Raw genomic sequence first — 81,512 nt, forward strand, 5'->3', positions numbered from 1 at the left:
CAGGAACCGGCGCCCAGCACCGCGACGGACGGCGGTGTCGCCATCGGTCAGGCGTTGCCGACGGTCTCGGTGTCGCCGTTGCCGGCGCCCGGCTGCTGTTTGGCGTTGCGCTGGCGCAGGCCCTCGGCGTAGAGCGCCTCGAAGTTGATCGGCTGCAGCAGGAACGGCGGGAAGCCGCCGGCCTGGATCAGCTCACCGAGCAGCTGGCGGGCATAGGGATAGAGCACGTTCGGGCAATGGGTGCCGAGCATCGCATCGAGCACGTTCGACTCGAATCCGGACAGGCCGAACACGCCGGCCTGCTGCACCTCGGCCACGTACACGGTGTTGCCCTCGCCCTCGCCCAGGGTGCAGGTCAGGGTGATCCCGAGCACTACCTCGTAGCCGGTCTCGCCGACCTTCTGCACGCGCTGGTTGAGGTTCATGTTGAGCTGCGGCTGCGCCTGCTCGTTGAACACCTGCGGCGCCTTCGGCGACTCGAACGAGACGTCCTTGACGTAGATCTTCTCGACGCTGAACTGGGCTCCGGCGGGCTGCGCGGGAGCGGCGGCGCCGTTGGCGTTGTCGGGTTGTTGCTCGGCCATGGTGGGAAAACTCCAGCTGTAATGGGAAAAGAGGGCGATTATGGCATTGCGCCGTGACGCGCGAATGGCTCAGCGGCCGCGGCCCTTGCTCAGTGGCAGGTCGGCCTGTTGCCAGCCGGCGATGCCGCCGTCGAGCACATACACGTGCTCGAAGCCGGCCTTCTTCAGCCGCGACGCGGCGCCGGACGCGGTCTGCCCGGTCTTGCACACCAGCACCACCGGCAGCGCCTTGGCCGCGTTCAGCTGCTTGCTCTCCGGATCGAACTGGCTCATCTGCACGTTCTTCGAACCGGGGATGTGGCCCTTCTCGAAATCGGCCATCGGCCGCAGGTCGACCACCAGCGCGTTGTCGCGGTTGACCAGCGAGGTCAGTTCCGCCGGACGCAGCCCCTTGAAGCCGCGGAACAGGCGCGCGATCTCGGTGGCGATCAGGGCCAGGGTCAGGCCGACCAGGGCCAGGGACAGCATTTGATGGCGGCCGGCGAACGCCAGCAGTTCTTCGAGATTCACGGGGCCGGGTGCAGGAGACAGCGGGCGGCGATTGTCGCCCAGCGCGGGACGCAGCGCAAAGTTGCCGTTGCCGGCGCGGCCGGGCTCACTGGCCGGCCCACAGGTCCGGCAGGCCGTTGCTGATCCACCACTGCCCGGTTTCCGGGTCGTAGCGCCACTGTTCGGTGTAGCGCGCCGAGCGCTCGGTCATGTTGTGACGGTTGATCACCCCGATCTCGATCTCGCGCACCGCGGTGCCGTCGTCCAGCACCTGCGCGCCGCGCTCACGGTAGGCCGAGACCTGCACGTGGTTGTAGCGCTCGAATTCCAGCTCGGTCATCGGGTTGGCCTCGCGGTACTCCGGGTCCACCAGCTTCCACGCGCCTTCGAAGTCGCCCCAGCGGATCGCCGCCGAATAGGCGTACTGCAGCCGCTGCAGCTCGCTCATCTTCTTGCCGCCGCTGGCGCATGCGGCCAACGCCAGCGCCGCCAGCAACAGCAACACGCCCTTGCCCATGATCCGCATCGTCTTCCCCTCCGGTATTGCGCGAATGCTACCGCTTTGCGATCGCCACGTATCGCGCGCGGGCCGTGGTGGCGATGCCGCCGTCTGGCAGCGGCACGCGCGCGACCAGGGTCGCGCGGGCGCGGCCGCGTGCGCGCAGCGTGGCGGTGAAGTCGTCCCAGGAGCCCTCGGGCGCCAGCTGCGATTCGGCCTCGAGGTCGGCGAACAGCGGGGCCAGGTAGCGCACCTCGGTGTCGGCGACGTACACGTCGGCCTGCAGGCCGGCCTGCTGCACGCGCAGCGAGACCAGGCCCCATGCGGACAGCGTCATCAGCGAGACCAGGCTGCCGCCGAAGGCGCAGCCCTTGTCGTTGAGGTGTCGCGCCAGCGGCGCGTGCAGGCGCAGGCGCTCGCCGTCGTAGCCGGCGACGCGCACGTGCATCGCCGCCACCGGCGGCATGGCCTGGTAATGGGCGGCGAGCGCCTGCAGGGATTCATCGAGAGTCATCCGCGAAGGAGTCCTGATCTGGGGGGAATGCCTGGGGGAACCGGGATTGAGTGCCTACACGGCTTGCGGGCGCTGCCGGCAGCCAGCAAGCTGGCGCGCATGGCAGGCACGACGGCTTCCGCGGCACTACAGGGATGCTACGTCATCTCGCTGCGGCCCGTCGGCGGTCACGCGGGATTGCGGCAGGCGGCGGCGCGCCACGGCGCGCGCGTGCTCGCATTGTCGCCGTGGCGACTGGTCGCGCGCGACGACGCCGACAGCGCGCGCACGCTGCGACGCGCGCTGTCCGCGTCGCGGGTGATCTTCACCAGCCCGGCCGCGGTGCGCGCCGCGCATGCGCTGCTGCCGCTGCGGCCACGGCGCGCGCAGCTCTGGCTCGGCGTCGGTGCGGGCACCCGGGACGCGCTGCGTCGTGCCGGGATCGCCGGGGCGATTGCGCCGGCGCGGATGGACAGCGAAGGCGTGCTGGCGCTGCCGGCACTGCGCGAAGTCCGCGGGGCGGACGTCGGCCTGGTCACCGCGCCCGGCGGCCGCGGCCGCATCGCCACCGAACTGCGCCGGCGCGGCGCGCGCGTGCTGCGCGCCGACGTGTACGTTCGGGTCGCGGTCGCCCCTTCGCCGCGTGCGCTGGCGCGCTTGCGCGCGACGACCGCGCCGCTGCTGCTGGCGCTGAGCAGCGGCGAGGCGCTGCAACGCAGCCTCGCCGCGCTACCGGCCGACGCGACCACGCGCCTGCGCCGGGCGCGCGTGCTCGCGGCCAGCACCCGGCTGGCGGCGCTGGCTCGCAGGCGAGGCTTCACCGACATCGCGATCGCCGCCGATGCACGGCCGCGTTCGCTGCTGGCGGCGGCGCTGGAGCGCGTTACCGAGCCGGCGATCCGGTAGCATCGCGCGGCCGGCGGATGCCGGCCTGCCCCCGACCCCCTCCGCCATGACCGACGCCGCCCCCGACCCCATTCAAAAGACGGCCGCCCCGCACCCGCGCGGCCACGGCGTGGCGTGGTTGTTGGCGCTGGCGCTGGTGTTCGGCGGCGGCTGGGCCGGCTGGCGCTGGTGGACGGCGCAGGAAGACGCCCGCCGCGTCGATGCCGACGACACCGTCCAGCGCCTGGCGGCGTTGGAAGCGCGCAGCGACCGGCTGCGCGGCGAACTGCGCGCGCAGAGCCAGCGCCTGCAGCAGGCCGAAGCCACCAACCGGGTGCTGCGCGACGAGTTGCTCGGCATCGGCCAGCGCGCCGCGATCCTCGAGGACAACCTGGCCGCGCTGGCCGATCCGCGGCGGTCCGGTGCCCAGGCGCTGCGGCTGGACGAGATCGAGCTGCTGCTCGGCCAGGGCCAGCAGCGCCTGCGCCTGGCCGGCGACCTCGACGGCGCCCGCCGCGCCTACGCGCTGGCGGCGCAGCAGCTGGCCGGGGTCGAGGATCCCGATCCCGGCCTGGTCGACCTGCGCCAGGCCCTGGCCCAGGAGCGGGCCGCGCTCGAGGCGCTCGGCGACGACCCGCGCCGGATCGCCGCCGGCCGTCTCGACGCGTTGGCGGCCGCGCTGACGGCGCTACCGATACGGACACCCGCCGATGCCGCCGACGCCCCGAGCTGGTGGCAGCGCGCGTTCGTGCGACTGGTCGAGGTGCGGCGCAGCGACGGCGCGCTGGCGGTCGAGCCGGCCGACCGCGCCGCCGGGCTGGCCGCACTGCAGCTGGAACTCACCCTGGCACAGGCCGCGATCGAGCGCCGCGACGAGGACGGCCTGCGCGCGGCGCTGGCCCGCGCCGACGCCTGGCTGACGCGTTTGTGGCCGGACTCGCAGGCCCTGCGCACGCAGCGGGCGGCGCTGGCGGAACTGCGGCGACTGCCGCTGTCGCCGGACTTGCCCATGCTCGGCAGCAGCCTGGAGCAGCTGCGCGCGTTGCGCATGCGGCGCTGATTCGGGATTCGGGAGAGCGTTAGTGCCTCTGCTCGTCATCCCGGCGCAAGCCGGGATCCATCTTGATCTGATACAGAAAGCAAACTGGATGGCCAGCCTGCTGCTGGCGTGAAGCGCTTGGCCAGCTGCGCTGTTGAAAAGCACTTCGGCTGATGTCCGAACCATGAACCTCGAGCCCGGCCGAGCAGCAGCAGCGGAGCAAGCTCCGCTCTACGGCAGCAAGCGGCGGCGGCACGCCGGGTCTCCGCATGGAACCGGGCCTGTTCGGCTTGCCTTCCCGTATAACCTGCCCGCGAATCCCTCCCATCCCGACCACCCACTCCACGCGCCGCCGACATGAACCGGGCTACCGTGTAGCGGTCGCCAAGGAGCCACCCGACATGAACCTGTTCCGAAACCTGCTGTTCTGGATCGTCCTGGCGGTGCTCGGCGCGCTGCTGGCGCAGATGCTGCTCACCCAGGACCATGGCTTCGTGCTGGTGCGCTATGGCGGCTACGACTACACCACCACCCTGGTCAAGGCGATCGGCATCGCGGTGCTGGCGCTGCTGGTGCTGTGGCTGCTGTGGCGGGTGCTCAGTTTTCCGTTCCGGAGCTGGAACCGGCACCGCGACCGCCAGAGCCGCGCACGCCTGGGCGACGGCTTCGAGGCGTTGCACCAGGGACACTACGCCCGCGCCGAAAAGCTGCTGGCGCAGGCGGCCGAGGATCCGCATGCCGAGGGCCCGGCGCGGGTGGCCGCCGCCCAGGCCGCATGGGCGCGCGGCGACGCGGCGCGGGCACGGCAGCAACTCGACGGCTTCGGCGAGCGCCATGCCGGATCGCGCGCGATCGCCGCCGCCGAGCTGGCGCTGGCGGAAGACCGCCCCGTCGACGCGCTGGTCGCGCTCGACGCACCGGCGGCACAGCCGCTGCCGCCGCGCGGCCTGGCACTGCGTGCCGAGGCGTTGGCCGCGTCCGGGCAGGCCGCCCAGGCCTACGGACTGCTCGGCGCACTGCGCCAGCAGCAGGCAATGCCGGAATCGCGCCTGGCCGAGTACGAGATCCAGTGGGCGGCCGCGTCGCTGCGCGAGGCGGACGACGCCAACGTGCTGGCCGATCGTTGGGAGGCGCTGTCCAAGACCCTCAGGGCGGAACCGGCGGTGGTCGCTGCCTATGCCGATCGCGCCGCCGCGCTGCGCTGGGAGGAAGCCGCGACCAAAAGCCTGGAACAGGCCCTGGATGTACGTTGGGACGAAACCCTGGCCGAACGCTACGGCACGCTGCCGCTCGGCCGCCTGGAGCATCGCCGCGAAGTCGCCGAACGCTGGCTGCGCAAGCACCCGTCGAGCCCGGCGCTGCTGCTGACCCTGGCGCGCCTGGCGAGCGAGCAGGACCAGTGGAGCCAGGCCGAGGGCTACCTGCACCGCGCCCTGGCGCAGGGCGCCGGAAGCGAGGCCTGGGAAGCGCTCGCCCACGGCTACGAGGCGCGCGGCGACGAAGCACGCGCCCGGCTGTGCTACCGCAACGCGCTGCGTGCCGGCCGTGGCGAGCCGATCGAGGCGTTCGCCGACCGCGACCTGCGCCAGCGCATCTTCGACGAGGCCGCCGGCGAGGACCGCGACGAGCACGGCATGCCACGGTTGCGGGAATGAAAAAGCTAGGAACGAGAAACGAGGAAATAGAAACGAGAGGGTGGCGCGGCAAACGGCGCCGGAACGGTGCTCCCACTCGTTCCTCGTTCCTCGTTTCTCGTTCCTAGCTCTTCAGCGTTCCAGGATCGCCACCACGCCCATGCCGCCGGCGGTGCAGATCGACACCAGGCAGCGGCCGCCGCCGCGCTCGGCCAATTGCCTGGCGGCGGTGGCGACGATGCGCGCGCCGGTGGCGGCGAACGGATGGCCGGTGGCCAGAGACGAGCCGACCGGGTTGATCTTCTCCGGATCGATCCGCCCCAGCGGCGCCTCCAGGCCCAGCCGGTTGCGGCAGTAGTCCTCGCTTTCCCAGGCGCGCAGTGTGCACAGCACTTGCGCGGCGAAGGCCTCGTGGATCTCGTAGATGTCGAAATCCTGCAGGGCCAGGCCGTTGCGGCGCAGCAGCTCCGCCACCGCCACCGTCGGCGCCATCAGCAGGCCCTCGCCGTGGACGAAGTCGACCGCGGCCACGTGCGCGTCGCGCAGCCAGCACAGCGGCTCGTGCCCGTGCGTGCGCGCCCAGTCCTCGCTGGCCAGCAGGCAGGCGGCGGCGCCGTCGGTCAGCGGCGTGGAGTTGGCGGCGGTGAGGGTGCCGCGGCCGGTGGCGCGGTCGAAGGCCGGCCGCAGCGTGGCCAGCTTCTCGATCGAGGTGTCCGGGCGCAAGATGTTGTCGCGCGCCAGGCCGCGGAAGCTCACCACCAGGTCGTCGAAGAAGCCGCGCTCGTAGGCCGCGGCCAGCTTGTGGTGCGAAGCCACCGCCAGCTCGTCCTGCGAGTCGCGGGCGATGTTCCATTCCTTGGCCATGTCCTCGCAGTGCTCGCCCATCGACTTGCCGGTGCGCGGTTCGGCCACGCCGGGGAAGTCGGGCTTGAGTTCGCGCAGGCGGAATCCGCCGAACGCGCGCAGCTTGTCGCCGGTGGTCTTCGCCGCCGCGGCACGCAGCAGGCGGCGGCGCAGCTTCTGGCCGTAGACGATCGGCACGTCGGAGGTGGTGTCGGACCCGCCGCCGATCCCGGCCTCGATCTGGCCGACGGCGATCTTGTTGCCGACGGTGATCAGGCTGTCGAGCGAGGTCCCGCAGGCGCGCTGCAGGGTGATGCCCGGCGTCAGCGGCGACAGGCCGGACGACAGCGCCGCCTCGCGGCCCAGGTTCCAGTCGCTGGCGTGCTTGATCACCGCACCCATCGCGACCTCGCCCAGTTGCTGGCCGTGCAGGCCGAAGCGCTCGACCAGCGCGCCGAGCGTGCGCACCGACATGCCGAGGTTGCCGACGTCCGCATAGGCGGTGTTCTGGCGGCAGAACGGAATGCGAACGCCACCGAGCACGGCGACGGGACGACCTTGCGGCATCGGGAGCACCTCGCGACGGAGCCCATCCATGCATGATGGGCATAATGCAATCAGTCTAACGCCGCCGCCGTGCACGGCCAATCACGATGACCCAATCCGCCCTGAACCCTCCAGTCGTGCGCGCCGCCCTGGCACTGGAACTGGCGCCGGGCAGCAGCGCGCGGCACGCCGCGCTGGCGCAGCACGAGGCGGGCGCGCTGGCGACGCTGATCGCGCGCGACCTGGCGGGCTTCGCCGCCGACGCCGCGCAGCTGGACCTGGCACTGGTCGGCGCGCACTACGACCCGGTGGAACTGCTGCGCCCCGGCTGGCCGCTGCACCGCGAACTGGAACGGTTGTCCGCGCGCGCGCCGGGCGATGCCGGCGCCCGGGTGATCGCCTTCGGCGCGCACCGTGATCGCCTGCCGGACGCGCTGGCGCCGGCGCAGGAACACGCCGGCGGGCCGCTGCGATTGCTGCCGTTGGTCCTGACCGGCGACGCGGCGACCGTTGCCGGGGTCGGCGCGCAGTTCGAGCAGGCGCTGATGGAGCGCGGCATGGCCGGCGCCGAAACCGCGCTGCGCGCACAGGACGCCTTCGGCCTGCGCGTCGAACATGCGCGCTATCTCACCCTGCACGACCTGTGCGCGATGACCGCACTGCAGTACGAGCACGCCGGCCTGGCGGCGTTGTGGCCGCTGCTGGAGACCGCACTGCTGGCACCGGACGAGGATGCGTGGCTGGACGCACCGCCGGAACCGCTGCTGCACTATGTCGCCGGCGAGGTCCGCATCGCCCTGTTCTCGCCCGACGGCTGGCGCGCCCGTCATGCCGCCGCGGACGAGGACGAGGCACGCCTGGAACGCGGTTTCGCCCGGTTCGAGGCGCGCCAGCGCCAGCTCGCCACGCTGCTGCAGGCGCACGGCGTTCCCGTCACCTACAGCCACTGCCGCTCGCGCGTCGATCCGCACGACGAACTGGCTTGAAGCGGGAAGCGAGGAACGAGAAACGAGGAGTGAGAAACGAGTGAAAAGCGGATCGGCTCGCTTTTACTCGCTGTTACTCGTTTCTCACTCCTCTCCACTCGTTTCTCGCTGTTCGATCACGCCGCAAGCCAGGCGCGCACCGGCGTTGCCGGTCGGCTGGCTGGTGTAGTCGTCCGGATCGGCGTGCACGATCACGCCCTTGCCGGCGATGTCGGTGGCGGCGCCGTCGCCCAGGGTGGCGCCCTGCAGCCGCACGTCCACCGTCGCCACGCCCTCGGCGCTGGCGGTGATGTTGTCGCTGTCGCCGGCGTGGTGCTCACCCTGCCCGACGCGGCCGTGTTCGCTGTCGTCGGGATTGAAATGGCCGCCGGCGCTGGTCGCGTCCGGCGCGCTGCAGTCGCCGGTCTCATGCACGTGGAAGCCATGCACGCTGCCGGCGGCGAGGCCGCGGACTTCGCCGCTGACGTGGATCGCGCCGTTTTCCGCGGTGAACGTCAGTTCGCCGCCGGTCTCGTTGCCTGCGGTCGGCTGCAGCGTCGCCCGAGCCGTGGTGGCGGGGGTCATCGGCTCGTCCGGCATCGGCTCGACGGTCTGCTCCGATTCGGCGGTCTCGGCGGCGATCTCCGCTTCGGTGGCCGGATCGCCGGACGGCGTGCAGGCGGCCAGCGCGAGCAGCGCCGGGGCCAGCAGCAGCATTCGGGAATTGCGCATCGGGTTCCTCCTTCGTTGACGACGGTGTCGGATCTCACTGTATCGGTTGCTCGCGTACCGAGCCCTTCATACGCCGGCGCGCGTCACGCGGCCGTCATCGCGTCGCCTGGATCTCGCCGCAGGCCACGCGTGCGCTGAACGCGCCGGGGGTGGCGCCGAGCACCAGCAGCGCGCGCCCGGCGATGTCGTTGGGCGCGCCGCCGCCGAGCACCGCGCCCGGCAGCAGCAGATCGACCCGCGCCACGCCCTCGGCGTCGGCGACGATGCGATCGCGATTGCCGCCGACCACGCCGCGCTGTTCGGCACCGGCCTGCGGATCGAAGTACGGGCCGGCGCTGGCGGCGTCGGCGGCGCTGCAGTCGCCGCGCTCGTGCACCTGCAGGCTGTGCGCGCCGTTGCGCACCAGGCCGCCGATCTCGCCGGTGGCGCGCACGCCGCCGGCGGCGGGAACCAGCGTGACGCGACCGCTGACCAGGCTGCCCGACGCCGACGCCAGGTTGGCCACCGCCTCGCTGGCGGTACCGATCGTGGCCAGCGGCGGCGTCTCGGGAAGCGCAGGCGGCTGCGGCGCGCGCGGCGGGGGTGCACTGGCGCAGGCCGAGAGCAACAGCATGACGACGGCGGGAAGGATCGGACGCATGGCGAGCGGCGGCAATGAGGATGCGCGACACCATAGCGCCGCGCGCATCAGCGCACCATGAATCCCGCCGCGGATCCGGCACGGCGCGACAGTGTCGTCGCGCTTCGCGGCGATGGCGTGTCGATCCGCATCTGCACTTTGCTCCTTCCCCGCTTGTGGGAAGAGCGGATGGTGGGATACCGGTCCGGCGGCGGCCTTCGTGATCGAAGCGTCGCAACTTCCCGGCGACGGCATGCCGCCGCCGGGAAGTCGCGACTGCAATGCATCGGCCGCGCGACGATGCCCACGGCCGTTCCGCCCGCTTCCGCCCATCGGCCTCAGTGCCGCTTGCGCCCGACGGCGAGCTTGCGGGTGACGGTGTTGCGGCCGAGGCCGAGGCGCGCCGCGGCCTCGGCGCGGCGGCCGCCAGTGTGCGCCAGCGCCGCCTCCAGCAGCACGCGATCGAAGCGCTCGCGCGCATGGGCGTGCAGGTCGGAATCGCCAGCGGCCAGGCGCTCTCGCGCCCAGCGCCCGAGCGCGTCTTCCCAAGACGCCTCGGCCGCGGGCGAGGGCGCCGTCGACAACGCGCTCTCGAGGTCGGCCACGTCGATCGTGTCGCCCGGCGCCAGCGCCGCCAGGCGCCAGCACAGGTTCTCCAGTTCGCGCACGTTGCCAGGCCAGCCGTAGGCGAGCAGGCGTTCCCGCGCGGCGCGGTCGAACTGCTTGACCGGTGCCTGGAACTTTGCCGCCGCTGCACGCAGGAACGCCTCCGCCAGCCGCGGCACGTCGGCGCGGCGTTCGCGCAGCGGCGGCAACCGCAGCCGCACCACGTCCAGGCGATGCAGCAGGTCGGCGCGGAAGCGGCCGTCGGCCACCAGGGCTTCCAGCTGCTGGTGGGTGGCGGCGACCACCCGCACGTCGACCCGGATCAGCTCGCGGCCGCCGACGCGGAAGAACTCGCCCTCGGCCAGCACCCGCAGCAGCCGGGTCTGCAGCGGCAGCGGCATGTCGCCGATCTCGTCCAGGAACAGGGTGCCGCCGTCGGCCTGCTCGAAGCGGCCGACATGGCGCTTGCCGGCCCCGGTGAAGGCGCCGGCTTCGTGCCCGAACAGTTCGCTCTCCAGCAGCTCCGACGGCACCGCGGCGGTGTTCATGGCGATGAAGGGCCGCCGCGCACGCGGCGACTCGTGGTGCAGCGCGCGCGCCACCAGCTCCTTGCCGGTGCCGGTCTCGCCGGTGATCAGCACATTGAGCGGCGCCTGCGCCAGGCGGCCGATCGCGCGGAACAGGTCGCGCATCGCCGGGGTGTCGCCGATCAGCGTGTCCTCGTCGGCGGCGACCGGCTCGCCGTCGCCGGATGCGCCCGCGCTGTCGCGGAGCGCGCGCGCCGCCAGCGCCACCGCGTCGTCGAGGTCGAACGGCTTGGACAGGAACTCGTGCGCGCCGCCGCGGAAGGCGCCGGCGGTACTGGCGATGTCGGTGTAGGCCGACATCACGATCACCGGCAGTTGCGGCTGCGCGGCCTTGAGCTTGTCCAGCAGCACCAGGCCGTCGTCGCCGGGCATGCGCACGTCGGTGAACAGCAGCTGCGGCGCCGGCCGCCGCTGCAGCGCCTCGAGCGCTCCCTGCGCCGAGTCGAAGCCGGAGACCTCGTAGCCGGCCTCGCCCAGCGCTGCCGCCAGCACGAAACGCACGCTGCGATCGTCATCGACGATCCAGACGCGGGCGGGCTCAGCGGACATGGCGCTCCCCCCCGACAAGACCCGGACACCTGCTCCCCGTAGAGCGGAGCTTGCTCCGCTGCTCCACGCTCCGGAGCCCGCCGCAGCCGAGCAAGCCCCGCTCTACCATCGGGATTGCGGACATGGGCCGCTCAACCTTCATCGTTCTGCTCCTTCGCCGCCAGCGGCAGTAACAGCGTGAAGACGGTATGGCCGGGACGCGAGCGATACGCCAGCGAACCGCGATGCTCGCGCACCACCTGCTGCGCCAGCGCCAGGCCCAGGCCGCTGCCGTCGGCGCGGCCGGACACCAGCGGCAGGAAGATCTGCTCGGCCAGTTCCTCCGGCACGCCGCGGCCGTCGTCGATGATCTCCAGCCGCAGCGCCAGCGCGTGCACGGCGTCGGCGATGCGCACGCCGCGCTCGATGCGGGTGCGCAGGGTGACGTTGGCGGCGCCGGCCTGGATCGCGTTGCGCACCAGGTTCCAGGTCGCCTGGGTCAGGCGGTCGGCGTCGCCGGCCATGTCGGGCAGGCTGGGATCGTAGTCGCGGATCAGCTTCACCACCCAGCCGGCCTCGTGCTCGGCCAGCCGCAGCACACGCTCGAGCACGCCATGGATGTTGAGCGCGGCGTGCGGCTGCGGCGGCGACGGTGCCAGCAACTGGTCGATCAGCTCGGTCAGGCGTGCGACCTCGGACTGGATCAGGCCGACCAGCTCGCGCGACTCGCCGTCCTCCACCCGCCGCGCCAGCAGCTGCGCCGCGCCCTTCAGCCCGGCCAGCGGATTGCGCAGCTCGTGCGCCAGGCCCTTCAGCGCGGCGGCTAGCGCGCTCGGCAGCACCCGCAGCGGGTCCTCGCCGGGAAACTCGTCGACCGGGTGCGCCTCCAGCATCCAGCCGCCGCCCTCGCGCCGCGACAGCCAGCCGTCGGCGAAGCGCGGCTCGCCGCCCAGGAACGCCAGCTCGATCCGCCGCAGCCGCAGCTGCTCGGCACCGTCGCCCGCGTCCGCCACCAGCGCCCGCCGCAATGCCTCGCCCTCGACCTCCAGCGCCGCCAGCGGCTGGTCCAGCAGCCGCCGCGCGCTGACCCCCAGCCAGCGCGCGAACGCCGGATTGCAGCCCTCGATGCGGACGTGACGGTCGGTCCAGGCCATCGGGGTGACCAGGGAGTCGAAAACCGGATCGGCGGAGAGGGGCGGCGCCATCGCACCAATGTAGTGCATGCACCGGGCCGGTGCGAGCGGCCGCCGCAACGGTCCCGGGCGGGTGCCGTTTCACCCGCGTCTCACCCGGCCGGCCGTAGCGTCGGACTTCCCGCCCGCGGAGCTGCCATGGCGCGCCCGATCTGGACCGGCACCCTCTCCTTCGGCCTGCTCAACGTGCCGGTGTCGCTGATGTCCGGCGAGCGCAAGACCGACCTGCACTTCCGCATGCTCGATTCGCGCAGCAACACCCCGGTCCGCTACGAGCGGGTCAACGCCGAGACCGGCGACGAGGTGCCGTGGAAGGACATCGTCAAGGCGTTCGAGTACGACAAGGGCAGCTATGTGGTGCTGGAGAAGTCGGACATCGCCTCGGCGGCGCCGGAGAGCCACGAGACGGTGGAGGTGGAGACCTTCGTCGACGCCACCGCGATCCCGCTGCCCTACTTCGACAAGCCCTACGTGCTGGTGCCGGCGAAGAAGGCCGAGAAGGGCTACGTGCTGCTGCGCGAGACGTTGAAGCAGACCGGCCAGGCCGGCATCGCCCGGGTGGTGATTCGCACCCGCGAGTACCTGGCCGCGGTACTGCCGCAGGACGACGCGCTGATGCTGCTGTTGCTGCGCTATCCGCAGGAACTGGTGGACCCGGCCGACTACCGCCTGCCCGAGGGCAGCCCCGGCGACTACCGGATCGCCGGCAAGGAACTGGAGATGGCCAAGCAGCTGATCGAATCGATGGCGGGCGAGTGGAAGCCCGACGACTACAGGAACGAGTTCCGCACCCGGCTGGAGGCGGTGATCCGCAAGAAGATGAAATCGAAGGGTGCGCTGGCCGAGGCCGAGGACACCGAGTACGAGGCGCCCGAGGACACCACCACCAACGTGGTCGATTTCGTGTCGCTGCTGCAGAAGAGCATCGCCGGCAACAAGCGTACGCCGGCGAAGAAGAGCGGCGGCAAGGCCGCGAAGAAGGCGGCCAAGAAGACCGGCAAGAAGGCCGCGAAGAAGACCGCGCGCAAGAGCGCCAAGAAGAAGACCGCGCGCAAGGCGGGGTGACGGTGGGGCCATGCGAGCGCACCCGAGCGCACCGGTCCGACGCCGCGCCGGAGCCATGCGCGATCCTGCCGCCGCGATTGCGGCATCCGGCAACGGAGAGGGCGACATGCGGCTGACCAGCACCGACCGGGTGATGTTCGAGGGCGCGAAGTACACCAAGCAGGACGTGGCGGACTACTACCGCGGGGTGGCGGAATGGCTGTTGCCGGAACTGGCCGGTCGGCCGCTGTCGCTGCTGCGCTGCCCGGACGGCGCCGGCGGCGAGTGCTTCTTCCAGAAACACCATGCCGACAGCCTTGGTGGGCACGTGCACGCGATCGCGCTGCGGCAGAAGAGCGGTGTCGAGCCCTACCTCTACGTCGACGACATCGACGGCGTGCTCGGCCTGGTGCAGATGAACACGCTGGAGTTCCACCCGTGGGGCGCGCGCACCGACGCGCCCGAGTGCCCCGACCGGCTGGTGTTCGACCTGGATCCGGGCAAGGGCGTGCGCTGGCCGGACATCGTCGCCGCGGCGCGCGACATGCGCCGCACGCTGAAGCAGGCCGGGCTGGAGAGTTTCGTGCGGCTGTCCGGCGGCAAGGGCCTGCACGTGGTGGTGCCGATCGCGCCGGGCCCGTCGTGGGACGAGGCGCGCGGCTTCTGCGAAGGCGTCGCGCAGGCGATGGCGGAGCGCGCACCCGAGCGCTACGTCGCCACCATGTCCAAGGCCAGGCGCGGCGGCAAGGTCTTCATCGACTGGCTGCGCAACGCCCGCGGCCAGACCAGCGTGGCGTCGTGGTCGCTGCGCGCGCGCAAGGGCGCGCCGGTGGCGGTGCCGATCCGCTGGGAGCAGCTGGGCAGGATGGCGCGCCCGGACGCCTTCGACCTGGCCGCGGCGCAGCGCCGAGCCACGCGGCTGCGCAAGGATCCGTGGGAAGGCTTCGATACGCTGCAGCAGACGCTGCCGGCACCGGAATGAGCGGACGACATTGCGGCACCGACAGAATGCAACCACGCCCGTAGAGCGGAGCTTGCTCCGCTACGCGGGCTCCGGAGCCGAAGGCAGCGGAGCAAGCTCCGCTCTACGAAGTCGGGACGGTTCGGCCGGTCAGCTGCGCGCGACGCGCCTTGCCCAGTCCCGCCAGCGCCTTGCGGTAGGACCAGTCCACCAGTTCGCGCAGATGCGCGTCGGGCAGGCGGCGCACGTCGACGATGGTGATCCAGTGGTAGCGGCCCAGCCAGCGCGCCGGCTTGATGCCCGGCATGTCGGTGAGCTCGAGGAAGCGCTCGTCCGCCACCTTCAGGCTGAAGCGCCAGCGCTCCGGATCGCTGGTCTTGAAGTGGGCGAAGCGCTTGCCGCCGACGGCATAGACGAGGATGTTGGCCGGTGCGCCGTGCTCGCGGCATTCGGCGCCCGGCAGGCCGGCGCACAGGGCCTTGAGCTGTTCGACGTTCATGGCGGCATGGTGTCACCCTCCGGCCGCGGATGCCTGGGCGATGGCGTAGGAGCGCGCCGTGCGCACGATGCCGCGCCAGGCAGACTTCTCCGTTGCGGTGAGAACAGCCCCGTCGCCACGGGCGGTGCCAATCAATAGCCAAGGCCTTCACGATGGACCAACACCGCACACGTTGGCTCGAGGTGCGGGCGATTCACTGACACCGCCCGTGGCGACGGCCCATGCTTCGCTGCGGCGGAAAGGGCCGCCCGGCGCGGCGCGCTCCTACGGGGAAGCGACGGGCGCCGGGTCCGGCGCCGGCGGCGGTGCGGTCAGCGCGTGCAGGATGCGCAGGTCCTCGGCATCGAGCACGGTGCCGTCCAGGCCGCGGAAACGCAGGCGGAAGGCGCGGACGGTCGCCTCGGGGGCGTCCACCGGATAGCCGATCAGGCGCAGCGCCCGGATCGGGTCGAACCCGGGCGGCGGATCGTCGATCAGCGCCGTATCCGGCCAGATGCCGAAGCCGGACTCGGCCAACCGCCGCCATGGAAACAGGGCGCCGGGATCGATCTTGCGCGTGGGCGCCAGGTCGGCGTGGCCGATCACGTTCGCGCGCGGGATGCGCCAGCGCGTGGTGAGATCCTCCAGCAGCCGCAGCAGCGCGGCGATCTGCGCCTCGGAGAACGGCTCGCGGCCGTCGTTGTCCAGCTCGATGCCGATCGAGGCGGAGTTGACGTCGCTGATCGCGCCCCAGCTGCCGGCCCCGGCATGCCAGGCGCGATGCTCGTCCGCGACCAGCTGGTACAGCGTGCCGTCGTCGCCGATCAGGTAGTGGGCGCTGACCCGCCCGCCGCTGTTGCGCGTGCGCAGGGTGCGCAGGCTGCGCTCCACCGAATCCTGCTCGGTGTAGTGGACCACGATCAATGTCGGCCGGCGCGCGTCGTGGTTGTCCGACGGCACCCAGTGCGCCAGCGGATTGCGCGGCGGCGCGTGCGTGCACGCGGCCAGCGCGACGATGCAGCACGAGAGCAGCAGGGTGCGGAAACGCATGCCGCATTGCACCCGCTTGGCCGGCGGATTGCAAGACGGGGCGTCGCTGCGGTCAGGTGCCGGGTTGTTGAGGGCGCGATGGCACGGCGGGTTCCGTCGCGACTTCCGTCGCTCCCACAAAGATACTGCGCGGCTGGTGGAATCATGTGGGAGCGACGGAAGTCGCGACTGCGACAGCAGGAAACGGGCAGGACCACGCCCAGCGCGCCGTAAAAGAATGCGGGCGGCGGATTCCTCCGCCGCCCGCGTCACCTCGTGGGGGAGGTGGATCCTGCTCAGTACTCGTAGGCGGTCTCGCCGTGCTCGGCGATGTCCAGGCCGGCGCGCTCGTCTTCCTCTTCCACGCGCAGGCCGAACACCAGCTTGGCGATGAAGAACGCCACCGCCGCGACGATGCCGATCCAGACCACCGTCAGCGCCACGCCCATCGCCTGGATCGCCACCTGCGCGCCCATCGAGAAGTCGGCGTCGCCGGTGCCGCCCAGCGCCGGCGCGTGGAACACGCCGGTGAGCAGGGCGCCGACGATGCCGCCGATCGCGTGCACGCCGAACACGTCGGCAGTGTCGTCCGCGCGGAGCATGCGCTTGAGGCCGTTGACGCCCCACACGCACAGCACGCCCGCCGCCACGCCGATCGCGATCGCGCCCAGCGGGCCGACCAGTCCTGCCGCCGGGGTGATGCCGACCAGCCCGGCCACCGCGCCCGAGGCCACGCCCAGCGCCGACGACTTGCCCTTGATCAGCTTCTCGGCCGCCGCCCATGCCAGTACCGCCGCCGCGGTGGCGATCATGGTGTTGAAGAACGCCAGTGCGGCATCGGCGGTCGCCTCCAGGTTGGAACCGGCGTTGAAGCCGAACCAGCCCACCCACAGCAGCGATGCGCCGACGAAGGTCAGGGTGACGTTGTGCGGCTTGAGCGCCTCGCGCCCGAAGCCGACCCGCTTGCCGACGAAGTACGCGCCCACCAGGCCGGCGACGCCGGCATTGATGTGCACCACCGTGCCGCCGGCGAAGTCCAGCGCGCCGCGCTCGAACAGGAAGCCGCCGGCCGCCCACACCATGTGCGCGATCGGCAGGTAGCCGAACGTGAACCACAGCGCCGAGAACAGCATCACCGCGGCGAAGCGCGCGCGCTCGGCGAAGGCGCCGACGATCAGCGCGCCGGTGATGCCGGCGAAGGTGGCCTGGAACGCCACGAACACGTACTCGGGCAGGGCCACGCCGTCGGTGAACGTGGCCGCCAGCGAATCCAGCGTCACGCCCGACAGGAACAGCTTGTCGAGGTTGCCGATCCACGGGCCCTCGCCCGAGAACGCCAGGCTGTAGCCGTACGCCACCCACAGCAGGATCAGCAGCGAGAACACGCTGATCACCTGGATCAGCACCGACAGCACGTTCTTGGCGCGCACCATGCCGCCGTAGAACAGCGCCAGCCCCGGCACCACCATCAGCAGCACCAGGAAGGTCGAGGTCAGCATCCAGGCCACGTCGCCCTTGTCGACGGTCGGCTCGGCGGCCGTGTCGGCGGCGGCGCCTTCGGTCGCCGGTGCGTCCTGCAGCGCCGCGGTTTCCAGCATCGGTGCAGTCGCCTCCTGCGCCAGCACGCCGCCGGCCAGGCCGGCCAGCAGCAACCCGGCGGCGAGCAGCGCCGGCAGGCTCAGTCGGGGCTTCCACCCGGAGAAAAATCGGATCGTCATGGTTGTCTCCTGCGTGGGGTCAGAGCGCGTCGGCGCCGAGTTCGCCGGTACGGATGCGGATCACCTGCTCGAGCGTGGTGACGAACACCTTGCCGTCGCCGACCTTGCCGGTCGCCGCCGCCTTGGTGATCGCCTCCATCGCGCCGTCGAAGGCATCGTCGGACACCGCGCACTCGATCTTCAGCTTGGGCAGGAAGTCGACGACGTACTCGGCGCCGCGGTACAGCTCGGTGTGCCCCTTCTGCCGGCCGAAGCCCTTGACCTCGGTGACGGTGAGGCCGGACACGCCGGCCTCACCGAGCGCCTCGCGCACCTCGTCGAGCTTGAACGGGCGGATGATGGCGGTGATCAGTTTCATGCTGCTCCTCCGGTGGATTGCGATGCCGTCGCCACGGCCGTCAGAACGACTTGGTGACGGCGAGGGTGAAGGTCTCGTCCGGTCCGATCAGGTCGTTGTCGTTGAGCGCGGCGGCGATCTCGAAGCCGTTGTCGAAACCCTTGCTGACGCCGAGCTTCCAGAACGCGTAGTCGGCGCCGTCGTAGCCACTCACCCACTGCTTGCCGACCGCGGCGTTAAGGGTCCAGCTGGGCACGAACTCCCAGTCGGCGGTCACGTCGAGATTGCCGCTGCCGTCGGAATCGGGCAGGCCGAACAGGTCGGTGACGGCGTAGGAGTACTTGGTGCCGAAGATGCCGTAGCTCAGGCCGACGTACAGCTCGGTGGTGTCGGGATCGGTGAAGCCGGGCGGATAGTCGCCGGGGTACCAGTAGTAGATCGCGCCGACGTCGTAACCGAGGCCGCTGTCGCCGAACTCGCCGCCGTAGCCGAGGTACAGGTCGATCTCCACCTGGCTGGAAACGTCGGGATCGGAGTCGGACAGCCAGCTGATGCTGCTGCCCCAGGCGCCGGCATAGAAGCCGCTGTCGTGCGTGTAGTCGATGCCGCCCTGCAGCGCCGGCTCCTCGTTGGTCTGGGTAAGACCGCGGAACAGGTAGTCGCTGGTCAGCGTGACCGACCCGGATACCTCCGCGTGCGCGTGGCCGGCGGCCAGCAGGCCGAGTGCGAACAGCGGTGCAACCGCTCTTGTACGGATCGTCATGACATAGGCTCCCTCGATGAATGGAACCCTCCCCGGTATTGCGTCGTGCATGTGTCCGTTGCCCTGCGCGGCGGCGTGCGCCCCTTGTGCCCGCGCTCCGGTCGGCGGCTCTGCGGCGCCGTGCCGGTAGTGCCTGTCTCTCTCCGCTTGCTCCTGCGTATCGAATTGCCCCGGCGCTTCGGCGAAATCGCCCCGGCCGCCGGTCGCGTCGCGCGGCATTGCGGCCGCGAACCACGGACCCCTTTGCCTTGCCCGTGCGCCGGAAACCGGCGGCCCGGGCGCGATGCGCACCGGGCCGCCTCCCGATCAGACGGTGTAGTACAGCTGGTATTCGAGCGGGTAAGGAAAGGGCGCTTGCGCGGCACTGCCGCGCGTCCTTTCCGAACGCCCGGCGCGCTGCGCCGGGCCGGTCATCCGCCCGTCGGAATCAGCGATGTTCGATCGCGTTCTCATCGTCAGACGGTGTAGTACAGCTGGTACTCGAGCGGATGGGTCGCCGCGCGGAACTTGGTGACTTCCTGCATCTTCAGCGCGATGTAGCCGTCGATGAAGTCGTCGGAGAACACGCCGCCGGTGGTCAGGAACTCGCGGTCGGCATCCAGCGCGTCGAGCGCCTGGTCCAGCGAATGGCAGACCTTGGGGATGTTCTTCTCCTCCTCCGGCGGCAGGTCGTAGAGATCCTTGTCGCTGGGACCGCCCGGATCGATCTGGTTCTTGATGCCGTCCAGCCCCGCCATCATCAGCGCGGCAAAGATGAGGTAGCCCGACTGCATCGGGTCCGGGAACCGCACCTCGATGCGACGCGCCTTCGGATTGCTCACGAACGGGATGCGGCAGCTCGCCGAACGGTTGCGCGCCGAGTAGGCCAGCATCACCGGCGCCTCGAAGCCCGGCACCAGCCGCTTGTAGCTGTTGGTGGTGGAGTTGGCGAACGCGTTGATCGCGCGCGCGTGCTTGAAGATGCCGCCGATGTACCACAGCGCCGTCTGGCTCAATCCACCGTAGCCGTCGCCGGTGAACAGGTTGGTGCCGCCCTTGGCCAGCGACTGGTGCACGTGCATGCCGCTGCCGTTGTCGCCGACCAGCGGCTTGGGCATGAAGGTCGCCGTCTTGCCGTTGCGGAAGGCGACGTTCTTGATGATGTACTTCATCGTCAGCAGCTCGTCGGCCTTCCTGACCAGCGAGTTGAACTTGGTGCCGATCTCGCACTGGCCGGCGTTGGCCACTTCGTGATGGTGCACCTCGACCTCGATGCCGACCTGCTCCAGGGTCTTGCACATCTCGGCGCGCAGGTCGTGCAGCGAGTCGACCGGCGGGGTCGGGAAGTAGCCGCCCTTGATCGTCGGCCGGTAGCCGGTGTTGCCGCCCTCGTACTCCTTGGCCGAATTCCAGTGCGCCTCTTCCGAGTCGACGTGGAAGAAAGTGTGGCCCATCTCGACGCCGAAGCGCACCGAGTCGAACACGAAGAACTCCGGCTCCGGGCCGAAGAACGCCTGGTCGGCGATGCCGGAGGACTTGAGGTAGGCCTCGGCGCGCTTGGCCACGCCGCGCGGGTCGCGCGAGTACGACTGCATCGTCGACGGATCGAGCACGTCGCAGATCAGCACCAGGGTCGGATCGGCCGAAAACGGATCGACGTAGGCGCTGGACGCGTCGGGCAGCAGCACCATGTCGGACTCGTTGATGCCCTTCCAGCCGGGAATCGACGAGCCGTCGAACATCTTGCCGTCCTCGAACAGGCCGGGCTCGACGATCGACTGCGGATAGGTGACGTGGTGCTGCACGCCGCGGATGTCGGTGAAGCGCAGGTCGACGAACTCGACCTTGTGATCCTTCAGCAGCTTTTCGACGTTGTCGATGGACATCGGGAGTTTCAACCTCGGATTGGTGAATGGATGGTCAAGTGCATGCAAGGTGCGTGCCAAGCGCTTTCGATCCGCAAGTAATTGATTTTCAATAACCTTTGTCCCCGACCCCGCTGCATCGACGCACTGCAACCGTGCGCAGCCGGAGGCGCCGCACCATGTTGGTGCGAGGCTTGCCGCCGAGCAACGAGCCCCCGGAAAGTGGTCGGCAGCCAGACCGCCGGCACTCCGGCTCGGAATTTTCCTACGCGCCAGGGCGCACTCCCCCGACTGCCCGCAATGCCCGCCGTCCGCCAAGCTGCTGCGGGCCAGCACCGCCATCCACCGGCGCGCGTGCTGGGGGGACGCAACGTTCCGGCCTGGCGGACAGGCCGTCCGGAACGATCACAGGGGAGCAGGATGGAACGCGCATTGGTGGAAGTGGCTCGGGACGACGATGGCTGGACCATCCGCATCGCCGGCCACGAGATCGCCCGCGGGCTCGAGATGATCGCCGCGATCCAGGAAGCCTCGCGTTTCGCCCGCCAACGGCACGTTGCCACCGGCCGCCCGACCGGCGTGCGGGTGAAATCAATCGCGGGCGACGAGATGCTGGTGGGCACCTGCGGCTGAGGCGGGACTGGAACTCAGTTCATCAAAAGCTGTCCGCCACGGATCAACACGGATCAACACGGATGAACGCAGATGAGCGAAGCCGCAACGCAAAGCGGCTTCTTGCAACCTCACTGGCAGCTTTATCCGCCTCGATCCGCGGCTGAACAGCCTTTTCGAGATGCGCTCTAGAATGGCAAACCGTTCCCGTCCGGCTTTCCCATGCCACTGCCGTCAGCACCGGGTTTTGCGTACCGCGAACGAGTGACGTGGCCTGTCGCTGGATCGGGCGGGCTCCAGCGGCTTCCGCGACGGCACGGATCGGCGGCCTGAAATCATGACCGATACGGGCGCGCGGGACGCCGACGTGGCGGTGATCGGCGGCGGCGCCGCCGGTCTGATGTGCGCGCACGTCGCCGGCGCGCGCGGGTTGCGGGTGCGGGTGATCGAGCGCGCCAACAAGGTCGGCAAGAAGATCCTGATGTCCGGCGGCGGGCGCTGCAACTTCACCAACACCGGCACCACGCCGGCGAACTTCCTGTCCGCGAACCCGCACTTCTGCAAGTCGGCGCTGGCGCGCTACACGCCGTGGCAGTTCCTGGAACTGGTCGAGCGCCACGGCATCGCCTGGCACGAGAAGGAGCTGGGGCAGCTGTTCTGCGACGAGTCGTCGAAACAGATCGTGCGCATGCTGCTGGACGAATGCGCGCACGCCGGGGTGCGGATCGACACGCAGTGCGAGATCGGCCGGGTAGCGGTGGGCGACGACGGCCGCTTCCGCCTGGCGACCAGCCACGGCGACCTGGTCGCGGCGAAACTGGTGGTCGCCAGCGGCGGCCTGTCGATCCCGAGCATGGGCGCGAGCGGATTCGGCTACGAACTTTCCCACCAGTTCGGCCATGCACTGTTGCCCACACGCGCCGGCCTGGTGCCGCTGACCCTCAGCGGCAAGCACCAGCAGCGGCTGGCCGACCTGAGCGGCGTGTCGTTGCCGGTGGAAGCCACCTGCAACGGACAAGGCTTCCGCAACGCGATGCTGATCACCCATCGCGGCGTCAGCGGCCCGGCGATCCTGCAGATCTCCTCCTACTGGCAGCCCGGCGATACGCTGCAGCTGGACCTGCTGCCGGACGCCGACGTACCGGCGCTGCTCGCCCGCTGGCAGGCCGAACGCCCGGCCGCCGAACTGAAGACCCTGCTCGGCGAGGTGCTGCCGCGACGCTTCGCCCAGCGCCTGTGCGAGGTCTGGCTGCCGAACCGGCCGATGCAGCAGTACGCGCCGGCGCAGCTGCGCGGGATCGCGGCGCTGCTGCAGGCCTGGCCGCTGGTGGCCAGCGGCACCGAGGGCTACCGCACCGCCGAGGTCACCCTGGGCGGCGTGGCCACCGACGAGGTGTCCTCGTCCACGTTCGAGTCGCGGCGGGTGCCGGGGCTGCATTTCGTCGGCGAGGTGCTCGACGTCACCGGCTGGCTCGGCGGCTACAACTTCCAGTGGGCGTGGGCGTCGGGACACGCCGCCGGCATGGCGGTGTGATCGCGGCCTGCCGCCTCGCCGGCCCCGGTCGGCGCCATGCCGAGCAACCGCGCACAACTCTGGCCGGATGCGTCCCCCCGACGGAGCTTTGATACCTCGACCATCGAGGTGTATAACGACCGCATGACCCGTCCCGGCAGTTCCCAGCGCGGCGTGCCGCGACCGACGCCCGACTACACCGATCGCGTGTACTGGCAGGGGTCGATCAAGATGTCGCTGTCGAAGTTCTTCGTGCTGCGGGTGCTGCACCGGCAGCCGATGCACGGCTACGAGGTGGTGCAGGCGGTGGCGAAGACCACCCGCGGCTGCTGCAGCCCGACCGAGGGCACGATCTACCCGATGCTCGCCGATTTCGAGGCCGACGGCTGCCTGCGCTCGCGCCTGGAAACGGTGCAGGGCCGCGAGCGCAAGGTCTATGCGCTCACCGAACGCGGACGCCAAGCCTTCCGCACCGCGGTGGCGGCGTGGCTGGAGGCCACCGACTGCATCCTGGCCAGCAAGGCGGCGGCGGAACCGCAGCGCGGCATGAGCGACGAGTGCTGCTGATGGCCGTGTTTTTTTGCCCAGATACATCGCCCATCGAGGTGTCAGCCGGCGATGGACCGAATGCGCGGCCGGGCCGGCCGCGCCTCCCATGTGGAACCCCACCCTTCGAGGCAGAACCGGCATGAGACTCCGTACCCTCCCCGACCCCGATCACCTGCCCGCGCTGCGGGCGCAGCATGCATTGCGGCGGCCGGCCAACGGCCTGGCGACGGGGCCGCAATCGCCGCCGAAGATCCTGCTGCTGTACGGCTCGCTCCGCGAGCGCTCCTATTCGCGCCTGACGACCGAGGAAGCCGCGCGCCTGGTGCGATTCTTCGGCGGCGAGGCGCGTATCTTCGATCCGTCCGACCTGCCGTTGCCGGGCCAGATATCCGACGACGATCATCCGGCGGTGCACGAGTTGCGCCAGCTGGCGCTATGGTCGGAAGGGCAGATCTGGTGCAGCCCGGAGCGGCACGGCCAGATCAGCAGCGTGATCAAGGCGCAGATCGATCATCTTCCGTTGAGCATGGGCGGCATCCGCCCCACCCAGGGGCGCGCTCTGGCGGTGATGCAGGTCTCCGGCGGCTCGCAGTCGTTCAACTCGGTCAATACGCTGCGCCTGCTCGGGCGCTGGATGCGCATGTTCACCATCCCCAACCAGTCCAGCGTCGCCCAGGCCTTCCGCCAGTTCGACGAGGCGGGCCGGATGCTGCCCTCCGGCTACTATGAACGCATCGTCGATGTGGTCGAGGAGCTGGTCCGCTTCACCCTGCTGTTGCGGCCGCATGCCGCACAACTGACCGATCGCTATTCCGAGCGCGTGCACGCGGCCGAGCGCGCGACCGCGGCCGCCGCCGACCTTTCGGCGATCGCCATCGCACCGCAGGCGAAAGGAGCCAATGCATGAGCAAGGTCGTCTGGCTGACCGACCCGCACCTGGTCGCCCCGGGGCACGAGCCGCCGCAGGGCGTCGATCCGCTGCCGCGCCTGCGCGCCGCGCTGGCGGAAGCGGCGGCGCTGCACGCGGACGCGGCGCGCATCGTGCTCTCCGGCGATCTGGTGCAGCTGCGCAACCCCGAAGCTTATCGGTTGCTGCGCGAGGAACTGGAACGGGTCCGGATGCCATTCCGGCTGCTGGTGGGCAACCACGACGATCGCGCGCAATTGCTGGACGCGTTTCCGGAGACGGCGACGGTCGACGGCTTCATCCAGAGCGCCGAGGACCTCGGCGACGTGCAGATGCTGTACCTGGACACGCTCGCGCACGACGGCAAGCATCACGGCGAGCTGTGCCCAACGCGCCTGCAGTGGCTCGAGCGGCAGATCGCCGCCGCGGACGAGCGGCCGCTGCTGGTCTTCCAGCACCATCCGCCCTGCGACATCGGCGTGCCGGCACTGGATCGGCTGCGGCTGCTGGACAACACGGGTCTCGCACGCCTGCTGAAAGCGCGCCGCGCGCCCACCCATCTGTTCTGCGGCCATGTGCACCGCAACGTCTCCGGGCGCTGGGCCGGGCATCCGTTCGCGACGCTGAAGAGCCTGCACGTGCAGCTCGCGTTCGACATGCGCCAGCCCAGGCTCGTCTACAGCGACGAACCGCCGGGCTACGGGGTGATCCTCGTCGACGGCGGCGACATCGTCGTGCACCATCGCGACCTGCCGGCCTGAGGCGCCGCCGGCGGCCGCGGCGACGGCCTCGATCTCGAACAGCATGCCGTCCAGCGCCAGCCGCGGCACCGGGATCAGCGTGCACGCGGGCCTGTGGCCGGCGAAGGCCGCTTCCAGTTCGCTGCCGAACAGGTGCAGCCGCGCTTGCCGGCCAAGAACATCCGGCGGCCGGCGACGTCCAGCTGTGCGCCGACGGCGGCGGCAAGGTGCCGACGCTGGAGCGGGTGCTGCCCGGCCGCGACCGACGCGGCAGCAAGCGGACCCCGGTCGCGGTTTTCACCATTCCCACGATTGCGCCGGCGGGAAACGGGGAAGGCGACGCGGCTTCTCGCGTATTCTTGCGCCTCCCCCACCGCCGCGAGTCTCCGTGTCCGATCTGCTTTCCGCCCTGCTGCTGGGCATCATCGAAGGCCTGACCGAATTCCTGCCGGTGTCGAGCACCGGGCATCTGCTGATTGCGCAGCACTGGCTGGGCACGCGCTCGGACTTCTTCACCATCGTGATCCAGGCCGGGGCGATCCTGGCGATCACGCTGGTGTTCCGGCAGCGGCTGTGGGCGCTGGCGACCGGGCTGGGGCAACGCGAGAACCGCGATTACGCCCTGAAACTCGCCGCCGCCTTCGCGGTGACCGCGATCGTCGGCCTGCCGGTGCGGATGGCCGGCTGGGAACTGCCGGAGACGGTGACGCCGGTGGCGTGGGCGCTGATCCTGGGCGGCATCTGGATGATCGTCGCCGAGCGGCTCGCCGAACGCCGCGGCGACAGCATCGACGTGACCTGGACCGTGGCGGTGCTGGTCGGCCTGGCGCAGGTCGTGGCGGGCGTGTTCCCCGGCACGTCGCGCTCGGCGGCGGCGATCTTCATGGCGATGCTGGCGGGGCTGAGCCGGCGCTCGGCGGCGACCGAGTTCGTGTTCCTGGTCGGCATCCCGACCATGTTCGCGGCCAGCGCCTACGCGTTCCTCGAGCTGTGGCTGGAACAGGGCCTCGGCGGCGAGGCCTGGGGCGAGGTGGCGCTGGCGTTCACGGCCGCCACCGCCACCGGATTCGTGGTGGTGAAGTGGCTGCTGGGCTACATCAAGTCGCATCGCTACACCGGTTTCGCGGTCTATCGCATGCTACTCGGCGGTCTGTTGCTGCTGTTGATGCCGGCCGGAAGCTGACCGGGGCACCGAGCTTCATCATCCGGCGTCGAGCGGAAATCTGCGCCGCCGCTTCCGGCCGCGATGTCCGCCAACGGCAAGTTCGCTTCACGCAGCGGGTGCGGTGCCGTGGTTCCGTGCCTGCACCGGCTCGGACATCATCTCCACGGCTGTCGAAATCGCGCGCTCCGGATCGTCGCCCAGTGAAGGTAGGCGATTATTTCCCGTCCGGCTCTCCCGACGCGATCGCCTCCGGCCGGTACCCGATCGTCCCACGCGGGCGTTGTGCATCCCCCGAAAACAGGAGCTTCCCATGAGTTACGTCGATGGTTTTCTGCTGGCAGTCCCCAAGGCCAAGCTGTCCGCCTACCGCGCGCTGGCGCGCAAGGCCGGCAAGATCTGGATGGAATACGGCGCGCTGCAGTACGTGGAGTGCGTGGAGGACGACGTGCAGCCGGGCAAGGTCACCTCCTTCCCCAGGGCGGTGAAGCTGAAGGAGGACGAGGTGGTGGTGTTCTCGTACATCGTCTACAAGTCGCGCGCGCAGCGTGATCGCATCAACAAGAAGGTGATGGCCGACCCGCGCCTGGCCGGCATGGACCCGAAGACGATGCCGTTCGACGGCAAGCGCATGATCTGGGGCGGGTTCAAGGGCATCGTTGAGATGTGACCGCGCGCCGCGCCGCCGCTGCGGGAGCGGTCAGACCTGAGCCGCACTGCGCGCGGCGCGCTCCAGCAGCAGCCGGCGCTCGGGCTCGTTGCCGGCAAGCGCGGCTGCGCGCTCGAACTCGCTTTTCGCCTCGGCGTGACGATCCAGCTTGGCCAGCAGGTCGCCGCGCACGGCGGGCAGCAGGTGATAGTTCGCCAGCGCCGCCACCTCTCGCAGCTGGTCGGCCAGGTCGAGGCCGGCCTGCGGGCCATGGGCCATCGCCAGCGCGACCGCGCGGTTGAGTTCGATCACCGGCGAGGGCACCAGCTCCGACAGGGTGTCGTACAGGGCGACGATGCGCGGCCAGTCGGTGGCCTCGGCGCTCGGCGCACGCGCGTGGCAGGCCGCGATCGCGGCTTGCAGCGCGTACGGGCCGCGCACGTCCCCGAGGCGTCCGGCGCGTTCCAGCGCCTCCAGGCCGCGGCCGATCAGCAGGTGGTCCCACTTGCCCCGGTCCTGGTCGGGCAGCAGGACCGGGGCGCCGTCGGCGCCGGTGCGCGCGCCCAGCCGCGAGGCCTGCAATTCCATCAGCGCCACCAGGCCGTGCACCTCGGGCTCGCGCGGCATCAGTTCCGCCAACACCCGCCCCAGCCGCAGCGCGTCCTCGCACAGCCCCGGCCGTACCCAATCCTCGCCGCTGCTGGCACTGTAACCCTCGTTGAAGATCAGGTAGATCACGCCGAGCACCGAGGCCAGGCGTTCGGCGAGCTCGTCGCGCGGCGGCAGCTCGAACGGGACCTGCGCTGCGCCGAGGCTGCGCTTGGCGCGCACGATGCGCTGGGCGACGGTCGGCTCCGGCAATAGGAAGGCGCGCGCGATCTCGGGCGTGGTCAGCCCGCCCAGCAGGCGCAGGGTCAGCGCCACCTGCGCCTCGGTCGACAGCACCGGGTGGCAGGCGATGAAGATCAGCCGCAGCAGGTCGTCGCCGATCGTGTGGTCGAGCGCGGCCTCCTGCTTCGCGTCGATGTCCTCGCGCTCGGACTCGAGCTCGTAGGCGAGCTGTTCGTGCTTGCGGTCCAGCAGCTTGTGCCGGCGCAGACGGTCGATCGCGCGGTGCTTGGCGGTGGCCATCAGCCAGGCACCGGGGTTATCCGGGACGCCCGAATCGGGCCAGCGTTCCAGCGCGACCACCAGCGCGTCCTGCGCCAGCTCCTCGGCCAGATCGATGTCGCGCACCATGCGCATCAGCCCGGCGATCAGCCGGGGAGACTCGATCCGCCAGACGGCATCGATGGTCTTGTGGACATCCGTGGTCATGGCGCGCGATCACAGCATCATCTCCGGGTCGGGGCAAGGGCCATTCGTCGTACGCCCGCCGCCACGGCACCGCCCCTGGCCGGCACCGACGGACGGCCGCGCCGTCACGGCGCGGCGATCGCTCACGCCACGCGCCCGTCGCGCTCGCGCGAGGACGCGGCGCACCCGCCCGGTCCGGCGCTGCGCGCATCGCCGAAGTCCTCGGCCTCGAACACCGGCCGGATCTCGATTTCGCGGATCTCGATCCCGGTGTCCCCGCGATGCGGATTGGGGCAGCGCTTCACCCACTCGATCGCCTCTTCCAGCGACCGGACCTGGAGCAGCCAGAAGCCGGCGAGCAACTCCTTGGTCTCGGCGAACGGACCGTCGATCACGGTCCGCGTCGCGCCGGAAAAGCGCACCCGCACGCCCTCCGCGCTCGGGCGCAGGCCTTCGGCGGCGAGCAGCACGCCCGCCCTGGCCAGCTGTTCGTTGTATCGGCCCATCTCTGCCAGCAGCCGTGCGTCCGGCATCACGCCGGCTTCGCTGTCGCCGGTCGCCTTCACCATCACCATGCAGCGCATGTCGTTTCTCCCGCGGTCGCTCGCGAGCCGCCGCACCGACGGTGCCGGCACGGCGGCCGCTCATCTGGACGACGAACGACGCGCGTCGGGATCGACAGCGCGATGGCGATGGGCGCCCGCGTCCGGCGGCGAAAGGTGATGGTGTTCCGGTATGACGCGGACCGGCGGATCGCGCGGCCCGCGTCGCGGCGACTTTCGGCGGCGTTAGCAGGCCCTAGCGTCGGATCGCCAGGTACGGTGCGGCCACGAATGCCCGGGTCCCGGAGGTGGCGGCATCGAACGCCTGGCCGCTGATCCTGCCGAGATCGTCGATGTCATTGGCGACGGTGAGCACCATGCCATCGGGCACCGACACCAGTGCGTTGAGATCCTGCATGGCGCCGTTCTGCCAGAGGAACGCCCGGCAACCGCCGGTGCCGCAGGAGGTCCCCACCACCTGCCGCCGTGCGTTGATGCCGGTGGCCTGGCTGTCGTCGTCGCCGTCCAGCATCCCGAGATTCCTGACGGGCTTGCCGCGGATCCACAGGAACGCGCGCGGGTTGAAGTCGCTGCCGTCGTCCGCGGATGCGTTGGCGAAGCCGACCACGTCGCCGCGTTGGTTGATCGCCATCGGCGTGTTCCAGGCGACGCCGCCAAGATCGCCGATCTCGATCGGTTCGCCGTTTTCCCAAAGCACCGAACTGATCGCGCTGCGCCGTCCGGCGGCCTGGTCGCAGACGCCGGAGATGCCGACGACCTGGCCGCGATCGCCCGGGAGTTCGCGCGGCAGCGCGTTACGCGTGCGCTGCACGTGCGTTATCCGCCGGACCGGCGGCGATTACTCGCCGTTTTCGGACAGCATCACCCCCGCTTCGCAACCACCGCCGCGGCTCGTCGATGGTGCCGACCGGCGGCGATGCCGGCGGGCGCCGCGGTCCGGGATCCGTGAACGAATGCGGACGGGCGGAACGGCGAGCGCAACCCCGTGAGCGGAGCTGCTACGTTCAACCTGTTACGTTCGACCCGCCTCCTTGTCCGGGAACCGCCATGACACGCCGCCTGCCCCTGTCGCTGCTGCTGCCGTTCGCCCTCGCCGCTTGCGCGCCCGCCGATCCACCCGCCGCATCTGCACCTGCTCCTGCGTCCACACCCGCTACGGCGGCGGCGGCACCGGTCGGCGGCGACCGGCTCGAGGCCTACCACTGGCGCCTGCGCGACGCGGTCGCCGCCGACGGCAGCCGCATCGATGCCCTGTTCGCCAGCGCCGAACGTCCGCTGCAGCTGGATTTCGCCGATGGCCGGCTGGGCGTGTCGGGCGGCTGCAACCGCATCGGCGGCAGCTATACGCGCGAGGGCGACACCCTGCGCGTCGGCGAACTGATGCAGACGTTGATGGGCTGCGACCAGCCGTTGATGGCGCAGGACGCCGCCGTCAACGCGCGCCTGCAGGGCGAACTGCAACTGCGGCTCGACGACGGCGATCCGCCGACGCTCGCCCTCGCCACGGCCGACGGCGACCGCCTGCGCTTCGAAGGCGCCGCCACCGCGGACACCCGCTACGGCGGCGCGGGCGAGACCGTGTTTCTCGAAGTGGCCGCGCAGCGCGTCGCCTGCAACCATCCGCTGATCCCGGACATGCAGTGTCTGCGGGTGCGCGAGGTGCAATACGACGTGCAGGGCCTGAAGGCCGGCGCGCCGGGCGAATGGCAGCCGCTGTACGAGGAGATCGAGGGCTATACGCACGAGCCGGGCGTGCGCAACGTGCTGCGGGTCAAACGCTACGCGATCGAGAACCCGCCGGCCGACGCGTCGTCGATCGCCTACGTGCTCGACATGACGGTGGAATCGTCCGTCGAATGACGGCGGCCGGCAGCGCACTTCGGTCCAGCGCAGAGCCCGCTTTCGTAGGAGCGCGCCATACGACAACGACGGATCGTCGACCAAGACGCCCACCGCAAGAGCGCGCGGACGATCCGGCCGATCGTTCCGGCGTCGCGGTCATCCCTGCGCGTCGGGGTTGAGGGTATAGGTGCCGTACACGGCGGCCTCGGCCAGCACGTGGTCGTGCATCGCGGCAAACACGTCGCCGGCGGTGAACGTCTCCGGCAATACGAGGCGTTCGACGTCGAGCGCGAACAGGCGGAAGAAATAGCGGTGCGTGCGCAGGTCGTTGGACGGCGGATACGGACCGTCATAGCCGAAGTACTCCCCGCCCATGGCGTCGTCGCCGGCGAAGAACTTCGTGTAGTCGTTCAACCCCTGGCGCGCGCCCGCGGGTCCGGGCGGATTGCGCTTGCCGCCCTCGGTGGCGCCGTCGCTGCAGCTGCCCGCCGCGATCTCGCGCACGTCGGCGGGAATGTCGGCCATCACCCAGTGGTTGAACTCGGTGCGCGGCTGCTCGGCGGGAATTTCCACCCCGGCCTTGTTCACCATCTCGCCCACCGTCGGCACATCGGGATCGATGCACAGCAGTGCGAACCCGCGCGTGCCTTCCGGCGCCTCGTCCCAGGCCAGGTGCGGATTGCGGTTGCCGCCGAATCCGTCCGGCGTGCCCAGCGCGAACTCGGACGGGATCGGCCGGCGGTGTTCGAAACTGTCGCTGCGGATGCGCATCGCTGCCTCCTGTGTCTGCCTGTCAGGGAACCTCTGAACCAGTCCGGAGGTTACGTGCGCGCCGAGAACGGCGCGCCCACGGAACCAGTCCGGGATGGACGGACCCGGGGGCCGTCCTCAGGTTTCCGGATAGCCCAACCGTACCGCCACCGGCGTGAGCGCCGCGAAAGCCTCCGCGAGCACGTCGCCGTAGGCGCGCCAGTGGCCGGCCGCGAAGCGCCGGCCGTTGAACAGCCCGGCCGGCGGTACCGGCAAAGCCAGCTCCAATGCCTCGCCGAGCGCGCCGGCCACGGCCGGCGGATCGTTGACGCTCTCGTCGAGCCGCAGCAGCCGGTGCGAATGCAGCTCGCGCTCGTGCAGCGCCGCGACCTGCTCCAGCCCCCGCGCGAGCCACGCGGCCGCCTCCGGCGGCGCGCCCATCCGCAACGGCACCGCTGCGCCGAACGCGAGCCAGTTGATCAGCATGTCGCGCGGATCGCGCAATGCGACCAGCACGCGCGCCTGCGGCACTTGCACGCCGATCATGTCGAGCAGCGCGTTGTCCCACCACAGCAGCCAGTCGATCACCGCGCCGTCGGCGATCCCGCGCGCCGGCAGCTGCGTGCGCCAGGCCTGGGCGAGCGCGACCGGATCGGCCTCGCCACGCGCCAGCGCGGGGATGGTGTGGATGTTCTGCAGCGGATCCTGCGGCGGTTGCGGGCCGAAGCGGTCGCCGCGGAACGCCGGCACGATGCCGCCGAGCAGCTGCGCGGTGCGCTCGACGCCCGAGCCCGGCAGCCCGGCCAGGAACACCACCGGCGGCGCGGCGTCCGGCACCGGCGCGGTCGCCTGTCGCGGCACCTGCGGATCGCTCCATTCGGGCAGCGGGACCATGCGCTCGCCGGCCTCGGCGTGCAGGTCCGTCCAGATGCGGACCGCCTCGCCGTGGTGGCCGGCGCCGTCGTGGGCGATCGCCAGCCAGCCGCGGACCATCCGCTGCATGCGCGCATCGGCCGGCAACCGCTGCAGTTCCTCGGCGCGGCGGACCGCGGCCTGCGGATCGCGACGCGCCAGCAGGTCCAGCAGCCTCGCCTCGGCCGGCACATGCCCCGGCTGCAGGGCGACGATCCGCCGCGCGGTCTCTTCCGCGGCCTGCGCGTCCTCGTCCAGCAGTGCCAGTTTCGCTTCCAGCGCCGGCACCGCCTCGGGCGTCGCCGCCAACCAGCGCGCGACCACCTCGCGCACGCGTTCGGGCGATCCGCGTTCGAGCGCGAGGCGCGCCTGCCACAGGCCGGCCACCTGCGGCGAGGTCGCCAGCGCTGCATCGAGCGTGTTGCGGGCGTCGTCGACGTCGCCCAGCTGCTGCCAGGCGGCCATGATCAGGTTCAGGTCGCGGCCGTCCGCCGGGTTGGCCGCCAGCGCCCGCCGCAGCCACGGCAGGGCTTGCTGCGGCCGCCGCAGCGCCAGTTCGAGTTGCCCGGCGAAGGCGAGATTGGCAGGCGTGGCCTGCGACTCCAGCAACGGCTGCAGTTCCGCCAGCGCTTCCTCGTGCCGTCCCTGGCGGTGCACGACCTCCGCGATCAACCGCTGTTGCGCCGGGCCGCCGACCTGCTGCTCGCGCAGCCGCCGGAAGGTCTGCTCGGCGAACGCCAGGTGCCCCTTCGCCAGGTAGGCAAAGCCGAGCGCGTTGAGCAGTTGCGGATCGTCCGGCGCCCGCGCCTGCGCCGACGACAGCACCGACAGCGCGCGGTCGGGGTCGCCGCGGCGCAGCGCGACCATGCCGGTCACCGAGGCCAGCGCCGGATGCCCGGGCGCGATCCGTTCGGCGAGCCGCGCCAGCCGCTCGGCCTCGTCGATGTCGCCGAGTCCGATCGCCAGTTCCGCCTGTACCACGTAGGCGCCGAACTGGTTGGGGTCGAGTTCGATCGTGCGCGCGAGTTCCTGCTGCGCGCGATCGACCTGGCGCGCGCCGAGCAGCAGGCCCGCGCGCTGGAAATGCAGCGCGGCATCGTCCGGCGCCAGCGCGACCGCGCGATCGATGGCCGCCATCGCCGCGGCATCGTCGCCGGCCGCGCGCTGCGCCAGCGCCGTCAGGTGATGGGCGCGGGCGTCGTTGCCGTCGGCCTCGACCGCAGCGGCGGCGGCGGCGAGCGCCTCGTCGTGGGCGCCGCGGCGCAGGGCGTCGAGAATCTGTTCGTGCATCGGTACGGATGTCCGTCGGCGGCCGGCCATTGTAGCGGCTGGTCCCCGACCCGCTGCGCCTACGCCGTGGCCGCCAGCCGTTCGGCCACCCAGCGCTCGGCGTAGCCGTCCAGGCGCGCATTCTCGACAAAGCCGCAGTGGCCGCCCCAGGATGCGATCTCCACCGTGGTCGCGTCCGGCAGCTGCAGCGCGCGGAAGCCGTCGACCGGAATCACCGGGTCGTCGGCGCTGGTGAGGATGTCGGCCGGCACCTGCAGCGATGCCAGTCGCTGGCCGGCGATCGAGTAGCCGTCGAAGTAGTTGTCGAGCGAGCCGAAGTCGGTATGCCGCAGCACCAGCCATTCGGTCAGCGCGCGCATGCCGAGCTTGAGCGTGGCGTCGTCGAAATCGTGCAGCTGCGGGAACAGCGCGCGCTTGCGCAGCAGCGAGCCGCGCCACTTGCGCTCGAAATAGCGCAGGTACAGCGGCATTCCGCGCTCCATCTGCACCAGGGTCAGCGCCGGATCGAGCACCGGGCAGACCGCGGCCACGTGCGCCAGCGGCAGGCCGGCGGCGGGCGCGCGCAGCGCCAGCCGCAGGGCGAAGTTGCCGCCGAGCGAATAGCCGGCGGCGACCAGCGGACGCGCCGGGAAGCGCCGCGCGACCTCGAGTGCGGCCTGCACCACCTCGTCGATGCGGTTGGAATGGAACAGGTCGGGATTGAGGTGGTGGGTCTCGCCGTGGTCGCGGAAGTTCAGCCGGAACACCTCGAAGCCGCGGCGCAGCAGCTGCGCCGCCGTCAGCCGCATGTAGCTCGATTCGCTGCTGCCTTCCCAGCCGTGCAGCAGCAGCGCCAGCCCACGCGGCGCGGTGCCGGGCACGGCGCTGTGCATGCCGTGCAGGCGCACGCCGTCACCGGCGTCGAGCAGGTGTTCGAAAGTCTGCGCCCCGGTCGCCGCCAGCGCCTCGGCGCCGCGGCGCCGCCGCCACGGGCTCGAACCGAGCGCCGATTGCATGTGCGCATTGCGCAGCCAGCGTGGCGGGAGATAGGGACTGCGCTCGGACATGCGTCGGCTGGCGGGAAGGCGCGGGGCGTCGTGGCGGGGATCCGCTCGCGGCACGCGCTCGCGACTCACGCCGCGCCGTTGCCGGCGCGGCCGGCATACATCGCGGCGACGATGCGCTCGCGCGCGACCTCGGCGATGCGCCGGCGGCCGATGGCATCGCCCGGCGCGATCGGCTCAAGGAATGCCACCTCGGCACTCCGCGCCGGCTCGCCGAGCAGGCGCAGGAAGTTGCCGACGAAGCTTTCGCGCTCGCGAAACGCCACCATGGTCTGCGCCGCGGCGTGATCGCCGTAGCGCAGCGCCACCGGCTGCACCGCCGCCCCGGCCTCGACCGCGGCCAGGAAGATGCGTGCATGGAACGGCCCGACCTCGCGGCCGTCGCGGGTGCGGCCTTCGGGGAACACCCCGACCGAACGTCCGCCGCGCAGCCGCGCCAGCATCTCGTGCAGCACGCCGCCCAGCGACTCCTGGCTGCCGCGCTGGTGATAGATGGTCTCGCCGCGGCTGGCCAGCCAGCCAATCAGCGGCCAGCGGCTGATCTCCTTCTTGGCGACGAAGCCCATCATGCGCTGGCTGTGCAGGGCGACGATGTCGATCCAGCTGACATGATTTGCGACGAACATGGTCGCGCCGTTCATCGGAACCCCGCTGCGGCGCAGGCGGAACCCGAACACGCGCATCAGCCCCGCCGACCAGGCGCGGATCAGGCGATGGTCGAGGGGCTCGCCGCCACGCGTGGGAATGGAGGCGGTCAGCGGCGTGATCGCCAGCAGCACCAGCGGCAGGTCGACGAGCAGGTGCCAGAGCAGCATCGGCACGCGATAGCCGTAGCGCAGCACGCGCAAGGCGCTGCTGTCTGCGACGGACGCGGTCGCGCTCGAGAGGAATGGCGGCTGGTTCATGCGCTGCGTAAAGGACCCGTACCGGTCGCGGCCGTTTGCCGCGAACAGACCCTGGATTATGGGGCAGATGCGACTGGCGGGCGCGGACGCGGCGATCCATCCGCGGATGCCGCCATCGCCAACGGCGGTGCGTATCAGCGCGGCGGCCGCGCCACCACTGCCAGGGTCAGGCGCGAAATGCAGGCCAGCCGCCCGGTGTCGTCCTCGATGCGGATCTCCCAGACCTGGGTGCTGCGGCCGACGTGCAGCGCACGCGCGGTCCCGGTGACACGGCCGCTGCGCACGCCGCGCAAGTGGTTGGCGTTGATTTCGATGCCGACGCAGCCCTCGTCCTCGCCGACCGAGAGCATGCCGGCGGTGCTGCCGAGGGTCTCGGCCAGCAGCACCGACGCGCCGCCGTGCAGCAGGCCGTAGGGCTGGTGGGTGCGGGCGTCGACCGGCATGGTCGCGCGCAGGTAGTCGGGGTCGAGTTCGGTGAAGACGATGCCCAGCGGCTCCATCGCGGTGTTGCGCGACATCGCGTTCAGCGCTTCCAGCGTCTCGGTACGACGGAACGGCGAGCGCGGTTGGACGGATCCCGCGGCGGAGCGGTCGGTGTCGTTCATGTCCGCACGATAGCCGAGCGTCGCCTCGCGTCGCCAGCGCCACGGCAATCGCGGCTTGCCGGCCGGGCGGCTGGCGCGATCGCGGCGGTGGCGGCCGTTTGCTGGAACTGCGGCTCAGGCGCAGCGGAAGCGGGAAACGAGATGGTTGCCGATGTAGTGGCGATCGGTCGCGTAACCGCTGCTGCTGCCATAGCCGACGCCGAAATCGCGGGTGCGATGTTCGCGGCGGACGGTGGTCGTGGCGACCGGGCCGGGCGTGGCGGCCTGCGGAGCAGGATTGCGAGCGGGCATTGCGTTCATGACAGTGTCTCGGAGGAGAGGCGTTGCGGGGACGGGGATCAGGCGATCCGGAAGCGCGGGGCGAATGCGGCACCGGCGTAGCCGCGGGCGCGGGCGTAACCGCTGCTGTGGCCGTAGCCGACACCGAAATCGCGGCTGCGCGGTTCGCGGGCAACCGCCACCCGGGCGGAGGCGATCACGACGGCGGGCAGCGGGCGCGGGCCGGAGGGAAGCGAGAGGGCGAAGACGTTCATGGCGGTTCCTCTGGAAAGCTGGCGGTGGTGGATCACGCGAAGCGGAAGCGCGGGGTGATCGAGGCGCTGGCGTAGCGGCGGTTGCTGACGTAGCCGCTGCTGTTGCCGTAACCGACGCCGAAGTCGCGGACGCGGTGTTCGCGGCGGATGGGCGAGGCCTTGGCGGGGGCGGAGGTACGGGCGCTGTCGCGGCGGTCGGCGATGGGATACTGGGCGTTCATGGCGAGCTCCTCTGGAGTAATAGTGCTGCGGTGTGCTGGTAGACTACAACACATGGGCAGCGTCACATGTGCCGGAAGTCACCCCACCCCCGAAATCTCGACAAGTGATTGATTTACAAGAGAGTCACCGACGTCCGGGCCGACGAACGGTCTACAGGATCGGCATCAGGCGGTAGACGCGGGGCCGGAAGGGACGGAAAGTAGCCTGTGCCCGTCATCCCACCGCAAAGCCTGCCCTCGAGGGCTTAGCCGAGGGCTGGGAACCGTTTTCCGGTTCGAGCGAAAACCGCAAGATCAAGATGGACCCCACGCTTGCGCTGGGGTGACGGCACAGGCAGCTCTTCCGAATCCCGAATCCCGAATCCCTAATCCCGGCTTTTACAGGATCGGCGCCAGGCCGGCCCCGAACGCGGTGAAGATCCGCGTCAGCACGCTCTTGAGGCCGAGATTGACCTCGGGGAAATCGCCGACCGGCTCATGGCAGGCGCGGAAGCCGGGATCGTCCGGCGGCGGCGCCCGCGGGCAGTCCGGCCCGGGGACGAATTCGTAGCTGGTGGCATAGCGGGTCGGCCACAGGTCGAACAGCGGCAGGTGCTCGGAAATCTTGGCCAGCGAGTAGTCCAGCCCCGAGAACACCGGCGGCTTGTCGCGGCGCGCGATCGCCCACGAATTGGCCGGCGCGATGTCGCGGCGGATACTGGCGGCCAGCGCGCGCGCGAACACCGGATCCTCGATCACCAGGGCGCTCTCGGTATTGAGGTTGTCGCCGCGCGGATCGAAGTTGTGGGTGCCGACCACGCCGATGCGTTCGTCGATCACCAGCGATTTCGAATGCAGGCCGATGCGCACGCCTGCCCGCTGCAGCGGCACCGGGCGATTGACGCCGACACCGGCGTAGCGCAGCGCCGAGTATTCGCGGTCCAGCGGCAACCGCTCCGACGACCGCGGCGCCCGCCGCGCTCCCGATCCGCTCGGCTGCAGCCGTACTTCGTCGGTCTCCGACGCCTGTGGAGGGTGGTCGCGAGCCTCGATGTCGACGCTGCCGTCCGGATTCCAGCGGATGCCGACCGCGCCGGTGGCGTCGAGATCGATCGGCGCGTCCTCCGGGAACGGCTTGTACTCGTAGATGTTGAAGCCGAAGTCGCGCAGGTAGCGGCGCTTGTACTTGTACGACAGCGCATAGGTGATGAAGGAATCGGTGGCCGCCAGGCTGTTCGTCGACACCACCACGCGCGGGCCGTCGGGGCGGTCGTGCAGCGACTCGAACAAGGCCTGCGCCGGCCGCGACAGCACCAGGTACGGCGTCTGCAGCAGCACCTCGCGCTCGGCCGACTCGATCAACGCGCGCAACTCCACGGTCGACGGCGCGACGTCCTCGTAGCTGCGGCGATGCTTGTCCGGGGGATCGGCGATGAACGCGACCTCGCCGACCGGGATCGCCGCCGCCGCCAGCCGTTCGTTGACCAGCAGCGGATCGTCGGCATCGCGCGAGATCGCCGCCACCCGCTCCGGCGCGGCGAACGGCGTGTGCGGCATCGGCGGCGCGCCGGCGCGCAGCAGCCGCCCGGCGACATCCGTCAGTTGCGCCACCGGCACGCTGCGGCGCGCGTGCCAGAACGCCTCGAAGTTCGCCTTCATCTCGCCCGCCACCGGGCCCGCGACCAGGACGTCGCGGTCGCGGAAGTTGTAGGCACTGTCCCAGTCGTAGTACCTGTCCTGGTAGTTGCGCCCGCCGGTGATGCCGACCATGTCGTCGATCAGCAGGATCTTGTTGTGCATGCGCCGGTTGAGCTGGCGCCAGCAGCAGGCGGCCGCGAGCAGGTATTGCGGATAGCTGGTCCGTGCCCGCCCCAGCAGCGGGTTGTAGACCCGCATTTCGAAGTTCGCGTGCACCGATGCCAGCGCCGCCAGGGTGTCGACGTGCTTGAGCGCGGACAGTTGGTCGACCAGCATCCGCACCCGTACCCCGCGCCGTGCGGCGGCCAGCAGCTCGTCCAGGGTCAGACGGCCGGCGTCGTCCTCGTCGAAGATGTAGGTCTGCAGGTCGATGCTGCGCTGCGCGCTGCGGATCAGGTCGAGCCGCGACAGCAGCGCATCCTGGCCGTAGTCGAGCAGCAGCGCGTAGTGCCGCGGTGCGCCCGGGGCGCTCTGCGCGAAGGCACGCGCGCCCAGCGCGCGCAGCGGCGAGGGCCGTGCGCAGGCGGTCAGCGGATCGTCGCAATCGATCGCGGTCGAGCGCGCCTGCGCCGCGACGTGCATCGCCTGGTCGCGCTGCAACGGCGACAGGCTCATGCAACCGCTGCCGGCCAGCGCCAGCAGCAGCGCCACGCATGTCCGCAGCACCGGTTTCACCGGGCCGGCGCCGCGCGCAGCGAGAGGTCGAACTGGACCCGCTCGGCCAGCGCGAAGGCCCAGCGGTCCATCGCGTAGTCGGCGCGACGCACGCTGCCGGTCACCTCCACCGGGCAATCGACCAGCGGCCGCTCGCAGGCGGCGGGCGCGATTTCGAACAGCTCGCGCCGCTGCACGCCGCGGATGTCGAGCACCCCGGCGAGTTCGCCGCCCGCGCGCACCAGTGCCGGCGCGAACGCCTCGGAGACGAATGTCACCTGCGGATACCGTTCCGCGTCGAAGAAGCCCTCGCCGCGCGTCAGCCGGGTGTAGCGCGGATGACCGACGATTTCGATGTCGCGCGCCGACAGCCACAGGTGCACCTGCTTGCGGCCGTCGGCGAGCAGCCGGATCTCGCCGTCGAACTCCGGAAAGCGCCCCTCCAGCGACTGGCCCCAACGGGTGCGCAGGGTGAAACTGACCCGGGAGGCGTCGTTGTCGATGACGACGTCGTCGCCATTGCCCGCCGACGGGGCCGCGGGCAGGAGCAGGAGAGCGATCAGCAGCGCCACATGGCGCTTCACGGCCACCAGAATGCGGAGAGGGTGGCGGCGCCGGGCTCGATCGCCGCCTCGGTCGCGAACTCCAGCACCGCGATCCCGCCCGGCGGGATGCCGCGATAGTCGCCCGACTGGCCGCTGTGCAGCAGCGCCGCCAGCCGCTCCAGCCCCGGGTTGTGGCCGACCAGCAGCAGCCGGTCGACGTCGCGGTGGGCGTCGACCAGCGCCGCCAAGGTGCCGGGCGTGGCGTCGTAGATCGCCAGTTCCAGGCGCTGGTCGACATAGCCCAGCGTCGCCAACACGATCTCCAGCGACTCGCGCGTGCGCCGCGCCGGCGAGCACAGCACGCAGTCCGGAATCAGCTTGTGCTGCTGCAGCCAGCGTGCGGCCGCCTCGGCCTCGGCGTGGCCGTCGGCGGACAGCGGCCGGTCGAGGTCCGACCGGCCGGGCGCGGCGGGTTCGGCGTGGGCGTGACGCAGCAGGATCAGTTCGCGCATGGGTCGGAGAAGCCGGGAATGGGGAATTGAGAATAGGGAATCGGGGGCAATCCTGGTACTGCCGCCAGCCGAGCCGGAACCGGCGACGGGCTTGCGCTGTCAACCATTCTCCATTCCCGATTCCCGATTCCCGGCTATCTGCGCAGCCAGCGCAGCAACGGCTGCCAGTCCGACTGGTGTTCGCGGACGTGCTGCGACTGGTAGTCGAACAGGCTCCGGCCCAGCCCGGTCAGCATCACGTAGGCCTGGCTGTCGCGCAGCTGCGCGACCACCGGGTACGGCCACTGCTGCAGCAGTTCCACCGCCTGCCGCGAAGCGTTGGTCCAGGGCCGGAGGCGATTGCCGACCAGCCCGACCTTGAGCTCGCCGCGACGCACCCGCGGATGCTTGACCAGGGTGTTGAGGAACGGGACGGTGGCGTCGATGTCCAGCGAGGACGGCAGCACCGGCACCACCACCGCGTCGGCATGCTCGAGCCAGGCTTCGAGATCCTCGCGCATGGCGCCGGCGGGGGCGTCGACGATCACCCGGTCGGTGCCTTCCGGGATCGAATTCCACGCCGTCTTCTGGCGGCGGGTGCCCTCGATTGGCAGCACCGCGCTTTCGAGCCCGGCGCGGCGCTCGGCCCAGCGGGTCGACGAGTGCTGCGGGTCGGCGTCGATGAGCACTGTGCTGTGGCCGGACAACGCCGACTGCGCGGCGAGATGGGTGGCGATCGTGGTCTTGCCCACGCCGCCCTTGGAACTGGCCACCAGAACAGTCTTCATCCACGCCCTCCGGTCAGTCAGGTTCCCGCGAGAGTACACCGGCTCGCGCCGCGTCGCGAGCCGGCCTCTGCTATCGTCACGCGCCGTCCCCGACCGCCGCGCCACATGAGCGAACTGCAGGACCTGGCCGCGCTGATCCGCGCCGATACGCCGCTGATCGTGGTCGAGACCGCGGACGAGCCGCGCACGGTGGAGCTGTTCCGGCAGACCCTGACCCACGTCCGGCGCGCCATGTACCGCTGGACGATCACCGAAGGCCTGCGCCGGATCGACCTCGACCGCGAGGATCCGGCCGAGGCCCAGGCCGACATCGGCACCACCCTGCGCGCGATCCGCGCCGCCGGGCAGCGCGGCGTGTACCTGCTGCTCGATTTCCACCCCTACCTCGAGTACGCCGGCAGCCAGCGCCAGCTGCGCGACCTGCTGCAACGCCGCGACTGCCTGCCGCACGTGATCGTGCTGGTCGGGCACAAGGTCGAGCTGCCGGCCGAACTCGACGCGCTGGCGGTGCGCTACACCCCGCGCCTGCCCGACGCGCCGGCGCTGCAGAAGCTGGTGCGCGAGCAGGCCGATGCCTACGCCGCCGAGCACGGCGGCAAGCGGGTTGAGTCCGACGCCGACGCGGTGCGGCAGATCGTGCGCAACCTGCAGGGCCTGAGCCTGACCGACGCGCGCCGCATCGCCCGCCAGCTGATCTTCCGCGACGGCGTGCTCGGCCCCGACGACCTGCCGGAACTGACCAAGCTCAAGTTCGAGCTGCTCAACCGCAGCGGCCACCTGCACTACGAGTACGACACCGCGCGCTTCGCCGATGTCGCCGGCGCGCGGCGGCTGAAGCGCTGGATCGAGCAGCGCCGGCGGGTGTTCGTCGACGGCGATCCGCCGCCCGGCCTGGACCCGCCCAAGGGCGTGCTGCTGCTGGGCGTGCAGGGCTGCGGCAAGTCGCTGCTGGCCAAGTCGATCGCCGGCGGCTTCGGGGTACCGCTGGTGCGGCTGGACTTCGGCACGCTGTACGCCAAGTACCATGGCGAAACCGAGTCCAACCTGCGCGCGGCGCTGGCCTCCACCGAGCAGCTGGCGCCATGTGTGCTGTGGATCGACGAGATCGAGAAGGGCCTGGCCTCGGGCGGCCCCGACGGCGACGGCGGGGTGTCGCGGCGCGTGCTCGGCTACCTGCTGACCTGGATGGCCGAACGCAGGTCGAACGTCTTCCTGGTCGCCACCGCCAACCAGGTGCGGGAACTGCCGGCCGAACTGCTGCGCAAGGGCCGCTTCGACGAGATCTTCTTCGTCGACCTGCCCGATGCCGACATCCGCCGCGAGGTGTTCACGCTGCACCTGGCCGCACGCGAACTCGATCCGGGCGCGTTCGACCTCGACGCGCTGGCGCAGGCGGCGGAGGGCTTTTCCGGCGCCGAGATCGAACAGGCGATCGTCTCGGCGCTGTACGCCGCGCATGCCGCGGGCACGCCGCTCAACGACTTCCTGCTGCGCGCCGAGCTCAGGCAGACCCGCCCGCTGTCGGTGGTCATGTGCGAACAGGTCGCCGCGCTGCGCGCCTGGGCCGCCGAGCGCACGGTCCCGGCGGACTGAGCCGATGCGCGCTCCTTGTCGCCGGCGGGCAGAGACGAATTTTTTGGCCATGGGTCAACGCGGATGAACGCGGATCAAGCGCACGGCGACGATTAGGACACCGTCATGCCGCGGAGGCGGGCATCCATGCCTGCCACGGAAGTCGACCAGCTGACGCCCTGGTCGCCTGGCCTTCGGGGGCTACCCGGCACGGCAGGCGGCGCAACTCGATCCGATCGCCGCGCTCCGCCACGAGAAAGCCCGCCGGGCACCGCGACCGGCTTCCGTAGGAGCGCGCCATGCGCGCGATACCGCGGGTGCCCGCAGGATCCGGTGGACGCCGCGATTCCGGACCGGCAGGCGCGCCGGTCACCCGAATTTTCGGGCGGCGCCATGCCCGCGGTATCGCGCGCATGGCGCGCTCCTACGGCGCAAACTCAGTCGCGACGCGGCGGCTGCCAGCCCGCGGGCGGATCGAGCGGGATGCCGGCGTCGAGCAACAGGCGTTCGACCAGGGCGGGCTCGTCGCCGATCGCCGGGGCGCGCAGCAGGCGCACGAAATCGTCGATCCCACCGCCGCGAGCGGATCCGCTCAGGCGACCCCATTGCAGCATCTGCCAGTCGAAGCGGCGCCGCGCCTCCGCCAGCCTCCCGCGCTCGACGGCATCGCGGGCCGTGCCATCGGCCAGTGCCAAGCCCATCATGCGGACCAGGAAGGTATCGCCGCTCATCAGCAGTTCGCCGGCCCTGCGGCAATCCTGCGCCTGGATCGAGCCAGGCGCCTGCGTCCCGGCCCGACGGCAGAACTCGAGCAGCGGCTGGAAGCGCGGCGTCGCGGTGGCGGCAAGCAAGGCCATGCCGTGGGTCGCAGCGAAATCGTCCAGGGATGCCGGCTGGCCACTGTCGCCACCATTGATCCGTGCGGCTTCCGCCGGCGAGGGTGGATGGTCGCGATGCGCCTGGAGTATCCAGCGCAGTTGCGCATACATGTGGCCGTCGACGCGGGCCGCCGTGCGCGCCGCCTCCAGCACCTGCTGCGGCGAGGCGTCCGGATCGGACAGCCACGCCGCCAGGTTCGACGGTTCGACCTGCCGCCAGCGCGCTGCCGCATCGGCGCGAACCGCGTCTTCGACATCCGTTCCCGCCACCAGCAGCGTCAGCGTCACCACGTCGGCACCGGCCCGAGAGAAGGCCGTGCGTCGCCAGGCCTGCGCATCCGCATCCGCATCCGGCGGCGGATCGCCTTCCCCGTCCGATCCGGCCAGCGCTTCCATGTCCCGCAGCAATGCGGCAAAGGCGAGCGCGCGCGGCTGGCCGGACGCGGCCAACTGCGGCACGAGCCGTGCCAGATAAGCTCGGTGCGCAGCGACGACTGCCTGGTCTTCCTGCATCGCCGCCGCGGGCGCCTGGGCCTGCAGCGGCGACACGATGCACAGCAACAATCCGATCCACCAGCCTTTCCCGATCATCGAACCTCCCTGCATGTCTCCCCCTGGGCGGACCATGACGGCCCGCAATCTTCCTTCCCGCTCAGTATCCGGCCGCATGCCCGTCCTTGCGCGATTCGCTGGCGCCGATCCAGCCGCCCTGCGGATTGACCATGATCGCCTGGTAGCCGCCGTAGGGGCCGTGGGCGAAGCGCACCGAATGCCCCTTGCGCATCAATGCGCGCACGGTCGCGTAGGAAAACCCCGTTTCCAGGTCCACCTCGCCGCCGTCGCTCATCGCCGTCGCCTGGCCGGACGGATCGGTGGAGCCGTCGTGCTGGATCCGCGGCGCATCGCCGGCCTCCTGCAGGTTCATGCCGAAGTCGATCAGGTTGAGGATGATCTGCGCATGCCCCTGCGGCTGCATCGCCCCGCCCATCACGCCGTAGGACAGCCACGGCTTGCCGTCCTTGGTGACGAAGGCCGGGATGATGGTGTGGAACGGACGCTTGCCGGGCTCGAAACTGTTGGGATGGCCCGGCTTGAGCACGAACTGCTCGCCGCGATCCTGGAAGATGAAGCCCAGCCCCGGCGGCGCCATGCCGCTGCCCATGCCGCGGTAGTTGGACTGGATCAGCGACACCATCATGCCGTGGGCATCGGCGACGGTGAGATAGATGGTGTCGCCCTCGTCGAGCTGCTTCGGCGTGCCCGGTTGCGCCTCGCGCAGCGCGCTGTCCATCGAGATCAGCTTGCCGCGCTCGGCGGCGTACGCCTTCGAGATCAGCCTGGCCACCGGCGCCGGATGGAAGGACGGGTCGGCGTACCAGCGCGCGCGATCGGCGAAGGCCAGCTTCTTCGCCTCGACGAACAGGTGCACGTGCTCGGGGCTGCCGAAGCCGTAGGACTTCAGGTCGTAGGGCTCGAGCAGGTTGAGGATCTGCAGCGCGGCGATGCCCTGCCCGTTCGGCGGCAATTCCCAGACATCAAAGCCGCGGTAGTCGGTCGAGACCGGCTCGACCCATTCGCCTTCGTGCGCGGCCAGGTCCTCGTAGGACAGGAAGCCGTCGTTGGCCTTGAAATAGGCGTCGATGGTGCGCGCGATGTCGCCCTTGTAGAACGCGTCGCGGCCGCCTTCGGCGAGCGCCTGCAGCGTGTCGGCGAGGTTCGGGTTCTTCCAGGTTTCGCCGGTGCGCGGCGCACGCTTGCCATCGACGGTGAACTGCTCGGCGAAACCGGGCCACTTCGACAGCAGCGGCACGCTGCGGTTCCAGTAGTAGGCGATGGTCTCGTGCACGGGGTGGCCCTCGCGCGCGTAGCGGATCGCCGGCGCCAGGTTGTCGGCCATCGGCCGCTTGCCGAAGCGCTCGTGCAGCGCGAACCAGGCGTCGACGGCGCCCGGGACCGTCACCGGGAGCGGGCCGTGCGAGGGCACCTCGGCCAGGCCGCGGCGCTCGAACTCGGCCAGGCTGAGCGAGCGCGGCGAGCGCCCGGAGCCGTTGTAGCCGTGCAGCTTCCGCGTCGCCGGATCCCAGACGATCGCGAACAGGTCGCCGCCGATGCCGTTGCCGGTCGGCTCCATCAGCCCGAGCGCGGCATTGGCGGCGATCGCCGCGTCCACCGCCGAGCCGCCGCCGCGCATCACCTCGAGCGCGATCTGGGTGGCCAGCGGGTGCGAGGTGGCGGCCATCGCATGCGGGGCATAGACCTCGCTGCGGGTGGCGAAGGGCTGCCCGGTGATGCGGTCGGCGGCATCGGCGGTCGACACCGCGGCCAGCGCCCCCACACAAAGCAGGGCTCTCATCGATGGAAACATGGACGCTCTCCCGGACGGCAAGGGCGCCTACGATAGCGGCTCCCGCCCGGCAGGGTTCGCCCCGGCCGGCGACAGCGGCACGGCGGGCGCCGCTCGCCCGGTCCAGCAAGGCGTCCGACGAATGCGGCCCGACCCCGCCGGCGGCTTCGCGGCACACCGTCGCGCGGGCACCTGCGCCTGCGCGCGAACCCGCCCCCTGCGCCGCGGGCTGGGGCATGCCCTAGCTGTCGCGCCGCGCGCATCGGGTTACGTTGTCCATGTACACGCGTATGGAGCGGACCATGGGTGCGATCTCTCCTGCCATGGATTCCGGCGCCACTGACGGCTGGCGACCACCGGAGCCCGCCGGCAACCAGAACACGATGCAGCCGCTGCCGATCCCCGCTGGCGCGCCGTACCGGCCGGAACCGTCCTATCACCCGCAGGTCGCGCCGCCGGGTGCCGCTGGCGCGCCGCAATGCGGCCCGTCCTCCGCCCGGCCCTACGGGGCGGGCGAGTTCTCGTCCTACGTGCAGGGCACCCAGGCGCGCGCGCTGGACGTCGACTTCATGCGCATGGCCTACGCCACCTACGAGGACGGCCCGCAGGCGGTCTGCGGCTGGACCGAGGTGGGCCAGGCCGAACTCGAGGCGATGGGCTGGAACGCCGACGTCCGGCTCGACGTCCCCGGCAGCCAGTTCCGCACCGAGGTGTTCACCGACGGCGAGGGCAACTACGTGCTCGCCTACCGCGGCACCCAGGGCGAGGGATCGATGCTGACCGACCCGGACTGGCAGACCAACTACGCCCAGGGCAGCGGCCTGGAAACCGACGAGTTCGACCGCCTGGCGCCGCAGGTGGCGCAGGAATTCAAGCGCACGCTCGGCGAGACCGGCGCCGACGGCACGGCCACCAACCTCGCCATCACCGGACATTCCCAGGGCGGCGGCCAAGCCTCGGTCGGCTCGATCATCACCGGCATCCCGGCCGTCACCTTCGATGCCTCCGGCGTGCACCCCGACACCCTCGAGCGGCTGGGCATCGACATCGCCGCCGCGCGCGAGGTCGCCGGCGACGGCCAGATCCGTCGTTACTCCATGTTCGAGGACGTGGTGACCCAGTTGCAGGAGAACTCGCCGCTGGCGCCGGCGATGCCCGACGCGCTCGGCGCGCCGATCGTGGTGCGGCCAGAGGGCGCGCTCGACCGCGGCCTGGTCGAGCGTGCGCTCGAATACGCAGACGCACCCGCCTGGATCGATCCGGCCGTGGTCGACCGCATCCCGGTGGTCCGCGACCTGCTGCGCGCCGCCATCAGCCACGAGCAGCAGGTGATGATCGACACCATGCTGCAGCAGCAGCCGTGGCAGCCCGGCTACGAGAATCCCACCTCCTTCAGCCGCGAACTGATCGACGCGATCCCCGACGTCATCCAGGACGACTACGCGCGCAACGTCGGCGACTTCGCCAACGACGTGCTCGACGTGGCGGGCGACCAGTTCGCCCGCGGCGACCACGTCGACGGCGTCGCGCACCTGGTCGGCGATTTCGGCGAGGGCTTCTTCAACTCCGCCGGCGACACCGTCGACGGCCTGGCCGATACCGCGGCCGGCGCCGTCGACCGCGGCACCAGCGACGCCGCCGACGGTATCCGCGACTTCGGCTGGGGTCGCGTCGGCGACATCGCCGCCGGCGCGGTCGAGGGCGGCGGCGACCTGCTGTCGAGCGGCGTCGACCGCCTCGGCGACGGGGTCGAGTCCGTGGCCGACGGCATCGGCCAGGGCGCGGAGAACGTGGCCGACCTCGCCGGCGACGTCGGCCAGGGCGTCGTCGACTTCTTCCGCCGCTGAGGCGCGACGAACCGGCACGGGCGTCGGCCATGACAAGGCCGGCGATCCGGCCGCGTACACCGGCGGCGGCGGCCTCGCATGGCAGAATCCGCGGGTGAGCAAGTTCCCGCCCATCCCGGCACTGCTGGCCGCGATACTGGCCACCACGTCCTGCCACGGGAGCGCCATGCAGACCGGACCCTTCAGCGATCCCACTGTCGCCCGCCTCGCCGACGCGGTGGAACAGGGCGATGCCTACGTCGTCCGCACCCTGCTCGACGAAAACGGCGATCCCGACGCCCGCGGCGAGGGCGGCCTCAACCTGCTGCAGCACGCCATCTTCAAGCAGAGCCGGGACGGCCTGGAGGCGCTGCTGGCCGCCGGCGCCGATCCGAACCTGCCCGGCTACGGCGGCAGCACGGCGATGCACACCGCCGCCCTGGTCGACGACCCCGCCTACCTCGAGTTGCTGCTGGCCCACGGCGGCAACCCCGATGCACCCCACGCCGAAAGCGGCGAGACCCCGCTCGCCCAGGCGGTGGGCCCGCGTACCGCCGCCACTTTCCGGCGCCTGCTGGTCGCCGGCGCCGATCCAGACGCCGCAGACCGCACCGGCAACACGCCACTGCACCGCGCGGCGATGATCAACGCCGGCGCCCACGTGCTGCAGCTGCTCGAGGCCGGGGCCGATCCGCAGGCGAAGAACGCCCAGGACGCGACTTTCCAGCCGTACTACTTCGGCGTGCCCGCCAACGTCCTCAGCGACCGCGCCCGCGCCGAGCGCGAGGCGGTGCGAACGTGGCTGCGCAGCCACGACGTGCCGCTGGCAGCCGGCAGCGGCGCCTGAACGCCTCGGGTCGGCCCTAGCTGGTCCGGTCGCGGGTGCGGCGCTAGGGTCGTGGCATCCCAGCGGAGGGATCTGGAATGGGCCTGAACATCGAATCGTCGACCGCCGCGCAGCCGACGTCGCACCACCCGGCGTCCAGCGAACGGACGCCCCAGGCGACGGTGCCGCAGGCGCCGACCGGCAGCTACCGGCTCGAGCCGAGCTATCACCCGCAGCTGGTCGGGCTGCTGTCCGGCCAGCACGCGGCCAACGCCGCGTCGTTCGACGCCCAGGTCCGCGGCCAGGGCGCCAAGGCGATCGACCTGCAGATGATGGAACTCTCCGCGGCGGCCTACGACCCGTCGGTGCAATCGGTCGGCGGCTGGACCCGCCTGGACGACGTCGCGCTGCTCGCCGCCGGCATCGACCCGGCGATGCTGGAGAACGCCGATACCGGCTTCCGCGCCGGCATCTACACCGACGGCGAAGGCAACCATGTGCTGGCCTTCGCCGGCTCCAACGAGTTCCAGGATTGGACCGGCGCCAACATCCGCCAGGGCCTGGGCTGGCAGGCCGAGCAGTTCGACGAGGCCGTGCAGCTGGCGCAGCTGGCCGATGCCGCCTTCGGCGACAGCCTGGCCATCACCGGGCACTCGCTGGGCGGCGGCCTGGCCGCCACCGCCTCGCTGGCGACCGGCAATGCCGCCGTGACCTTCAACGCGTCCGGCGTGCACGACGACACCATGCGCGACCTCGGGCTCGACCCCGATGCCGCCAAGGCCGACGCCGAGGCCGGCCAGATCCGCCGCTACAACGTCGACGGCGAAGCCCTGACCACCGCGCAGCAGGACATCTGGGGAGTGAACGGCATCCCGGATGCGCCCGGGCACGAGATCGTGCTGGACGACCCCGACCCGCTGACCGGCTGGAGCCGCTTCAACCCGATCGCCATCGTCCAGCACAGCGGCGAGCTGCATTCACAGGGTTCGGTGCTGGAAGCCCTGCGCGAACAGCGTCCCTGGGCGTCCTGACCGGCCCGGGGCCCGTGCGCCTCACGCGCGGGACGAGTGTGTGAGAATCGGCCCATGCGCGCCGCACTGCTGACGATCCTGCTGATGCTGACCGGTGCCGCCTGCAGCGGAGACGCCATGGACGCCAAGCGAGCCTTTCCCGACGACCCGACCGCCGCCGCACTGGCCGAAGCCGCCACCGACGGCGATGCCGGGCGCGTCCGCGACCTGGTACAGCAGGGCGCCGACCCGAACGCGCAGGGCGAGCAGGGCGTCAACCTGCCGCAGCTGGCGATGCTGGCGCAGAGCAAGCGCGGACTGCGGGCCCTGCTCGAAGCCGGCGCCGACCCCAACCGCCCGGGCCTCGGCGGCAGCACCGCGGTGCACGGCGCCGCCATCGCCGACGATCCGGAGTACCTGGAGATCGTGCTCGCCGGCGGCGGTGATCCCGATGCCCGGCACGGCGAGACCGGCGCCACGCCGCTGGCCGGCGCCACCGGGCCGCGCACCGATGCGCAGTTCCGGCGCCTGCTCGAGGCCGGCGCCGACCCGAACCTCGCCGACCGCACCGGCAACACTCCGCTACACAAGGCGGCGATGCTCAATGCGGGTGCGCAGGTGCGCACGCTGCTGGAGGCCGGCGCCGATCCCGGCGCGAAGAACACCCAGGACGCCACCTTCCAGGCCTACTTCTTCAGGACACCGGCCGATCGCCTGACCGGCGAGGCCCGCGCCAACCGCGAGTCCGTGATCGCTTGGCTGCGTGAGCGCGACATCCCGCTCGAGGCCGCCGCCGCCTCGCCCTGATCGGCTCGGCCGTCGGCCATTGGGCGGCGGGCGGCCACAACAGGCGTCGCTCTGTGGCCCGCGTCGCGATTTGGCTCGCCGCCGCGCGGGTCGCCGCCGTATCGAGCACGGGGCAGGCGCTTCGCGCCGGCTTCGCCGTCGACTCGCTGCGCTCGGTTCGTCGCTCCCACGGTCGGAAGCGGACCGCCGGCACGGCCGCATAGCTGGACTGGGGTTTGCCCTAGCTGGCGGGTGCAATCGGACCGCTCTAGCTTTATGACAACAGGATTACAGTCGGGAGCAGGGACATGTCCGTCCAGTTCGACAATGCGGTATCGCTGGCCCAGCAGTACAAGCTGTCGCCGCCTCCGGATCCGCAGGTCAATCCCACCGGCTACAACCAGCGGCTGCAGCAGGGAGTCTCGCCCTACGTCGCCGAGCCGGCCTACCACCCGCAGTTCGGCAACCTGTTCGCCGCCAACGGCGGCCAGCAGCCGGTGCCGGCGGGCAGCTTCGCCGACCAGGTCCGCGGGCAGGATCCGCAGGCCGACATCGACATGGACCTGGCGCTGCTGTCGCAGGACGCCTACAACGCCGAGGGCGCCACCGCGATCGGCGCCGGCAGCTGGTCGCGGGTCGAGGACCTGCCGCCCGGGATCTCCACGCCGCTGTCCAGGGACGCCACCGGCTTCCAGGCCGCCGTCTACACCGACGGCAACGGCCGCTACGTGCTGGCGTTCGCCGGCACCGATCCCAAGAGCGGCAATGACTGGCTGACCAACGCCGGCCAGGGCCTGGGCTTCGAGACGTCCCAATACCGCGATGCCATGGCCCTGGCGCAGGAAGCCTCGGCCGAATGGGGCGACAACCTGGTGATCACCGGGCACTCGCTGGGCGGCGGGCTCGCCTCGGCCGGCGCACTGGCCACCGACAATCCCGCGGTGACCTTCAACGCCGCCGGGCTCAGCGACGAATCGCTGCGCAGCCTCGGCTTCACTCCCAACGGCGCGCGCGAAGTCGCCGCCGACGGACTGGTGCGGCGCTACAACGTCGAGAACGACATCCTCACCGGCGTCCAGCAGAACGGCATGCCGCTGCCCGATGCGGTCGGCCACGAGCTGCGCCTGGACAACACCAACTTCATCAAGGATCCGATCCGCGCGCACCTGATGCCGGCGGTACTCAGCGGCCTGGAGCGCGGCAACGTCACCGAGGTGGAGACCTCGCCGCTGGACCAGGCGATCGAGCGCCCGGGCGAAGCGCTGTTCGATTTCGCCGGCAACGTCATCCGCGAGGGCGGCGGCCTGGTGGTCGACACCGTCAAGGACGTGGCGGAACTGGGCGGCGACCTGGCCGAGTCCGGCCAGGACCTGCTCACCGGCCGGCCGATCGACGCCGTGCTCGGCGCCACCGGCGACCTCGCCGAATTCACGCTGCAGACCAGCGGCAACGTGGTCAACCGCGGCCTCAGCCTGACCGGCGACGCGGTCAACGGCGCCGGCAACCTCACCGGCGGGCTGATCCGCGATCTCGGCGACGCCGTCGGCCTGCCGGACGTCGGCAGCACCGTCGGCGGCTGGATCGAGGGCGGCACGCAGTGGCTCGGCGACGGCCTCGATTCGCTCGGCGGCATGGTCGAGCGCGGGCTGGATACGGCCGGCACCGCGGTCAGCGACGGCCTCAATACGGCCGGCGAATGGACGCAGGACCGCTGGAACGATTTCAAGGACAGCAACTGGAATCCGGGCAACTGGTTCTGATGCCGGTGACCGGCCGCATGCGCGGTGAACGCGCGATGCCGGTCGCCTGCGCCGCGTTCATCGCGCCGGCCGGGCGCGTTCACTAGACTGGCGGCCAGTTCCGCAGCGATCGCCCGTCATGTCGTCGACCGTCCTTCACATGTTGCGCCGCGCTCCGCTCCGTTGGGTCGCGGTGCTCTCGTTTATGCTGTTGTCCGGCGCCGCCTGCGCCAGACAGGGAGTGCCATCGGTGGATGCGAACCAAGTCTTTTCCGAGCCCCGCACGGCCGAACTGGCTGTGGCCGTCGCCGCCGGCGACGCCGATCGCGTGCGCGCGCTCGCGCAGGCCGGCGCAGCGCTCGACGCGCAGGGCGACAAGCAGGTCACCCTGCTGCAGTGGGCGCTGCTCAACAAGTCGTTGCGCGGCATGGAGGCGCTGCTCGACGCCGGCGCCGATCCCGCGCAGCCGGGCGTCGACGGCGACACCGTGATCCACCTGGCCGCGATGGCCGACGACCCGAAGTATCTCGCGCTGCTGCTCGAACGCGGCGCCGATCCCGACGCCCGCAACGCCAACACGCAGGCCACGCCGCTGGTGTCGGCACTGCGCGGCGGCCGCGACGCGCAGTTCGCCGCGCTGCTCGCCGCGGGCGCCGATCCCAACGCCGCCGACCGCGGCGGCAACACGCCGCTGCACCAGGCCGCCAAGTACAACGATCCCGGGCATGCGCTGAAGCTGCTCGAGGCCGGTGCCGACCCGAACGCGACCAACGTGCAGGACGTCACCTTCCAGCGCTTCCTGTTCAAGACCCGCGAGGACGTGTTGAGCGGCGAGGCCAAGCGCGGCCGCGAGGCCGTCCGCGACTGGCTTCGTGTGCACGACGTGGCGATCGAGGACCCGCGCTAGCGGCCCCCACGCGATCGAGGGCGCTCGACGCCTTCATCGGCAACCCTTGCCGGGGCCAGTATTCCCGTAGGAGCGCCCCATGGGCGCGATGCCGTGTGACACGCGGCCTCCGGTAGACAGTCGCCACCCCGGAACATGTCGGCATCGCGCCCATGGGGCGCTCCTACGAAAGGCGGCAGGTACGGGCGACCTTCTGCGAAGTGCCGGCGGCCCTGCGGTCGGCGCTCAGGGCCAGGCCGGCGGGTTCTCTAGCCAGGCGGCGTGCACCTCGCCCAGGGTCTTGCGCTCGTCTTCGCGCCAATCGGGCAACAATGCGCTGAAATCGCCGGGGTCGCGCCAGCGGCTGGGCCAAGTGCGCACGGCGGCCGCGTACCAGGCCAGCGCCTCGTCGCGGCGGTCGAGCCGCCACAGTGCCAGCGCCAGCGTCGGCGGCAGCCATTCGGGATCGACCAGCCGGTCGAAACCGGCCGCCAGCCAATGCGGCAGCGCGCCTTCGGTATCGCCGGTGCGCGCCAGATCCCAGCCGTAGTTCCAGTGCAGCGACTGCCGCCGTGCGTTACGCGGCGGGATGTCTTCGAATGCGCGCAGGTACAGTGCCTGGCCGACCTCGGTACGGCCGGTGCGCATGGCGACATGCGCCAGCTGCGCGACGGCACGATCCGCATCGCGCCGGCCTCGCTCCATCATTCCCATCAACCGCTCCAGGGTGGCCTCGTCGTCGCCGGCGATGGCGACGATCGGGCGCGCGGTCGTGGTGTCCTCGTCGAAGTAGAACTCCTTCGGCGCGGGCACTGTCTGGGCGTGGAGGGCGAGCGGCAGCAGGAGCGTGAGCCCCAGGCAGCGGACGAGACTGGTATTCATGGCGTTGGCACGTGTTCCGGATCCCCGCGCGCATTGTAGCCACCTGCGCGACCGGGTGCCCGTGCCGCGCTCAACCGGCGCCGTAGCGCGCCAGCAGTTCGGCGTTGTCGAGCGCCGGCGCGAACAGGAACCCCTGCGCCCGCACGATGCCGAGCGCGCGCAGGGCGTCGGCCTGGGCCTGCGATTCCACGCCCTCGGCCACCACGTCGATCCCGATCTTGCGGGCGATGGTGGCCACCGCCTCGACGATGGCGCTGTCATAGTGGTCGGCGGGCAGGCCGCCGATGAAGCTGCGGTCGAGCTTGATCGCGTCGATCGGCAGCCGCTTGAGATACCCCAGCGAGGCCCAGCCGGTGCCGAAATCGTCCAGCGCGATGCCGATGCCGAGCGCACGCAGCCGCGACAGCGTCTGCGCCGCGCCCTCGGCGTCGGCCAGCAGCGCGGTCTCGGTCAGCTCCAGGCACAACCGCGCCCGCGGCAATCCGGTGTCTTGCAGCACCTGCTCGATGTCGGCCAGCAGGCCCGGCTGCTCGAACTGCCGCGCCGACACGTTGACCCGCAGCACCGGCGCCGTGCCGTCGCGCGCGGGCCAGCCGCACGCCAGCCGGCAGGCGCTTTCCAGCACCCAGCGCCCGAGCGGCACGATCAGCCCGGAGGATTCGGCCACGTCTATGAACTCCCCTGCCGGATGCAGGGTGCCGTCCGCGTCCTGCCAGCGCAGCAGCGCCTCGGCCGCCAGCCAGCGGCCGTCTCGCAGGTCGATCTCGGGCTGGAACCACACCTGCAGCCGCTCCTGCGCCATTGCCTCGCGCAGCGCCCGTTCGATGCCGCGGCGTTCGAGCAGGCCGCGGTGGTGTTCGGCGTCGAACACCTCGCAACGATTGCGGCCGTCGCCGCGCGCGCGCTGGCTGGCCAGCTCGGCATTGCGCAGCAGGACATGCGCCGACGGCGCCTTCAGATCGCGGGCGAAGGCGACGCCGACCGCTGCGGCGTGATGCGCCGCCTGCACCAGCTCCAGACAGCGCTCGGCGAGTTCCAGCGCCTCGGTTTCGGACAGGGGGCCGTGCGGCAGCAGCGCGAAGGCATGCTCGCGCACCCGCGCCAGGGTGACCACGTCGCCGAGCTCGCGGCGCAGCCGCGTGGCCAGCTCGACCAGCACCGAGGCATCGTCGCCGACAGCGCCGCAGGATTCGATCTGCAGGTGGATCGCGGCGAGTTCGCGGTCGCCGCCGTGCATCGGCCGCAGCGCGCTGTGCGCAACCTCCAGCAGATGATCGCGGTTGGGCAGGTCGGTGAGCGGATCGTGCAGCTCCAGATAGCGCAGCCGGTTCTCGGCCTTGCGGCGGCGGTTGATCTCGGCGGCCATCGCCACGTAGTCGCCGATGCTGGCGGCGAATGCCTGGTCCTCCGGCGTCCAGATGCGCGGCGATCCGACCTGTTCGTGGCAGACCACGCCGATCAGCTCGCCGCCGCTGCGCACCGGTGCATCGAGCATCGAGACGATGCCGTGACGCTCCAGGTAGTCGGACAACGCGGGATCGTCGGCCGTCAACGCCTCGTCGTGGGTCGCGTCGGCGGCGTCGACCACCCGCAATTTCCCCAGGCGGGCGCCGTACTCTTCGCCCATGCGCAGGACCTCGTGCGCGCCGGGCGGATTGTGCAGCGCGCCCGCGCGCTCGAACAGGTGCACGCAGGCGAGCCGGGCATGGGTGGGATCCAGGAGCCAGATGCCGACACGGTCGGCCTCGAGGGTGGCGGCGGCGACCTCGCAGATCTGCGCGTAGGCGGACTCCAGGCTGCAACGGTCGTGCCAGACCTGTCGCGCCAGCGCCACCAGCGCATGATTGTGGCGCCGCGCCCAGGCGCCGCGCTCCGATCGATCGGTTGTCTGCAGTTCCGCCGACATCCTCTCGCCCCCGAAGGCCGACGCGCTGGCGCATCGGCTCGCTTCCGCATCCTGCGCTCCTTTCCGGGGCAACGCCAGCCGCAGCGCTCGCCGGCCAGGCGGCAGGGCACCCGCTGCTACAATTTCCGGCCGTTTCAGCGCCCTCCCGGCCATCCCGCCGTGGCCCGCCAGCGACCCGTTCGCAAGCCGAAGATCCCCGCCATGACCAGCATTGCCGACCTTTCGCCGCCCACTCCCGCAGGCACCGGCCCGACCCGCGCCGGGATCGATGCCGACTACACCCTGGAGCACAGGTACACCCGCGCCGCGGGCCGGATCTACCTGTCCGGGGTGCAGGCGCTGGTGCGGCTGCCGCTGATGCAGCGGCTGCGCGACCAGGCCGCGGGCCTGAACACCGGCGGCTTCGTGTCCGGCTATCGCGGCTCGCCGCTGGGCGGCTTCGACCTGGAGCTGTGGCGCGCGCGCAAGCACCTGGACGCGGCCCGGGTGAAGTTCCAGCCGGGGCTCAACGAGGACCTGGGCGCGACCATGGTCTGGGGCACGCAGCAGACCAACCTGTTCCCCGGCGCCAACGTCGATGGCGTGTACGCGATGTGGTACGGCAAGGGCCCGGGCGTGGACCGCTGCGGCGACGTGTTCAAGCACGGCAACGCCGCCGGCACCGCGCGCCACGGCGGCGTGCTGGCGCTGGCCGCCGACGACCATGCCTGCCGCTCGTCGACCCTGCCGCACGGCTCGGAAGGCGAGTTCACCGCGGCGATGATGCCGATCCTCAACCCGGCGGGGGTGCAGGACATCCTCGACCTGGGCCTGCTGGGCTGGGCGATGAGCCGCTACACCGGGCGCTGGGTGGGTTTCAAGACCATTGCCGAGACGGTGGAGTCGTCGGTCTCGGTGGACGTGAACCCGTTCGCGCTGCAGATCGCGCTGCCGGAGGATTTCGAGATGCCGGCCGGCGGCCTCAACATCCGCTGGCCCGACCCGCCGATGGAGCAGGAGATGCGCCTGCACCGCTACGCGGTGAAGGCGGCACAGGCGTTCGCGCGCGCCAACCGCATCGACCGCACCGTGATCGACTCGCCGCAGGCGCGGCTTGGCATCGTCACCACCGGCAAGAGCTACCTCGACGTGCTGCAGGCGCTGGAATACCTGGGCTTGGACGCGCGCGCCTGCTTCAATCTCGGCATCCGCGTGTACAAGGTCGGCATGACCTGGCCGCTGGAGCCGGTGGGCATCCACGCGTTCGCGCGCGGGCTGCAGGACATCCTGGTGGTGGAGGAGAAGCACGCCTTCATCGAGAGCCAGATGAAGGAACTGTTCTACAACTTCGAGTTCAAGCTCGACAACGGCCGGCGCCCCGGCATCGTCGGCAAGTACGACGAGGCCGGCGAGTGGATCCTGCCCTCGACCGGCGAGCTCACGCCGGCGCGCATCGCCGGGGTGATCGCGCGCCGCATCCAGCGTCTCGACTTGGTTCAGGGCAGCGACTCGGAACGGATGCGCCAGGTGCTGGCGTGGATGGAACAGAAGGAAGGCGAGCTGGCCCTGCCACGGGCGCAGTTCCCGCGCGTGCCGCACTACTGCTCGGGCTGCCCGCACAACACCAGCACCCGGGTGCCGGAGGGCTCGCGCGCGCTGGCCGGCATCGGCTGCCACTACATGGTGACGTGGATGGACCGCGACACCGACACCTTCACCCACATGGGCGGCGAAGGCGTCACCTGGGCCGGGCAGGCGGCGTTCACCGACACCCCTCACGTGTTCCAGAATCTCGGCGACGGCACCTACTTCCATTCCGGTTCGCTGGCGATCCGGCAGTCGGTCGCGGCCGGGGTCAACATCACCTACAAGATCCTCTACAACGACGCCGTGGCCATGACCGGCGGGCAGCCGGTGGACGGCACCCTCACCGTGCCCGACATCGCCCACCAGATGCGCGCCGAGGGCATCGCGACGATCGTCGTGGTCAGCGACGACATCGGCAAGTGGTCGAAAGCCGAACTCTTCCCGTCCGGCGTCGAGTTCTTCGACCGCAAGGAACTCGACACGGTGCAAAGGCGCCTGCGCGAGGTGAAGGGCGTCTCGATCCTGATCTACGACCAGACCTGCGCCACCGAGAAGCGCCGCCGCCGCAAGCGTGGCAAGCTCGAGGATCCGGCCAAGCGCGTGTTCGTCAACACCCTGGTCTGCGAAGGCTGCGGCGACTGCGGCAAGAAGAGCTTCTGCGTCTCGGTGCTGCCGCAGGAGACCGAGTTCGGGCGCAAGCGCGCCATCGACCAGTCCAACTGCAACAAGGACTATTCCTGCGTCGAGGGCTTCTGTCCCAGCTTCGTCACCGTGCACGGCGGCCAGCCGCGCAAGGGCCGCAAGGTCTCCGCCGCCGAACGCCTCGAAAACCTGCCGCTGCCCGCGTTCGACACCGACCTGTCGCAGCCCTGGAACATCCTGATCACCGGTGTCGGCGGCACCGGCGTGGTCACCATCGGCGCCCTGCTGGGCATGGCCGGGCACCTGGAAGGCCGCGGTTCCACCGTGCTCGACCAGACCGGCCTGGCGCAGAAAGGCGGCGCCGTCACCACCCACATCCGCATCGCGCGCTCGCCCGCCGACATCCACGCCGTGCGCATCGCCGCCGGCGAGGCCGACCTGGTACTCGGCTGCGACATGGTGGTGGTGAACGACTACTGGGCGCTGTCGAAGCTGCGCGAAGGCCGCAGCCGGGTGGTGCTCAACACCTGGGAGGCAATGCCAGGCACCTTCACCACCCGCCCGGACATGCAGTTCCCGGCCGCGGACATCGTGGCCGCGATCCGCAGCGCGCTCGGCGGCGCCGAACCCCTGCAGATCGACGCCACCCAGCTCGCCACCGCGCTGATGGGAGACGCCATCGCCGCCAACCTCTTCATCCTCGGCTACGCCTGGCAGCGCGGCCTGGTGCCGCTGTCGTTCGAATCGCTGATGCGCGCGGTGGAACTCAACGGCGCCGCGGTCGAGATGAACAAGACCGCCTTCGCCTGGGGCCGCCTGGCCGCACTCGACCTCGGCGCCGTGCACGAGGCCGCCGGCATCGTCCGCAATGCGCCCACCGCCGCCGAGTCCACTCCCGGCGCGCTGCAGGCGTTGCCGCCCGGCGAATGGGAAAGCGCCGAATGGGGCGCCACCAGCGCACCGAAGCCGTCACGCAACGGCGACGACCTGCGGCATCTGCCCATATCGAATCCGGCGGTCGCAGGCCACCCGCCGACGCCCCTCTCCCGCATCGCGGGAGAGGGGGGGGCCGCCCGCGACGCGGGCGGTGGGGTGAGGGCAGGTGGCGACGAGGGCACCTTCCTCCCCCTCGACGACCTGCGCCTGTCGCGCTCGCTCGACGAGCTCATCGCCCGCCGCATCGCCTTCCTCACCGACTACCAAAACGCGAAGTACGCCAAACGCTATGCCGACTTCGTCGCGCAGGCGCGCGCCGCCGAGCAGGCCCGGGCGCCCGGCAGCACCGACCTGTCCGAGGCCGTCGCCCGCTACTTCTTCAAGCTGATGGCCTACAAGGACGAATACGAAGTCGCGCGCCTGTACACCAGCGGCGAATTCCGCCGCCGCATCGAACAGCAGTTCGAGGGCGACTACACCGTGCGCTTCCACCTCGCCCCGCCGCTGCTCGCAAAGAAGGACGACAAGGGCGAACTGCAGAAGCGGGAATTCGGCCCCTGGGTGTTCAAGGCCTTCGGCGTGCTGGCGAAACTGCGCGGCCTGCGCGGCACCGCCCTCGACATCTTCGGCTACACCGAAGAGCGCAAGCTCGAGCGCCGCCTGATCGACGACTACGAACGCACCGTCGGCGGCCTGCTGGAGAAACTCGACGGCGGCAACGTCGACCTCGCCGCAGAGATCGCCGGCATCCCCGAGCACATTCGCGGCTACGGCCACGTCAAGGAGACGCACCTGCTGGCCGCCAAGGCGCGCGAGGCAGAACTGCTCGAGGAATGGCACGACCCGCTGCGACTGGTGCAGGTGCAGGCGGCCTGAGATTCAAGGGTGCGGTACGCCCGCGCCTGCAGTTCGTTCAAGCCGGCGCCGCTTCGCTGCGCGGCATGGTTCAAGCGTTGGCCGTCATCGGGATAGTGGGGGCGAATGAAGAAGATCGATCTGAAGAAGGAGCTGAAGCAGCTCTACCGAGCGTCCGCCAAGAACGTTGTGCAGGTCGAGGTCCCTACGTTCAAGTTCCTCATGGTTGACGGAAAAGGGGATCCGAACACTTCCCGGGAGTATGCGCAGGCTGTAGAGGCGTTGTTTTCGGTGTCCTACACGGCCAAGTTCATGGTCAAGAAAGGCCGGCAAGAGCTCGACTATTCAGTCATGCCGCTCGAAGGGCTTTGGTGGGCAGACGACATGTCGGCCTTCGTTGCCAACGACAGGGCTGGCTGGAAATGGACGATGATGATCATGCAGCCCCGCTTCGTCGCAGATGAAGTCATCGAAGCGGCGGTCGCTGCGGTCCGAAGTAAGAAGCGGCTTTCTGGCATCGACAAGCTGCGCCTGGGGGAATTTGCTGAAGGTCGTTGTGCTCAAGTGCTGCACGTTGGCCCGTTCTCTGAAGAAGGGCCAACGATCGAGCGCCTGCATGCGTTCATCGATGCCCGGTCAGGCCTCGCCGGAAGGCACCACGAGATTTACCTGAGCGATATACGGCGCGCAGATCGGAAGAAGTGGAAAACGATCATTCGCCAGCCGATGCAATGACGGCTGGCCAGTGTCGTGGAACGCATCGATGAAATCCGACATGCACCGGCGGCAGCACAATGGTCCAGCGGGCGATCAGGACGTGTGACGCTTCCTTGCGGCTGGCCTGGCGCATGCCTGACAATGCGAGCCGGCGCCATTTCGCGGCGCGAGCCTGATTCTCGCGTCAGGCCCCAAACCCGAGGTGGCGCATGCGCAGGGTTGTCTTCTGGAGTTCCTTCCCTTTCGTGCTGCCCCAGGCACTGAGGCTCCGACGCACTGCGCCTCGGTTCGTCGCTGCGGCCGGTCCGGTTACGGGATCGGTTGCCGGTAAGCGCAGCGTACGGCTCATCGCGATAGGCGATTCGATCATCGCGGGGGTAGGGGCGCGCAGCCTGGATCTGGCGCTTGTCGGTCAGACGGCCTCGATCCTGTCGCAGTCGCTCGGCGTCGGCGTCGAATGGCAGGCGATCGGGAGCATCGGCGCCACCTCGGCCAAGATTGCGCAGCAGCTGGTGCCGAAGCTGCCGGACCGGGCGGTGGACTTCATTGTCCTTTCCACCGGCGTCAACGACCTTACATCGCTGATGACCCTCGGCAGATGGCGGACATCCCTGGACACGCTGCTTGCGGCGCTCCATCGCCATTCGCCGGGCGCCATCGTTGCCGTTGCCGGCATACCTCCGCTCCATGGCTTTCCTCTCCTGCCGCAACCTCTGCGCGCCGTCTTCGGCATGAGGGGCCGCTCTTTCGATGCGGTTGGCCGCCGCGTCGTCGCCGCCCATGACCATGCGGTTTACGTCCCGCTGGAATTCACGCCCGGCCCCGACAAGTTTTCGCCGGACGGCTTTCATCCTTCGGAAGCCAGCTATGCGGATTTCGGAGCGGCCGTTGCGGCGGCGTTCGTCGGGCGCGCCGGCCGGCCGGGTCCGGCAGGCGGGGCCTGACGATTCTTTCGAGCCGGGCGCGCTTCGCGGCCTCGCTTGAATCAGGCGCCGTGGTTCGCGGATGCCGCAAGGTGCCAAGCGCCGCCGGCGGGCTGTCGAACGGCGTACGCCGCCCCGGTGGATCCCCATCGCTGCTGTAGCGCGTCAGCGTCGCGGGAACGCCCTGGCCGCCGGCAACCGCGTGGATTTCCGGCCCTGTCCCGGCCATTCGTCCGGAGCATGTACGCTATGGAAACGGATCGGGCTTGCCTGCATCCGGTTCGCCCGGGGGCGAGGAGATCGTCGCATGCTGAAAGGACAGTGCTTTTGCGGTGCCGTTCGCTACGAGGCCGGCGATACGCCATCGCAGGAAACGGCCTGCCATTGCTCCGTCTGCCGCCACACCAGCGGCGCGCCGTTCGTCGCGTGGTTCACCGTTCCGGCCATGGCGTTCCGCTTCACTTCGGGGCGGCCTGCGAGCTTCCGATCCTCGGCGCACGGCACGCGCATGTTCTGCGCAGCCTGCGGCACGCCGCTGACGTTCCGGTCCGCACAGTTTCCCGACGAGATCGATGTCACGACATGTTCACTGGAGGATCCGGAGCGGCTGCCGCCGAAGGACCACACGCATACCAGTTCCGGGTTGTCGTGGGTGCGACTTGCCGATGGTCTTCCGGTTTACGGCGAGACGCGGTCCGGAATAGGCGCGGCGGGCCCGGTCCGTTGATCCGGCGCCAGGCCGGGCTGTCGTTGCGCCGGAATCCGGGCTCATCCAAGCCTTTGGCGCCGCGGGAGGAGTTCATCTCATCACTCGGGCGGACGCCGCTCGGTGACGCGGCCTGGTTCCGCAACAGGCTCGCGCCGGCCGCTTGTGCGGCCGCGAGTGATACTATAGTGTCACTTCATGCGCACCGAACTCGTCACCACCCTCAAGCGCCAGGCCACTGAGCTTCTCTCGGATATCGAGCGGAACAAGGAGCCTATCCTCATCACGCAGCACGGCCTGCCCAGCGCGTACCTGGTGGATGTCGAGACCTACCAACTCATGCAACAGCGCATGGCAGTGCTCGAGGGCATCGCTCGCGGAGAGCAAGCGGTCGCCGAGGGCCGCGTAGCTACCCACGCCCAAGCCAAGACGCGCCTCGCGCGATGGCTGAAATAGTTTGGTCGGAGCCGGCGCTAAGCGACCTGGACGCTATCGCCGACTACATCGCACTGGAGAATCCTGCCGCAGCCGCGGAACTGGTCAGACGCGTCGTGGCTCACGTCGGTCGGCTGGCTGACCATCCCGAGAGTGGCAGTCGCCCACAAGAACTCAAGCGATCGCGCTATCGCCAGATCGTCGAGCCGCCCTGCCGCGTCTTCTATCGTCATGACGGGCAACAAAGCGTCTTTGTACTGCATGTCATGCGTTCCGAGCGCCTGCTCCGTAAAGGGCGGCTCACCACTCGTGCCAAGCAAGCAAGGGTCTAACGATTCCGTTCGCATATCCATGACGGCCGGAGGCATGCGGTGCCCTCTCCCGCGAGGGAGCGCCGACATGAACACGGTCGTTGCTCGGCCAGGCAGGCGAGCCGGCAACAGCAGGACGTGCCGCCGCGGCACCGGGAAGGCGGGCGGCACCGGGCCAGCGAAGATGGGCGGGTGCACGGGCACCGCTGACTCCCCGTGCGATCCGCCTCATTCCGGCAGCGAATAGCGGAAGTCGTAGCTGTGCTCGCCGTCGGCGATGGTGATCTGCATTGCGCCGGCGAGGCCGCGCAATTGTTCCGTACCGGAATCGGGCACGACCTTGACCGTCCAGTCCTGCGGCACGCCCTGGACCAGGACCGCACTGTGCACCAGCACGAAGCTGCCGCTGCGGCCCTGCAGCGATCCGGTGACCTTCTCGATCGCCACGTAGGCGCCGGACTGCGCGCCGTCGCCCGACGCCAGCATCTCGCCCTGGCCCGTCGCTTCCAGTGCGCCGTGGAACTGCTTGTCCAGCGACAGGCGGCCGATTCCGGAGGCCTGGGCGGGCGGATTGTCGGCGACCTGCGGCGTGACCTTGACGTCGAATGTTCCGGTGGCATGCATGGTGGCGGCTTCCGTAGCGGGTTGGACGGGATGGGAGAGGAGCGCGAAGCCTGCCAGACAGAGCAGAAGGATATTCATGGCAGACTCGTGCGATGCGTTGGCGGAGTGAACCATGGCGGCGGCGGCATGGATTGTAAAAACGCGACACGCCGCCTGCGATAGCGCGAGGCCAAGCCCTTGCCTGCCGACGTAGGCCCGGCCCGGGGCATCCTGCGGCCTGCGCCTGGACCGGGGCGGTTTCACCATGCGCGGCTCGCGCCGTCGGCGGCGCTGGCGGGCGTGGTCCAGCATTTCTGGATCGTGCGCTGGGACCTGCAGGGCGCCGCGCCGCAGGTCCGCGAAACGTTGCCGCACCCGAACGTGCATCTGGTGTTCGAGCCGGGTCGCACCCGGATCCACGGCATCCACTCCGGCCGCTTCACCCGGGTGCTGGAGCAGCACGGGGCGGTGTTCGGGATCAAGTTCCGGCCGGGCGCGTTTCGCCCCTTCCTGCAGCGCCCGGTCTCCACGCTGCGCAACCGTTCGGTGTCGCTGCAGGAGGTGTTTGGCATCGCCGGCGCGCCGCTCGAGGCATCGCTGTTCGCGCAGGAGGACGATGCGCGCCAGGCGGGCATCGCCGAGGCGTTCCTCGGCGCGCGCCTGCCGCCGGTGGACGACGACGTGACGCTGGTCGGCGAGATGGTCGACGGGATCTGCGCGGACCGCGGCATCACCACCGTGGAGCACCTGCTGGCGCGCTGGCCCATGAGCAGGCGGCGATTGCAGCGACTGTTCAACGAGTACGTCGGCATCGGCGCGAAATGGGTGGTCAATCGCTACCGCATGCACGAGGCGCTGGAGCGGCTGGCCCGGGGAGGCGCCGCCGACTGGGCCGGGCTTGCGCTGGAACTGGGGTATTTCGACCAGCCGCACTTCATCCGCGACTTCAAGGCCCTGGTCGGCTGCACGCCCACTGAGTACATGGGCCGCTTTCCGCCGCCCGCGAAACCGTAGCGCCCCGGCGGGGCAAGGGCACGGCGCGCTTCGCTCCTTCAGCGGTCCGGCGCCGCGCGCGAGCCGGCGCTGCGGTCGCGCGCCGCCTTGAACTCGCTGTCCGCGTCCCACTCGGGCCAGGCGGCGGAGGCGGCGATGTCGCTGGCCAGCCGATGGACGGTCTGCGTGTCGGCAGTCGGCCCGCGCATGTCCCAGTCGTCGCCGAACTCGTCGCCGGGCTGGTGGTAGCGATGGGCGAAGTAGTCGGCGCGCGCCGCCTTGCCGCCTTCCACGCCGCCTTCGATCTGGTCCATGCCGGGACCGATGGTGATGGCAGGCACGCCGGCCTGGGCGAAGGCGAAGTGGTCGGCGCGGTAGAAGAAGCCGGCCTCGAGATTGGGATCCGGCGAGTAGCTGCGGCCGTCGCGCTCGGCGGCTGCCTTCAGGCTGCGCTCCAGCGAGACCTTGCCGACGCCCCAGGAGGAAATGTCGCGCGTTGGGCCGTCGGGGCTCCACATTTCCAGGTTGAGCACGGCCGCGGTGGTCTGCAGCGGGCGCAGCGGATTGGCGGCGTAGTAGTGGGCGCCGAGCAGGCCGTTCTCCTCGGCGGTGAGGGCGAGGAACAGCAGGCTGCGCGCCGGCCGTTCGCCGGCGGCGAACACGCGCGCCAGCTCGATCAGCGAGGCGACGGCGGTGGCGTTGTCGACCGCGCCGTTGATGATGGCGTCGCCGCTGTCGTCCGGCTGGCCGATGCCGAAGCTGTCCCAATGGCCGGAGAGGATCACCGTCTCGCCGGCGCGATCGGCGCCGGGCAGCAGGCCGGCCACGTTGCGGCTGACGATGCGGTCGCGCTTGACCTTGAAGCCGACGGACAGGGCGGCATCGCCGAGCGCATGGCCGGCAAAGCCGTCCTGCTGCGCGCTGCGTTTGGCTTGTTCGAAGTCGAGTCCGACCTGCTCGAACAGCTGCACGGCGAGATCGCGCTGGATCCAGCCGCGCACCGGCAGGTGATAACGCTCGGCTTCCTCGCGCACGATGTCGTACTGCGGTCCGGCGCGGCCGTTGCGCACCGTGGCCCATGGGTAGGACGCCGGTTCGGTCTCGTGCACGATCAGCACGCCCGCCGCGCCGCGGCGCGCCGCCTCCTCGTACTTGTAGGTCCAGCGGCCGTAGTAGGTGATGGCGCGGCCGCCGAACCTGCCGGGCTGCTCGCTCTCGAAGTCGGGATCGTTGACCAGCACCACGACGATCTTGTCCTCGACGTCGAGCCCGGCGTAGTCGTCCCAGCCCAGTTCCGGCGCGGTGACGCCGTAGCCGGCGAAGACCAGCGGCACCTCGCGCAGGTCGACGCGCTCGCCCGGGCGCAGCGTCTCGACGGCGATCTCGTCGCCGTTGGCAAGCGCGCGGGTCTCGCCGGCGACGTGCAGCGCGGCCTCGACCGGGCCGTCGATCTCGCTGCGTTCCAGCGTCACCGCCTGGGTCCAGCCGCCGTCGTCGCCGGCCGGCTGCAGGCCGGCGCGTTCGAACTGCTCGCTGATGTAGGCGACGGTCTTGTCCTCGCCGGGCGTGTTCGGCGCGCGGCCCTCGAATGCGTCGGAGGCGAGCACCCGCAGGTGCTGCGCGAGGTTGTCGGCGCGGACGTCGTCGCCGGGAACGTCGCCGGCACAGGCCGCCAGGAGGAACAGGCCGAGGAAAAGATACGGGATGCTGCGGGTCATGGAGGGCTCCGTCCGGTCCGGATCGACAGACTACGCGATCCGGCTTCCTCCACGTCGGCACGGCTGGGCATGCCGGCAAGATGCGGCATCGGCACGTCAACGGGGCGCAAACATGCCGGTCGTCGCGGTGTTGCCGCGTGCCCGCACCTAACCTAGGGCCCGCTACCGCTTATGGTGCATGCCGCGCGCGCGCGCCGCTGCGGTCGCGGTGGCGCTTGGCGGTCTGGCGCAGCAGCGCGGTCAGCCAGGCGTTGGTCCGTGCCGCCTCGCCGCTGCGGCACACGCCGATCGGGCCGTAGTAGCCGGCGCGGACGTCGATCGCGTCGACGCCGTGGCGGCTGACGAGCAGGCGCATGAACTCCGTCGCCAGTCCCATCCGCCGCAGGTGGTCCTGCACCCGCAGCAGGCGCAGGGTGCCACCCGAGAACGCGGCCACCGCGAGCGTGGTATCCGGCATGCGGTTGCCGGTGCGGGCCAGCACCGCGCTCCACCGCAGCCGCAGCAGGTACAGGCGGGTCGGCTGCGACTGCGGGTCCGCCAGCAGCGTCCTCGAGGTCAAGGCGCCGTGTTCGACATGGTTGATGCGTCCCTCGCCAAGCAGACGCTCGCAGGTCTTCCGCCAGTCGGTGCCGGGCGCAGGCGAGACGTCGTCGACGCGCAGCACGCGCTGGTACTCGTCGTCGTTGCCCAGGCGCGGCAGCTCCAGCCGCTGCTGGCAGAAGGTGGCGAAGCGCACGCCGAAGGTGGGCAGGCCGACGGTCCAGGCGATCCGGAAGATCGGCGACCAGCTCCAGTGCCGGAACGCGTTGACCCAGCCGCGGTTGTCGGGGTGGTCCCAGGCGTGTTCGAAATCGAGGTCGTGGTAGACCGACTCCATCAGCCGGATCAGCTCCTGGCAGAAATAGAAGCAGGCACGGAAGTCCTGCGGCGCCGGCAGCCGCGTGCGCCGGCCCAGCGCGCGCGCGGCATCGCCCGCGCCGGGCACGCCGGCGACCAGGTCGGTCCAGGCCGGATAGAACTGCGCATCCAGCACCGCCAGCTCCGGCGTGTTGCGCAACTTGGCGAACAGCCGCGACAGCGCCTTGCCGTGCAGCGCGAAGCAGCCGGCGATGTCCGGCAGCGGCGCCACCCAGCGCTCGCGCAGCGCGATCAGCAGCCTCTGCTTGCGGCCCGAATCGTGCAGGCCCAGTTCGGCGTGCCCGGGGGCGCCGACCTCTGCACCGATCCGCTCGAGCACCGGCTCCAATGCGCGGTGCGCGATGTCCTCGCCCAGCCGCCGGTAGCTCTCGAACTGCGCCTCGTCGAAGTACTGGTCGGAGGTGGGCTCGTGCGGGAAGCTTGGATGGGCGTGCGCGTAGTGCCGGATGTCGGCGGGCTCGGCGCCGGTCAGGGTCGGCTTCAGGTACAGCAGGGTGCCGCGGCTGCCGTCGGCGTAGTCGATGCGGCCGACCGCGCAGCTGCGCTCGGCCAGCCCGTCGGCCTGCGGCTGCAGTGCACGCACGTCGATGCGGATGTGGGCGCCGAAGTCGACCCGGCACTTGTGCACCGCATTGCCGAGATCGGCGAACGCGCGCGCCGGGTCGCCGCCGGCATCGACGCAGAGGATGAAGCGGCAGCGGCGCCGGACCAGCTCGTACAGGGCGAGGTTCTCGAAATGGCCGCCGTCGGACAGGTGCACGAACTTGCCGCCGTCGTGGGTGCGGCCGAACAGTTCGGCCAGCAGCCAGCGACCGAAGAACGGCGTGCTGCGCGCCCGCGCCGGCCTGGGGTGGCTGGGATTGCGCAGCCACCAGCCGAGCCGGGCGTCGAACAGGGTCAGCAGGAAGGTCACCGCCGGCGAGCTGTGATAGCCCATGTTGGGATTGACCGCCGCGCCGGAGATCGCGATCGCGCTGCCCAGGGTCAGCGACGAGGCCAGCGACGCGCCGCCGCCGCCGCCGGTACCCGGGTCGACGTCGCCGATCGGTTTCGCGCCCGGGCGCGAGGCCGGCGGCAGGTGGCCGCAGTAGCCCGGCGACAGGCAGAACGAGGCGGCCCTGCGATCCTGCCAGTCGAGCTGCTTGGCCGCGACCAGGTTCATCGCGGTACCGATCAACGGAAACAGCGGGCGCCCGCTGCGCAGGCGCTCCACCTCAATCAGGTCGGCCAGCACCAGGTCGTCCTGCACGTCGAAGTTGGTGGTCGGCTCGGGATTGCGCGCCTCGTTGCTGGCGCCGAGATAGCAGCGCACCAGGCGGTTGCGGTAGAAGGCGTTGAGGCTGAACTCGTTGACGTCCACCGCCCAGCCGAACAGCAGCCACACCGCCAACGCCGCGGCGATCAGCAGTAGCAACAGGCCGTCGTGGGCGCCGAGCCCGTCCTGCAGCCAGCGCAGATAGTCGCCGAGACCGCCCGGCACCGGCGTCGGCATCCCGGCCAGCCGCCGGAGCAGCCACTGGCCGACCAGGCTCAGCGCGACGAACAGGCCGAGGATGAAGACCCATGGCGCGATCCGCGCCACCCGGTCGAGCAGCCGCGAACGGCGCGACCGCGGCTCGCCGCCGCCGCGCCGGCCGTGCGCGAACAGCAGGCCGATGCCGGTGGTCGACAGCCACGCCAGCGCACCGGCCCAGCCCAGCCCGGCGATGCCCTCGCCGCCCACCCGCAGCACCGAGCTCATCAGCCATGGCCCATAGATGGTCAGGCCGAGCGACAACGTGATCGCCAGCAGCACCAGACCCGCGGTCCTGCCGCCGACCCGTGCCCAGATCTCGCGCTGCAGGTCGCTGAGCGCCGGCCCGGCCAGCCCCAGGTGCACGATGCCGGTCAGCACCACCGCGATCGTCACCAGCGAGGGCCCGAGGATCGCCACGTGCCACAGCGTGCCGCCGACCGCGAGGCTTCCGGCAACCAGCTGTTGCAGCGCGGCCACGGCGCCGCCGGCGAACGCGGCCGCGCCCAGGGTGCCCAGCACGAACCGCGGCGCGTGCCGCTGCAGCGGCGACGGCTGGGCGTCCGAAGCCTCGCGGTCGGCCGCCAGGCGCGAGTGCCAGCGGTCGAAGCCCAGCCACAGCATCCACATCGCCAGGTACAGCACCGCGGTGACCACGCCCAGCCGCGCCACCGCGCCCAGCGGTGCGTGGATCGCGTCGATTGCGCGTTCGAATACCGAGGGCAGGCCGTCGTACTCGGCCAGGCCGAGGGCGCCGAGCATCGAGGCCAGCCCCAGCGCGCCGATGGTGGCCAGCGCCGCCAGCGCGATCCGCGTCGGCGGCGGGCCGGCCTCCTCCTCGGGCAGGCGGGCGCGGCGGTCGACGTCGGTGGTCACGTAGGCCAGCAGCGCGACCGCCAGCATGCCGAGCATCCCGGCCAGCGACAGCAGCCGCACCGGATGCTGGTGCGCCACGTCCGAGGCCATGCCGTACAGCAGTAGCGGCAGCAGGCACATCGCCAGGATCAGCGCGCACAGCTGCACCTGGATCAACAGCACGTTGCGCACGTAGGTGCCGATCATCCCCAGCGTGTCGCCGGAGAACGGCGATTTGCGCGGGCTCAGATAGTTGCTGTATTCGCGCAGGTGCAGGATCGGCCGCTGCACCCGGGCGGTGACGCGCAAGGCCTCGTCGGCCGACACGCCCGGCAGGTCGCCGGGTTCGCTCAGGCGCGAGCGCAGCACCGCGAACGCCTGTTCGAAGCCGCGGCGCCGGATCAGCGCCTGCAGGAACGCGCCGATGTAGCCGCCGCCCGAGACGCTGGACTGGTAATGAAAGCACTTGAGCAGGCCGTTGCGCGCCAGCGCCTGCAGCACGCCCAGGCCGAAGGTCGCGCTGCGGATGCCGCCGCCCGACAGCGCCAGGCCCCACAGCTCGACATCCTCGTCGGCGGCCGCCCGATCGCCCAGGATCGCCCGGCGCTCGGCCGCCTTGACCGCGTCGAGATCGACCGGCGTGGCGCGTGCGCGCCGGCGCACCCGCGCCTGCAGAGAAGGCAGGGCATTCCGCAAGCGCATCGATTCCTCCTTCGGCCCAGACCCCGGTCACCCGTCCATGCGGGGTTCCCCTCCGGAAACCCCGGCGACGGCCGGTGACCGTAGCCGTCATCCGGCCGCGTTACCCTTGAGGGTAGTACAGACATGCGGGCCGCACATGCAACTGCAGCGCATTTACGCCGATTGGAATGCGGTCCGGCACGCGACCGGCACCCCATCCAGCCGCCAGCGGCGCACATGGCGCGCGTACCTGCTCACGCGTCCGGCGATCGCCTACTGGGGCGACTCCTGGTTCAGCACGCCGCTGTACAAGAATCTGTACTGGAACAGCTTCGTGCGCATCGACGGCATCTCGCTGCGGCTCGGCGGCCCGGGGCTGACCGCGGCGAAGCTGTGCACGCAGTCGCGGTGCCGCAACTACGCCGAACGCCTGCGTTCGCGCGAATTCGACCTACTGTGCCTGAGCATCGGCGGCAACGATGCGCTCGGCCCGCGGCTGGCGGCGATCTTCGCCGGCGCCGGCCGCATGCGCGCCGAGGACGCGTTCGCCGAACTGCTCGCCGCGCGCCTGTTCGAGGGCATCCGCGAACGCTACGCGATCCTGCTCGAGGCGATGAGCCGGGTCGGCGGCGCGTTCCGCGTGGTCGGCCACGGTTATGCGCCGCTGTCGAAGATCGGCGATCCGGGCCGGACCAGCATCAAGAATCTCGGCCTGGCCGCGCCGCTGATCGGCAACCTCGGCCCGTGGCTGTGGCCACCGATGCGGCCGGTGCTGGGCAGCAAGGCCGAGGTCGCGCGCTTCGCGCGCCTGATGCTGGTCGACGGCTTCCGCGACCGGGTGTTGGCGCCGAGCAAGGCCGACTTCCCGTCGCTGTTCTCCTACGCCGACTTCTCGCCGATCGCCGACACCGCCGACCCGGCGTTCTGGTACGACGAGATCCATCCCACCGAGGCCGGCTTCGCCACGCTCGCGGTCGGCTACAACGCGATGATCCGCGCCGCCCTGCCTGCGGCCAAGCGCGGGGCGGTCGCCTGAGCGGCGGCCGGTTCCCGGCTCCGGTGGCCGTGGCGCACGCCGCACCCCGGTACCGCAAGGCACGTCAGCCTGGTGTTGCCGCCTGCCTGCGCCAGACCACGCAGCGGTTGTTGGCCGGCATCGCCGCGTCTTCCACCCGCACCAGTCCGATGCCGGCGGCCAGCGCATCGACGGCCTCGAGATCGCGGATGCCCGCGTACGGATCGCGCGCCCCGAGCCAGGCGTCGAACTCGCGGTTGCTGTCGCTGTCGTAGCGGCCGCCACGGTTGAACGGCCCGTAGATCGCGAGCACCGCATCCGTCTCCAGCACCGCGTCGAGTCCAGCGAACAATGCCTCCACCTCGGGCCAGGCCATGATGTGCAGGGTGTTCGCACTGAACGCCGCGTCGAACCGCGCCCGCGGCCACGGGCCGTGCGCGACGTCGAGCTCGCGCGCCGGCGGCGTGTTGGGCAGCGCCGCCTCTTGCAGCCACTGCCCGATCCCGGGCAGCCGATCGGCGCGATCGCTGCACTGCCACTGCAGCTGCGGCAGTGCGCGTGCGAAGTACACCGCGTGCTGGCCGGTGCCGCTGCCGATCTCGAGCACGCGGCGGCGGTCGGCGAAGTGCCTGCGCAGCACGGCCAGGATCGGATCGCGGTTGCGCTCGCAGGCGGGGGCGTCGGGCTTGGCGGGCATGGCATCGGACGGCGACAGTCCGCCGCAGCATGCCGCATCGCAGCCCTCGCGTCAGCGCACGGCACTCCGTGTTTAACGACATTCACACGTCTGCGGCTGCAGGCTGTCGTCTCCATTCACCCGTCGACCTGGAGATTCCAATGTCACGTTCCGTCGCTTCGCTGCTGCTGGTGGTCCTGTCCGTCTCGCTGGCTGCCTGTGCGCCGACGTCCACAGGCGCTCCGGACGATACCGCCGCCGAAACGCCGCCGGCAGCCGCCGAGCCCGCACCTGGCGCGCCGGAGGCCGCCGACCAGGCGTGCAACGCCGATGCGGTGCAGTCGCTGGTCGGGCAGCAGGCCGACGACAGTCTGGTCGAACAGGCCCGCACCGACGCCGGCGCCGAGATCGCGCGCGTGCTCAAGCCCGGACAGGCGGTGACCATGGAGTACCGCGCCGATCGCCTCAACATCGATGTCGACGAATCGGGCACGATCACCGCACTGCGTTGCGGCTGAGCGTCGAAGGTCGCACATGCACGCCGGCCAACGCACACACACTGCGTTGTCATCGGTGAACCGGACCGAACGCGCGCGGTCTCCGGCGGCCTGATTGCGATTCCTTAGCACCGTCGTGACGCAATTCATACACTCCGACGTGGAGACTGCGAGGCGCCATCCACCAGGAGATCACGCATGTTCCGTTTCGCATTGCCTCTGGCCGCCGCACTGACGTTGTCGCTGGCTGCCTGCACGCCGCCGGAGGAAACGCCACCGATGGACGAGCCGGCAGAGCCGACCGAACCGGCGGGTGACTCCGGGTATGCACCGCCGCCCACCGACGACACCACGGACCCGACCACCGATCCGATGCAGGACCCGTCTCCGGTCGACCCAATGGATCCAAATGCGCCGCCGCCGGAAGACCCGACCGACGAGCAGGTCCCGCCGGAGGATCCGGAGGACAACCCGCCGACCAACTGATCGCGCTCCACGCGCGACTCTCTCTCCAAGGTCGACGATTCCCGCCCCTTCCGGGGCGGGATTTTTATGTCAGCCGCCTCCATTTGTCACACGTGAGGAGCGGCCCGTCGCGTCGAAGAAGGCCTCGAACAAGGGGGCTATATAACGGGCCCCGGCCATCGTTAGATGGTTGTCATCGAAATAAAAGCCCTTCCCGTCGCGGGAGGTGATGCAATGGCTGGCGTTGCAAAGAACGTCAGTGGGTACGACCCGCGCGATTCCCGCTTGATGCAACCGGTCCAGCTCAGCCAGCGCATAACGGTTTTCCGCAAGATAGCGGTCCTTCCCCAGCGCGAAGTCTTCCGGTCGATTTCCATGCAGCAAGGTACGAGCTATGGAGGTCGGCACATCGAACTCGGAGTCTGGAAAAGGGTAGATGAGGACGACCTTCTTGCCGGCGGCTCGTAGTTCATTGGCGGAGTTGGCTATGCCACCCATGACTTGCCTCGTCTCATAAGCGGCCGCGGAATATCTTGCGATCAAGAATATCGTTTTTACGTTGCTTTGCTTAAGAAACCCCAGGACGGCATTGTTTCGGTCGATGCAACCGGACCTGCGCTGGACGGGAACCCCGATGGCGGGAGGGCAGGCAGACGCGGAAAACTGGATGAGAGACGAGCCATGCTTCGCGGCCATTTCGCCAAGGGCGTAGGAAAGTTCGACTCCATGACTGTCTCCCCAGACTGCAAATTCAGCGGCGGAGGGAGGCGATGGCTTGCCGAGCACGCACATCTTGGTGTTCGCCGCCGACAGGGACTCTCCGTAATAGTGGCACCTGGCGCGAAGCGGGCTGATGTCCTGCGCGGCTTCGGTAAGATGAATTACCTCGGGCGAGAATCTGTCAGCCCAGCCCCTGAGAAAAAATCCAAAGGATCCCACGCCCAGGAACAACAGCAGGAAAGCGCTGCTCAGCGTAAAAATAGCTCGCCTGCCGAAGACCTTTCTGCTGCGGAAAGGACGTTCTATGCATGCCCAGGAAACGACCGCGGCGAGGAAGGATGCCAGAATCGCTGCCACCGAGTACCAGCCGTGCAGTTTCTCGATGAGGAAGTATTCGGAGAATACAACGATGGGCCAATGCCATATGTAGAGGGAATACGATATGCGCCCGATGAAGACGAAGGGCCTCGTGCTTAGCACGTGGGCGATGAACCCATGCGCTCCTGCATAGATCATGAATACGGCCCCCAGGACGGGGAGCAATGCGGCCTTCCCCGGGAAAGGGGTCTGGCTGGAATAGCCGAACATGGCGAACAGCACCAAAACCATGCCGATCGCGGAGATGGCAGCCCTTGAGTTCTTGCTGCGGAGCTCCGGCAGGACGCCGAGGGCAAGGAGAGAGCCGGCCAGCAGCTCCCAGGCACGGGTCGGGAGCATGTAGAAAGAGAAAGCCTGGTCCTTGCCGATCATCCACTCGCTCACGAAGAAGGACACGAGAGCAAGCGGCATGAGGAAAGCCACCGGGCTCGATCTGGTTCTTCTCGCTATGAAGATGAGGACGAGGGGGAAGAAGATGTAGAACTGTTCTTCCACGGCCAGGGACCAGGTGTGCAGCAAGGGATTGGTTTCCGCACTGCTGTCGAAGTATCCGGATTCCCGGTAGAACTGCACGTTGGAAATGAAGAATATGGTCGCGAGGAAGTTCTTCGTGAAGCGGCGAAAATCTTCTGGCAGGAAGAAGATCGACGCGGCCGCAAGCGAAACAATGAGAACGGCAAAAAGAGCGGGGAAGATGCGTCTCGCTCTCCGCTCGTAGAAGTCGACGACGGAAAAGCCCCGCCCCTTGATTTCGTCGTCGATGATCTTCGTTATCAGGAAGCCCGATATTACGAAGAAGATGTCTACCCCTATGTAGCCGCCATTGAAGAACGGAACGCCAGCGTGGTAGAAAAGTACCGGAAGTACCGCTACGGCACGCAGGCCGTCTATCTCGGGGCGGTATTTCATGGGTTCTCGGGTCCTACCTCCAGCTCGCCCGCAATCCGGTGGCGTTCGCCCCGGGTCCGGTATCGGCAGGCCATGCGCAACTCCCTTCGATCGTGTCGCAGTACAGGCTACGACATCCGGCCCGCGTCATACCTGGCCGGTTTCACAATTGGGAAATTGCACTTCGCGATTTGAATCCGCCCTGCCCCTATCCTGCCTGCCCCTCAAGCATCGAACCCGGGGGCCGGAGCGGATGAAATTTCAATTTGATCGTCAGGCGGGAGCCGGCGCCCGCGCATGGCGCCAGGCGATCGCCACGCCGGCCGACAGCAGCAGCGCCGCCAGCAGCCAGGGCGCACCGGGCAGGTGCATCGGTGCACGCACTCCGATGAACAGTCCGAAGCTCCAGGCGAACAACCCGGGCGCCAGGATGCCGGCGAGCGACACCAGGCTCATCAGCGCACCCTGCACGCGGCCCTGCACCTCGGGGCCCACCTGGCGGGTGATCAGCGCCTGCGTGGCCGGCGCGGCCAGCGCCCACAGCGCGCTGACCGGAATCCCGATCAGGAACACCGGCCCGCTGCCGGCGAGTCCGTAGAACAGGAAACCGGCGACGCCGCAGCCCAGTCCCAGCAGCAGCGTGCAGCGCTCGCCCAGCCAACTCACCGCTCGGCCCACCAGCAACACGTTGACGATCACGCTGCACACGCCGACGGCGGCGAGGATCCAGCCGACCTCGCGCGGTCCCCAGGCGAAGCGGTAGTCGGCGAACAGCACGAAGATGCTGGGGTAGACGTAGTGCGCGAGATTGGCGATGAACACCACCGCGGCCAGCCCGAACACCTGCGGATAGCGCCGCAGCAGCCGCAACGAGCCGAGCGGATTGGCGTGCGCCCATTCGAAGCGGGCGCTCCGCCGCTCCGGCGGCAACGACTCCGGCAACACCAGCAGGCCGTAGCCGAAATTGAGCAGCGCCAGTCCCGCCGCGAACCAGAACGGCAGCCGCAGGTGGATATCGCCGAGCCAGCCGCCGAGCAGCGGCCCGGCGATGAAGCCGATGCCGAACGCGGCACCGAGCAGTCCATAGCTCTTGGCGCGCTGCTCCGGCGGCACCACGTCGGCCACATAGGCGTTGGCGGTGGTGAAGCTGGCCGAGGTGATGCCGGCGACGATGCGCCCGATCAGCAGCAGCGGCAGCGTGTCGGCCAGCGCCATGAACACGAAATCCAGGCCCAGCCCCAGGCACGACAACAGGATCACCGGGCGCCGGCCGTAGCGGTCCGACAGCGCGCCCTGCACCGGCGCGGTGACGAACTGGATCGCGGCGAAGATCACCCCGAACGCGCCCACCCAGTACGCCGCGTGCGCGGTATCGCCGCCGACGAAGTCCTCGATCAGGTGCGGCAGCACCGGAATGATCAGTCCGAACGCCAGCACGTCGATCAGCACCACGACGAAGATGAAGGCGAGCGCGGCCTTGCGCGCGGGAACGCTGGCGGGTGGCGTCACGGAGCGTGTTCGCGATGGCGGGACGGACGCGGATTATCGTCCGGTTGACGGTCGCGGGCCATCGCGGGCCATCTGTTGGGCACGACGGCAACGCCCCGGCATCGGGCGATGCCGGGGCGAATGCGATGTTTTTACTTGTTTGCCGCTCAGCGGTTGGCGAGCAACCGGGTGGTGTTCACCGCGAGCTGTTCCACCGCATTGCCGTAGGCGCCGTGGCCCCCGTTGGCATAGACGTCATGGCCCTGGGCGAAGGATGCGGTGACGTTCGCGGCGATGTCGCGGGCCTGGGTGAACTGGCCCTGCAGCGCACCGTCCAGCGATGCCACCGCGTCGGCGGCGCTGGCGAAGTCGCCGCGGGTGGCGGCGTCCATCAGGCCCCTTGCGGTGGTCTGCACGTCGCTCAGCGAGCGCGCGACCGCGCCGAGGTCGCCGATGTCCGGCGTGCGGCCGTTGGTCAGCGCGCCGGCGGCCAGCGAGCTCAACGCCCCCTGCAGCGAGGTATTGGCCCCGGGGATCTGGCCGGCGAACTTGTCGATGGCGAAATTGGCGAACGGCTGCACCGCCGCCGGCAGGTTGTCGGCGACCGCGCTGCGCGCCGCCTCGCTGAGGCTGCCGCCGAGCAGGCCGTTGACCACGCCCATCACCGCGCCCGGCAGGCCGCCGGTGATCGCGCCCATGACCGCGGCGCCGATGATGCCCTCCAGGTCCTTCGCGTCGAGGCCGAGCGCATCGGCGATCTGCCCGAGGGCGCCGTCGATGCCCATCGCGTCGGTCATCGAACCGAGCGCGGTGCCGATCGCCTCGCTCAGCGAATCGACCGCGTCGCCCAGCGCTTCGGCGGCATTGCCGATCGCGTCGCTGGCCGAGGTGTCGCTGCCGGTGCTGCCCGTACCGTTGCCGTTGCCGCTGCCGCCGACGCCGCCGGCACCATCGCTTCCATCGCTCATGGCGGATCCTCCTGAGATTGGTTCCGGACCCGAGGCTAGATCGGATCGGCGCGGGTCGAAAGCTGGGGCAGACCCGAGGTCCATATGCGTCGATCGGCGCACTGCGGACGGAGCGTCGCCGCAGGGGCGCGCCATGCGCGCGATGCCCGCGCGACCACAGTCTGCCAATTCCGGCACCTGGGAGAAGGCAGATCCGTAGAGCGGAGCTTGCTCCGCTGTGCGGGTTTCCGGAGCCGGGACCTGTAGAGCCGAGCTTGCTCGGCTACGCGGGTTCGGGAGCCGGGAGCAGCGGAGCAAGCTCCGCTCTACGGCGAGGTCAGCGCCTCGAGGATCCTGCGGCCGGCGCGGCCGTCGGCCGGGCTCAGCCCGAGGCGCCGCTGCTCGGCCTGGATCGCGCGCCGGGTGTTGCTGCCGACCATGCCGTCGACCTCGCCGATGTCGTGGCCGCGATCGAGGAGCAATTGTTGCAACTGGCGGCGCTGCGCACGCGACAGGCCGGGATCGTCGGTCGGCCAGGCGGCGACCAGGCCGTCGCCGCCGCGCAGGCGGTCGGACAGCAGCGCGATCGCCAACGCGTAGCTTTCGGCGGCGTTGTACGCATAGATCGCGTCGTAGTTGCGGAACACCAGGAACGCGGGGCCGTCGCGCCCGGCCGGGACCAGCAGTGCCGCCTGGGTCGATGGCGGCAGCGACGAGCGCGCGATCTCGCTGCCGTCGTGATGGCGCACGCCGCGCGCGGTCCAGTCGGACAGCGCTCGCCGCCGGGTGCGCCCGGCCAGGGACGCATCGAAACCCGCCGGCAGCCGCACCTCGAAGCCCCAGGGCTGCGCCGTGCGCCAGCCGGAGCGCTTGAGGTAATTGGCGGTGGAGGCGAGCGCGTCGGGAATGCTGTCGACCAGGTCGCGGCGGCCGTCGCCGTCGAAATCGACCGCGATCCGCGCGTAGGTGGAAGGAATGAACTGGGTATGGCCGAATGCGCCGGCCCAGGAACCGTCGAGTCCTTCGGCATCGATGTCACCGTCCTGCAGCAGCTTCAGCGTGGCGAGGAACTCGCCGCGAAAGAAATCGCGACGCCGGCCGCTGCACGACAGCGTCGACAACGACACCAGCAGCGGCCGCTTGCCGAAGGTCTTGCCGTAGTCGCTCTCCACGCCCCAGACCGCGACCACGGTCTCGGGATCGACGCCGTACGCGCTCGCCACGCGCGCCAGGAGGTCGCGGTGGGTGTCCAGCATCGTGCGACCGTCGGCGACGCGTTCGTCGTCGACCAGGCCGGCCAGGTAGTCCCAGATCGGCGTCGTGAACTCCGGCTGCGCATCGAGCAGCTCCAGTACCGACGGGTCCGGCTGCAGGCCGGCGGTGTGGCGCTCGAAGGTGGCGGCCGACACGCCCTTGGCCGCGGCGGCGGGCTTCAGCCCGGCCAGGCAACGCTCGAAGGCGGGATCGGCGTGCACGGCGAAGGCAGGCGCGAGCAGCAGCAGGCAGGCGAGGCGTTTCATCGGCAGGGCTCGGACTGCGGGTGGCTTGAGGTGCGGGCTATTCACCGGCACCGCCCGTGGCGACGGCCCATTTCTCACTGCGGCGGAAATGGCGGCCGGGCGCGGCCGGACGCAGCAGGCGCAGCCCGTACCAGTCGGCCGCGTCGTTCCAGGCCGCGGCCGGCGTCAGCCCGGCGCGCGCGGCGATCGCCCCGAAGCCGGCATCGGTGTACTTGTGGCTGTATTCGACCTGCATCGCCTCGCCGGCGGCGAAGTCGAACGCATGGCCGCCTACGTGCACGCGCTGCGCGCGGCGGCTGACCAGCCAGGTCTCGATGCGGCCGCGCTCGCGCGAATAGCGCGCCCGGTGGCGAAACTGCCCGAGATCGAAATCGCTGCCGATCTCACGGTTGAGCCGTGCCAGCAGGTTGAGGGTGAAGGCGGCGGTGACGCCGGCGGCGTCGTTGTAGGCCGCCTCGATCGTGGCCGGATCCTTGTCCAGGTCGATGCCGATCAGCGCCAGCCCGTCATCGCCGATGGTGTCGCGCATCGCGCGCAGCAGCTGCACCGCCTCGTCCTCGACGAAATTGCCCAGGGTCGAGCCGGGAAAGAACGCCAGCGTGCGCCGCGGCGCCCGCCGCGGCGACGGCAACGCCACCGGATGGGTGAAATCGGCGCAGACCGGCAGCATCTCGATCCGCGGGAAACGCCCTTCCAGCCGCGCCACGCTGTCGAGCAGCGCCGCGCGCGAGATCTCGATCGGGGTGTAGGCAACCGCGTCGTCCAGCCCGGCCAGCAGGGTTTCGGTCTTGCGTCCGCTGCCGCTGCCGTACTCGACTACGTGCACGCGCGCGCCGACCGCCGCGGCGATGTCGGGCATGCGCCGCTGCAGCAGCGCCGACTCGGTGCCGGTGAGGTAGTACTCCGGCTGACGGGTGATCTGCTCGAACAGCATCGAGCCGCGCGCATCGTAGAAATACTTCGACGGCAGCCGCTTGGGCGTGGCCGAGAGCCCGGCGATCGCGTCGTCGACGATCCGGTCGCGCCCCGGTTGCAGGTCGACCAGTTCGGCATCGGGCGCGGCGCGCATGTCCATCATGCGTCCCGCGCCAGCCGCAGCCCGGCGAACTGCCAGCGCGCCTGCGGCGGGAAGAAGTTGCGATAGCTGGCGCGCATGTGGTCGCGCGGGGTGGCGCAACTGCCTCCGCGCAGCACCCATTGGCCACACATGAACTTGCCGTTGTACTCGCCGAGGCTACCGGGCAGCGCACGGAAACCCGGATACGCCGAGTACGCGCTCGCGGTCCATTCCCAGACATCGCCGTAGAGCTGCGCGAAGCCGTCGTCCATCGCGGCGGCGGCGTCGACGCATGGCGCCTGCGGCTCCAGGCCGTCGTCGTCGGCGAAGTGGCCGGCCACCGGCCGCGCCGCGGTCGCCAGTTCCCACTCCGCCTCGGTCGGCAGGCGCGCACCGGCCCAGCGCGCATACGCATCGGCCTCGTAGTAGCTCAGATGGCAGACCGGCGCGTGCGGATCGAGTTCGCGCACGCCGCCGAGCGTGAACGCGTGCCGCAGGTCGTCGTGCCAGTACAGCGGCCGCTGCCAGCCTTCGGCCTGCGCCCGTGTCCAGCCGTCGCTCAGCCACAGGCCCACCTCGCGATAGCCGCCGTCCTCGACGAAGCCGCGGTATTCGGCATTGCTCACCGGGCGGCTGGCCAGCGCGTGCGCGGGTACCAGCACGCGGTGGCGCGGCGATTCGTTGTCGAAGGCGAATCCGCCGGCGTCGGGCCAGGCCGGCGCACCGATCGCGGCGATGCGCTCGCCGGCCGCGATCCAGCGCAGCGGCGTGTCCGCGCCGCCGCGTCGCTCGGGCAAATCGTCGCGATAGGCCGGCCGCAGCGGGTTGCACCACAACCCGTGCTTGATGTCGGTCAGCAGCAGCTCCTGATGCTGCTGTTCGTGCTGCAGGCCGAGTTCCAGCCGCTGCAGCGCCTCACGGCCGAGGCCGCCACCGGCGAGGCGGCGGTCGATGCGCGCGTCGATTTCGGTACGGTAGTCGCGCACCTGCGCAAGGCCCGGCCGCGACAGCAGCCCGCGCCGCGGTCGCGCATGCATCGGCCCGATGCTCTGGTAGTAGCTGTTGAACAGGTAGTCCCAGTCCGGATGCAGCGGCGGGTAGCCGGGATCCGCGGCGAGCACGAAGCGCTCGAAGAACCAGGTGGTATGGGCGAGGTGCCACTTGGCCGGACTGGCGTCGTCCATGCTCTGCACCATCGCGTCTTCCGGCGACAGCGGCGCGGCCAGCCGCGCGCTGCGTGCGCGCACGTGCCGGAACCGCTGGGCCAGCAACTCCGGTGGTGGCACGGCGGCAGCCGGATCGCGAGGGTCTGCGGCCGGAGATGACATGCCGACAGAATACCGCGATTGCCGGTCGTGTCGGGCGCCCGCTCCACCCCGCGTTTACGAAACCGACGGACTTCGGCGCGTGCGGCGACCACCGCGAAGACGCGCCGCGGCGGGCGGCATCTCAGCGCCGCTGGCCGTTGCCGACCTCGATGAAGCGCAGGAACTCGGCGCGGGTGCGCGCGTCCTCGCGGAACGAACCGAGCATGGTCGAGGTGATCATGCTCACCCCGCGCTTGTGCACGCCGCGGGTGGTCATGCACTCGTGCGCGCCTTCCACCACCACGCCGACGCCCAGCGGCTGCAGCGCGCGCTGGATGCAGCCGGCGATCTGCGCGGTCATCTTCTCCTGCACCTGCAGGCGCTTGGCATAGGCCTCGACCACGCGCGCCAGCTTGCTGATGCCGACCACCTTGCCGTCCGGCAGGTAGCCGACGTGCACGCGGCCGATGATCGGCGCCATGTGGTGCTCGCAGTGGCTCTCGTACTCGATGTCGCGCAGCACGATCATCTCGTCGTAGCCCTCAACCTCCTTGAAGGTGCGGGCGAGATAATCGTCCGCGTCCAGGGCGTAGCCGCTGAACCATTCACGGTAGGCCTTGGCCACGCGCGCCGGCGTGTCCAGCAGGCCCTCGCGCGCCGGGTCGTCGCCGGCCCAGCGCAGCAGCGTGCGCACCGCCTCTTCCGCCTGCGCGCGGCTGACGGCGGGTGACTCGTCGGAATGATCGGCCATGGGCAACGGTTGGCGGGGAAGAAGCGCCATGTTACCGCGCGGCCGCCGGCCGCGCCGCCGCTAGGGCCTGTTAACGCTTCCCGAGCAGGTCGCGCCGGGCCTGAGGGTGTGCG

At 70.4% G+C, this 81,512-nt stretch carries 74 protein-coding genes and 4 pseudogenes (1 of these 78 running past the window's edge); 32 read left to right on the top strand and 46 right to left on the bottom strand.

The window, feature by feature from the left end; genetic code table 11:
- The 5 genes from AB5T46_RS14060 to AB5T46_RS14080 form a co-directional block, all read right to left on the bottom strand.
- Positions 1 to 44, bottom strand: the start of a protein-coding gene (locus AB5T46_RS14060) for an NAD(P)H-dependent glycerol-3-phosphate dehydrogenase (RefSeq protein ID WP_370564641.1). It extends 991 nt beyond the left edge of the window; 44 of the gene's 1,035 nt are visible here — the first part of the coding sequence; the start codon lies at positions 42 to 44; its stop codon lies beyond the left edge, outside the window.
- Positions 45 to 47: 3 nt separating this feature from the next.
- A complete protein-coding gene (gene secB, locus AB5T46_RS14065) occupies positions 48 to 584 on the bottom strand; it encodes a protein-export chaperone SecB (RefSeq protein ID WP_149195159.1) in 537 nt (178 codons plus the stop codon).
- Between the two features lie 69 nt (positions 585 to 653).
- A complete protein-coding gene (locus AB5T46_RS14070) occupies positions 654 to 1,094 on the bottom strand; it encodes a rhodanese-like domain-containing protein (protein ID WP_370564642.1) in 441 nt (146 codons plus the stop codon).
- Between the two features lie 85 nt (positions 1,095 to 1,179).
- The gene (locus AB5T46_RS14075; protein WP_370564643.1) at positions 1,180 to 1,599 is read right to left on the bottom strand and encodes a hypothetical protein; all 420 of its coding nucleotides are present in this window, start codon (positions 1,597 to 1,599) and stop codon (positions 1,180 to 1,182) included.
- Between the two features lie 28 nt (positions 1,600 to 1,627).
- Positions 1,628 to 2,086, bottom strand: a complete 459-nt coding sequence (locus AB5T46_RS14080) for a YiiD C-terminal domain-containing protein (RefSeq protein WP_370564644.1) — start codon at positions 2,084 to 2,086, stop codon at positions 1,628 to 1,630.
- A gap of 99 nt (positions 2,087 to 2,185) precedes the next feature.
- Here AB5T46_RS14080 and AB5T46_RS14085 point away from each other — a divergent pair, with 99 nt between their 5' ends.
- The 3 genes from AB5T46_RS14085 (at position 2,186) to AB5T46_RS14095 (ending at position 5,644) form a co-directional block, all read left to right on the top strand.
- Entirely contained in the window at positions 2,186 to 2,971 is a 786-nt protein-coding gene (locus AB5T46_RS14085; RefSeq protein ID WP_370564645.1) for a uroporphyrinogen-III synthase, read from the top strand.
- Positions 2,972 to 3,017: 46 nt separating this feature from the next.
- Positions 3,018 to 4,010, top strand: coding sequence for a hypothetical protein (locus AB5T46_RS14090; protein WP_370564646.1), 993 nt, complete (start codon positions 3,018 to 3,020; stop codon positions 4,008 to 4,010).
- A 380-nt stretch (positions 4,011 to 4,390) separates the two neighbouring features.
- Complete coding sequence (locus AB5T46_RS14095) at positions 4,391 to 5,644, top strand: heme biosynthesis protein HemY (protein WP_370564647.1); 1,254 nt, start codon at positions 4,391 to 4,393, stop codon at positions 5,642 to 5,644.
- 111 nt (positions 5,645 to 5,755) lie between these two features.
- On the opposite strand, the gene AB5T46_RS14100 is transcribed toward AB5T46_RS14095, so the two are convergent.
- Complete coding sequence (locus tag AB5T46_RS14100; protein WP_370564648.1) at positions 5,756 to 7,033, bottom strand: acetyl-CoA C-acetyltransferase; 1,278 nt, start codon at positions 7,031 to 7,033, stop codon at positions 5,756 to 5,758.
- 86 nt (positions 7,034 to 7,119) lie between these two features.
- Here AB5T46_RS14100 and AB5T46_RS14105 point away from each other — a divergent pair, with 86 nt between their 5' ends.
- Positions 7,120 to 7,998, top strand: a complete 879-nt coding sequence (locus AB5T46_RS14105; protein ID WP_370564649.1) for a hypothetical protein — start codon at positions 7,120 to 7,122, stop codon at positions 7,996 to 7,998.
- Positions 7,999 to 8,082: 84 nt separating this feature from the next.
- On the opposite strand, the gene AB5T46_RS14110 is transcribed toward AB5T46_RS14105, so the two are convergent.
- The 4 genes from AB5T46_RS14110 to AB5T46_RS14125 form a co-directional block, all read right to left on the bottom strand.
- The gene (locus tag AB5T46_RS14110) at positions 8,083 to 8,709 is read right to left on the bottom strand and encodes a superoxide dismutase family protein (RefSeq protein ID WP_370564650.1); all 627 of its coding nucleotides are present in this window, start codon (positions 8,707 to 8,709) and stop codon (positions 8,083 to 8,085) included.
- A gap of 94 nt (positions 8,710 to 8,803) precedes the next feature.
- Entirely contained in the window at positions 8,804 to 9,349 is a 546-nt protein-coding gene (locus tag AB5T46_RS14115) for a superoxide dismutase family protein (RefSeq protein ID WP_370564651.1), read from the bottom strand.
- 317 nt (positions 9,350 to 9,666) lie between these two features.
- Positions 9,667 to 11,070 (bottom strand): nitrogen regulation protein NR(I), encoded by a 1,404-nt coding sequence (gene ntrC / locus AB5T46_RS14120; protein ID WP_370564652.1) that lies wholly within the window; start codon positions 11,068 to 11,070, stop codon positions 9,667 to 9,669.
- Positions 11,071 to 11,201: 131 nt separating this feature from the next.
- The gene (locus tag AB5T46_RS14125) at positions 11,202 to 12,272 is read right to left on the bottom strand and encodes a two-component system sensor histidine kinase NtrB (protein WP_370564653.1); all 1,071 of its coding nucleotides are present in this window, start codon (positions 12,270 to 12,272) and stop codon (positions 11,202 to 11,204) included.
- A gap of 108 nt (positions 12,273 to 12,380) precedes the next feature.
- Between AB5T46_RS14125 and ku the strand changes: the two genes are divergently transcribed.
- A complete protein-coding gene (gene ku, locus AB5T46_RS14130) occupies positions 12,381 to 13,307 on the top strand; it encodes a non-homologous end joining protein Ku (RefSeq protein ID WP_370564655.1) in 927 nt (308 codons plus the stop codon).
- Positions 13,308 to 13,344: 37 nt separating this feature from the next.
- A pseudogene (gene ligD, locus AB5T46_RS14135) lies at positions 13,345 to 14,268 on the top strand (non-homologous end-joining DNA ligase); the annotation flags it as partial.
- Between the two features lie 103 nt (positions 14,269 to 14,371).
- Here the strand turns inward: ligD and AB5T46_RS14140 are convergent.
- The 6 genes from AB5T46_RS14140 to glnA all read right to left on the bottom strand — a co-directional run bounded on the left by AB5T46_RS14140 (position 14,372) and on the right by glnA (position 20,437).
- On the bottom strand, positions 14,372 to 14,746 hold the full coding sequence (locus tag AB5T46_RS14140) for an MmcQ/YjbR family DNA-binding protein (RefSeq protein WP_370564657.1): 375 nt from the start codon (positions 14,744 to 14,746) through the stop codon (positions 14,372 to 14,374).
- A gap of 264 nt (positions 14,747 to 15,010) precedes the next feature.
- Positions 15,011 to 15,775: an N-acetylmuramoyl-L-alanine amidase gene (locus tag AB5T46_RS14145; RefSeq protein WP_370564658.1), complete on the bottom strand. Its 765-nt coding sequence runs from the start codon at positions 15,773 to 15,775 to the stop codon at positions 15,011 to 15,013.
- A gap of 275 nt (positions 15,776 to 16,050) precedes the next feature.
- Entirely contained in the window at positions 16,051 to 17,352 is a 1,302-nt protein-coding gene (locus tag AB5T46_RS14150) for an ammonium transporter (RefSeq protein WP_370564719.1), read from the bottom strand.
- Positions 17,353 to 17,491: 139 nt separating this feature from the next.
- On the bottom strand, positions 17,492 to 17,830 hold the full coding sequence (locus tag AB5T46_RS14155; protein WP_149195141.1) for a P-II family nitrogen regulator: 339 nt from the start codon (positions 17,828 to 17,830) through the stop codon (positions 17,492 to 17,494).
- A 40-nt stretch (positions 17,831 to 17,870) separates the two neighbouring features.
- On the bottom strand, positions 17,871 to 18,572 hold the full coding sequence (locus AB5T46_RS14160) for a TorF family putative porin (protein ID WP_370564660.1): 702 nt from the start codon (positions 18,570 to 18,572) through the stop codon (positions 17,871 to 17,873).
- Positions 18,573 to 19,027: 455 nt separating this feature from the next.
- Complete coding sequence (gene glnA, locus AB5T46_RS14165; RefSeq protein ID WP_370564661.1) at positions 19,028 to 20,437, bottom strand: type I glutamate--ammonia ligase; 1,410 nt, start codon at positions 20,435 to 20,437, stop codon at positions 19,028 to 19,030.
- A 399-nt stretch (positions 20,438 to 20,836) separates the two neighbouring features.
- Between glnA and AB5T46_RS14170 the strand changes: the two genes are divergently transcribed.
- The 7 genes from AB5T46_RS14170 to AB5T46_RS14200 all read left to right on the top strand — a co-directional run bounded on the left by AB5T46_RS14170 (position 20,837) and on the right by AB5T46_RS14200 (position 26,569).
- On the top strand, positions 20,837 to 21,049 hold the full coding sequence (locus tag AB5T46_RS14170; protein WP_370564662.1) for a hypothetical protein: 213 nt from the start codon (positions 20,837 to 20,839) through the stop codon (positions 21,047 to 21,049).
- Between the two features lie 316 nt (positions 21,050 to 21,365).
- A complete protein-coding gene (locus AB5T46_RS14175; RefSeq protein ID WP_370564664.1) occupies positions 21,366 to 22,562 on the top strand; it encodes a BaiN/RdsA family NAD(P)/FAD-dependent oxidoreductase in 1,197 nt (398 codons plus the stop codon).
- A 123-nt stretch (positions 22,563 to 22,685) separates the two neighbouring features.
- Complete coding sequence (locus AB5T46_RS14180) at positions 22,686 to 23,108, top strand: PadR family transcriptional regulator (RefSeq protein ID WP_370564665.1); 423 nt, start codon at positions 22,686 to 22,688, stop codon at positions 23,106 to 23,108.
- A 121-nt stretch (positions 23,109 to 23,229) separates the two neighbouring features.
- Complete coding sequence (gene arsH / locus AB5T46_RS14185; RefSeq protein ID WP_370564666.1) at positions 23,230 to 23,997, top strand: arsenical resistance protein ArsH; 768 nt, start codon at positions 23,230 to 23,232, stop codon at positions 23,995 to 23,997.
- Entirely contained in the window at positions 23,994 to 24,758 is a 765-nt protein-coding gene (locus AB5T46_RS14190; protein WP_370564668.1) for a metallophosphoesterase, read from the top strand. The genes arsH and AB5T46_RS14190 overlap by 4 nt, the downstream gene beginning before the upstream one ends.
- 367 nt (positions 24,759 to 25,125) lie before the next feature.
- Positions 25,126 to 25,920 carry an undecaprenyl-diphosphate phosphatase gene (locus AB5T46_RS14195; RefSeq protein ID WP_370564669.1) on the top strand — a complete coding sequence of 265 codons (795 nt, stop codon included), beginning with the start codon at positions 25,126 to 25,128 and terminating at the stop codon, positions 25,918 to 25,920.
- Positions 25,921 to 26,212: 292 nt separating this feature from the next.
- Positions 26,213 to 26,569 (top strand): DUF1428 domain-containing protein, encoded by a 357-nt coding sequence (locus AB5T46_RS14200; protein ID WP_370564670.1) that lies wholly within the window; start codon positions 26,213 to 26,215, stop codon positions 26,567 to 26,569.
- Positions 26,570 to 26,599: 30 nt separating this feature from the next.
- Here AB5T46_RS14200 and AB5T46_RS14205 read toward each other — a convergent pair whose 3' ends face one another.
- From AB5T46_RS14205 to AB5T46_RS14215, 3 genes are all read right to left on the bottom strand, one after another.
- Complete coding sequence (locus AB5T46_RS14205; RefSeq protein ID WP_370564671.1) at positions 26,600 to 27,865, bottom strand: RNA polymerase sigma factor; 1,266 nt, start codon at positions 27,863 to 27,865, stop codon at positions 26,600 to 26,602.
- A gap of 122 nt (positions 27,866 to 27,987) precedes the next feature.
- Positions 27,988 to 28,428: a YciI family protein gene (locus AB5T46_RS14210; RefSeq protein WP_370564672.1), complete on the bottom strand. Its 441-nt coding sequence runs from the start codon at positions 28,426 to 28,428 to the stop codon at positions 27,988 to 27,990.
- A 214-nt stretch (positions 28,429 to 28,642) separates the two neighbouring features.
- Entirely contained in the window at positions 28,643 to 29,218 is a 576-nt protein-coding gene (locus AB5T46_RS14215) for a hypothetical protein (RefSeq protein ID WP_370564673.1), read from the bottom strand.
- A 236-nt stretch (positions 29,219 to 29,454) separates the two neighbouring features.
- Between AB5T46_RS14215 and AB5T46_RS14220 the strand changes: the two genes are divergently transcribed.
- Positions 29,455 to 30,267, top strand: coding sequence for a DUF4377 domain-containing protein (locus AB5T46_RS14220; protein ID WP_370564674.1), 813 nt, complete (start codon positions 29,455 to 29,457; stop codon positions 30,265 to 30,267).
- A 138-nt stretch (positions 30,268 to 30,405) separates the two neighbouring features.
- Here the strand turns inward: AB5T46_RS14220 and AB5T46_RS14225 are convergent, their stop codons facing one another.
- The 12 genes from AB5T46_RS14225 to AB5T46_RS14280 all read right to left on the bottom strand — a co-directional run bounded on the left by AB5T46_RS14225 (position 30,406) and on the right by AB5T46_RS14280 (position 40,663).
- Complete coding sequence (locus tag AB5T46_RS14225; protein ID WP_370564675.1) at positions 30,406 to 31,020, bottom strand: YbhB/YbcL family Raf kinase inhibitor-like protein; 615 nt, start codon at positions 31,018 to 31,020, stop codon at positions 30,406 to 30,408.
- Positions 31,021 to 31,137: 117 nt separating this feature from the next.
- Complete coding sequence (locus AB5T46_RS14230) at positions 31,138 to 33,201, bottom strand: tetratricopeptide repeat protein (RefSeq protein WP_370564676.1); 2,064 nt, start codon at positions 33,199 to 33,201, stop codon at positions 31,138 to 31,140.
- A 59-nt stretch (positions 33,202 to 33,260) separates the two neighbouring features.
- Entirely contained in the window at positions 33,261 to 34,247 is a 987-nt protein-coding gene (locus AB5T46_RS14235; protein ID WP_370564677.1) for a YheT family hydrolase, read from the bottom strand.
- Positions 34,248 to 34,312: 65 nt separating this feature from the next.
- Positions 34,313 to 35,149, bottom strand: a complete 837-nt coding sequence (locus tag AB5T46_RS14240) for a lysophospholipid acyltransferase family protein (protein WP_370564678.1) — start codon at positions 35,147 to 35,149, stop codon at positions 34,313 to 34,315.
- A 134-nt stretch (positions 35,150 to 35,283) separates the two neighbouring features.
- Positions 35,284 to 35,667, bottom strand: a complete 384-nt coding sequence (locus AB5T46_RS14245; protein WP_370564720.1) for a hotdog fold thioesterase — start codon at positions 35,665 to 35,667, stop codon at positions 35,284 to 35,286.
- A 201-nt stretch (positions 35,668 to 35,868) separates the two neighbouring features.
- On the bottom strand, positions 35,869 to 36,054 hold the full coding sequence (locus AB5T46_RS14250) for a hypothetical protein (protein WP_370564679.1): 186 nt from the start codon (positions 36,052 to 36,054) through the stop codon (positions 35,869 to 35,871).
- A gap of 38 nt (positions 36,055 to 36,092) precedes the next feature.
- Entirely contained in the window at positions 36,093 to 36,287 is a 195-nt protein-coding gene (locus tag AB5T46_RS14255; protein WP_370564680.1) for a hypothetical protein, read from the bottom strand.
- A 32-nt stretch (positions 36,288 to 36,319) separates the two neighbouring features.
- Positions 36,320 to 36,508, bottom strand: coding sequence for a hypothetical protein (locus tag AB5T46_RS14260; protein ID WP_370564681.1), 189 nt, complete (start codon positions 36,506 to 36,508; stop codon positions 36,320 to 36,322).
- A 378-nt stretch (positions 36,509 to 36,886) separates the two neighbouring features.
- Positions 36,887 to 38,860, bottom strand: a complete 1,974-nt coding sequence (locus AB5T46_RS14265) for a phospholipase D family protein (RefSeq protein ID WP_370564682.1) — start codon at positions 38,858 to 38,860, stop codon at positions 36,887 to 36,889.
- Positions 38,857 to 39,423, bottom strand: a complete 567-nt coding sequence (locus AB5T46_RS14270; RefSeq protein ID WP_370564683.1) for a YceI family protein — start codon at positions 39,421 to 39,423, stop codon at positions 38,857 to 38,859. The genes AB5T46_RS14265 and AB5T46_RS14270 overlap by 4 nt, the downstream gene beginning before the upstream one ends.
- Positions 39,420 to 39,896: a SixA phosphatase family protein gene (locus tag AB5T46_RS14275; protein ID WP_370564684.1), complete on the bottom strand. Its 477-nt coding sequence runs from the start codon at positions 39,894 to 39,896 to the stop codon at positions 39,420 to 39,422. Before AB5T46_RS14275 ends, AB5T46_RS14270 begins: the two co-directional genes overlap by 4 nt.
- A 134-nt stretch (positions 39,897 to 40,030) precedes the next feature.
- Positions 40,031 to 40,663 carry a nucleotide-binding protein gene (locus AB5T46_RS14280; protein ID WP_370564685.1) on the bottom strand — a complete coding sequence of 211 codons (633 nt, stop codon included), beginning with the start codon at positions 40,661 to 40,663 and terminating at the stop codon, positions 40,031 to 40,033.
- 105 nt (positions 40,664 to 40,768) lie between these two features.
- Between AB5T46_RS14280 and AB5T46_RS14285 the strand changes: the two genes are divergently transcribed.
- Positions 40,769 to 42,256 (top strand): AAA family ATPase, encoded by a 1,488-nt coding sequence (locus AB5T46_RS14285; RefSeq protein ID WP_370564686.1) that lies wholly within the window; start codon positions 40,769 to 40,771, stop codon positions 42,254 to 42,256.
- A gap of 416 nt (positions 42,257 to 42,672) precedes the next feature.
- Here the strand turns inward: AB5T46_RS14285 and AB5T46_RS14290 are convergent, their stop codons facing one another.
- A complete protein-coding gene (locus AB5T46_RS14290; protein ID WP_370564687.1) occupies positions 42,673 to 43,704 on the bottom strand; it encodes a hypothetical protein in 1,032 nt (343 codons plus the stop codon).
- Between the two features lie 61 nt (positions 43,705 to 43,765).
- On the bottom strand, positions 43,766 to 45,466 hold the full coding sequence (gene ggt, locus AB5T46_RS14295) for a gamma-glutamyltransferase (protein WP_370564688.1): 1,701 nt from the start codon (positions 45,464 to 45,466) through the stop codon (positions 43,766 to 43,768).
- A gap of 293 nt (positions 45,467 to 45,759) precedes the next feature.
- Here ggt and AB5T46_RS14300 point away from each other — a divergent pair, with 293 nt between their 5' ends.
- The 6 genes from AB5T46_RS14300 (at position 45,760) to AB5T46_RS14325 (ending at position 52,551) form a co-directional block, all read left to right on the top strand.
- The gene (locus AB5T46_RS14300; RefSeq protein ID WP_370564689.1) at positions 45,760 to 47,304 is read left to right on the top strand and encodes an alpha/beta hydrolase family protein; all 1,545 of its coding nucleotides are present in this window, start codon (positions 45,760 to 45,762) and stop codon (positions 47,302 to 47,304) included.
- A gap of 94 nt (positions 47,305 to 47,398) precedes the next feature.
- A complete protein-coding gene (locus AB5T46_RS14305) occupies positions 47,399 to 48,130 on the top strand; it encodes an ankyrin repeat domain-containing protein (RefSeq protein ID WP_370564690.1) in 732 nt (243 codons plus the stop codon).
- A gap of 77 nt (positions 48,131 to 48,207) precedes the next feature.
- Complete coding sequence (locus tag AB5T46_RS14310) at positions 48,208 to 49,140, top strand: hypothetical protein (protein WP_370564691.1); 933 nt, start codon at positions 48,208 to 48,210, stop codon at positions 49,138 to 49,140.
- A 54-nt stretch (positions 49,141 to 49,194) separates the two neighbouring features.
- A complete protein-coding gene (locus AB5T46_RS14315; RefSeq protein ID WP_370564692.1) occupies positions 49,195 to 49,926 on the top strand; it encodes an ankyrin repeat domain-containing protein in 732 nt (243 codons plus the stop codon).
- Positions 49,927 to 50,213: 287 nt separating this feature from the next.
- Positions 50,214 to 51,665, top strand: a complete 1,452-nt coding sequence (locus tag AB5T46_RS14320) for an Mbeg1-like protein (protein WP_370564694.1) — start codon at positions 50,214 to 50,216, stop codon at positions 51,663 to 51,665.
- A gap of 229 nt (positions 51,666 to 51,894) precedes the next feature.
- Positions 51,895 to 52,551 carry an ankyrin repeat domain-containing protein gene (locus tag AB5T46_RS14325; protein WP_370564695.1) on the top strand — a complete coding sequence of 219 codons (657 nt, stop codon included), beginning with the start codon at positions 51,895 to 51,897 and terminating at the stop codon, positions 52,549 to 52,551.
- Positions 52,552 to 52,776: 225 nt separating this feature from the next.
- Here the strand turns inward: AB5T46_RS14325 and AB5T46_RS14330 are convergent, their stop codons facing one another.
- Positions 52,777 to 53,412 carry a tetratricopeptide repeat protein gene (locus AB5T46_RS14330; protein WP_370564696.1) on the bottom strand — a complete coding sequence of 212 codons (636 nt, stop codon included), beginning with the start codon at positions 53,410 to 53,412 and terminating at the stop codon, positions 52,777 to 52,779.
- Positions 53,413 to 53,482: 70 nt separating this feature from the next.
- A complete protein-coding gene (locus tag AB5T46_RS14335; protein WP_370564697.1) occupies positions 53,483 to 55,318 on the bottom strand; it encodes a putative bifunctional diguanylate cyclase/phosphodiesterase in 1,836 nt (611 codons plus the stop codon).
- 201 nt (positions 55,319 to 55,519) lie between these two features.
- On the opposite strand from AB5T46_RS14335, the pseudogene AB5T46_RS14340 reads away from it, so the two are divergent.
- The 7 genes and pseudogenes from AB5T46_RS14340 to AB5T46_RS14370 form a co-directional block, all read left to right on the top strand.
- Positions 55,520 to 58,460, top strand: a pseudogene (locus AB5T46_RS14340) (indolepyruvate ferredoxin oxidoreductase family protein); the annotation flags it as partial.
- A 188-nt stretch (positions 58,461 to 58,648) separates the two neighbouring features.
- Positions 58,649 to 59,338: pseudogene (locus AB5T46_RS14345) on the top strand (DUF6537 domain-containing protein); the annotation flags it as partial.
- A gap of 105 nt (positions 59,339 to 59,443) precedes the next feature.
- Positions 59,444 to 60,052 carry a GyrI-like domain-containing protein gene (locus tag AB5T46_RS14350; RefSeq protein WP_370564698.1) on the top strand — a complete coding sequence of 203 codons (609 nt, stop codon included), beginning with the start codon at positions 59,444 to 59,446 and terminating at the stop codon, positions 60,050 to 60,052.
- Between the two features lie 191 nt (positions 60,053 to 60,243).
- Complete coding sequence (locus AB5T46_RS14355; protein ID WP_370564699.1) at positions 60,244 to 60,978, top strand: SGNH/GDSL hydrolase family protein; 735 nt, start codon at positions 60,244 to 60,246, stop codon at positions 60,976 to 60,978.
- A gap of 286 nt (positions 60,979 to 61,264) precedes the next feature.
- The gene (locus AB5T46_RS14360; protein WP_370564700.1) at positions 61,265 to 61,684 is read left to right on the top strand and encodes a GFA family protein; all 420 of its coding nucleotides are present in this window, start codon (positions 61,265 to 61,267) and stop codon (positions 61,682 to 61,684) included.
- A gap of 177 nt (positions 61,685 to 61,861) precedes the next feature.
- Complete coding sequence (locus tag AB5T46_RS14365; protein WP_370564701.1) at positions 61,862 to 62,119, top strand: type II toxin-antitoxin system Phd/YefM family antitoxin; 258 nt, start codon at positions 61,862 to 61,864, stop codon at positions 62,117 to 62,119.
- Positions 62,107 to 62,430, top strand: a complete 324-nt coding sequence (locus AB5T46_RS14370; protein ID WP_370564702.1) for a type II toxin-antitoxin system RelE/ParE family toxin — start codon at positions 62,107 to 62,109, stop codon at positions 62,428 to 62,430. Before AB5T46_RS14365 ends, AB5T46_RS14370 begins: the two co-directional genes overlap by 13 nt.
- A 207-nt stretch (positions 62,431 to 62,637) precedes the next feature.
- Here AB5T46_RS14370 and AB5T46_RS14375 read toward each other — a convergent pair whose 3' ends face one another.
- The gene (locus AB5T46_RS14375; RefSeq protein WP_370564703.1) at positions 62,638 to 63,111 is read right to left on the bottom strand and encodes a DUF3224 domain-containing protein; all 474 of its coding nucleotides are present in this window, start codon (positions 63,109 to 63,111) and stop codon (positions 62,638 to 62,640) included.
- Positions 63,112 to 63,210: 99 nt separating this feature from the next.
- On the opposite strand from AB5T46_RS14375, the gene AB5T46_RS14380 reads away from it, so the two are divergent.
- Positions 63,211 to 64,026 (top strand): AraC family transcriptional regulator, encoded by an 816-nt coding sequence (locus tag AB5T46_RS14380; RefSeq protein ID WP_370564704.1) that lies wholly within the window; start codon positions 63,211 to 63,213, stop codon positions 64,024 to 64,026.
- Between the two features lie 38 nt (positions 64,027 to 64,064).
- On the opposite strand, the gene AB5T46_RS14385 is transcribed toward AB5T46_RS14380, so the two are convergent.
- Positions 64,065 to 65,723 carry a M28 family metallopeptidase gene (locus AB5T46_RS14385; protein WP_370564705.1) on the bottom strand — a complete coding sequence of 553 codons (1,659 nt, stop codon included), beginning with the start codon at positions 65,721 to 65,723 and terminating at the stop codon, positions 64,065 to 64,067.
- A gap of 169 nt (positions 65,724 to 65,892) precedes the next feature.
- Positions 65,893 to 69,711, bottom strand: coding sequence for a patatin-like phospholipase domain-containing protein (locus AB5T46_RS14390; RefSeq protein ID WP_370564706.1), 3,819 nt, complete (start codon positions 69,709 to 69,711; stop codon positions 65,893 to 65,895).
- A 136-nt stretch (positions 69,712 to 69,847) separates the two neighbouring features.
- Between AB5T46_RS14390 and AB5T46_RS14395 the strand changes: the two genes are divergently transcribed.
- On the top strand, positions 69,848 to 70,726 hold the full coding sequence (locus AB5T46_RS14395) for a hypothetical protein (protein WP_370564707.1): 879 nt from the start codon (positions 69,848 to 69,850) through the stop codon (positions 70,724 to 70,726).
- A 64-nt stretch (positions 70,727 to 70,790) separates the two neighbouring features.
- Here the strand turns inward: AB5T46_RS14395 and AB5T46_RS14400 are convergent, their stop codons facing one another.
- On the bottom strand, positions 70,791 to 71,402 hold the full coding sequence (locus AB5T46_RS14400; protein ID WP_370564709.1) for a DUF938 domain-containing protein: 612 nt from the start codon (positions 71,400 to 71,402) through the stop codon (positions 70,791 to 70,793).
- A gap of 140 nt (positions 71,403 to 71,542) precedes the next feature.
- On the opposite strand from AB5T46_RS14400, the gene AB5T46_RS14405 reads away from it, so the two are divergent.
- Positions 71,543 to 71,899 (top strand): I78 family peptidase inhibitor, encoded by a 357-nt coding sequence (locus tag AB5T46_RS14405; protein ID WP_370564710.1) that lies wholly within the window; start codon positions 71,543 to 71,545, stop codon positions 71,897 to 71,899.
- 177 nt (positions 71,900 to 72,076) lie between these two features.
- Positions 72,077 to 72,364 (top strand): hypothetical protein, encoded by a 288-nt coding sequence (locus tag AB5T46_RS14410; RefSeq protein WP_370564711.1) that lies wholly within the window; start codon positions 72,077 to 72,079, stop codon positions 72,362 to 72,364.
- Between the two features lie 69 nt (positions 72,365 to 72,433).
- Here the strand turns inward: AB5T46_RS14410 and AB5T46_RS14415 are convergent, their stop codons facing one another.
- From AB5T46_RS14415 to folE, 7 genes and pseudogenes are all read right to left on the bottom strand, one after another.
- A complete protein-coding gene (locus AB5T46_RS14415) occupies positions 72,434 to 74,350 on the bottom strand; it encodes an acyltransferase family protein (protein WP_370564712.1) in 1,917 nt (638 codons plus the stop codon).
- A 252-nt stretch (positions 74,351 to 74,602) separates the two neighbouring features.
- On the bottom strand, positions 74,603 to 75,838 hold the full coding sequence (locus AB5T46_RS14420; RefSeq protein WP_370564713.1) for a TCR/Tet family MFS transporter: 1,236 nt from the start codon (positions 75,836 to 75,838) through the stop codon (positions 74,603 to 74,605).
- Between the two features lie 146 nt (positions 75,839 to 75,984).
- A complete protein-coding gene (locus tag AB5T46_RS14425) occupies positions 75,985 to 76,785 on the bottom strand; it encodes a hypothetical protein (protein WP_370564714.1) in 801 nt (266 codons plus the stop codon).
- Between the two features lie 305 nt (positions 76,786 to 77,090).
- Positions 77,091 to 78,284, bottom strand: a complete 1,194-nt coding sequence (locus AB5T46_RS14430; RefSeq protein WP_459558942.1) for a lytic murein transglycosylase — start codon at positions 78,282 to 78,284, stop codon at positions 77,091 to 77,093.
- A 106-nt stretch (positions 78,285 to 78,390) separates the two neighbouring features.
- Positions 78,391 to 79,362, bottom strand: a pseudogene (gene egtD / locus AB5T46_RS14435) (L-histidine N(alpha)-methyltransferase); the annotation flags it as partial.
- Positions 79,359 to 80,669 carry an ergothioneine biosynthesis protein EgtB gene (gene egtB, locus AB5T46_RS14440; RefSeq protein WP_370564715.1) on the bottom strand — a complete coding sequence of 437 codons (1,311 nt, stop codon included), beginning with the start codon at positions 80,667 to 80,669 and terminating at the stop codon, positions 79,359 to 79,361. The pseudogene egtD and the gene egtB, both read right to left, overlap by 4 nt.
- Positions 80,670 to 80,790: 121 nt before the next feature.
- Positions 80,791 to 81,399 carry a GTP cyclohydrolase I FolE gene (folE, locus tag AB5T46_RS14445; protein ID WP_370564716.1) on the bottom strand — a complete coding sequence of 203 codons (609 nt, stop codon included), beginning with the start codon at positions 81,397 to 81,399 and terminating at the stop codon, positions 80,791 to 80,793.
- Positions 81,400 to 81,512: the final 113 nt, after the last annotated feature.

The sequence above is a fragment of the Luteimonas salinilitoris genome (assembly GCF_041300785.1).
In the GTDB taxonomy this organism is placed as follows: domain Bacteria; phylum Pseudomonadota; class Gammaproteobacteria; order Xanthomonadales; family Xanthomonadaceae; genus Luteimonas; species Luteimonas salinilitoris.

What these genes read in the sequence shown, in the direction of transcription:
- AB5T46_RS14425 (WP_370564714.1), bottom strand. Translation starts at nt 76,785, where the DNA reads ATGAGCGATGGAAGCGATGGTGCCGGCGGCGTCGGCGGCAGCGGCAAC.
- AB5T46_RS14360 (WP_370564700.1), top strand. Translation starts at nt 61,265, where the DNA reads ATGCTGAAAGGACAGTGCTTTTGCGGTGCCGTTCGCTACGAGGCCGGC.
- AB5T46_RS14390 (WP_370564706.1), bottom strand. Translation starts at nt 69,711, where the DNA reads ATGCGCTTGCGGAATGCCCTGCCTTCTCTGCAGGCGCGGGTGCGCCGG.
- AB5T46_RS14275 (WP_370564684.1), bottom strand. Translation starts at nt 39,896, where the DNA reads ATGCGCGAACTGATCCTGCTGCGTCACGCCCACGCCGAACCCGCCGCG.
- AB5T46_RS14105 (WP_370564649.1), top strand. Translation starts at nt 7,120, where the DNA reads ATGACCCAATCCGCCCTGAACCCTCCAGTCGTGCGCGCCGCCCTGGCA.
- ggt (WP_370564688.1), bottom strand. Translation starts at nt 45,466, where the DNA reads ATGAGAGCCCTGCTTTGTGTGGGGGCGCTGGCCGCGGTGTCGACCGCC.
- AB5T46_RS14410 (WP_370564711.1), top strand. Translation starts at nt 72,077, where the DNA reads ATGTTCCGTTTCGCATTGCCTCTGGCCGCCGCACTGACGTTGTCGCTG.
- AB5T46_RS14415 (WP_370564712.1), bottom strand. Translation starts at nt 74,350, where the DNA reads ATGAAATACCGCCCCGAGATAGACGGCCTGCGTGCCGTAGCGGTACTT.
- folE (WP_370564716.1), bottom strand. Translation starts at nt 81,399, where the DNA reads ATGGCCGATCATTCCGACGAGTCACCCGCCGTCAGCCGCGCGCAGGCG.
- AB5T46_RS14280 (WP_370564685.1), bottom strand. Translation starts at nt 40,663, where the DNA reads ATGAAGACTGTTCTGGTGGCCAGTTCCAAGGGCGGCGTGGGCAAGACC.
- AB5T46_RS14125 (WP_370564653.1), bottom strand. Translation starts at nt 12,272, where the DNA reads ATGCACTACATTGGTGCGATGGCGCCGCCCCTCTCCGCCGATCCGGTT.
- AB5T46_RS14080 (WP_370564644.1), bottom strand. Translation starts at nt 2,086, where the DNA reads ATGACTCTCGATGAATCCCTGCAGGCGCTCGCCGCCCATTACCAGGCC.
- AB5T46_RS14310 (WP_370564691.1), top strand. Translation starts at nt 48,208, where the DNA reads ATGGGCCTGAACATCGAATCGTCGACCGCCGCGCAGCCGACGTCGCAC.
- AB5T46_RS14220 (WP_370564674.1), top strand. Translation starts at nt 29,455, where the DNA reads ATGACACGCCGCCTGCCCCTGTCGCTGCTGCTGCCGTTCGCCCTCGCC.
- AB5T46_RS14365 (WP_370564701.1), top strand. Translation starts at nt 61,862, where the DNA reads ATGCGCACCGAACTCGTCACCACCCTCAAGCGCCAGGCCACTGAGCTT.
- AB5T46_RS14400 (WP_370564709.1), bottom strand. Translation starts at nt 71,402, where the DNA reads ATGCCCGCCAAGCCCGACGCCCCCGCCTGCGAGCGCAACCGCGATCCG.
- AB5T46_RS14225 (WP_370564675.1), bottom strand. Translation starts at nt 31,020, where the DNA reads ATGCGCATCCGCAGCGACAGTTTCGAACACCGCCGGCCGATCCCGTCC.
- AB5T46_RS14075 (WP_370564643.1), bottom strand. Translation starts at nt 1,599, where the DNA reads ATGCGGATCATGGGCAAGGGCGTGTTGCTGTTGCTGGCGGCGCTGGCG.
- AB5T46_RS14320 (WP_370564694.1), top strand. Translation starts at nt 50,214, where the DNA reads ATGTCCGTCCAGTTCGACAATGCGGTATCGCTGGCCCAGCAGTACAAG.
- AB5T46_RS14330 (WP_370564696.1), bottom strand. Translation starts at nt 53,412, where the DNA reads ATGAATACCAGTCTCGTCCGCTGCCTGGGGCTCACGCTCCTGCTGCCG.
- AB5T46_RS14090 (WP_370564646.1), top strand. Translation starts at nt 3,018, where the DNA reads ATGACCGACGCCGCCCCCGACCCCATTCAAAAGACGGCCGCCCCGCAC.
- AB5T46_RS14210 (WP_370564672.1), bottom strand. Translation starts at nt 28,428, where the DNA reads ATGCGCTGCATGGTGATGGTGAAGGCGACCGGCGACAGCGAAGCCGGC.
- AB5T46_RS14180 (WP_370564665.1), top strand. Translation starts at nt 22,686, where the DNA reads ATGACCCGTCCCGGCAGTTCCCAGCGCGGCGTGCCGCGACCGACGCCC.
- AB5T46_RS14240 (WP_370564678.1), bottom strand. Translation starts at nt 35,149, where the DNA reads ATGAACCAGCCGCCATTCCTCTCGAGCGCGACCGCGTCCGTCGCAGAC.
- AB5T46_RS14150 (WP_370564719.1), bottom strand. Translation starts at nt 17,352, where the DNA reads ATGCTGGAAACCGCGGCGCTGCAGGACGCACCGGCGACCGAAGGCGCC.
- ku (WP_370564655.1), top strand. Translation starts at nt 12,381, where the DNA reads ATGGCGCGCCCGATCTGGACCGGCACCCTCTCCTTCGGCCTGCTCAAC.
- AB5T46_RS14110 (WP_370564650.1), bottom strand. Translation starts at nt 8,709, where the DNA reads ATGCGCAATTCCCGAATGCTGCTGCTGGCCCCGGCGCTGCTCGCGCTG.
- AB5T46_RS14200 (WP_370564670.1), top strand. Translation starts at nt 26,213, where the DNA reads ATGAGTTACGTCGATGGTTTTCTGCTGGCAGTCCCCAAGGCCAAGCTG.
- AB5T46_RS14140 (WP_370564657.1), bottom strand. Translation starts at nt 14,746, where the DNA reads ATGAACGTCGAACAGCTCAAGGCCCTGTGCGCCGGCCTGCCGGGCGCC.
- ntrC (WP_370564652.1), bottom strand. Translation starts at nt 11,070, where the DNA reads ATGTCCGCTGAGCCCGCCCGCGTCTGGATCGTCGATGACGATCGCAGC.
- AB5T46_RS14260 (WP_370564681.1), bottom strand. Translation starts at nt 36,508, where the DNA reads ATGAACGCCCAGTATCCCATCGCCGACCGCCGCGACAGCGCCCGTACC.
- secB (WP_149195159.1), bottom strand. Translation starts at nt 584, where the DNA reads ATGGCCGAGCAACAACCCGACAACGCCAACGGCGCCGCCGCTCCCGCG.
- AB5T46_RS14100 (WP_370564648.1), bottom strand. Translation starts at nt 7,033, where the DNA reads ATGCCGCAAGGTCGTCCCGTCGCCGTGCTCGGTGGCGTTCGCATTCCG.
- AB5T46_RS14250 (WP_370564679.1), bottom strand. Translation starts at nt 36,054, where the DNA reads ATGAACGCAATGCCCGCTCGCAATCCTGCTCCGCAGGCCGCCACGCCC.
- AB5T46_RS14205 (WP_370564671.1), bottom strand. Translation starts at nt 27,865, where the DNA reads ATGACCACGGATGTCCACAAGACCATCGATGCCGTCTGGCGGATCGAG.
- AB5T46_RS14190 (WP_370564668.1), top strand. Translation starts at nt 23,994, where the DNA reads ATGAGCAAGGTCGTCTGGCTGACCGACCCGCACCTGGTCGCCCCGGGG.
- AB5T46_RS14355 (WP_370564699.1), top strand. Translation starts at nt 60,244, where the DNA reads ATGCGCAGGGTTGTCTTCTGGAGTTCCTTCCCTTTCGTGCTGCCCCAG.
- AB5T46_RS14155 (WP_149195141.1), bottom strand. Translation starts at nt 17,830, where the DNA reads ATGAAACTGATCACCGCCATCATCCGCCCGTTCAAGCTCGACGAGGTG.
- AB5T46_RS14290 (WP_370564687.1), bottom strand. Translation starts at nt 43,704, where the DNA reads ATGATCGGGAAAGGCTGGTGGATCGGATTGTTGCTGTGCATCGTGTCG.
- AB5T46_RS14115 (WP_370564651.1), bottom strand. Translation starts at nt 9,349, where the DNA reads ATGCGTCCGATCCTTCCCGCCGTCGTCATGCTGTTGCTCTCGGCCTGC.
- AB5T46_RS14300 (WP_370564689.1), top strand. Translation starts at nt 45,760, where the DNA reads ATGGGTGCGATCTCTCCTGCCATGGATTCCGGCGCCACTGACGGCTGG.
- AB5T46_RS14370 (WP_370564702.1), top strand. Translation starts at nt 62,107, where the DNA reads ATGGCTGAAATAGTTTGGTCGGAGCCGGCGCTAAGCGACCTGGACGCT.
- AB5T46_RS14170 (WP_370564662.1), top strand. Translation starts at nt 20,837, where the DNA reads ATGGAACGCGCATTGGTGGAAGTGGCTCGGGACGACGATGGCTGGACC.
- AB5T46_RS14315 (WP_370564692.1), top strand. Translation starts at nt 49,195, where the DNA reads ATGCGCGCCGCACTGCTGACGATCCTGCTGATGCTGACCGGTGCCGCC.
- AB5T46_RS14285 (WP_370564686.1), top strand. Translation starts at nt 40,769, where the DNA reads ATGAGCGAACTGCAGGACCTGGCCGCGCTGATCCGCGCCGATACGCCG.
- AB5T46_RS14430 (WP_459558942.1), bottom strand. Translation starts at nt 78,284, where the DNA reads ATGAAACGCCTCGCCTGCCTGCTGCTGCTCGCGCCTGCCTTCGCCGTG.
- AB5T46_RS14395 (WP_370564707.1), top strand. Translation starts at nt 69,848, where the DNA reads ATGCAACTGCAGCGCATTTACGCCGATTGGAATGCGGTCCGGCACGCG.
- AB5T46_RS14255 (WP_370564680.1), bottom strand. Translation starts at nt 36,287, where the DNA reads ATGAACGTCTTCGCCCTCTCGCTTCCCTCCGGCCCGCGCCCGCTGCCC.
- AB5T46_RS14335 (WP_370564697.1), bottom strand. Translation starts at nt 55,318, where the DNA reads ATGTCGGCGGAACTGCAGACAACCGATCGATCGGAGCGCGGCGCCTGG.
- AB5T46_RS14405 (WP_370564710.1), top strand. Translation starts at nt 71,543, where the DNA reads ATGTCACGTTCCGTCGCTTCGCTGCTGCTGGTGGTCCTGTCCGTCTCG.
- AB5T46_RS14350 (WP_370564698.1), top strand. Translation starts at nt 59,444, where the DNA reads ATGAAGAAGATCGATCTGAAGAAGGAGCTGAAGCAGCTCTACCGAGCG.
- AB5T46_RS14095 (WP_370564647.1), top strand. Translation starts at nt 4,391, where the DNA reads ATGAACCTGTTCCGAAACCTGCTGTTCTGGATCGTCCTGGCGGTGCTC.
- glnA (WP_370564661.1), bottom strand. Translation starts at nt 20,437, where the DNA reads ATGTCCATCGACAACGTCGAAAAGCTGCTGAAGGATCACAAGGTCGAG.
- AB5T46_RS14245 (WP_370564720.1), bottom strand. Translation starts at nt 35,667, where the DNA reads ATGTCGCGCAACACCGCGATGGAGCCGCTGGGCATCGTCTTCACCGAA.
- AB5T46_RS14145 (WP_370564658.1), bottom strand. Translation starts at nt 15,775, where the DNA reads ATGCGTTTCCGCACCCTGCTGCTCTCGTGCTGCATCGTCGCGCTGGCC.
- AB5T46_RS14085 (WP_370564645.1), top strand. Translation starts at nt 2,186, where the DNA reads ATGGCAGGCACGACGGCTTCCGCGGCACTACAGGGATGCTACGTCATC.
- AB5T46_RS14385 (WP_370564705.1), bottom strand. Translation starts at nt 65,723, where the DNA reads ATGACCCGCAGCATCCCGTATCTTTTCCTCGGCCTGTTCCTCCTGGCG.
- egtB (WP_370564715.1), bottom strand. Translation starts at nt 80,669, where the DNA reads ATGTCATCTCCGGCCGCAGACCCTCGCGATCCGGCTGCCGCCGTGCCA.
- AB5T46_RS14375 (WP_370564703.1), bottom strand. Translation starts at nt 63,111, where the DNA reads ATGAATATCCTTCTGCTCTGTCTGGCAGGCTTCGCGCTCCTCTCCCAT.
- AB5T46_RS14175 (WP_370564664.1), top strand. Translation starts at nt 21,366, where the DNA reads ATGACCGATACGGGCGCGCGGGACGCCGACGTGGCGGTGATCGGCGGC.
- AB5T46_RS14230 (WP_370564676.1), bottom strand. Translation starts at nt 33,201, where the DNA reads ATGCACGAACAGATTCTCGACGCCCTGCGCCGCGGCGCCCACGACGAG.
- AB5T46_RS14160 (WP_370564660.1), bottom strand. Translation starts at nt 18,572, where the DNA reads ATGACGATCCGTACAAGAGCGGTTGCACCGCTGTTCGCACTCGGCCTG.
- AB5T46_RS14235 (WP_370564677.1), bottom strand. Translation starts at nt 34,247, where the DNA reads ATGTCCGAGCGCAGTCCCTATCTCCCGCCACGCTGGCTGCGCAATGCG.
- arsH (WP_370564666.1), top strand. Translation starts at nt 23,230, where the DNA reads ATGAGACTCCGTACCCTCCCCGACCCCGATCACCTGCCCGCGCTGCGG.